This is a genomic window from Paraburkholderia sp. GAS199 (assembly GCF_050436585.1).
Classification (GTDB): domain Bacteria; phylum Pseudomonadota; class Gammaproteobacteria; order Burkholderiales; family Burkholderiaceae; genus Paraburkholderia.
On the sequence record NZ_JBNDMM010000002.1, the window covers coordinates 576,715 to 690,340 of the forward strand.

The 113,626-nt window shown below is 62.5% G+C and carries 112 protein-coding genes and 1 tRNA gene (2 of these 113 running past the window's edge); 51 read left to right on the top strand and 62 right to left on the bottom strand.

Translation table 11 applies throughout. The features are described from left to right. From aqpZ to P3T18_RS08630, 5 genes are all read right to left on the bottom strand, one after another. Positions 1–146, bottom strand: the 5' portion of a protein-coding gene (gene aqpZ / locus P3T18_RS08610; protein ID WP_429299496.1) for an aquaporin Z. The gene continues 601 nt to the left of window position 1, outside the view; 146 of the gene's 747 nt are visible here — the first part of the coding sequence; the start codon lies at positions 144–146; the stop codon falls past the left edge of the window. Between the two features lie 201 nt (positions 147–347). After that, positions 348–992: a response regulator gene (locus P3T18_RS08615; RefSeq protein WP_429299497.1), complete on the bottom strand. Its 645-nt coding sequence runs from the start codon at positions 990–992 to the stop codon at positions 348–350. A 111-nt stretch (positions 993–1,103) separates the two neighbouring features. Further along, positions 1,104–1,796: a response regulator gene (locus P3T18_RS08620; RefSeq protein ID WP_429299498.1), complete on the bottom strand. Its 693-nt coding sequence runs from the start codon at positions 1,794–1,796 to the stop codon at positions 1,104–1,106. Between the two features lie 152 nt (positions 1,797–1,948). After that, positions 1,949–2,605, bottom strand: coding sequence for a response regulator (locus P3T18_RS08625; RefSeq protein WP_429299499.1), 657 nt, complete (start codon positions 2,603–2,605; stop codon positions 1,949–1,951). A 364-nt stretch (positions 2,606–2,969) separates the two neighbouring features. Continuing rightward, positions 2,970–4,304, bottom strand: a complete 1,335-nt coding sequence (locus P3T18_RS08630; protein WP_429299500.1) for an MFS transporter — start codon at positions 4,302–4,304, stop codon at positions 2,970–2,972. 98 nt (positions 4,305–4,402) lie between these two features. On the opposite strand from P3T18_RS08630, the gene P3T18_RS08635 reads away from it, so the two are divergent. The 9 genes from P3T18_RS08635 to P3T18_RS08675 all read left to right on the top strand — a co-directional run bounded on the left by P3T18_RS08635 (position 4,403) and on the right by P3T18_RS08675 (position 14,341). Then, positions 4,403–5,290 (top strand): LysR family transcriptional regulator, encoded by an 888-nt coding sequence (locus tag P3T18_RS08635; RefSeq protein WP_429299501.1) that lies wholly within the window; start codon positions 4,403–4,405, stop codon positions 5,288–5,290. Between the two features lie 506 nt (positions 5,291–5,796). Beyond that, on the top strand, positions 5,797–6,513 hold the full coding sequence (locus P3T18_RS08640; protein WP_429299502.1) for a c-type cytochrome: 717 nt from the start codon (positions 5,797–5,799) through the stop codon (positions 6,511–6,513). Further along, positions 6,510–7,880, top strand: a complete 1,371-nt coding sequence (locus P3T18_RS08645) for a c-type cytochrome (protein WP_429299503.1) — start codon at positions 6,510–6,512, stop codon at positions 7,878–7,880. Before P3T18_RS08640 ends, P3T18_RS08645 begins: the two co-directional genes overlap by 4 nt. A gap of 30 nt (positions 7,881–7,910) precedes the next feature. Then, positions 7,911–8,087 (top strand): hypothetical protein, encoded by a 177-nt coding sequence (locus P3T18_RS08650; RefSeq protein ID WP_429299504.1) that lies wholly within the window; start codon positions 7,911–7,913, stop codon positions 8,085–8,087. A gap of 2 nt (positions 8,088–8,089) precedes the next feature. After that, the gene (locus tag P3T18_RS08655; RefSeq protein ID WP_429299505.1) at positions 8,090–8,662 is read left to right on the top strand and encodes a cytochrome C oxidase subunit II; all 573 of its coding nucleotides are present in this window, start codon (positions 8,090–8,092) and stop codon (positions 8,660–8,662) included. Beyond that, complete coding sequence (locus P3T18_RS08660) at positions 8,649–10,274, top strand: b(o/a)3-type cytochrome-c oxidase subunit 1 (RefSeq protein WP_429299506.1); 1,626 nt, start codon at positions 8,649–8,651, stop codon at positions 10,272–10,274. The genes P3T18_RS08655 and P3T18_RS08660 overlap by 14 nt, the downstream gene beginning before the upstream one ends. Next, a complete protein-coding gene (locus P3T18_RS08665; protein WP_429299507.1) occupies positions 10,271–11,080 on the top strand; it encodes a c-type cytochrome in 810 nt (269 codons plus the stop codon). The genes P3T18_RS08660 and P3T18_RS08665 overlap by 4 nt, the downstream gene beginning before the upstream one ends. Positions 11,081–11,586: 506 nt before the next feature. Then, the gene (locus P3T18_RS08670) at positions 11,587–13,974 is read left to right on the top strand and encodes a colicin E5-related ribonuclease (RefSeq protein ID WP_429299508.1); all 2,388 of its coding nucleotides are present in this window, start codon (positions 11,587–11,589) and stop codon (positions 13,972–13,974) included. Between the two features lie 10 nt (positions 13,975–13,984). Further along, positions 13,985–14,341, top strand: a complete 357-nt coding sequence (locus P3T18_RS08675; RefSeq protein WP_429299509.1) for a hypothetical protein — start codon at positions 13,985–13,987, stop codon at positions 14,339–14,341. A 468-nt stretch (positions 14,342–14,809) separates the two neighbouring features. On the opposite strand, the gene P3T18_RS08680 is transcribed toward P3T18_RS08675, so the two are convergent. Further along, positions 14,810–16,366, bottom strand: a complete 1,557-nt coding sequence (locus P3T18_RS08680; protein ID WP_429299510.1) for a methyl-accepting chemotaxis protein — start codon at positions 16,364–16,366, stop codon at positions 14,810–14,812. A gap of 306 nt (positions 16,367–16,672) precedes the next feature. Here P3T18_RS08680 and P3T18_RS08685 point away from each other — a divergent pair, with 306 nt between their 5' ends. Continuing rightward, positions 16,673–17,482, top strand: a complete 810-nt coding sequence (locus tag P3T18_RS08685) for a hypothetical protein (protein WP_429299511.1) — start codon at positions 16,673–16,675, stop codon at positions 17,480–17,482. Between the two features lie 80 nt (positions 17,483–17,562). On the opposite strand, the gene P3T18_RS08690 is transcribed toward P3T18_RS08685, so the two are convergent. Both P3T18_RS08690 and P3T18_RS08695 read right to left on the bottom strand, forming a co-directional pair. Then, positions 17,563–18,099: a single-stranded DNA-binding protein gene (locus tag P3T18_RS08690; RefSeq protein WP_429299512.1), complete on the bottom strand. Its 537-nt coding sequence runs from the start codon at positions 18,097–18,099 to the stop codon at positions 17,563–17,565. Between the two features lie 143 nt (positions 18,100–18,242). Next, entirely contained in the window at positions 18,243–19,430 is a 1,188-nt protein-coding gene (locus tag P3T18_RS08695) for an MFS transporter (RefSeq protein ID WP_429299513.1), read from the bottom strand. A 373-nt stretch (positions 19,431–19,803) separates the two neighbouring features. Between P3T18_RS08695 and uvrA the strand changes: the two genes are divergently transcribed. The 3 genes from uvrA (at position 19,804) to P3T18_RS08710 (ending at position 25,248) form a co-directional block, all read left to right on the top strand. Beyond that, positions 19,804–22,677: an excinuclease ABC subunit UvrA gene (gene uvrA, locus P3T18_RS08700; RefSeq protein WP_429299514.1), complete on the top strand. Its 2,874-nt coding sequence runs from the start codon at positions 19,804–19,806 to the stop codon at positions 22,675–22,677. Between the two features lie 34 nt (positions 22,678–22,711). Then, positions 22,712–23,797, top strand: coding sequence for an AI-2E family transporter (locus P3T18_RS08705; RefSeq protein ID WP_429299515.1), 1,086 nt, complete (start codon positions 22,712–22,714; stop codon positions 23,795–23,797). 224 nt (positions 23,798–24,021) lie between these two features. Beyond that, a complete protein-coding gene (locus P3T18_RS08710; protein ID WP_429299516.1) occupies positions 24,022–25,248 on the top strand; it encodes a PepSY-associated TM helix domain-containing protein in 1,227 nt (408 codons plus the stop codon). Positions 25,249–25,323: 75 nt separating this feature from the next. Here P3T18_RS08710 and purU read toward each other — a convergent pair whose 3' ends face one another. The 5 genes from purU to P3T18_RS08735 form a co-directional block, all read right to left on the bottom strand. Continuing rightward, positions 25,324–26,193: a formyltetrahydrofolate deformylase gene (gene purU, locus P3T18_RS08715; RefSeq protein ID WP_429299517.1), complete on the bottom strand. Its 870-nt coding sequence runs from the start codon at positions 26,191–26,193 to the stop codon at positions 25,324–25,326. A gap of 73 nt (positions 26,194–26,266) precedes the next feature. Then, positions 26,267–27,124, bottom strand: a complete 858-nt coding sequence (locus tag P3T18_RS08720) for an NUDIX hydrolase (protein WP_429299518.1) — start codon at positions 27,122–27,124, stop codon at positions 26,267–26,269. 28 nt (positions 27,125–27,152) lie between these two features. After that, the gene (locus tag P3T18_RS08725; RefSeq protein WP_429299519.1) at positions 27,153–27,767 is read right to left on the bottom strand and encodes a LysE family translocator; all 615 of its coding nucleotides are present in this window, start codon (positions 27,765–27,767) and stop codon (positions 27,153–27,155) included. Positions 27,768–27,831: 64 nt separating this feature from the next. Further along, positions 27,832–28,398, bottom strand: a complete 567-nt coding sequence (locus tag P3T18_RS08730; RefSeq protein WP_429299520.1) for an adenine phosphoribosyltransferase — start codon at positions 28,396–28,398, stop codon at positions 27,832–27,834. A 141-nt stretch (positions 28,399–28,539) separates the two neighbouring features. Beyond that, positions 28,540–30,543 carry a cation:proton antiporter gene (locus P3T18_RS08735; protein ID WP_429300073.1) on the bottom strand — a complete coding sequence of 668 codons (2,004 nt, stop codon included), beginning with the start codon at positions 30,541–30,543 and terminating at the stop codon, positions 28,540–28,542. A 175-nt stretch (positions 30,544–30,718) separates the two neighbouring features. Here P3T18_RS08735 and kdsD point away from each other — a divergent pair, with 175 nt between their 5' ends. The 11 genes from kdsD (at position 30,719) to P3T18_RS08790 (ending at position 40,166) form a co-directional block, all read left to right on the top strand. Beyond that, a complete protein-coding gene (kdsD, locus tag P3T18_RS08740; protein WP_429299521.1) occupies positions 30,719–31,702 on the top strand; it encodes an arabinose 5-phosphate isomerase KdsD in 984 nt (327 codons plus the stop codon). Next, complete coding sequence (locus P3T18_RS08745; RefSeq protein WP_429299522.1) at positions 31,702–32,262, top strand: KdsC family phosphatase; 561 nt, start codon at positions 31,702–31,704, stop codon at positions 32,260–32,262. Before kdsD ends, P3T18_RS08745 begins: the two co-directional genes overlap by 1 nt. Continuing rightward, positions 32,259–32,858: an LPS export ABC transporter periplasmic protein LptC gene (gene lptC / locus P3T18_RS08750; RefSeq protein ID WP_429299523.1), complete on the top strand. Its 600-nt coding sequence runs from the start codon at positions 32,259–32,261 to the stop codon at positions 32,856–32,858. Before P3T18_RS08745 ends, lptC begins: the two co-directional genes overlap by 4 nt. A gap of 29 nt (positions 32,859–32,887) precedes the next feature. Next, positions 32,888–33,559 (top strand): lipopolysaccharide transport periplasmic protein LptA, encoded by a 672-nt coding sequence (gene lptA / locus P3T18_RS08755; RefSeq protein ID WP_429299524.1) that lies wholly within the window; start codon positions 32,888–32,890, stop codon positions 33,557–33,559. Then, entirely contained in the window at positions 33,556–34,341 is a 786-nt protein-coding gene (gene lptB / locus P3T18_RS08760) for an LPS export ABC transporter ATP-binding protein (RefSeq protein WP_429299525.1), read from the top strand. The genes lptA and lptB overlap by 4 nt, the downstream gene beginning before the upstream one ends. Before the next feature lie 182 nt (positions 34,342–34,523). Then, a complete protein-coding gene (locus P3T18_RS08765) occupies positions 34,524–36,041 on the top strand; it encodes an RNA polymerase factor sigma-54 (protein ID WP_429299526.1) in 1,518 nt (505 codons plus the stop codon). Positions 36,042–36,211: 170 nt separating this feature from the next. After that, on the top strand, positions 36,212–36,568 hold the full coding sequence (gene hpf, locus P3T18_RS08770) for a ribosome hibernation-promoting factor, HPF/YfiA family (protein WP_028199089.1): 357 nt from the start codon (positions 36,212–36,214) through the stop codon (positions 36,566–36,568). Between the two features lie 288 nt (positions 36,569–36,856). Beyond that, on the top strand, positions 36,857–37,372 hold the full coding sequence (locus tag P3T18_RS08775) for a PTS sugar transporter subunit IIA (protein ID WP_429300074.1): 516 nt from the start codon (positions 36,857–36,859) through the stop codon (positions 37,370–37,372). 126 nt (positions 37,373–37,498) lie between these two features. Next, positions 37,499–38,467 carry an HPr(Ser) kinase/phosphatase gene (gene hprK, locus P3T18_RS08780; RefSeq protein ID WP_007179412.1) on the top strand — a complete coding sequence of 323 codons (969 nt, stop codon included), beginning with the start codon at positions 37,499–37,501 and terminating at the stop codon, positions 38,465–38,467. Between the two features lie 130 nt (positions 38,468–38,597). Further along, the gene (gene rapZ, locus P3T18_RS08785; protein ID WP_429299527.1) at positions 38,598–39,491 is read left to right on the top strand and encodes an RNase adapter RapZ; all 894 of its coding nucleotides are present in this window, start codon (positions 38,598–38,600) and stop codon (positions 39,489–39,491) included. Positions 39,492–39,530: 39 nt separating this feature from the next. Then, on the top strand, positions 39,531–40,166 hold the full coding sequence (locus P3T18_RS08790; protein WP_429299528.1) for an LON peptidase substrate-binding domain-containing protein: 636 nt from the start codon (positions 39,531–39,533) through the stop codon (positions 40,164–40,166). A 12-nt stretch (positions 40,167–40,178) separates the two neighbouring features. Here the strand turns inward: P3T18_RS08790 and mutY are convergent, their stop codons facing one another. Beyond that, on the bottom strand, positions 40,179–41,294 hold the full coding sequence (mutY, locus tag P3T18_RS08795; protein WP_429299529.1) for an A/G-specific adenine glycosylase: 1,116 nt from the start codon (positions 41,292–41,294) through the stop codon (positions 40,179–40,181). Between the two features lie 7 nt (positions 41,295–41,301). After that, a complete protein-coding gene (gene mutM / locus P3T18_RS08800; RefSeq protein ID WP_429300075.1) occupies positions 41,302–42,132 on the bottom strand; it encodes a bifunctional DNA-formamidopyrimidine glycosylase/DNA-(apurinic or apyrimidinic site) lyase in 831 nt (276 codons plus the stop codon). Between the two features lie 87 nt (positions 42,133–42,219). Between mutM and P3T18_RS08805 the strand changes: the two genes are divergently transcribed. From P3T18_RS08805 to hisC, 8 genes are all read left to right on the top strand, one after another. Continuing rightward, positions 42,220–44,073 (top strand): tetratricopeptide repeat protein, encoded by a 1,854-nt coding sequence (locus tag P3T18_RS08805; RefSeq protein WP_429299530.1) that lies wholly within the window; start codon positions 42,220–42,222, stop codon positions 44,071–44,073. Then, positions 44,073–44,705, top strand: coding sequence for a lipoprotein insertase outer membrane protein LolB (lolB, locus tag P3T18_RS08810; protein WP_429299531.1), 633 nt, complete (start codon positions 44,073–44,075; stop codon positions 44,703–44,705). The genes P3T18_RS08805 and lolB overlap by 1 nt, the downstream gene beginning before the upstream one ends. 91 nt (positions 44,706–44,796) lie before the next feature. Beyond that, positions 44,797–45,678, top strand: coding sequence for a 4-(cytidine 5'-diphospho)-2-C-methyl-D-erythritol kinase (gene ispE / locus P3T18_RS08815; protein ID WP_429299532.1), 882 nt, complete (start codon positions 44,797–44,799; stop codon positions 45,676–45,678). A gap of 52 nt (positions 45,679–45,730) precedes the next feature. Beyond that, positions 45,731–45,807 (top strand) — tRNA-Gln (locus tag P3T18_RS08820). A 46-nt stretch (positions 45,808–45,853) separates the two neighbouring features. Continuing rightward, entirely contained in the window at positions 45,854–46,810 is a 957-nt protein-coding gene (locus P3T18_RS08825; RefSeq protein ID WP_006048037.1) for a ribose-phosphate pyrophosphokinase, read from the top strand. Positions 46,811–46,965: 155 nt separating this feature from the next. Further along, a complete protein-coding gene (locus P3T18_RS08830) occupies positions 46,966–47,586 on the top strand; it encodes a 50S ribosomal protein L25/general stress protein Ctc (RefSeq protein ID WP_429299533.1) in 621 nt (206 codons plus the stop codon). 141 nt (positions 47,587–47,727) lie between these two features. Then, entirely contained in the window at positions 47,728–48,330 is a 603-nt protein-coding gene (gene pth, locus P3T18_RS08835; protein WP_429299534.1) for an aminoacyl-tRNA hydrolase, read from the top strand. 27 nt (positions 48,331–48,357) lie between these two features. Next, a complete protein-coding gene (gene hisC, locus P3T18_RS08840; RefSeq protein ID WP_429299535.1) occupies positions 48,358–49,437 on the top strand; it encodes a histidinol-phosphate transaminase in 1,080 nt (359 codons plus the stop codon). A 70-nt stretch (positions 49,438–49,507) separates the two neighbouring features. Here the strand turns inward: hisC and P3T18_RS08845 are convergent, their stop codons facing one another. The 3 genes from P3T18_RS08845 to rsmD all read right to left on the bottom strand — a co-directional run bounded on the left by P3T18_RS08845 (position 49,508) and on the right by rsmD (position 51,071). Then, entirely contained in the window at positions 49,508–49,765 is a 258-nt protein-coding gene (locus tag P3T18_RS08845) for a YfhL family 4Fe-4S dicluster ferredoxin (protein ID WP_429299536.1), read from the bottom strand. A 63-nt stretch (positions 49,766–49,828) separates the two neighbouring features. Next, positions 49,829–50,344, bottom strand: coding sequence for a pantetheine-phosphate adenylyltransferase (gene coaD, locus P3T18_RS08850; protein ID WP_429299537.1), 516 nt, complete (start codon positions 50,342–50,344; stop codon positions 49,829–49,831). Positions 50,345–50,456: 112 nt separating this feature from the next. Further along, complete coding sequence (gene rsmD / locus P3T18_RS08855) at positions 50,457–51,071, bottom strand: 16S rRNA (guanine(966)-N(2))-methyltransferase RsmD (protein WP_429299538.1); 615 nt, start codon at positions 51,069–51,071, stop codon at positions 50,457–50,459. A 241-nt stretch (positions 51,072–51,312) separates the two neighbouring features. Here rsmD and ftsY point away from each other — a divergent pair, with 241 nt between their 5' ends. Continuing rightward, the gene (ftsY, locus tag P3T18_RS08860) at positions 51,313–52,446 is read left to right on the top strand and encodes a signal recognition particle-docking protein FtsY (protein WP_429299539.1); all 1,134 of its coding nucleotides are present in this window, start codon (positions 51,313–51,315) and stop codon (positions 52,444–52,446) included. Positions 52,447–52,547: 101 nt separating this feature from the next. Here ftsY and maiA read toward each other — a convergent pair whose 3' ends face one another. Together maiA and P3T18_RS08870 are read right to left on the bottom strand one after the other, a co-directional pair. Further along, the gene (gene maiA / locus P3T18_RS08865) at positions 52,548–53,192 is read right to left on the bottom strand and encodes a maleylacetoacetate isomerase (protein ID WP_429299540.1); all 645 of its coding nucleotides are present in this window, start codon (positions 53,190–53,192) and stop codon (positions 52,548–52,550) included. Between the two features lie 22 nt (positions 53,193–53,214). Continuing rightward, positions 53,215–53,913: a fumarylacetoacetate hydrolase family protein gene (locus P3T18_RS08870; protein ID WP_429299541.1), complete on the bottom strand. Its 699-nt coding sequence runs from the start codon at positions 53,911–53,913 to the stop codon at positions 53,215–53,217. A gap of 227 nt (positions 53,914–54,140) precedes the next feature. Here P3T18_RS08870 and ybiB point away from each other — a divergent pair, with 227 nt between their 5' ends. Continuing rightward, positions 54,141–55,109, top strand: coding sequence for a DNA-binding protein YbiB (ybiB, locus tag P3T18_RS08875; protein ID WP_429299542.1), 969 nt, complete (start codon positions 54,141–54,143; stop codon positions 55,107–55,109). 41 nt (positions 55,110–55,150) lie between these two features. Here ybiB and P3T18_RS08880 read toward each other — a convergent pair whose 3' ends face one another. Then, the gene (locus tag P3T18_RS08880) at positions 55,151–55,534 is read right to left on the bottom strand and encodes a nuclear transport factor 2 family protein (RefSeq protein ID WP_429299543.1); all 384 of its coding nucleotides are present in this window, start codon (positions 55,532–55,534) and stop codon (positions 55,151–55,153) included. Between the two features lie 43 nt (positions 55,535–55,577). After that, positions 55,578–56,141, bottom strand: coding sequence for an acyloxyacyl hydrolase (locus P3T18_RS08885; protein ID WP_429299544.1), 564 nt, complete (start codon positions 56,139–56,141; stop codon positions 55,578–55,580). 362 nt (positions 56,142–56,503) lie between these two features. Here P3T18_RS08885 and rpoH point away from each other — a divergent pair, with 362 nt between their 5' ends. The 5 genes from rpoH to cydX all read left to right on the top strand — a co-directional run bounded on the left by rpoH (position 56,504) and on the right by cydX (position 60,962). Then, the gene (gene rpoH, locus P3T18_RS08890) at positions 56,504–57,439 is read left to right on the top strand and encodes an RNA polymerase sigma factor RpoH (protein WP_429299545.1); all 936 of its coding nucleotides are present in this window, start codon (positions 56,504–56,506) and stop codon (positions 57,437–57,439) included. 361 nt (positions 57,440–57,800) lie between these two features. Then, positions 57,801–58,061, top strand: a complete 261-nt coding sequence (cydP, locus tag P3T18_RS08895; RefSeq protein WP_429299546.1) for a cytochrome oxidase putative small subunit CydP — start codon at positions 57,801–57,803, stop codon at positions 58,059–58,061. Beyond that, positions 58,051–59,646 carry a cytochrome ubiquinol oxidase subunit I gene (locus tag P3T18_RS08900; RefSeq protein WP_429299547.1) on the top strand — a complete coding sequence of 532 codons (1,596 nt, stop codon included), beginning with the start codon at positions 58,051–58,053 and terminating at the stop codon, positions 59,644–59,646. Before cydP ends, P3T18_RS08900 begins: the two co-directional genes overlap by 11 nt. A gap of 34 nt (positions 59,647–59,680) precedes the next feature. After that, a complete protein-coding gene (cydB, locus tag P3T18_RS08905; RefSeq protein ID WP_429299548.1) occupies positions 59,681–60,817 on the top strand; it encodes a cytochrome d ubiquinol oxidase subunit II in 1,137 nt (378 codons plus the stop codon). 28 nt (positions 60,818–60,845) lie between these two features. Then, positions 60,846–60,962, top strand: coding sequence for a cytochrome bd-I oxidase subunit CydX (cydX, locus tag P3T18_RS08910; protein ID WP_429299549.1), 117 nt, complete (start codon positions 60,846–60,848; stop codon positions 60,960–60,962). Positions 60,963–61,117: 155 nt separating this feature from the next. Here cydX and nagE read toward each other — a convergent pair whose 3' ends face one another. The 5 genes from nagE to P3T18_RS08935 all read right to left on the bottom strand — a co-directional run bounded on the left by nagE (position 61,118) and on the right by P3T18_RS08935 (position 68,510). Beyond that, positions 61,118–62,908 (bottom strand): N-acetylglucosamine-specific PTS transporter subunit IIBC, encoded by a 1,791-nt coding sequence (nagE, locus tag P3T18_RS08915; protein ID WP_429299550.1) that lies wholly within the window; start codon positions 62,906–62,908, stop codon positions 61,118–61,120. Between the two features lie 84 nt (positions 62,909–62,992). After that, entirely contained in the window at positions 62,993–65,557 is a 2,565-nt protein-coding gene (ptsP, locus tag P3T18_RS08920) for a phosphoenolpyruvate--protein phosphotransferase (protein WP_429299551.1), read from the bottom strand. A gap of 39 nt (positions 65,558–65,596) precedes the next feature. Continuing rightward, entirely contained in the window at positions 65,597–66,604 is a 1,008-nt protein-coding gene (locus P3T18_RS08925; RefSeq protein ID WP_429300076.1) for an SIS domain-containing protein, read from the bottom strand. Continuing rightward, positions 66,597–67,700 carry an N-acetylglucosamine-6-phosphate deacetylase gene (gene nagA / locus P3T18_RS08930; protein ID WP_429299552.1) on the bottom strand — a complete coding sequence of 368 codons (1,104 nt, stop codon included), beginning with the start codon at positions 67,698–67,700 and terminating at the stop codon, positions 66,597–66,599. Before nagA ends, P3T18_RS08925 begins: the two co-directional genes overlap by 8 nt. Before the next feature lie 75 nt (positions 67,701–67,775). After that, positions 67,776–68,510, bottom strand: a complete 735-nt coding sequence (locus P3T18_RS08935) for a GntR family transcriptional regulator (protein ID WP_429299553.1) — start codon at positions 68,508–68,510, stop codon at positions 67,776–67,778. A 373-nt stretch (positions 68,511–68,883) separates the two neighbouring features. Here P3T18_RS08935 and P3T18_RS08940 point away from each other — a divergent pair, with 373 nt between their 5' ends. Beyond that, positions 68,884–69,810, top strand: a complete 927-nt coding sequence (locus P3T18_RS08940) for a bifunctional helix-turn-helix transcriptional regulator/GNAT family N-acetyltransferase (protein ID WP_429299554.1) — start codon at positions 68,884–68,886, stop codon at positions 69,808–69,810. A 90-nt stretch (positions 69,811–69,900) separates the two neighbouring features. Here P3T18_RS08940 and P3T18_RS08945 read toward each other — a convergent pair whose 3' ends face one another. Then, positions 69,901–70,713, bottom strand: a complete 813-nt coding sequence (locus tag P3T18_RS08945; RefSeq protein WP_429299555.1) for a MetQ/NlpA family ABC transporter substrate-binding protein — start codon at positions 70,711–70,713, stop codon at positions 69,901–69,903. A gap of 231 nt (positions 70,714–70,944) precedes the next feature. Between P3T18_RS08945 and P3T18_RS08950 the strand changes: the two genes are divergently transcribed. Then, positions 70,945–71,235: a YciI family protein gene (locus P3T18_RS08950; RefSeq protein ID WP_429299556.1), complete on the top strand. Its 291-nt coding sequence runs from the start codon at positions 70,945–70,947 to the stop codon at positions 71,233–71,235. A 60-nt stretch (positions 71,236–71,295) separates the two neighbouring features. On the opposite strand, the gene P3T18_RS08955 is transcribed toward P3T18_RS08950, so the two are convergent. The 5 genes from P3T18_RS08955 to P3T18_RS08975 all read right to left on the bottom strand — a co-directional run bounded on the left by P3T18_RS08955 (position 71,296) and on the right by P3T18_RS08975 (position 75,437). Beyond that, positions 71,296–71,937, bottom strand: coding sequence for an SCO family protein (locus tag P3T18_RS08955; protein WP_429299557.1), 642 nt, complete (start codon positions 71,935–71,937; stop codon positions 71,296–71,298). Positions 71,938–71,943: 6 nt separating this feature from the next. Continuing rightward, on the bottom strand, positions 71,944–72,849 hold the full coding sequence (cyoE, locus tag P3T18_RS08960; RefSeq protein WP_429299558.1) for a heme o synthase: 906 nt from the start codon (positions 72,847–72,849) through the stop codon (positions 71,944–71,946). A gap of 6 nt (positions 72,850–72,855) precedes the next feature. Next, positions 72,856–73,965: a COX15/CtaA family protein gene (locus P3T18_RS08965; RefSeq protein ID WP_429299559.1), complete on the bottom strand. Its 1,110-nt coding sequence runs from the start codon at positions 73,963–73,965 to the stop codon at positions 72,856–72,858. A 22-nt stretch (positions 73,966–73,987) separates the two neighbouring features. Beyond that, positions 73,988–74,650, bottom strand: a complete 663-nt coding sequence (locus P3T18_RS08970) for an SCO family protein (RefSeq protein WP_429299560.1) — start codon at positions 74,648–74,650, stop codon at positions 73,988–73,990. Positions 74,651–74,720: 70 nt separating this feature from the next. Further along, positions 74,721–75,437, bottom strand: a complete 717-nt coding sequence (locus P3T18_RS08975; RefSeq protein ID WP_429299561.1) for an SURF1 family protein — start codon at positions 75,435–75,437, stop codon at positions 74,721–74,723. A gap of 111 nt (positions 75,438–75,548) precedes the next feature. On the opposite strand from P3T18_RS08975, the gene P3T18_RS08980 reads away from it, so the two are divergent. Next, positions 75,549–75,758 (top strand): twin transmembrane helix small protein, encoded by a 210-nt coding sequence (locus tag P3T18_RS08980; RefSeq protein ID WP_121316432.1) that lies wholly within the window; start codon positions 75,549–75,551, stop codon positions 75,756–75,758. Positions 75,759–75,934: 176 nt separating this feature from the next. Here the strand turns inward: P3T18_RS08980 and P3T18_RS08985 are convergent, their stop codons facing one another. The 8 genes from P3T18_RS08985 to P3T18_RS09020 form a co-directional block, all read right to left on the bottom strand. Then, a complete protein-coding gene (locus P3T18_RS08985) occupies positions 75,935–76,792 on the bottom strand; it encodes a cytochrome c oxidase subunit 3 (protein ID WP_429299562.1) in 858 nt (285 codons plus the stop codon). Positions 76,793–76,907: 115 nt separating this feature from the next. Then, positions 76,908–77,117 (bottom strand): DUF2970 domain-containing protein, encoded by a 210-nt coding sequence (locus P3T18_RS08990; protein ID WP_429299563.1) that lies wholly within the window; start codon positions 77,115–77,117, stop codon positions 76,908–76,910. 35 nt (positions 77,118–77,152) lie between these two features. Next, entirely contained in the window at positions 77,153–77,767 is a 615-nt protein-coding gene (locus tag P3T18_RS08995) for a cytochrome c oxidase assembly protein (RefSeq protein WP_429299564.1), read from the bottom strand. Positions 77,768–77,809: 42 nt separating this feature from the next. After that, positions 77,810–77,944 carry a cytochrome oxidase small assembly protein gene (locus P3T18_RS09000; RefSeq protein ID WP_429299565.1) on the bottom strand — a complete coding sequence of 45 codons (135 nt, stop codon included), beginning with the start codon at positions 77,942–77,944 and terminating at the stop codon, positions 77,810–77,812. Between the two features lie 114 nt (positions 77,945–78,058). Then, the gene (ctaD, locus tag P3T18_RS09005) at positions 78,059–79,672 is read right to left on the bottom strand and encodes a cytochrome c oxidase subunit I (protein WP_429299566.1); all 1,614 of its coding nucleotides are present in this window, start codon (positions 79,670–79,672) and stop codon (positions 78,059–78,061) included. A gap of 44 nt (positions 79,673–79,716) precedes the next feature. Beyond that, positions 79,717–81,360: a cytochrome c oxidase subunit II gene (gene coxB, locus P3T18_RS09010; protein ID WP_429299567.1), complete on the bottom strand. Its 1,644-nt coding sequence runs from the start codon at positions 81,358–81,360 to the stop codon at positions 79,717–79,719. 66 nt (positions 81,361–81,426) lie between these two features. Further along, positions 81,427–81,900, bottom strand: a complete 474-nt coding sequence (locus P3T18_RS09015; RefSeq protein WP_429299568.1) for a DUF2244 domain-containing protein — start codon at positions 81,898–81,900, stop codon at positions 81,427–81,429. A 307-nt stretch (positions 81,901–82,207) separates the two neighbouring features. Further along, a complete protein-coding gene (locus tag P3T18_RS09020; RefSeq protein WP_429299569.1) occupies positions 82,208–83,173 on the bottom strand; it encodes a methyltransferase domain-containing protein in 966 nt (321 codons plus the stop codon). An 84-nt stretch (positions 83,174–83,257) separates the two neighbouring features. Between P3T18_RS09020 and P3T18_RS09025 the strand changes: the two genes are divergently transcribed. Together P3T18_RS09025 and trmL are read left to right on the top strand one after the other, a co-directional pair. After that, positions 83,258–84,043, top strand: a complete 786-nt coding sequence (locus P3T18_RS09025; protein ID WP_429299570.1) for a phosphoribosyltransferase family protein — start codon at positions 83,258–83,260, stop codon at positions 84,041–84,043. An 18-nt stretch (positions 84,044–84,061) separates the two neighbouring features. Beyond that, positions 84,062–84,532, top strand: coding sequence for a tRNA (uridine(34)/cytosine(34)/5-carboxymethylaminomethyluridine(34)-2'-O)-methyltransferase TrmL (trmL, locus tag P3T18_RS09030; RefSeq protein WP_429299571.1), 471 nt, complete (start codon positions 84,062–84,064; stop codon positions 84,530–84,532). On the opposite strand, the gene P3T18_RS09035 is transcribed toward trmL, so the two are convergent. The 5 genes from P3T18_RS09035 to P3T18_RS09055 all read right to left on the bottom strand — a co-directional run bounded on the left by P3T18_RS09035 (position 84,505) and on the right by P3T18_RS09055 (position 87,499). Beyond that, entirely contained in the window at positions 84,505–85,053 is a 549-nt protein-coding gene (locus tag P3T18_RS09035) for an O-acetyl-ADP-ribose deacetylase (protein ID WP_429299572.1), read from the bottom strand. The genes trmL and P3T18_RS09035 overlap by 28 nt on opposite strands. 116 nt (positions 85,054–85,169) lie before the next feature. Beyond that, positions 85,170–86,168: an NAD(P)H-dependent glycerol-3-phosphate dehydrogenase gene (locus P3T18_RS09040; protein WP_429299573.1), complete on the bottom strand. Its 999-nt coding sequence runs from the start codon at positions 86,166–86,168 to the stop codon at positions 85,170–85,172. Between the two features lie 22 nt (positions 86,169–86,190). Continuing rightward, positions 86,191–86,661, bottom strand: coding sequence for a protein-export chaperone SecB (secB, locus tag P3T18_RS09045; RefSeq protein ID WP_054035743.1), 471 nt, complete (start codon positions 86,659–86,661; stop codon positions 86,191–86,193). 152 nt (positions 86,662–86,813) lie between these two features. Next, positions 86,814–87,077: a glutaredoxin 3 gene (gene grxC / locus P3T18_RS09050; protein WP_429299574.1), complete on the bottom strand. Its 264-nt coding sequence runs from the start codon at positions 87,075–87,077 to the stop codon at positions 86,814–86,816. Further along, the gene (locus P3T18_RS09055; protein WP_429299575.1) at positions 87,074–87,499 is read right to left on the bottom strand and encodes a rhodanese-like domain-containing protein; all 426 of its coding nucleotides are present in this window, start codon (positions 87,497–87,499) and stop codon (positions 87,074–87,076) included. Before P3T18_RS09055 ends, grxC begins: the two co-directional genes overlap by 4 nt. 137 nt (positions 87,500–87,636) lie before the next feature. Here P3T18_RS09055 and gpmA point away from each other — a divergent pair, with 137 nt between their 5' ends. From gpmA to P3T18_RS09070, 3 genes are all read left to right on the top strand, one after another. Then, the gene (gene gpmA / locus P3T18_RS09060; protein ID WP_429299576.1) at positions 87,637–88,383 is read left to right on the top strand and encodes a 2,3-diphosphoglycerate-dependent phosphoglycerate mutase; all 747 of its coding nucleotides are present in this window, start codon (positions 87,637–87,639) and stop codon (positions 88,381–88,383) included. A gap of 335 nt (positions 88,384–88,718) precedes the next feature. Next, positions 88,719–90,296, top strand: a complete 1,578-nt coding sequence (locus tag P3T18_RS09065; protein ID WP_429299577.1) for a S41 family peptidase — start codon at positions 88,719–88,721, stop codon at positions 90,294–90,296. A 186-nt stretch (positions 90,297–90,482) separates the two neighbouring features. Then, positions 90,483–91,241 (top strand): HesA/MoeB/ThiF family protein, encoded by a 759-nt coding sequence (locus tag P3T18_RS09070; protein ID WP_429299578.1) that lies wholly within the window; start codon positions 90,483–90,485, stop codon positions 91,239–91,241. A gap of 108 nt (positions 91,242–91,349) precedes the next feature. On the opposite strand, the gene ptsP (P3T18_RS09075) is transcribed toward P3T18_RS09070, so the two are convergent. The 7 genes from ptsP (P3T18_RS09075) to P3T18_RS09105 all read right to left on the bottom strand — a co-directional run bounded on the left by ptsP (P3T18_RS09075) (position 91,350) and on the right by P3T18_RS09105 (position 98,990). Next, positions 91,350–93,098 carry a phosphoenolpyruvate--protein phosphotransferase gene (gene ptsP, locus P3T18_RS09075; RefSeq protein ID WP_429299579.1) on the bottom strand — a complete coding sequence of 583 codons (1,749 nt, stop codon included), beginning with the start codon at positions 93,096–93,098 and terminating at the stop codon, positions 91,350–91,352. A gap of 245 nt (positions 93,099–93,343) precedes the next feature. Next, positions 93,344–93,613, bottom strand: a complete 270-nt coding sequence (locus tag P3T18_RS09080; RefSeq protein ID WP_007179472.1) for an HPr family phosphocarrier protein — start codon at positions 93,611–93,613, stop codon at positions 93,344–93,346. A 43-nt stretch (positions 93,614–93,656) separates the two neighbouring features. After that, positions 93,657–94,184, bottom strand: a complete 528-nt coding sequence (locus P3T18_RS09085; protein ID WP_429299580.1) for a PTS sugar transporter subunit IIA — start codon at positions 94,182–94,184, stop codon at positions 93,657–93,659. A gap of 329 nt (positions 94,185–94,513) precedes the next feature. Beyond that, entirely contained in the window at positions 94,514–95,470 is a 957-nt protein-coding gene (gshB, locus tag P3T18_RS09090; RefSeq protein ID WP_429299581.1) for a glutathione synthase, read from the bottom strand. A gap of 101 nt (positions 95,471–95,571) precedes the next feature. Next, positions 95,572–96,861: a glutamate--cysteine ligase gene (gene gshA / locus P3T18_RS09095; protein ID WP_179735804.1), complete on the bottom strand. Its 1,290-nt coding sequence runs from the start codon at positions 96,859–96,861 to the stop codon at positions 95,572–95,574. 239 nt (positions 96,862–97,100) lie between these two features. After that, a complete protein-coding gene (locus P3T18_RS09100; protein WP_429299582.1) occupies positions 97,101–98,609 on the bottom strand; it encodes an ammonium transporter in 1,509 nt (502 codons plus the stop codon). Between the two features lie 42 nt (positions 98,610–98,651). Next, positions 98,652–98,990, bottom strand: coding sequence for a P-II family nitrogen regulator (locus tag P3T18_RS09105; protein WP_006048089.1), 339 nt, complete (start codon positions 98,988–98,990; stop codon positions 98,652–98,654). A gap of 430 nt (positions 98,991–99,420) precedes the next feature. On the opposite strand from P3T18_RS09105, the gene P3T18_RS09110 reads away from it, so the two are divergent. Continuing rightward, on the top strand, positions 99,421–99,678 hold the full coding sequence (locus P3T18_RS09110) for an accessory factor UbiK family protein (RefSeq protein ID WP_154564624.1): 258 nt from the start codon (positions 99,421–99,423) through the stop codon (positions 99,676–99,678). Between the two features lie 117 nt (positions 99,679–99,795). Then, positions 99,796–101,379, top strand: coding sequence for a YifB family Mg chelatase-like AAA ATPase (locus tag P3T18_RS09115; RefSeq protein ID WP_429299583.1), 1,584 nt, complete (start codon positions 99,796–99,798; stop codon positions 101,377–101,379). Positions 101,380–101,720: 341 nt separating this feature from the next. On the opposite strand, the gene P3T18_RS09120 is transcribed toward P3T18_RS09115, so the two are convergent. Next, positions 101,721–102,224, bottom strand: a complete 504-nt coding sequence (locus tag P3T18_RS09120; RefSeq protein WP_429300077.1) for a hypothetical protein — start codon at positions 102,222–102,224, stop codon at positions 101,721–101,723. Positions 102,225–102,573: 349 nt separating this feature from the next. Between P3T18_RS09120 and P3T18_RS09125 the strand changes: the two genes are divergently transcribed. Continuing rightward, positions 102,574–103,104: a TlpA disulfide reductase family protein gene (locus tag P3T18_RS09125; protein WP_429299584.1), complete on the top strand. Its 531-nt coding sequence runs from the start codon at positions 102,574–102,576 to the stop codon at positions 103,102–103,104. A gap of 73 nt (positions 103,105–103,177) precedes the next feature. On the opposite strand, the gene P3T18_RS09130 is transcribed toward P3T18_RS09125, so the two are convergent. The 8 genes from P3T18_RS09130 to ugpQ all read right to left on the bottom strand — a co-directional run bounded on the left by P3T18_RS09130 (position 103,178) and on the right by ugpQ (position 113,168). Next, positions 103,178–104,533: a sigma-54-dependent transcriptional regulator gene (locus P3T18_RS09130; protein WP_429299585.1), complete on the bottom strand. Its 1,356-nt coding sequence runs from the start codon at positions 104,531–104,533 to the stop codon at positions 103,178–103,180. Positions 104,534–104,549: 16 nt separating this feature from the next. Further along, entirely contained in the window at positions 104,550–106,559 is a 2,010-nt protein-coding gene (locus P3T18_RS09135) for a sensor histidine kinase (protein ID WP_429299586.1), read from the bottom strand. A 28-nt stretch (positions 106,560–106,587) separates the two neighbouring features. Next, positions 106,588–107,868, bottom strand: a complete 1,281-nt coding sequence (locus P3T18_RS09140) for a dicarboxylate/amino acid:cation symporter (RefSeq protein ID WP_429299587.1) — start codon at positions 107,866–107,868, stop codon at positions 106,588–106,590. Positions 107,869–108,235: 367 nt separating this feature from the next. Beyond that, a complete protein-coding gene (locus tag P3T18_RS09145; RefSeq protein ID WP_429299588.1) occupies positions 108,236–109,306 on the bottom strand; it encodes an ABC transporter ATP-binding protein in 1,071 nt (356 codons plus the stop codon). 18 nt (positions 109,307–109,324) lie between these two features. Further along, complete coding sequence (locus P3T18_RS09150) at positions 109,325–110,116, bottom strand: ABC transporter permease (RefSeq protein ID WP_429299589.1); 792 nt, start codon at positions 110,114–110,116, stop codon at positions 109,325–109,327. Further along, positions 110,113–111,051, bottom strand: a complete 939-nt coding sequence (locus tag P3T18_RS09155) for an ABC transporter permease (RefSeq protein WP_429299590.1) — start codon at positions 111,049–111,051, stop codon at positions 110,113–110,115. The genes P3T18_RS09150 and P3T18_RS09155 overlap by 4 nt, the downstream gene beginning before the upstream one ends. 129 nt (positions 111,052–111,180) lie before the next feature. Then, the gene (locus P3T18_RS09160; RefSeq protein ID WP_429299591.1) at positions 111,181–112,293 is read right to left on the bottom strand and encodes an ABC transporter substrate-binding protein; all 1,113 of its coding nucleotides are present in this window, start codon (positions 112,291–112,293) and stop codon (positions 111,181–111,183) included. Between the two features lie 83 nt (positions 112,294–112,376). Further along, the gene (gene ugpQ / locus P3T18_RS09165) at positions 112,377–113,168 is read right to left on the bottom strand and encodes a glycerophosphodiester phosphodiesterase (protein WP_429299592.1); all 792 of its coding nucleotides are present in this window, start codon (positions 113,166–113,168) and stop codon (positions 112,377–112,379) included. A gap of 238 nt (positions 113,169–113,406) precedes the next feature. Here ugpQ and P3T18_RS09170 point away from each other — a divergent pair, with 238 nt between their 5' ends. Further along, positions 113,407–113,626: the 5' end (the start) of a DeoR/GlpR family DNA-binding transcription regulator gene (locus P3T18_RS09170; protein ID WP_429299593.1), read on the top strand. It continues 551 nt past the right edge of the window; 220 of the gene's 771 nt are visible here — the first part of the coding sequence; its start codon is at positions 113,407–113,409; the stop codon falls past the right edge of the window.

Sequence of the window (113,626 nt, forward strand, 5' to 3'; positions counted from 1 at the left end):
GCCAGCCCGAATGCCAGCGACACTTCCAGCACGCCGTAACCCTGCTGGACCATGTTTGTATTCAACACGATGCTTCCGCACCCCACGAACACCAGCCACGCAGTTCCCACACCTTCGGCCAACAGTCGCTTCCCCAATGACACCATGCCAACTCCTCCATTCCTGCGCGTGTGTTTTTCTGAATCGACCTGATCTGCATGACGAAATAACTACGGTCGTGATGCGAAGATAAGAAGGCGAGCCCGAGTGATTTCCTGAGTATGGAATGGCAAAGTCACGCGACACATCGGAAGAGTCCTAAATTTATGGGATTGGATTCTCTTCCGGCCGAAGCTTGTCAAAGATCGTCAAGCCAGCCCGATTTGCCTGGCGTAGCCGATGAGGTCGTTTTCAGTTTCGAGTCCGAGCTTGCGCATCGCGCTGCGCTTCTGGGTGCTGATGGTTTTGCCGCTGCGCTGCAAACGCGCTGCGATTTCGTGGACGGCCAGACCCTGCACGTAAAGCTGGAAGACTTCCCATTCGCGCGCGCTCAATACGCCGGCGCGAGGTTGAGGCGGCGTGTCGGCGTCTTCGATCGCATAGCGCGCCTGATCCGACAGATAGACGCACCCGGCCATGGCGGCTTCGATGGCCTCGATCAGCGCGCTCGTGGTATCGCGCTTGTCGACGATGCCCGATACGCCGATATGCAGCAGGCCCGACAGCATGTGTGCGTGGGAGATCATGGTGAGGACGACAACGCAGGGATGCGGTCGCTCTCTCAGCAGGCGGCGCAGAAAAGACACGGCATTGCTGCCGCCATGGATGCCCGCCATGCCGATATCGGATACGACGACGTCGCAGGCGAAGTTGTCGAGCAATTCCGCCAGCGCTTGTGTGTCGGACGCCTCGCCGACAATCTGGATATGCGGTGCGCTTTGCAGCAGACGTGAAACGCCCACGCGAACGCAGACATGATCGTCCGCCACGATGACGCGGATTTTTTGTGTCATGTATTTGTTGTCTTATCGACTGACATTCCCTGCACGCGAGGTGCATCCCCGGGCAATGCCAGTTCATTTTCTATTCGTCGCGTCGTGGCCTGGACGCGACGTCTTGCCGACTCAGAGCCGGGTTTGCAAGCGTTCTTCGACCACCACGCCATGTTCGACAGCGAAGCGGAAAACCTCGGCGTCGCTATGCAAGGCCAGCTTGCGCATGGCCGTACATTTCTGCGCGCTGATCGTCTTGACGCTGCGCCCCAATCTGACGGCAATTTCCGTAACGCCGAAACCAGACGCATACAGGGTGAACACTTCGAGTTCGCGGCGCGACAGAATTTCACGCACGAACTCCAGCCGCCGCGCCACTGCCGCGTTGTCGATGAGCAAACGCACGGCCGGCCCGAGATAACGCTCGCGAGCCAGCACGGTGATGATGGCGACGTGGATCAGATCGATGCGGTCACGCTTGCTGACCAGTCCGTCCACGCCAAGAGAAATGACTCTTTGCAGCGCAGTGGGTTCGGTTTCCATGGTGAGTATGACGAGTGGAACACCGGGGTAGCGCGCCTTGAATTGCCTGACGGTTTCGAGCCCGTCGTTGCAAAAATCTCCCGGCATGTAGAGATCCATGAGAACGAGGTCGCATGGTGTGCAGTCGACTTCCTTGAACAACTCCGTGGAGTTGGTGGCGCGTCCGACAACCTGCATGTTCGGATAACCCGTCATGAGATTTTCGATGGCCAGCAAAACAAGCGGATGATCGTCCGCAATAATGGCTCGAACGGGTGTACCTGTTTCAGCGGTATCGTTCAACGTTTTTCTCCACCCTACCTAGACTTCCCGTTGCTCTTCGTGGAGCAACTGGCCCTGCCGGAATAATTAAACATTTCTCCGCGAATAAAAATCAGATGGCTCCGAAATAAAAATTCGCGCCGCATAAATATTCATTAGTTATGCGACACAATTTATAAAATCCCCATTGCTCTGACGTAGGTGAACAGTCCCGGATCGTTGGCGACGCCGAGCGCAGCCATCGCTTCGCGCTTCTTGCGGCTCACGGTACGGCGATGGCAATCCATGGCCTCGGCGATCTCGCTGATCGATTCACCGTGGACGAAACGCCGTATCACTTCGGCCTGTCGTCTGGACAGTCGCGGCGAAGGCTCAGCGTCGGCCGATGCGCTCGTTTCGTCGCGTTGACGCGCGAGCAATTCGACGAGCGAACGTCCCACATAAGTCTCACCACGCCCGCTCGCCTCGATGGCACGCCAGAGCTCACTCATGGATTCCATTTTGCTCAATGCACTGATCGCACAATCCGACACGAGCGTGCGGAGAATCGCTGCATTCGTTAGCGCAGTCATCACGATGATGCGCACGAGTGGCCACTCATTCTGGATTCGCCTGACGAGGTCCAGGCCGTCTTCCGCGCTATTGGAAACCTCGGGCATCGCAAGGTCGGTGACGAGTACATCGCACGAGACACATCGCAACATTTGGATTAAAGCAGCAGGCGTCGACGCCTCGCCGACAATCCGAATATCCGGACGTGTTTCGAGCGCAGCACGCACGCCAAGCAAAACGAACGGATGATCGTCCGCCAGAATGACCCGAAGTTTCACGACGACTTCTCCCGATTTTTATTGATGTGTTCATTCCAGACGTCAGAAAAATTCCTGCTAAAAAAACATCTGACGGACGCCGCGGTAATGACCTCATTGCCGGATACATGAACACGAAGGGCGGCCATGAAAACATCGCTTTAAAGAGGCGAGTATCGGAACCTTCCGAATGCAGACTAGAAACAGATAGCGCAATACGCCTCGATCAAAAAATCGGCGAATTAATATGCAACGCAAATATTTACGCGCGTCTATCTGGCTGGCTGAATGCAAAAAAGGCGGAGACCTCCAATCGGAAATCTCCGCCTGTCAGACGACGTTGCAACAAAAATCAGTCCATGCGCCACGCACTGGACATATATATTCAGGTTGCGCGGCGTGCACGGCTCGCCATCGTGCCAACCGGCCGCACCGCGCGAGGGAACACCGGCAGCGCGATCAGCGCACACACACTCGTCACCGCCCAGACTGTCGGCCAGGCGCCGATTGATAAGAGCAGCGGAATCGCCAACGGTGTCAGAAAGAGCATGAGAAAGACGCAGGTGTTGCCGATCGCGAGCGCTGTGCCGGCGCGACTCGTCCCGGCAAGCGTCGCCAGTTCCGTGAACGCGACGCCGTGCCACGCGGACCCACATACCCCGCCGAGCACGATCAGCGGCATGAACAGCGTGGCCATCGTCGCATGGTGATTCAGACTCGTGATGCCGGTCATCAGTGCGAGCACGGCGAACAGCACGGAGGTGAGCAAACTGCAAACGCGCATGTACGTTCTGCGGTTGCCGCGCCGGTCGGTCCAGCCGCCGCTCCAGACCCGCGCGATGGCCGCGCCGGTCTGCACCGCCGCCATCGTCGCGCTGATCGCGAAGACACCGGCATGGCCGAAGTCGTGCAAAAAGACCGTGCCGAACGTCACCACCGCCACTTGCGGCACGCACAACGCGCCGGCGCCAAGCGCCACCCGCCAGATGCTTGCATCTCGCAGCGGCGAGACCTTGCGCGGCAAGGCTGCGGCGGCGGCTGCCCTGCTCCCCGGTCCGGTTTCGGCAACACCCGCCTGCGCGCTGCCCGACGGCGTCGGTTCGTGCAACCACCGCCACGCAAACGCCGCCGTGACGGCACACGCTAGCGCCAACGCGCCGTAGGCGCTCGCAAAGCCGAAATGCGAAGCAAGCGCCGGTAACGCCAGCGCACCGAGCCCGCCGCCCGCCGGCACCGCCGTCTGACGGATGCTCATCGCGAGGCCGCGTTCGCCCTCGCGAAACCAGGACATGACGGCACGGCCGCTCGATCCATTGACGCTGCCGCCCAGCAAACCGACCAGCAACAGGCCGAGCGCGAGCGTGGTCATGGCCGGAACGTGGCCGCCGGACGGCGCCACGAACAGCGCGAGCCCCGCCAGCGCCGCGGCCGTCGACAGCAGCCCGAGCAGCAGAACGCGGCGGTCGCCCCAGCGGTCGGTCAGCAAACCCCACGGCAACTCGCTGACGGCAATCCCGAGGCCGAGCATGGCGAGCACGAGACCAAGGCCATCGTTGCCGAGGTGATAGCCCGAGCGCAGAAAGACAGCGGTCGTCGGGATGCCGGAGAACGCGGCCGAGAAACTGGCGTTGGCCGCGAAGCCGACACCCAGCACTTTCCACCTGTGGCTCGCCGCACGCACGCGTACGGCCTGATTCGACGCTATCGACGCGCTTTCCATGACACCCCCTGCAATGAACGAAGTGGAGGTATCCTACGGCTGGGACAACCATCGGAAAAGCCGGAAATTTAGATCATTTCCATCGGATAAAACGAATCATGAGCCAACGTGGATTCGACCTCACCCAACTGAGAACCTTCGTCGCCGTCGCCGAATCGGGCAGTGTGTCGGCGGGGGCGGAGCGGGTTTTCCTGTCGCAGTCGTCGGTGAGCGAGCAACTGAAGAAACTCGAAGAGCGCGCCGGGCAGCCGCTCTTCGTGCGCAGCAAACAAGGCGTCACGGCGACACCGGCCGGCAGCCGTTTGCTGGATCATGCGCGGCGCATCATCGCGATGAGCGAAGCGGCCTTCGAAGACCTGCAGGGCCGTTCGCTTGACGGCGAATTGCGCATCGCGATCACCGACTACTATCGGCCGCACGACATCGCGCGCATCCTGAAGACATTTTCGGAGCAGCATCCGCGGCTCAAGCTTCATGTCACCGTACTGCCGAGCGCCGTGATCGACAGCAACGCGGGCGACGACGCCTCCTTCGACATCGGTCTCTCGCTCAGACTCGTGACCGGGAACGTGCGCGCCGGCACCCGCCGCGGCAGTCCACAGAGCACGGTCGTGCGTCGCGAGAAACTGCTGTGGGTCAGCGCGGCGGATGCCAGTCCGCGCCCTGCCTCGCCGTATTCGCTTGTCTTGCTGCCGTCGAGCTGTCAGCTGCAGCGTTTCGTCGTCAAGCTGCTCGACGAAAACAAGGTGCCGTATCTGGTGTCGCATTCGGCGTCCGGCGTCGCCGGCCTGCAACTGGCCTTGAAAGCCGGTCTCGGCATTTCCTGCCTGAACGAGTCGTCGATCGGCGGAGGCGTGGTGGCCTGCCCGCCGGGTATCGGACTGCCGACCTTGCCCGCAGTCGAGTTTCATCTGTTACCGGGACGGCTTGGCGAAAGCGAGCGCGTCAGCAACGCGCGCACGGCGCTGATGCAACTCTTCCGCTAGAACCCGACCGCAGACGCCGCTGCGTAGCGCGCGCGTTCTAGCAGGTTCGTTGCGGCGCGAAACAAACGCCGCGACGTGTTCAGTTTGCGCGAAATCAAGCGAACCCAACAATTCGCAACCGCAATATTGAAAGCGGCTTTTGCGCCGTCTATGATGCCTAGGTGAGTTGCAGTTCAGTCGCTCCGGTTCCGGTTGACGCACCGGGCAAATTCCTGCAACCTCTAAATACTGCTAAACGTATCTCACACGTATAAGGCGGCGCGTCGAGCGTCAGCCACCGCAGCCCGAAAGCCGCCGTCCACCGGTGCATTCAGGCCGATCGTTGTTTATTAAAGCAATCGCATCGCCGTATCCATTTGTCCTCACGCGTTACCCGATAAGTCCTTTTCGATTCGCTGTTTTCGCAGTTGTTATAAGAGAAAAAACTGGCACGGTTGTCATGCATCGGTCACCGAAATGCATGAGAGATAAATAGAGAAAAATCACGTTCCCCAACGAGGCTTCGCGTGCATCGTAGAACTATCGGATTTTCGATCCTATTGGTGCTTGACGTCCTGTGCCATGGCGCGGCGTTTGCGGCCGGCGCTGCAACGGCGCCTATGCCGTCGGCCATGGACGAACGCGTGCGCGCCTGCACGTCGTGCCACGGCGTGCAAGGTCAGGGGCTGAACAACGATTACTTTCCGCGCATCGCAGGCAAACCGGCCGACTATCTCTTCAACCAGTTGACCGCATTCCGCGACGGCGGCCGAACCTATCCCCCGATGGGCTATCTGCTCGCCTTCCTGCCGGACGACTACCTGCGCAAGATCAGCCAGTACTTCGCCGACCTGCAACCGCCCTATCCGAACGCCGACCAGAGCAACGTCGCGCCGTCGGTGCTCGCCGCCGGCGAACGGCTCGTCACGCAAGGCGACCCGGCTCGCAAGATTCCCGCGTGCATCGCCTGTCACGGCGCGCGCATGACCGGCACGCAACCCGGTATTCCGGGGCTGCTGGGTCTGCACGCGAGTTACATCGCCGGACAGATGGGCACGTGGCGCTCCGGCACCCGTCACGCGCTGGCGCCGGACTGTATGCATTCGATCGCCGTCAAGCTGACTGACCGGGACATCACGGCCGTATCGAGCTGGCTCGCGCGGCAACCGCGCCCGGCCGATCCACGGCCGGCGCCCACGTTGGCCGGGCCGCTGCCTCTCGCCTGCGGGAGCCAACCGCAATGAAGCCGATCCTGCGTTCCCTCCGCGGCGTTTCGCGCATCATGACAGCCAGACGCGGCGTCGCTCGCGGCATCACACTCGCGCTGGCGAGCGGCGCATGCGCCCTCGTTCTGTTCACCACGGCTTCGCTCGGCCCGAACGCGCTGCCGCGCGTCAACGAAGCGCGCGCCGCCGGAACAAGCGCTGCCAATATGACCGACGCGGCCGACACCCGTCCCGACATCGTCAAGCGCGGCGAATATCTGGCGCGCGCCGGCGACTGCGTGGCGTGTCATACGGCACCGCGCGGCAAGCTGTTCGGCGGCGGCCTTGCCATGGAAACGCCGTTCGGCACGCTGTATTCGCCCAATATCACGCCGGACGCCCAATACGGCATCGGCACGTGGAGCGAAGAAGCCTTCTTCCAGATGATGCGCACGGGCCGCACGCCCGACGGCAAGCTGCTCTATCCGGCCATGCCTATTGCGCAATACACCAAAGTCACGCGCGAAGACTCGAACGCGATCTTCGCGTACCTGAAAACCGTGCCGCCGGTGCGCGAGCCGAACCACAAACACACGCTGCGTTTCCCGTTCAATCAGCGCAAGTTGCTGTATGGCTGGCGCACGCTGTATTTCCGTGAAGGCGAATTCAAGCCCGACCCGACCAAATCGGTCGAGTGGAACCGCGGGGCGTATCTGGTGGAAGGACTCGGCCATTGCACCATGTGCCACACCAAGATCAACATGCTCGGCGGTTCGTCGCAGAGCGAGCAGTTTGCGGGCGGCCTGATTCCCGTGCAGAACTGGTATGCGCCGTCGCTCACCTCGGACAAAGACGGCGGCCTCGGCGACTGGAGCGTCAAGGATATCGTCGACCTGCTGCAGGCCGGCATCTCCGATCGCGGCGCCGTGTACGGACCGATGGCCGAGGTCACGTATCACAGCCTGCAATACATGACCGACGACGACGTGCGGGCCATGGCCGCCTATCTGAAGACGCTGCCCGACAATCGCGGCCGCAAGTCGGGGCCATCGGCGCCGACAAATAACAACGTGTTCGCGCTCGGCGAAAAGATTTACGCCGACAAGTGCGCGCTCTGCCACGGCGCCAAAGGCGAAGGCCAGTTGCAGCATTACCCGCCGCTCGCCGGCAACCAGTCGATCGAAATGGACTCGGCCGTCAATCCCATCCGTATCGTGCTGAACGGCGGTTTTCCGCCCGGCACGATGCGCAATCCGGAGCCCTACGGCATGCCGCCGTTCGGTCAGGAACTGAACGATACCGACGCTGCCGCCGTCGTCACGTATATCCGCACGGCGTGGGGCAATCACGGCCAGCCGGTGACGTCGCGCGAAGTCAACGAGTTGCGCAAAGCGCCGCTGCATTGAACCTGAATCGCTGCACGGGAGAGTCTTTTGATGGAAGCGAACGATACCCACGGCGCGCCGCCGCCGACGGATGAGGAAGTCGAGCGCGTGGTCGCGGCTGGTCCGCACGGCGCGATCGCCGTGGCGGGCGTCGCGACGCTGATCGTCATGGCGATCTGGTTCGGCTTCTACTTCGTCGTGTTCCTGCCGCGCGGCGTCATTCACTAATCATGTCGACCGACTCCAATCACTCCCCCGGCAGCGGCCACGAGGTCGCGCTGCGCGCCGAAAAACGCTGGGCGATTTTCGCGACCGGCCTCATCGTGCTGATGCTGGTCGTGATCGTCTTCTCGGGACTGCATTGGGCGATGATGCCGCCTTCGCGTGTCGAGACGATCGATCCTTCGCGCCTGCAACTGTCGGGCGAATTCGTCGAAGACAATCTCGGCACGGCGGTGGAAGCGGACGGCTCGGTGGTCGTGCGCTTCATCGCGCAGCAGTATTCGTTCACGCCGCAATGTCTGCTGGTGCCCGCCGACACGCCGATCACGATTCGCACCACCAGCGCCGATGTCGTGCACGGATTGCTCGTGACCGACACCAACATCAACACGATGGTCGTGCCCGGCTACGTCTCCACGCTCAACACACGCTTCGACAAGGCCGCCGAGCACACCATGCCGTGTCACGAGTTCTGCGGCTACGGCCACCAGGCCATGTGGGCGCACGTCAAGGTGATCGACAAAACCGCGTTCTTCGAGCAGGCCCGACAATCACGGAGGCTCAGCTGTGTTTCACGCTAAGCGACTCGTTCTCGCGCATTTCTGGCTCGCCTTCATTGCCTTTCTGATCGCATTGCTACTCGGCGCCTGGCAGATGCTGGTGCGTAGCCCGCTGCTGCCGTGGGTCGGCGATCCCGAGCTCTACTATCGGTCCGTGACCGCGCACGGCTCGGTGATGGCGTACGTCATGCCCACGCTGGTGTCGATGGGCTTCGGCTACGCGATCGTCGAACTGGCGCTCGGGCAGCGGCTCGCCGGTCTCAAATGGGCGTGGGCCGCGTTCATCATGCTGGCGGTCGGCGCTGTAATGGCCATGGTGCCCGTCGCGCTCGGCAAAGCCTCCGTGCTCTACACCTTCTACCCGCCGATGATCGGCAGTCCGTTCTATTACCTCGGCGTGGTGCTGGTCGTGGTCGGCTCGTGGATCTGGGTCGCGCTGATGCACGTCAATCTGCGCATCTGGAAGCGCGCCAATCCCGGCAAGCCCATCCCGCTCGCGATGTTCGCGAATGTTGCCGGCGCGTATCTGTGGGCATGGACGGCCGTGGGCGCCGCGCTCGAAATCCTCTTCCAGATTCTGCCCGTCGCGTTCGGCCTCACCAACACGATCGACGCCGGTCTGTCGCGCATCCTGTTTTCGTGGACGCTGCACGCCATCGTCTACTTCTGGCTGATTCCGGCCTACATCGCGTATTACACGCTGGTGCCGCGGGCAATCGGCGGACGGCTCTACAGCGATTCGATGGCGCGCGTGTCGTTCATCCTGTTCCTCGTTTTCGCGATGCCGATCGGCATTCACCATCTGTTCGCCGACCCGCAGGTCGGTTCCGGCTTCAAGTTCCTGCACGCCGTGTTCACCGGCATGGTGTCCGTGCCGACGCTGCTGACCGTATTCACCATCTGCGCCTCCGTGGAGATCGCCGGACGTTTGCGCGGCGGCAAGGGCGCCTTCGGCTGGCTCACCGCATTGCCGTGGCAGAACCCGATGATGCTGGTCATCGCGTTCTCGTTCGTGATGCTGGGGTTCGGCGGCGCGGGCGGTCTCATCAACATGAGCTATCAGTTGAACTCGACGGTTCACAACACGCAGTGGGTCACCGGACACTTCCACCTGATCTTCGGCGGCGCGATCGTCATCATGTATTTCGCGATTGCCTACGAACTGTGGCCGCAACTGACCGGCCGCGCGATCGCTTCGGTGAAACTGGTGCGCACGCAACTCTGGCTGTGGTTCATCGGCATGATGGTGGTGACCTTGCCATGGCACTACGTCGGCCTGCTCGGTGCGCCGCGCCGCATGGCCTTCTACGATTACCACGCACTCGGTTTGGAATCGCAGGCGTTCTGGGTGGGCATGTCGGCAATCGGCGGACTGATTCTCGTCGTGTCCGGCGTGTTGTTCGTGTACATCCTCGCGAAGTCGCAATTCGGACCGATCGTGCAGCAACAGGGCTTCCGTTTCGCGAGCGCGGTGCATCCCGTCGAGCACGTGCCGGTCGCGCTCAACAGCTTCGGCTTGTGGGTCGCGCTGATGATCGGGTTGACCGTCGTCAACTACAGCGTGCCGATCGTCCAGTTGCTCAAACTGCCGCAGACCTCCGTACCGGCGGTCGCCGTTGGAGCGCAGCGATGAACCAGGAACCTCTTTTCAGTTTGCGTAATCCGTGGTTCGTGTTGAGCGTGGGCGGCACGATTGCCATCGCGGTCGTCTCGATACTGATCGGTTTCATCTGGCTGCCGTCGGCGAACAGCAGCTTCAGCGAGCGAGGTTTGTGGGCGACGATCTGCAGCGCGGCAGGCGCACCGTCGAGCTGGTACGGCGGCGGCAATATTGCCGGCCCGGCACCGAGCGAAGTGGTCGTTTTGCCGCCCTTGCGCCGGACGCACGCCGACGCCGATTCGATCGGCCGCGGCGCCACGATCGCGACTCAGAATTGTTCGATGTGCCATGGCGTGCTCGGCACGGTTCAGGTAACGGCACCCGCGTTGGCCGGCCAGTATGCCGATGTGATCTACAAGGAGTTGCGCGATTATCAGAACGGCGTACGGCAGAACGCCGTGATGCAGGCGATCATCGGAGCGCGCAGCGACCAGGATTTGCATGATCTCGCCGTGTACTACGCATCGTTGCCGCGCGCGCCGGCCGCTGAAGTTCTGCCGACGGGCACCGCACCGGATGCCAATGCGGTGAAGCTCGCGATGCAGGGCGATCCGCAACGGAATATCGCGCCATGCGCGGCGTGCCACGGGCAGCTCGATCGCAAGGGGGCTGCGCCCTGGCTGGGCGGCCAGTCATCGATTTATCTCGCTGCGCAATTGCGGGCGTTTGCTTCGGGTGCGCGGCGCAACGATATCAATGAACAGATGCGGAATGTGGCGAGGCAGATGACGCCGGAGGAGATGGATAGTTTGGGGAGATATTATGCTGGGATGAAGTGATGGTTGACTCGTGTTGCTAACACGCGAGGCCACCTAACCTCCAGCTGACTTTGCAGCGTACTTCAGTTCGCGAATGACATTTTATGGCTCGCCCACCAGCGGGCCATTTTCTATGGCTACGGATCGGAACGTTCACGCTCCACGTCCTTTCGTTACACACTCACACCCTGCCGGACAGTATCTCGCGCCGCATCAAATTCGTCTTCCATAGCAGCTCCAATCTGCGAGTCGTCGACCGTGTTATGGACGACGAAATCGCGATCGGATGCTCGCTTCAATTGCAGACGGTCACTTGCAAAGTTCACATCTTCAGCCATGCTCACCCGGGAATTTTCCGGCGCAACGATTCATATCGATGCATCTCCAAAGCTCCAAATTCAGCAGGTTTGTGAAGATGCGTCACTCGGCTGGCGTTTTCCGAGTTTTCCTATTGGAGCGCCCAATCGGGCCATGCAGTGTCGAAATGATTACGATTTTCTAACGACACACTGCAAAGTGGGAGAGGTATGAATTTACAAAAACGATCGTTCGGGCCGACAAGATTGTTGGCCCATTTGATTGCTGCATTCATGTTGCTGCTTGTCGTGTTTGGCGCGAACGCCGAAAGTGGGGACGGCGTTTGCGCTCCGCTTTATGTGAGGTCGGGAGCGGTTCAGGGGACCTCTTCCTGCTACGCAACCGCATGGGGCAACACTCCAATCAATTTGGGCAATCACTACTGCGTCAACGAACCCGTAAGAATTAAACGTTGGTGCGGAACGCCACCAAACAGTTTGCCGGAGAAAACCTGTCCGATTGCGGACCCAATTCATGCAAGCTCTGGGGCGACCACGCTTAGCGAAACCGATTTCGCCAGTGGCGATGACACGCCAATGTTCTTCAGACGCACCTATCGAGCGAGGCCGCTTGCCAGACCCGATGCCGGTCTTGGCTCGCTGTGGTTTCACAACTGGCAACGGCAGTTGAATGTCTCTAATGCAAACAGCGGCTTGCCACAGATTATCGCTTACCGTGAAAACGGCGATCCTGTCACGTTCAATCGACCGGGTAGCACATGGCGCGCTGCAGATGGTGAACCTCTGTCGCTGGTGCAAACGTCATCTTCGTGGTTAGTTACCGATCTGCTCAGCAACACCACCGAATCGTATTCCACCGCGGGATTGCTGCTTTCGGTAAGCACGCAGGAAGGCGTAACAACCACTCTCAGCTATAGCGATTCAAGTACCCCGCAGGATATTGCCCCCTCGCCTGGGTTGCTGACTTCAATAAATCGGCATGCCGTCAACACGAACCCGTACTTCGATCTCACGATCACGTTGACTTACGATTCGCAATGGCGAATCACTCAGATGACAGATCCTACTGGCGGAGTCACGCGTTACGGCTACGACGGTTACGATAATCTGATTTCCGTGACATGGCCGGACGGAAATGTGCGGCGATACGTCTACGACGACTCCCATTTCACCAGCGCGCTCACAGGTGTAATCGATGAAAAGGGTTCTCGGATTGCAACCTGGACGTATGACGCCAGCGGCCGCGCAATTGCAGTCACTCATCCCGACACCGCTCGCAACGTGCAGATGGCGTACGACGCCTCTTCTACGACCATTAACAATAGCCAGCGAACCACTACGCTGAATTTCTTATCGATTGCCGGGCAGCAACGACCAGTCGGTACCAGCGCAGGATCGGCGAAGACGTGGGATGCGGGCGGAAACCTGCTCGCGAGCAGAGCGGCAAACGGCACTGCGATGGAATATACCTACGACGATCTTGCGCGCCCTACAAGCGTCGTCCAGCGTGGTTCAACTGGTACTGCCAAGATTTCGATCCAATACGCCAACGGCTCAAGCGCGCGACCGTCGATGGTCGCTTCGGCAGGATGGATTCGAGCATACGTCTACGACGAAAATGGCAACCTGACTGGTTTGAGTGAAGGGCCGACTGATGACGCGACCGGCGCGAACGGTTTTGATGCACATCTGACGGGCTCGTGGCGTACATGGGGAATGGTGTACGACGGGTCGAACCAGGTCAATTTCATCCAGCAGAAACAGGGCGATGTTCCGACTGGAGCATGGGGAATAACGCACGATGGCACCGGCAATCTACGGTCGATTATCGACCGAATGGGCGGCAACACCTATCTGGTTAGCACTCGCGACAAGGCCCATAGGGCGAACATAATCCAGGGACCCGGGTTTCTCGCTAACCCCGCCTACGACGCGAGAGGACGACTAAGTACCTTCTGGTACAACGAGTCGGCCAGCGCGGCCAACGGCAACGTGACGCGCTTGCTGAAGGTAACGTACACCTATTCTGCCGATGGCAGGATCGCCTCCCGAGACGGCACGGTGTCCACAAACATGGGAGCGGATACAGCGATCAGTAGTGACGAGACTGATCAATGGTTGGATAACTACGAAAACAGAGTTTTCCCGGCTGGACCACCCATCAACTCAGCCAACTCTTTAAAGGCACCGAGATTTATTCAGGAAGCAGGCCTTGAACCGGTCTGCGTCGAATGTTGGATTCCCCCCGTCCGGACGACAATCACCGGCATCTTGCTTATCAAGCCGTATTTCGTAAAAGATACGAAAAGCTGTGATGTTGAGCCCTCGTTAGTTCAGACAGTCATCGAAGCCAAGATTGCAAAGCAGATGAAAAAGCGAGGATGGACGGAAAAGGACGTCGAGGACACAATTGACAATCCCGCACGAACAACAAAAACGCGTGACACGAGAAATCTCGAAGACGGCAGTGGGCGGCGCGATGATCCGGCTACTGCCTATGTCCGAGAAGACGGTTCTTATGTCGTGCGCAACGACGTCGATGGCACGATCGTTCAGGTCTCTAATCGAAATGATCCAAACTGGCAAAACCCATTTTGAGTGAACAGAAATGACAAAGGAAAGCGAAATCTACGCGCCATTTATCGAGCGCGCTGAGGTGCGGCCCGGTGGTGAAATTTTTTTGCGGGGTGAGGACGCGCAGCAGTTCGTCGCGGCCTGCCAAGGCGTTGGAATGGCGGTTCTCGGGATTGAGGCTGCACGCATTGATGACAATCGAGTGATGCCGTATATAGATGCCATCGCCGACTATTCCCCGAACTCCGCCGTCGAATGGGAGGCGTATCAGGATCGATGTCACCGCCTCGCTTCCGCTTTTGTGCGGGACGTAATCCAGCAAAAAGGCGAAGACACGTACTTCTGCTTCGAAGTCATCGATCGCGCAGAGTACGTTGATTGCTTGAAATGAGTTATTTCCACCGCTACGCCGTGTGACAAGAAAAGCGCGAATTGCTCGCGCTTTTTTTCACCTGCAACGGAGGCGAACCATCCGTCCGGCCTTTCCTGCATCAACTTTCAAAAAGCCCGTTCGAAATCCATCGGCTTCGCCACAGCAAGAAAGCTGACGGGAAACCTTCGGTTTCCCTTGCAAACCGTTCGGCGCGCGAAGCGCCGCCGGAACTGATGACGGCCTTGTCACTCACGCGGAGTGCGCGACGCGCCGGACGCTCCGGGGCCACCGCCGCCAAGAGCCGCCACCGATAACGAATAGCATTAGCGGTGTGAGCGGCTTTCTTTGCTTACCTTTCTTTGCCGCGGCGCCCCGAAGGAAGTCCGCTTGGTGGACAAAGAAAGTAAGTGCCGCCCCGCACAGGGGCAACACCAATAAACCACAAACATAAGAAACACCGCCCCAGCAAGCAAAAAACCCAAACCCTCATTTAACAACAAACACCGCCACCGCCGACGTCAACCTCCTCGCCTGCTCCTCCAACGACCCCGCCGCCGCAGCAGCCTGCTCCACCAGCGCCGCGTTCTGCTGCGTGACCTCATCCATCTGCGCCACGGCAAGATTCACCTGATCGATCCCGGTACTCTGCTCGATTGCCGCGGCCGCGATCTCACTCATGATCGAACTCACGCGCGAAATCGAGTCGACGATCTCGGTCATGGTCGAGCCCGAGCGTTCCACGAGTTGCGAGCCGGCCTGCACGCGCGCGGTCGACGCGTCGATCAAACCCTTGATCTCCTTCGCGGCCGCCGCGCTTCGTTGTGCCAACGACCGCACTTCGCTTGCCACCACGGCAAATCCTCGGCCCTGCTCGCCGGCACGCGCCGCTTCGACGGCTGCGTTCAACGCCAGAATATTGGTCTGAAACGCGATCCCTTCGATCACGCCGACGATGTCGGCGATGCGCCGCGAGTCGTCGACGATGCCGTGCATCGTGCCCACCACCTGTTCGGTCAGATCGCCGCCCTGCGCAGCCAGCGTCGACGCGCCCTGCGCCAGCGAACTCGCCTGCTTCGCGTTGTCGGCGGTCTGCTTGACGGTCGACGTCAACTGCTCGATGCTCGCCGCCGTTTCCTCGAGCGATGCCGCCTGCTCCTCGGTACGTTGCGACAGATCGGTGTTGCCCGCGGCAATTTCGCTCACGCCGGTATCGATCGATTCGGTGCCCTGACGAACCGAACTCACGGTCGAGATCAGCGATTCCTGCATCTTTCGCAGCGCGGCGGCGAGGCGTCCCATCTCGTTGTTGCTCGTCACGTCGATGCGGCCGGTCAGGTCGCCGTTGGCAATGCGCTGGAACTGCGCGATGGTGGCGTCGACGGGATTCACGATTGCGCGCACGAGCACGGTGCGGCCGATCAACGATCCGAGCAGCGACACCACCATGCCGACCGCCACCGCCACACAGATCGCGTAAAAGAGGCTCTGTGCGTCCTGATAGCGCTGTTCGCCGTGGTCGAGTTGCAACTGTTCGAGCGCGAGCATGGACTTTTCATAAGCGCTGTATAGCGACGGCAACTTGTGCGCCTGGACTTGCTGGAACGCGGTCTTGTCGCCGGCTTTGAGCGCGGCGAGCGCCGGCTCGACGCCTTCACGCAGGAACGTATCGCGCTTGTCCTGCATGTCCTTGATGAGACGCTGCTCGTCGGCGTCCGTGCTGGCACGGCTCACATAGTGGGCAAGACGCTCGTTGGATGCTTTCTGGTACTGATCGAAACGCTTGAGCACGGCATTCGCGCCGTCCTGATCGTTCAGATCGACCAGCGACGCATAGGTCGCCAAGGCGAGTCGCAGGCGCAGCAGTTGTCCCGCACTGCCTTCCAGATCCGCGACGGCCGGCGTGTCCACGGTGTACATCTGCTGCAGCGAAGCGTTGCTGGAACGCAGCGACAGCAATCCGGCCGCGGCGCCAAGCAGCAGCACAACGCCGAAAAACACGATCATCAAGGTAAGGCAGGTGCGAATCGACAGATTTTTCAGCATCGGACTGGTGTCTCCATTGGGCTGCCTGGCCGAACGTCCAGCAAATAACCCGGCCACGCGTGCTGCGCCCAAGCCCGTCGGGTCAGGTCCGCAACTTTTTTTAATCTGAATTTAAGCGAGTGCCACACAGAGGACTACGGCGTCGGGGCAAAAAACTTTATGGTCGATAGCGCAACCGTTTGCCTTACATCAAACTACATCGGCTAAACGCGCTTAGCGAAAACGGTCTTTGCGGGACTACCCGGGTTCTCCAGCAAGGCCGCTTGATTCACAGTGACGGGACGCAAGCTTCCGGAGCAACGGTTCATGTCAGAAGTCGGTACGGCTTTGCTGGTTTTTGCCTTGCTGCTGATCGCAACCGGTCTCGGCGTCTGGGTCAGGCCGTTGTTGCCCGAGGAGCACAAGGCGCACGAGACGGTGCAACTCATCCAGCTGGTGATCGGCATGCTGGTGACCTTCGCCGCGCTGGTGCTGGGTCTGATGACGGCGTCGGCGAAATCCGGCTTCGATACGGCTTCGAACGATCTGCGCACCTATGCGTCCGATCCGATCGAATTCAACACGACCTTGCAGGAGTACGGCAGCGAAACCGAAACCGCGCGCCGGCTGTTGCGCGAATACACGGCGGCGGCGATTGCGTCCACGTGGCCGAGCGAACCCGCGCCCAACGGCGATTATCCGAAAGACATCGGCTCGCAGGACAACTCGCAGAAACTGGAGAATGCGCGGCTCGGTGACATGCTGACCGCCGTGGGACAGCAACTCAGGCAACTGCACGCGCGCGACGCCTTGCAGCAGCGCGCACTCGACGACGCGCTGGCGCAATACCGCCGGACCGTGGACGCACGCTGGAAGATCATCGAAGAAGCACATAGTTCGATCTCCCAGCCATTCTTCAAAACGCTGACGTTCTGGCTGTGCGTGATTTTCCTGAGCTTCGGCCTGATTGCACCGCGCAATGCGCTGGCGCTGGTCACGATCACCTTGGGCGCGGTGTCGATCGCATCGGCAATCTATGTGATCGTGGATCTGGATACGCCTTTCACGGGACCGATCGTGATTTCCAGCATGCCGATGCGCGACGCCCTCGATCATCTCGGCCGCACAAATCCGTGAGCCCAAAGAAAAACCCCGCCGGGGCGGGGTTTTCGTGAAGCCGTGATGCGATCGGGAACACCCGAACGCGAGCTTGAAACTTAGAACGGGATATCGTCGTCCATTTCGTCGAAGCCGCCGCCAGCCGGCGCGCTCGGACGGCTCGAACCACCGCCGCCTGCATTGCCGCCGCGCGATGCGCCACCGCCCTGCACGGCGCGGCCACCGCCGCCACCGCTACGTTCCGACGGCTCACCACGGCTGTAACCGCCGCCGCCTTCGTCGCCGCCCATGCCGCCGCCGCTACGGCCGCCGAGCATCTGCATCTGGTCGGCCACGATTTCGGTGGAGTAACGGTCCGTGCCGTCTTGCGCCTGGTACTTACGGGTGCGAATGCGCCCTTCCAGATACACCGACGAACCTTTCTTCAGATATTCCGACACGATCTCGGCCAGACGGCCGAAGAACGAGACGCGATGCCATTCGGTCGCTTCCTTGAATTCGCCGGACGCTTTGTCTTTGTACCGATCCGTCGTTGCAAGGCGGATGTTCGCCACTGCGTCGCCGCTCGGAAGATAACGGACTTCCGGATCGGCTCCGAGATTGCCGACGAGAATGACCTTGTTCACGGATGCCATGAGTTTCTCCTGTTGATTCCGTTGCGGGCGGCGCGGCGATGCGCGGTTCGGGTTTCCAGCCTCGGGCCGGAGCGGAACTGCGCCTCAGCCCGCCGCCGGGTGAGTTCCAGGTGCGCCGCGAGGCGCGCCGCTGGGTATGCCGATCAAGCCTTGCGCGGCGGCGGCTTCATCTTTGCGGCGATTATAAGCCAGCAGAAAACGAGGCCGGAACAAGTGAAGAAGACCGCGCTTTGTCCATCCACCTTGAGCAGCCATCCGCCGACCACGCCGCCCAGCGCGAGACCGATCGACTGCGTGGTGTTATAGACGCCGGCCGCCGCTCCCTTGCGCGTGCCAGGCGCCAGTTTCGACACCAGCGAAGGCTGCGAAGCTTCGAGAATATTGAAGCCGAGAAAGTAGACGAAAAGGATCGCGGCCACACTCAGAATCGTATGCGGTGCGACGCCTAACAACAACTGTCCAATGAGGATAAGACCGATCGCGGACAGCAGCACGATTTTCATCTTGCCGCGCTTTTCGGCGGCGATGATTGCCGGGACCATCATCACGAAAGAAAGGCCCATGACCGGCAGATACACTTTCCAGTGCGACGCGACCGGCAGGCCGCCGCCTTCCAGAATGCGCGGCACGACGAGGAACAGCGCCGTTTGCGTGGCATGCAGCACGAGCACGCCGAAATTCAGGCGCAGCAGTTCGACGTTATGAAGCACTTCGGCGAAAGGCGCGCGCACGTGCACCGGTTTGGGCGCGTCGGGCACGATCCACAGCACCACGCCGACCGCGAGAATCGAGAAGATACCCACCAGCGTGAACAGACCGCTCATGCCGACCCACTGAAACACGATCGGCGCGCCGACGATCGCCACCGCGAACGACACGCCGATGCTGCCGCCCACCATCGCCATCGCCTTGGTGCGATGTTCTTCGGCGGTGAGGTCGGCGATGAACGCGATCACCGCGGACGACACCGCGCCCATCCCCTGAATGACCCGGCCGACGATGATCCACGTCATGTCGTGCGCGCCCGCCGCGACGAAGCTGCCGAGCGCGAAGATCAGCAGACCGGTCGCAATGACCGGTTTGCGGCCGATCTTGTCGGAGACCCAGCCGTAGAAGATGTACAGCATCGACTGCGTCACGCCGTACGCGCCGAGCGCGATGCCCACCAGCAGCACGTTGTCGCCGCCCGGAATGGTTTTCGCGTAGATCGAAAACACCGGCATGATCATGAACAGACCCAGCATGCGCAGCGCGAAGATGGCGGCGAGCGACACGGTCGCGCGCAACTCGGGCGCGCTCATGCGTGAAGATGTAGCGGACGGATTGGACATCGGAAGCGTTCTTTGAATGAGCTGAGCGGCACACCGTGGGTGGCCGGCCCGACAGGCCGACCCGATGGAACGGCCGAAGCGCCTGACTCGCCACGGAAAAAGCAGGAAGACGACGCGCCGCCGGGCTACTGGCGCAGTGTCGGCCGACGGCCTGACTGCACGCTCGCCACGAGCGTTGCGGCGCCTTGTACTTGCGGAGAACGGCCCCAGTTAGACCTCTTCCCCCGCGGCGCTGGACCGCTGCCTTACAGCCTGCTCTCGCGCCTGTTCGGGCCGTCAGGAAGCCGTAACGGCGGTCTCGAAAAGTCGTTATAGTAGCAGGTTTAGCCGCTTCCTCTTTCCGCCAGCCAATGGTCAAGTGATGGAATAACGCGTGGAACAAATCCGTATTCGTGGGGCTCGCACCCACAACCTGAAGAACGTCAATCTCGACCTCCCCCGCCACAAGCTCGTCGTGATTACGGGCCTTTCCGGCTCGGGTAAATCGTCGCTCGCGTTCGACACGCTCTACGCGGAAGGACAGCGCCGCTACGTCGAAAGTCTCTCTGCTTACGCCCGTCAATTCCTGCAATTGATGGAGAAGCCGGACGTCGATCTGATCGAAGGCCTGTCGCCGGCCATCTCGATCGAACAGAAGGCAACGTCGCACAATCCGCGCTCCACGGTCGGCACCGTCACGGAAATCCACGACTATCTGCGTCTGCTGTTCGCGCGGGTCGGCACGCCGTACTGCCCGGACCACGAAATTCCGCTGGAAGCGCAAAGCGTTTCGCAGATGGTCGACGCGGCGCTCGCGCTGCCGGAAGAAACGAAGCTGATGATCCTCGCGCCCGTGGTCGCCAACCGTAAGGGCGAGCACGTCGAGCTGTTCGAGGAAATGCAGGCGCAAGGTTTTATCCGCTTCCGGGTTCGCTCGGGCGGCGGCACCGCGAATGAAGGCGTGGCGAAAATCTACGAAGTCGACTCGCTGCCGAAGCTCAAAAAGAACGACAAGCACACCATCGACGTCGTGGTCGACCGGCTCAAGGTCCGCGGCGATATGAAGCAGCGGCTGGCCGAATCGTTCGAAACGGCCTTGCGTCTCGCCGACGGCCGCGCGATCGCGCTGGAAATGGACACCGACCGCGAACACCTGTTCAGCTCGAAGTTCGCCTGCCCGATCTGCTCGTATTCGCTGCAGGAACTGGAACCGCGTCTGTTCTCGTTCAACAACCCGATGGGCGCGTGTCCGGAGTGCGACGGCCTCGGCCAGATCACGTTCTTCGATCCGAAGCGGGTGGTCGCGCATCCGTCGCTGTCGCTGGCGGCCGGCGCGGTAAAGGGTTGGGACCGTCGGAACCAGTTCTACTTCCAGATGCTGCAGAGCCTCGCGGCGTTCTACGAATTCGATATCGACACCGCCGTCGAAGACCTGCCGGAAAAGGTCCGCAAAATCCTGCTGTTCGGCTCGGGCAAGCAGGAAATCCCCTTTTCGTACATCAACGAGCGCGGCCGCACATCGGTGCGCGAGCATGTTTTCGAAGGGATCATCCCGAATCTGGAGCGTCGTTATCGCGAGACGGATTCGACCGCCGTACGCGAAGAACTCGCCAAGTATCAGAACAACCAGCCGTGCCCGCATTGCGCCGGCACGCGTCTGCGCCGCGAAGCGCGCTTCGTGCGCATCGGCGCGGACAGCGACGCTCGCGGCATCTACGAAATCAGCGGCTGGCCGCTGCGCGACGCGCTCGGCTATTTCCAGACGCTGCGTCTGGAAGGCTCCAAGCGTGAGATCGCCGACAAGGTGGTCAAGGAAATCGTCGCGCGCCTGATGTTCCTGAATAACGTCGGACTGGATTACCTGTCGCTGGAGCGCAGCGCGGAAACGCTTTCGGGCGGCGAAGCACAGCGTATCCGTCTGGCGTCGCAAATCGGCTCGGGCCTCACCGGCGTGATGTACGTGCTCGACGAGCCGTCCATCGGTCTGCATCAGCGCGACAACGACCGGCTGATCGCCACGCTCAAGCATTTGCGCGACCTCGGCAATTCCGTGATCGTGGTCGAACACGACGAAGACATGATCCGCATGGCCGACTACGTGGTCGACATGGGACCGGGCGCCGGCGAACACGGCGGCATGGTGATCGCCGAAGGCACGCCGACCGAGGTGCAGGCGAACGCGGCGTCCATGACGGGTCAGTACATGTCCGGCGCGCGCAACATCGAGTTTCCGGACGAGCGCAAGGCGCCGGACGAAAAACGCCTGCGCATCGTGGAGGCGTACGGCAACAATCTGCGGCACGTGTCGCTCGATCTGCCGGTCGGTCTGCTGACTTGCGTGACCGGCGTGTCCGGCTCGGGCAAGTCCACGCTGATCAACGACACGCTGTATCACGCGGTCGCGCATCACCTGTACGGCTCGGCCACCGAGCCGGCGCCGTATGAATCGATCGAAGGCCTGGAGCACTTCGACAAGGTCATCAACGTCGACCAGTCGCCGATCGGCCGCACGCCGCGTTCGAATCCGGCCACCTACACCGGTCTCTTCACGCCGATCCGCGAACTGTTCGCCGGCGTGCCGGCCGCCAAGGAACGCGGCTACGAAGCGGGCCGCTTCTCCTTCAACGTGAAGGGCGGACGCTGCGAATCCTGCCAGGGCGACGGCGTGCTGAAAGTGGAGATGCACTTTTTGCCGGACGTCTACGTTCCTTGCGACGTTTGCCACGGCAAGCGCTACAACCGCGAAACGCTGGACGTGCAGTACAAAGGCAAAAACATCAGCGAAGTGCTCGACATGACGGTGGAAGCGGCGCACGAGTTCTTCAAGCCGGTGCCGGTCGTCGCGCGCAAGCTGAGAACCTTGCTGGACGTGGGTCTGGGCTATATCCGCCTGGGTCAGTCTGCCACTACGCTGTCGGGCGGCGAGGCGCAGCGCGTCAAACTATCGTTGGAACTGAGCAAGCGCGATACGGGTCGCACGTTATACATCCTCGACGAACCGACGACCGGGCTGCACTTTCACGATATCGCCCTGCTGCTGGAAGTCATCCACCGTTTACGCGACCAGGGTAATACCGTCGTGATCATCGAGCATAATCTCGATGTAATTAAGACTGCGGATTGGGTGATCGATCTCGGCCCGGAAGGCGGTGCGGGCGGCGGTCAGATCATCGCGCAAGGCACGCCGGAAGAAGTCGCGAAGTCGAAGGCAAGTTTTACCGGTAAGTACCTGGCGCCTTTATTGAAGCGCGCCGCCAGTAAAAAGTAACGCTGCACAACACGGGTGGGAGACGGGATAAGCCATGGCCAAGCGGAATCAGGCGCGCGACGACGGGCAAGTGCAGGACCTACGCCCACGCCCGGTCAGGCTGACTAGCGACATGAGTCTGCCGAAACTGTCGGCAGTGGAGATCGGCAGCTACATCGTCACGCTGCTGGGCATGTGGGCGGTGATCGAGCTGAAGTTGCTCGGCGCGCTGCTCGCCGGTCTGCTGGTGTACCAGCTGGTGCATACCATCGCGCCGCGCATCGAGAAGCACATGTCGAGCAAGCGCGCGCGCTGGCTGGCCGTGGTGATCCTGTCGGTCGTGATCGTCGGCGCGCTCACCGGGCTCACGCTCGGCATCATCGAGCATTTCGAAAACGACGTGCCGAGCGTGCAGAAGCTGCTCGACCAGGCCATGCAGCTCATCGACCAGGCGCGCGGCCGCATTCCGCAGTTCATCGCCGCCTATCTGCCGGTCGACACCGAGCAGATGAAGTCGAAAGCGGCCGAGCTGATGCAGACGCACGCCAACATGCTTCAGCAAAGCGGCAAGACGGTGGCGCGCGCATTCACGCATATCCTGATCGGCATGATCATCGGCGCGATCATCGCGGTGGGCGCGCAGAAGCATATGCAACGGCTGCCGCTATCCACGGCGTTTGTCACGCGCGTGACACGTTTCGCCGACGCCTTCCGCCGCATCGTGTTCGCCCAGGTCAAGATCTCGGCGATCAACGCGGTGTTCACCGGCATCTTCCTGCTGGTGGTGCTGCCGATCTTTCACGACACGCTGCCGCTCTCCAAGACGCTGGTGCTGGTCACGTTCATCGTCGGTTTGCTGCCGGTGATCGGCAATCTGATTTCGAACACGATCATCGTCGCGGTGGCGCTCTCGGTCAGCTTTCCGGCCGCGATCATGTCGCTGATCTTCCTGATCCTGATCCACAAGCTCGAATACTTCCTGAACGCGCGCATCGTCGGCGGTCAGATCGAGGCGCGCGCGTGGGAACTGCTGATCGCCATGCTCGTCATGGAAGCCGCGTTCGGCATTCCGGGCGTAGTCGCCGCGCCGATCTTTTACGCGTACATCAAGCGCGAACTGATCTACTTGCGGCTGGTGTAACGGCGGCGCGTTCATCGCGGAACAAAAAAACGGCACTTCGGTGCCGTTTTTTGTTCGAGCTTCGATTTCTGGCTGCACACGCCCGACGCGGCAGACGACCGCCAAATTTACAAGAGACTTGCAGTACAGGGGCCGAATCTCATAAGATGAGAACAATTCCCATTTGCAAGTTCTCTTTCTGCGATGCTCAATCCGTCCGCCCTTTTTGCCCTGCCGGCTCGCGCATGAGACAGCAGTTCGTCCGCCTGCACCGCTGGTTCGGGGTTGCTACCGCCTTGTTTCTGTTCGTCGCCGGTCTGACGGGCGCGGTGATCGCGTGGGATCATGAACTCGACGCCCTGCTCAATCCCGGCTTCTTCAAGGCCCGCACCGACGCCCCGGCGCTCTCGGGTCTGGAACTGGCACGCCGCGTCGAAGCCGCCGATCCGCGGCTTCAGGTGACGTATCTGCCGCTCGCCACCGAGCCCGGTCACACGCTGCAAATGATGGTGCTTCCGCGCACCAACCCCGCCACGAAGCAACCCTATGCGCTCGACTTCACCCAGATCGCCGTCGATCCGGCCACGGGCGATATTCAAGGCCGCCGCGAATGGGGCGCCGTCTCGCTCGCGCCGCTCAACCTGATTCCCTTCATCTACAAGCTGCACTACACGCTGCAACTGCCGTTCATGGGCGGATTCGACACCGGCACGTGGCTGATGGGTATCGTCGGCATCATCTGGCTGTTCGACAGCATGATCGCGCTGTGGCTGTCGTTTCCCAGCTTCAAGGCGTGGCGCAAGTCGTTCGCGTTTCGCGTGCGGCGCGGCGGCTACGCACTCACCTTCGACCTGCACCGCTCGGGCGGCGTGTGGATCTGGGGTCTGCTGATGATCGTGGCGCTGACGTCGATCTCGATGAACCTGTCGGGGCCCGTCGTGCGTCCGGTGGTGTCGCTGTTTTCGAAATTCACGCCGGACCCGTTCAACAATCCCGAACTTCTGCGCGCGCCGCAACCGGGCGACACCGTACTGAGTCGCGAGCGCATCGTTGAACTGGCGGAGGCCGCGGGCAAAGCGAAGAACGTGAAAGTGCCGCCCGGCGGCATCTACTACGCGGAATTCCTGCACGCCTACGGCGTCGGTTTCTACGCCACGGGCAACGATCACGGCGACATCGGACTCGGCAATCCGTGGATGTATTGGGACGCAGCGACCGGCAAACCGCTCGGTGCATCGATACCCGGCCGGGGCAGCGCCGCCGACATCTTCATGCAGGTGCAATTCCCGCTGCACTCCGGACGCATTCTCGGTCTTGGCGGGCGGATCTTGATCAGCGCGGTAGGGATCGCCGTCGCCGTGCTGAGCGCAACGGGACTGCTGATCTGGCTGAAGAAGCTGAATGCGCGCCGACGTTCGGCGCACAACGCGAATCTGGCGCGGGACACCGGCCGCTCGGCGGCACGTTCCTGAACAGAGCCGCGCATTTCCGGGCTGCGAGCGGCGCGACTCAACAAGCCCGCGCCGTCCCAACGCCCGGTACGACTTTTAGCGAAACACCACTGTCTTGCTGCCGTTGAGCACCACGCGATGCTCGACGTGCCACTTCACCGCGCGCGCCAGCGTCACGCATTCGACGTCGCGGCCGATTGCCGTGAGTTGTTCCGGCGTCATGCTGTGGTCCACGCGCTCCACTTCCTGCTCGATGATCGGACCTTCGTCGAGGTCCGTCGTCACGTAGTGCGCCGTTGCGCCGATCAGCTTCACGCCACGATCGAAGGCCTGATAGTAAGGCTTCGCACCCTTGAAGCTCGGCAGGAACGAATGGTGAATATTGATCGCGCGGCCGGCGAGCGCTTCGCAAAGCTTCGGCGAGAGAATCTGCATGTAGCGCGCGAGCACCACGAGATCCGCCCGATGTTCGTCGATCACTTCGAGCACGCGCGCTTCCTGCGCAGCCTTCGCTTCGGGCGTGCCGCCCAGCAGCGGGAAGTGATGGAACGGAATGTCGTAGCTCGCGGCGAGCTGATAGAACTCCTTGTGATTCGAGATGATCGCCGCGATCTCGATGTTCAGCTGACCGGTGCGATAGCGGAACAGCAGATCGTTCAGGCAATGGCCGATCTTCGACACCATGATGACCACACGCGGCTTCACCGACGCGTCGTGCAACTCCCAGCTCATACCGAACTGCTCGGCCAGCGCGGCAAAAGACGTCCGCAACGCATCCAGACCGGGGTCGCCGCCCACTTGCTGAAAGTGCACGCGCATGAAGAACTCGCCGGTGCGGCTGTCGCCGAATTGCGCGGAGTCGAGAATATTGCTGCCACGTTCGAACAGAAAGCCCGAAACCGCATGGACGATGCCGGGCCGGTCGGCGCACGACAGTTTGAGGATAAAGCTGTGATCGGTCGACATGACCTGGGTGACTCCCTTCTTCAATACGTGGTGTGTTCGGTTCAGTTCGATTCAGCCCGCGGCTGCATCGCGATCAAGCCAGGACGGGTGGCACGGGCGGCACAAACAGCGCCTCGATGCCCGCGCACGACTCTTCGTCGATCCAGCGGCGGCGCAGCAGGCAATCCAGCGTGGCGAGACTCGCGTCTACCGTCATTGCGTCTTCTTCGATCCAGCGCGCCACTTCTTCGATACGCGCGAGGCGGTGTTCGCCCACTTCGCCGTCCTGATTGCGTGGCGCGAAATCGGCCGGCAACGCGAGATCGTAGATAAAAATCTGCTCGGCCTGCGTGCCTTCCGGCAACGACTGCAGCACATGCGCGGTGCGGCCCGCCACGGCACGAGAGGCAATCTCTTCAGGAATGCCGGCTTCTTCCCAACATTCCTTGACGATCGTCGCCTCGACGCCGAAGCCCCAGCCTATCCCGCCTGCCACGACATTGTCGAGCATGCCGGGATCGGTCGCCTTGGTGTCGCTGCGGCGCGCGATCCAGAGTTGCGGCGCGCCGTCTGCGTATTCTACGACGCCGTTCAAATGCACCGCGTACGTCATCGTGCCGAAGAAGCGCGAGGCCGCCCGTTCGATATACGCAAGCGGCGGCGCATCGAACGCATTGCGGATCGCGTAGGTTTCGTTGCGCCAGCCCGGAATGCGTCCTTCGGCGGCCAGCGCGCCGATCACCGAACCGAGCGCCGCGCTGCGCAGATCGACCGTGTTGAATGAGGCAGCCAGCGTGACGCGAGCGTTGTCGATCTCGAACACATCGGGCCAGCGCGCGAGCAGGGCCACGTCGGTCGAGCGAATCCAGCCGACCTGTTCGGCGTCGATCCAGAGCGGCAGATGAGCGTGAACGTCGAAACGGCGCGCGGCGGTGATGCAAGGCAAAGTCATCTGAAACTCCAACTGTTCTTCTTTATCTTCAATCGCGCAGCGCCACACGTATGCCGATGGCGATGAACGTCGCACCGGCCACGCGATCGAGCCACACGCCGACACGCGGACGGCGCTTGAGCCAGCCGCCGATCATCCCGGCACACACGCCGAACAGCGAGAACACCACGACCGTTTGCAACATGAAGAGCACGCCGAGTTCGAACATCTGCAGCGTGACGCTCTGCGTTCCGTTCGGCTTCACGAACTGCGGCAGGAACACGACGAAAAACAGCGTGACCTTGGGATTCAGCAGATTGCCGAGCACGCTTTGCCGGAACACGGCCATCAACGGTTGCGGCGCGCGCTCATGCGCGGTGGCGAGTCCCCGACTGCGCAGCGACTTGATGCCGATCCACACCAGGTACGCGGCGCCCGCGAGTTTGATCGCCTCGAACGCGACCGGCGACGAGCGCAGCAACGCCGCTACGCCGAGCGCGGCCAGCGTCGTGTGAAACGTGATGCCCGCCGCGAAGCCGAGTGCGGCGACCAGTCCCGCCGCGCGGCCTTGCGAAATGCCGCGCGCAAGGACTTGCAGATTGTCGGGGCCGGGCGCCATGGTGATGGCGATCGAGGTGGCGAGAAACAGCAGGAAGTTCGGCATCGTGCTTACCTCAACGTGAATGCGAAGCGGGCGGCGGGCGGTTTGAGCGCGTGAGCCGCGTTGCTCAATGTCCTTCGAAACTCGTGACCGTATAGAGCGGCAGGCCGGCGTTGCGCAACAACTGCGAACCGCCGAGTTCAGGCAGATCGACGATCGCCGCGCCCTCGACCACCACGCCGCCGAGCCGCTCGATCAGCATCTTGCCCGCCATCATCGTGCCGCCGGTGGCGATCAGATCGTCGACGATCAGGATGCGGTCGCCGGGCTTGCAGGCGTCTTCGTGAATCTCGACCGTTGCCGTGCCGTACTCGAGCTCGTACGACTGTGCGACCCGCTTATAGGGCAGCTTGCCCTGCTTGCGGATCGGAATGAAACCGAGGTTTAGCTCGTACGCGAGAATCGGCCCGATGATGAAGCCGCGCGCGTCGAGCCCGGCAATGTAGTCGAGCTTCGCGTCGATATAGCGCTGCACGAACAGATCGATCAGCACGCGCAGCGATTTGGGCTCCTGCAGCAGCGGCGTGATGTCGCGAAACTGCACGCCGGGTTGCGGCCAGTCGGGCACCGTACGGATGTGGCTTTTGATGTAGTCGGCCGCATCGCGCGGCGCGCTCGAGAGCGCGAAAGACATGGTGACTCCGGATGGACCTCGACGGTCCGATGAAATTCTGAATGAAGCCGGGCGGCAAGTCTTGCCGCGCTTCGGCTCACGCGTGGCGCCGCGCGCCGGTTTGGCAAGCCGCCGGTTGCCCGGTCGCGCCCGGCGCTGCCCTTATGCCGCGGCTGCGCCCGCGCGGCGGTGTTTCGAAAGCCGCTCTTCGGCTTCGGCGAGTTGCTCGGGCAGGCCGCGCAGCACGACGATGTCGCTCGCCCGCAGTTTCGTGGACGGGTCCGGCTCGACGCCGCGAATGCCGTGCCGGCGAATGGCCGTCACTTCGACGCCGATCTCGAACAGACCCAGTTCCGCCAATGTCCGGCCCACGGCGTCCGAATTTCCGTCGACCGGCACCGATTGTAGCCGCACCTGTTCGTGACCGTCATCGTCGTCGTTGTCGTCGGCGCCGTGGAAATAACCGCGCAGCAGCGCGTAACGCTCGTCGCGCATTTCCTCGACCCGCCGCACCACGCGTCGCATCGGCACGCCCATCACCACCAGCGTGTGCGACGCCAGCATCAGGCTGCCCTCGACGATCTCCGGAATCACTTCGGTCGCGCCGGCGGCCAGCAGTTTCTCCAGATCGGCGTCGTCCACCGTCCGCACGATCACCGGCAAGGTGGGTTCGAGTTCGTGGATGTTGTGCAGCACGCGCAATGCCGAGGGCGTGTTCGCATAGGTGATGGCGATTGCCGCGGCGCGATGAATCCCGGCGGCCAGCAACGACTCGCGCCGTCCGGCGTCGCCGAATACGACCGACTCGCCCGCCGCGGCGGCGGCCTGCACGCGATCGGGATCGAGGTCGAGCGCGACGTACGACAGGCCTTCGTGCTCCAGCATCCGCGCCAGATTCTGCCCGGCCCGGCCGTAGCCGCAGATGATCACGTGACCGCTCTGCTTCAGGCTTTGCGTGGCGATCCGCGTCATCTGCAAGGACTGCATCATCCATTCAGTCGACGACAGGCGCAACACGATGCGATCCGCGTTCTGAATCATGAACGGCGCGGCCAGCATCGACAGCAGCATGGCGGCGAGAATCGCCTGCAGCAAGGTCGCGTCGACCAGATGTTTGTCCAGAATCAGGTTCAGCAGCACGAAACCGAATTCGCCGGCCTGCGCGAGACCGATGCCGGTGCGCATCGCGACGCCCGGCGATGCGCCGAAAAGGCGCGACAGGCCCGTAACCATCACCGCTTTCAGCAGGATCGGACCGATCAGGAAACCGAGCACGAGAAACGGATGCTCCCAGATCACGCGCGGATTCAGCAGCATGCCGGTGGTGATGAAGAACAGCCCCAGCAGCACGTCGCGGAACGGCTTGATGTCTTCTTCCACCTGATGCCGGTACGGCGTCTCGGCAATCAACATACCGGCGATGAACGCGCCGAGCGCGAGCGAGAGGCCGAATTTGTCCGTGATGAAGGCGGCGCCGAGCGTCACCAGCAGCAGGTTGAGGATGAACAGTTCCTGCGAACGGCGCCGCGCGACTACGTTGAACCAGCGCGTCATGAAGCGCTGCCCGACGATCAGCAGCAGCGCCAACGCCACCACGATCTTGATCGCGGCTACGCCGAGCGCGCTCACGAGGTCTTTCGAATCGCCGCCCAGCGCCGCGATCACGATCAGCAGCGGCACCACAGCCAGATCCTGGAACAGCAGCACGCCGAAGATATTGCGACCGTGCTCGGTTTCGATTTCGAGGCGCTCCGCGAGCATCTTGCTGACGATCGCCGTCGACGACATGGCGAGCGCGCCGCCGAGCGCCACACTTGCCTGCCACGTGATGTGAACCCAGTGCTCCAGCACGAAGCCGAGCGTGACCGCGACCGCGATCGTGCCGATCACCTGCAGAAGCCCGAGGCCGAACACGAGCCGGCGCATCGAGCGCAACTTGGATAGCGAGAACTCCAGCCCGATCGAGAACATCAGGAACACCACGCCGAACTCGGCGAGGTTCTGCGCGCCGGCCGAATCGGGAATCAGACCGAACGCATGCGGACCGACGACGATGCCCACCGTGAGGTAGCCGAGCATCGGTGGAAGATTCAGAAAGCGAAACAGCACGACGCCTGCCACTGATGCCAGCAGCAGGAATAGCGTCATTTCGAGCGGGGAAATCATCGGCAAAAGCGCATGGGTCAAGCGTCCTCGTTCGTCAGCGGAACCGCGCACCGCAAAGCGCCGTGCGACAAGGTTGAGGGGCCGGGTGGAAAGGCCGTCAAGGGCAGCGTCAAACGCAGCGGCTCGGCACAGCAGGCCCGGCGCGGCGAACAGGCGCCTTTGCTATACTCCGCGAATGATAGCGAAAATCAATGGCGACCGGGCACTCGCGCTCGCTCGTGACGTGCTCGACATCGAAGCGGACGCCGTGCGCGCGCTTCGCGATCAACTCGACGATGGATTCGTCGGGGCGGTCGATTTCATCCTGGGTTGCCGTGGGCGAGTCGTCGTTTCCGGCATCGGCAAATCCGGCCACGTGGCTCGCAAGCTGGCGGCCACGCTCGCCAGCACCGGCACCCCGGCGTTCTTCGTTCACCCTGCGGAAGCCAGTCATGGCGATCTCGGCATGGTCACGTCCGACGACGTGTTCCTCGCACTGTCGAATTCCGGTGAAACCGAAGAACTCGTGGCGATCCTGCCGCTCATCAAACGATTGGGCGCGAAGCTGATCGCCATGACGGGACGTCCGTCATCGAGTCTCGCACAACTGGCCGACGTGCATCTGAATTCCGGCGTATCGAAAGAAGCCTGCCCGATGAATCTCGCCCCCACCGCCAGCACCACCGCCGCGCTCGCGCTCGGCGACGCGCTCGCGGTCGCGGTGCTCGACGCACGCGGTTTCGGCCGCGACGACTTCGCGCGTTCGCATCCGGGCGGCGCACTCGGCCGGCGTCTGCTTACTTATGTGCGCGACGTCATGCGTACCGGCGACGAAGTCCCGAAGGTCACGCCCGAAGCCACGGTGCGCGATGCCCTGTTCCAGTTGACCGCCAAGCGCATGGGTATGACGGCGATCGTCGATCGCGAAGATCGCGTCACCGGCATTTTCACCGACGGCGACCTGCGTCGCGTGCTAGAACGCGACGGCGATTTCCGCAATCTGCCGATCGCCTCGGTCATGACCGCCGGTCCGCGCACCATCGGTCCGGACCAACTCGCGGTCGAAGCCGTGGAACTCATGGAGCGCCACCGCATCAATCAGATGCTGGTCGTCGACGAAGCAGGCAAGCTGATCGGCGCACTCAACATGCACGACCTGTTCTCGAAGAAGGTGATCTGATGTCTTCCGTCTCCCTGACCGCCACCGAACGCGCAAGCCGCGTGAAGCTGATGATTTTCGACGTCGACGGCGTGCTGACCGACGGCGGCCTGCTGTTCACGGCGGAAGGCGACACGATGAAGGCGTTCAACTCCATGGACGGCCACGGCATGAAGCTGCTGCGCGAAGCCGGCATCGAGACCGCCATCATCACCGGGCGCAAGTCGGGCATCGTCGCGGCGCGCGTGAAGGAACTGAACATCAGCCACGTCTACCAGGGCGTGCAGGACAAACCGAAGGCGTTTGCCGATCTCCTGCAGCAAACCGGCTTCAGCGCGGACGAATGCGGCTACATGGGCGACGACTGGGTCGATCTCGGCGTGATGCTGAAGGTCGGCTTCGCGGCGGCGCCGGCCAATTCGCATCCTGAAGTGATCGCGCGCGCCCATTGGGTGAGCGAAGCCCGCGGCGGTCACGGCGCGGCACGCGAAGTCGTGGACACGCTGCTGCGCGCGCAGAACAAGTACGATGCACTGCTCGCGGCCGCGTGCAGCGGCGAGCAGCGAGGCCTGGTCGGATGAATCAGTTTCGCCTGACCTCGCTGATTCCGCTCGTCGCCATGGCGGCGCTGGCCGGCATTACCTGGTGGCTGCTGCAGGCCACCCTGCCGCGACAGAACGAAGGCGTGGTGCGCCCGAAAGAGCACACGCCCGACTATTTCGCGGACAACTTCTCGGTTTCCGAACTCGATCAATCGGGTTCCACACAGTACCGTCTGACCGCTCAATCGCTGATTCACTACGAAGACGACGAACTGAGCGACCTCGTCAAGCCGGCCATGCGCGCGTTTCAGCCCGGCAAGCCGATCGTCACCGCCACCGGCGACACCGGCAAGGTGAACGGCGATGCCTCGGTGGTCGATCTGTACGGCAATGCGCGGATTCTGCGCGCCGCCGGCAATGGCGATCCGCAGATGCAGGCAGATTCCGAGCATTTTAAGGTGCTGGTCAACGACGATGTGATCGAGACCGAAAAGCCGGTTAAACTTCAGCGCGGCATGTCGGTGATGAATGCCAGCGGCATGAACTACAACAACGTCACCCGGGTGATGCAGCTGTTCGGCAACGTGAAGGGCTCCATCGCCGCTTCCGAAGGCTCCGGCAGCTCGCCCAAGTAACCCGGGTCATCCATTCCAGGCGTGACTGCATGAACGATTCGTTCCCCCGTTTTGATACCGGCCGCTCGCGCTCCCTGTCCGCGTGCCGCGCCGGACTCGCTGCGCTGCTCGTCGCGTTGCCGCTCGCCGGCTTCGCGCCGCTCGCGCACGCCGATCGCGCCGACAAGGACAAGCCGCTGAACGTCGAAGCGGACAATATGACTTACGACGACCTCAAGCAGGTCAACATTTTCACCGGCCACGTGGTCGCCACGAAAGGCACGATCGTGATCAAGGCCGACCGTGTCGAAGTGACGCAAGACCCGCAGGGCTATCAGTACGCCACCGGCACGTCGAGCGGCGGCAACCTGTCGTACTTCCGCCAGAAACGCGAAGGCCTCGACGAATACATCGAAGGCACGGCAGTCCGGATCGACTACGACGGCAAGCAGGACCTGACCACGCTCACCACCAACGCCACCGTGAAGCGCCTGCAAGGTCTTTCCACGGTCATGGACCAGGTGCATGGCAGCGTCATCACGTACGACGGTCAGAGCGATTTCTACACTGCGAAGGCGGGCAAAGACGTAGCCGGTCCGGGCAACCCGACGGGCCGCGTGCGCGCCATGCTGGCGCCGCGCAACGGCGGCGCCGCGCCGCTGACCGGCGCCTCGGCCACGCTCGCGCCGTCCACCACGATCCAGGGAGCGCCGAATCAGTGAGCACCTCCGCCTCCCTCCCCAATCGCAAGCCGGCGGGCACGAGCAGTTCGCTCGTCGTGCGCAATCTTAAGAAGCGCTACGGTTCGCGCACGGTCGTGAAAGACGTGTCGCTCGACGTGAAAAGCGGCGAAGTGGTCGGTCTGCTCGGTCCGAACGGCGCCGGCAAGACCACCTCGTTCTATATGATCGTCGGCCTCGTGCCGCTCGACGCGGGTGAGATCGATCTGGACGGCAAGTCGATCAGCCTGCTGCCGATCCACAAGCGCGCGTCGCTGGGTCTGTCGTATCTGCCGCAGGAAGCTTCGGTGTTCCGCAAGCTGAGCGTCGAAGAAAACATTCGCGCCGTGCTGGAACTGCAATACGAAGACAACGGCAAGCGGCTCAGCAAGGACACCATCACGAGCCGCACCGAGGCGTTGCTGGACGAACTGCAGATCGCTCATCTGCGTGAAAATCCGGCGCTGTCGCTGTCCGGCGGCGAGCGTCGCCGGGTCGAAATTGCACGCGCACTGGCCACCAATCCGAGCTTCATTCTGCTCGACGAACCGTTCGCGGGTGTCGATCCGATCGCGGTGCTGGAAATCCAGAAGATCGTCAAATTTCTGAAGCAGCGCAATATCGGCGTGCTAATCACCGACCACAACGTGCGCGAGACGCTCGGCATCTGCGACCACGCCTACATCATCAGTGATGGCAGCGTGCTGGCTGCCGGCGCACCGAGCGAAATCATCGAAAACGAGAGCGTGCGGCGCGTCTATCTGGGCGAGCACTTCCGCATGTAAGCGCCCCAGGGATTGCCGGCCATGCCCCGCGCATCGGCCGGCGCCCTTGCGACAAGCGCAATCCCCACTTTTGAGCCGGGCTATCCGAACCCGGCGCGGCCGAAAACGGGCGCACGCGTTATTGCGGGTGTCGCAAGGTATCGCGGTCGTGGCAAACTCTCTACAATGAATCTCAACTTGCCATGAAAGCCAGCCTCCAACTCCGCCTATCGCAGCATCTTGCGTTGACCCCGCAACTGCAGCAGTCCATCCGGCTGCTTCAGTTGTCTACGCTCGAATTGCAGCAGGAAGTCGCAATGGCGATCTCGCAGAATCCGCTCCTCGAGAACGAGGACGACTGGATCGCGAGCCCGTTGCGCGTGGCGGCCGACGGCTCGTTGATCGCCCAGGCGCCGAACTCCTCCGCGCCGCCCGACCAGATGGGCGGCAACACGTCGTCTTCGTCGTCGAGCAACAGCGAACGCTCCGAAAACGGCGAGCCGCAGGGCGTCGACGAGTACAACGGCCTGTCGGGCGACGGCAATGGCGACGCGTCGCAGTGGAATCTCGACGACTACGGCCGCTCGGGCAACGCTTCGGACGACGACGACCTCCCGCCGCTGCAAATCCACGAATCGAGCACGTCGCTGCGCGATCACCTGATGGCGCAGTTGCGCGTCACCCAGGCCAGCCAGCGCGACCGCGCGCTGATCACCTTCCTGATCGAATCTCTGGACGACGACGGCTATCTCGCCGCCACGCTCGACGAAGTGCTGGGCGATCTGCCGGAAGAGCTCGAAGTCGACGTCGACGAACTGAACGCGGCGCTCGCGCTGCTGCATAGCTTCGACCCGGCCGGCGTGGGCGCGCGCTCGGCGTCGGAATGTCTGAAACTGCAGCTGGTGCGGCTGCCTTCGTCGGCTACCCGTACCCTGGCGCTGGAGATCGTCGCGCATCACCTCGAATTGCTCGCGGCGCGCGACTTCACGCGTCTGCGCAAACATCTCAAGGCGAACGACGACGACCTGCGCGACGCCCACGTGCTGATCCGCTCGCTCGAACCGTTCCCCGGCGCCGCCTACGGCAAGGCCGAAGCCGACTACGTCGTGCCGGACATCATGGTGCGCAAGACGGCTCAGGGATGGCAGGCGGAACTCAATCCCGAGGTCGTGCCGAAGCTGCGTATCAATCATCTGTACGCCAATATTCTGCGCAACAACCGGGGCGATCCGGGCAGCGGATCGTTGCGCCAGCAACTGCAGGAAGCACGCTGGCTGATCAAAAACATCCAGCAACGTTTCGAGACAATCCTCAGGGTTGCGCAAGCCATTGTGGAGCGCCAGAAGAGCTTTTTTGTCCATGGCGAAATTGCCATGCGCCCCTTGGTTTTGCGGGAAATTGCTGATACGCTGGGCCTACACGAGTCAACTGTCTCGCGTGTGACAACCGGTAAATACATGCTGACCCCATTCGGGACGCTTGAATTTAAGTACTTCTTCGGATCACACGTTTCGACTGACACGGGCGGTGCGGCGTCTTCCACGGCGATCCGTGCGCTCATCAAGCAACTGATAGGAGCGGAAAACCCGAAATCGCCTCTCTCAGACAGTCGCATAGCCGAACTGCTGGCTGAACAGGGCTTCGTGGTCGCACGACGTACCGTTGCGAAGTATCGCGAAGCGCTCAAGATCCCGGCAGTCAACCTGCGCAAGTCTCTGTAGCCCGTCGCCTCCCGCGTCGGGCATTTACCGGCCGCTCCGCAGTTGGCGGATAGGCCGGCCGATGCGACCTGCCAGAAGTCAGTCACCGGGGGGCGACTCAGGCAAGCCGACAGATCGACCGGACCTACCTCATCGTGCGGACCAAGCGGCCATTAGCTTGGAGAAGCACTATGAATCTGCAGATCAGTGGACACCACCTCGAAGTAACGCCTGCGTTGCGCGAATACGTGATCACCAAACTGGATAGGGTGCTAAGACATTTCGATCAGGTAATCGACGGCAGTGTGGTCCTCTCGGTCGACAACCATAAGGAAAAGGAAAAGCGTCAAAAGGTGGAAATCAACCTCCATCTGAAGGGCAAAGACATTTTTGTCGAGAGCTGTGACAGCGACCTTTACGCTGCGATCGATCTGATGATCGACAAGCTCGACCGGCAAGTCATACGTCACAAGGATCGCCTGCAAGGCCATCAGCATGACGCGATCAAGTATCAACCGGCGCCGCTACTCGACGTGCCGCCGCAATAAGGGAAATTAGAAGGTTTTCTTTGTTTTCCCTTGTCCAGCTAAACCGCCCGGCATCGGGCGGTTTTTCGTTTCCGGGAGCCCTTTTCACGGCACGTTGCAAGCCCGATCGCACACCGGCAACAAACTTGCTGCAATCCATAGCGCATAGATGGCGCGCCGCACCATCGGTGGCTACCCTGTTCTATAATGTTCCGGTTACCATTGGGGACAGCAAGCTTTAACGGAAAAAGGTCGGCCGGAGCCTGCGTTTTTCAGACTCCCACGTACGCCGCCGTGAGCGTCAAACGAATGGAACGCCACTTAAATGCCCCAACGAGGAAAACCCAGGCCACGTTTTCGCCTGTCAACATGAATCGTTTAGCCAAATTTCTTCCCCTCGAGAACGTCGTCGTCGGACTATCGGTCACCAGCAAGAAGCGGGTGTTCGAGCAAGCAGGCCTGATCTTCGAGAACCAGAACGGCATCGCCCGTAGCACGGTCACTGACAATCTGTTTGCGCGCGAGCGCCTCGGATCGACGGGGCTCGGCGAAGGTGTCGCGATCCCGCACGGCCGGATCAAAGGCTTGAAACAACCGCTCGCCGCTTTCGTTCGCCTCGCCGAGCCCATTCCTTTCGAATCGCCCGACGGCCAGCCGGTCTCGCTGCTGATCTTCCTGCTCGTGCCCGAACAGGCCACGCAGCAGCACCTCGAAATTCTTTCGGAAATCGCCCAGTTGCTGTCCGATCGCGAAGCTCGCGAGCGCCTGCACACGGAAGAAGACCGCGAATCGTTGCATCGCCTGCTCACTCAGTGGCAACCTTGATGCATCGGCGGTTATCCGCACGCCGGTGACCCGCCCTGTGCGGGTTCCGCCTGGCGAGGTGCGCGTCCCGCGTTAGCGTGGCCGCGTTCTTAACAGGCAAGCGGTCCACACTGGAGTCACTGACTCATGGATACGTCCAGCATCAACGCCCAAAGCATTTTCGACGACAACGCCGCCACGCTGAAACTCAGCTGGCTGACGGGGCATGAAGGCTGGGAGCGCGGCTTTTCCTCGGAATCGGTCGCCAATGCCACGTCGAGCGCCGACCTCGTCGGCCACTTGAACCTGATCCACCCGAACCGGATCCAGGTGCTCGGCGACGCCGAAATCGACTACTACAAGCGCCAAACCGACGAAGACCGCTCGCGCCACATGGCCGAGCTGATCGCACTGGAGCCGCCGTTTCTGGTGGTGGCCGGCGGCGTAGCCGCACCGCCCGAACTGGTTCTGCGCTGCACGCGCTCGTCCACGCCGCTGTTCACCACGCCCATGTCGGCCGCCGCGGTGATCGACAGCCTGCGCCTTTACATGTCGCGCATCCTGGCGCCGCGCGCCACGCTGCACGGCGTGTTTCTCGACATCCTCGGCATGGGCGTGCTGCTCACCGGCGACTCCGGCCTCGGCAAGAGCGAACTCGGCCTGGAACTGATCAGCCGCGGACACGGCCTCGTGGCCGACGACGCCGTCGACTTCGTGCGCCTCGGCCCGGATTTCGTCGAAGGACGCTGCCCGCCGCTGCTGCAAAACCTGCTCGAAGTGCGCGGTCTCGGCCTGCTCGACATCAAGACGATCTTCGGTGAAACCGCGGTGCGCCGCAAAATGAAGCTCAAACTCATCGTGCAACTGGTGCGTCGTCCGGACGGCGAATTTCAGCGGCTGCCGCTGGAAAGCCAGACCGTCGACGTGCTCGGCCTGCCTATCAGCAAGGTCACCATCCAGGTGGCGGCAGGCCGCAACCTGGCCGTGCTGGTCGAAGCCGCCGTGCGCAATACGATCCTGCAACTGCGTGGCATCGATACGCTGCGCGACTTCATGGATCGCCAGCGCCTCGCCATGCAAGACCCGGACAGCCAGTTCCCCGGCAAACTGATCTGAGTCGGCAATCCGGCCGGGCGGCGCTCTCGCGCGTCTCGCGCGGTCCGGATGCGCCCGCGGCCCAGGGCAGGCTGCGGGTACGCGCAGAGAGACCAGATGCTATGATGAACTGTACGGATTTCACGACTCCATGCGCATAATCCTGATCACCGGTATCTCCGGCTCCGGCAAGTCTGTTGCCCTGAACGCGCTAGAAGACGCAGGCTATTACTGCGTCGACAATCTGCCGCCGCGCTTCCTGCCGCAACTCGCCAACTACCTCGCCGAAGCCGGACAAGAACGGCTCGCGGTCGCCATCGACGCACGTTCGAGCGCTTCGCTCGACGAAATGCCCGCGATGATCCGCGACCTCTCGCGCGCCCACGACGTGCGCGTGCTGTTCCTCAACGCCAGCACGCAGTCGCTCATCCAGCGTTTCTCCGAAACTCGCCGCCGCCATCCGCTCTCCGGATCAACCGCGCACGACGCCGACGTCGGCCTGCTGACTTCGCTCGCCGAAGCAATCGAGCGCGAACGCGAACTCGTCGCCGGTCTCGCGGAATTCGGCCATCAGATCGACACCAGCAATCTGCGGGCGAACGTTTTGCGCGCGTGGGTCAAACGCTTCATCGAGCAGGAACACACTGGCCTCGTGCTGATGTTCGAGTCGTTCGGATTCAAACGCGGCGTGCCGCTCGACGCCGATTTCGTATTCGACGTACGCACGCTGCCGAACCCGTACTACGATCATGAATTGCGGCCGCTCACCGGCCTCGACAAACCCGTGGTGGATTTTCTCGACGCGCTGCCGGTCGTACATGAAATGATCGACGACATCGAGAAGTTTCTCGCCAAGTGGCTGCCGCATTTCCGCGACGACAATCGCAGCTATCTCACCGTCGCGATCGGTTGCACGGGCGGCCAGCACCGCTCGGTGTTCATTGCGGAGACGCTCGCCGCGCGTCTCGCAAGTCAGGCGAATGTGATTGTGCGGCATCGCGATGCGCCGGTAGACGCCGGCCAGTCATCGAAGTTAGTGGCTTAACTGGCCGCATCGCGCGGCCTCAACTCGAAGCGTTGCGCCATGTCTTCTACTTCTGCTGTGATCGCCGATTTGCCGTTGTTCCCGCTGCATACCGTGCTGTTCCCCGACGGCCTGCTGCCGCTGAAAATCTTCGAAGCGCGCTATCTCGACATGGCGCGCGAATGTCTGCGCGAGAAAACGCCGTTCGGCGTGTGTCTGCTGAAGAGCGGCGCCGAGGTGGCGCGTGCGGAAGAACCTTCGGTGCCTGAGTCGGTCGGCTGTCTTGCCGAAATCGACGAGTGCGATGTCGAAGCGTTCGGCATGCTGCTGATCCGCTCGCGCGGCACGCGGCGGTTTCGTCTGCTGTCGCATCGCGTGGAAAGCAGCGGTTTGCTGGTCGGCATGGCGGAGCCGCTCGGCGACGACCTGCCGCTCGAAGGCAACGATCAACTGGCGAAATTCGGCGCCTGCGCGGAAGTGCTCGAACGCATCATCGCGACGATCCGCGAGCGCGATCCGGACAGTCTGCCGTTCGCCGAGCCGTTCAGACTCGAAGACCCGTCATGGGTGTCGAACCGGTTAGCCGAAGTGCTGCCGATCGCGCTGCGCGCACGGCAGAAGCTCATGGAATTGCAGGACGCCGGCGCACGCATCGACGTGGTTCACCACTACATGCAGCAACATCAGCTGCTCTGAGATTGCGCGCATTCAGAGCAGCGTGCCGTGCAGACTGTCCAGCAGTTTGCGCACCGGTGCCGGGACGCCGAACGAATCCAGATCGCTGAGCGCGACCCATGCCGTGTCCGCGTCGCCCAGAGCGGCCAGCGCGCCTACGCCACGATCCAGCTCGGCGATGCGCGGCTCGATATCCAGTTTGAAATGCGTGAAAACGTGCGTGAGCGGCGCGAGCGGCGAGACCGCTCCGTTACTGCCGAAGCCCCGTGCACGGTCGGCGAGCGCGGCTTCGTCGGCCGCTTCGGGAAGACTCCACAGGCCACCCCAGATGCCCGACGGCGGGCGCTTTTCCAGCATCACGGCATTGCCGTCACGCAGCACCAGCATCCATGTGCGTCGCGTCGGTACGGTTTTCTTGGGACGTGAAGTGGGCAATTGACGCTGACGGCCGGTGACGTTCGCCACGCAATCGACCGCGAACGGGCAGCGCAGACAATCCGGCTTGCCGCGCACGCACAGCGTTGCGCCGAGGTCCATCAATCCCTGCGTGTAAGCGCTGACATCGCTATCCGACGCATTGGACGGCAGCAACGATTCCGCCAGCGTCCACATGGCGTTTTCCACTTTTTTCTCGCCCGGAAAACCTTCGACGCCGAATACGCGCGCCAGCACCCGTTTCACATTGCCGTCGAGAATCGTGGCGCGCGCACCGAACGCGAACGAAGCGATCGCCGCCGCCGTCGAGCGGCCGATGCCCGGCAGTTCCGCGAGTTCCTCGACCGTGGACGGAAACGCGCCGCCATGCTGTTCGACCACCGCCTGCGCGCAGCGATGCAGATTGCGTGCTCGCGTGTAGTAGCCGAGGCCGGCCCACAGCGCCATCACGTCGTCGACCGGCGCCGTGGCCAGCGCGGCGACATCCGGGAAACGCGCGAGAAACCTTGCGTAGTACGGAATGACGGTCGACACCTGGGTCTGCTGCAACATGATTTCCGACAGCCAGATGCGATATGGATCGCGCGTGTTCTGCCACGGCAGATCGTGGCGGCCGTGCTGGCGCTGCCACGCGATCAGCCGCGTTGCGAAATCCGGCATGGCCGGCAAGGCGGATGTCCCGGACGTGGCGGAAGGTGTCAAACGAGAAGGCATCGGAAATTTAGCGCTGGCAGGTAGGACAGAAATAAGTTGAACGCTGCCCTTGCACGATCTGCCTGATCGGCGTTGCGCACACGCGGCACGGCAGCCCGGCGCGATCATAGACGAAATAATCGAGCTGAAAGTAGCCACTTTCGCCGTTACTGCCGACGAAGTCACGCAGCGTGCTGCCGCCTTTCTCGATCGCAGCGGCAAGCGTCACGCGAACGGCGTCGGCGAGAAGCCCGTACCGCACGAGCGACACGCGGCCCGCCGCGGTGGTCGGCCGGATGCCCGCGCGGAAGAGGCTTTCGGACGCGTAGATATTGCCCACGCCCACCACGATTTCACCCGCGAGCAGCGCCTGCTTGACGGACACCTTGCGTCCGCGTGTCAGCCGATGCATCAGCGCGCCGGTGAACGCGGGCGAGAACGGCTCGACGCCGAGGCCGGCCAACAGCGGATGTTCAAGCACGTCGCCGGCATCGCGCGGATGCCAGAGCACCGCGCCAAAGCGGCGCGGGTCGCGATAGCGCAAAATGAAGTCGTCGAAGATCCAGTCGATGTGATCGTGCTTCGCGGCGGCCGGCGGTTTCGGCACGTGACGCAGCACGCGCAGCGTCCCAGTCATGCCAAGATGCACAATGAACCAGCCGTCGTCGATTTCGAATAAAAGATACTTGCCGCGGCGCTCGACTTTACGCACCACATGGCCGCGCAAGGTTTTAGCAAGGTCGGCAGGAATCGGCCAACGTAGTGCGGGCGTACGTACATCCACGCGCTCAACCTTGCGCCCGGACACATACGGTTCGATTCCCCGTCGGGTAACCTCAACTTCTGGCAACTCTGGCATGTCTAACTGGTCTGCAACTTGCGTGAGTGGTTGTGCGCGTATTGTAGCGAGCGCGTTACAATCGTCCGAAACATTGAACGGATTTCCATGAACTTGTCCTTCGTGAAGCTGTTTTTGAAGCGCCCGGCTAGCGCATCCCGTCGCGCGTCCGGCGTGCCGCACGCAGTGTCCGCTCGCCGGATGCTAGGTGCCGCTGCGCTCGCAGTCTGGGCGCTGGCCGCCGCGCCTGCGCACGCGCAGGACCCGTCGCCGGACTCGGATGACACATCCGTCACCTTGCCGGATCCGCTCGGCCCCGCTTCAGCGGAAGACCAGAAGGCGCTGCCCAACGTCCAGCTGTCGAGCCAGATCGTATTCCAGGTGCTGGCTGCAGAGGTCGCGCTGCAACGCGACCAGCCGGCGCCCGCTTATCAGACCTACCTCGCGCTTGCCCGCGACACGCACGATCCCCGCATGGCGCAACGTGCCACCGAGATCGCGCTGGCTGCGCAGAGCCCGTCAGATGCGCTGGCGGCAGCTCAACTGTGGCAGCAGTATGCGCCGAACTCCGAGCGCGCCGCGCAACTCGATGCGTCGTTACTCGTGTTGTCGGGCAAACCGGACGACGCCGCGCCGATTCTTTCGCGCGAACTCGCCCGAGTGCCGGCGGAGAATCGCGGCAGTGCCATCCTTGCGTTGCAGTTGCTGCTTTCGCGTGGCCCGAACCGCATCGGCGGCCTGCATGTATTGCAAGATCTGCTGAAGAACGACATGAACCGGCCGGAGGCGCAACTCGCCATCGCCCGTCAGCAACTCGTGTCCGACGACGCACCGGGCGCGCGCAAGTCGCTCGAGCAGGCGCTCACACTCAAGCCCGACTATTTGCCGGCGGCGTTGATGCTGTCGCAAATGGGCCCCGAGGAACGCAAGGAAGGTATCGCGTCGCTCGAAAAGTACGTGCAGCAGAATCCGAAATCGCATGACGCGCGGCTCGCGCTGGCGCAGATGTATCTCGCCAGCGACCGTCTGGACGACGCGCAGAAGCAATTCGAGATCATGCACAAGAACAACGCGGCCGACCTCACGCCGCTCATGGCGCTCGCGCTGATCAAGATTCAGCAGAAGAATTTCACCGACGCGCAGACGTATCTCACGCAGTACGCTCAGCAGGCGGAGAAAACGCCGGGCGCCGATCCGGGCCAGGCCTACATCTATCTTGCGCAGTTGTCGCTCGAACAGAAGAACGAAGCGGCTGCGACCGATTGGCTCAACAAGGTGTCGCCGTCGAGCCAGCAATTCGTGCCGGCGCAGATCACGCGGGCGCAACTGCTCGCCAAGCAGGGCAAGCCCGACGACGCCCGTAAGCTGCTTGCCAGCTTGCAGGCACCGGACCCGCGCGACCAGGCATTGATCGTCCGTACCGACGCGGCCATCCTGTTCGACGCGAAGCGCTACACCGACGCCGAGAAAGCTCTGCAACAAGCCACCGCAGCTTTCCCGGACGACCCCGATCTGACCTACGACTACGCAATGGCCGCCGAAAAAACCGGCCACTACGATGTCATGGAAGCGCAATTGCGCAAGCTGATCCAGACGCAGCCGGACAATCCGCAGGCTTATAACGCCCTCGGCTATTCGCTCGCCGATCGCAACCAGCGGCTCGCGGAAGCGGACAAGCTGGTGGAGAAGGCTTCGTCGCTGGCGCCGAACGACGCTTTCATCATGGACAGCGTGGGTTGGGTCAAATACCGCATGGGCGACACGTCCGACGCGATCAAACTGCTGCGCAAGGCTTACGACATGCAGCCCAACGCAGAAATCGGTGCGCATCTGGGCGAAGTGCTGTGGAAAACCGGCGACCAGGATCAGGCTCGCGCGGCCTTCCGCGACGCGCGCAAGCTCGAGCCGGACAACGACACGCTCGTCAAAACGCTGCAACGTCTTCAGGTAAACGATCTTTGATGCGTCTTTCCCGTTTGCTCTCTTATCCCCGGGCGCCGCGTGGCGCGGTGCTCGGTTTCGCCGCGGCGGCCGCCATCGCGCTCGCCGGCTGTGCGTCGGTCAAGCCGCAAGGTCCGTCTACGTCGAATGCAGCCACGTCGGTCACGGCGCAGACCAGCCGTTCGTATGAAGGCCGCTTCGCGATCCAGTACAACGACCAGAACGGTCAGCAGCGCAATGCCTACGGCAACTTCACGTGGCAGGAAACCGGCGACACCGTGACGCTGCAGCTTCGCAATCCGCTCGGACAAACTTTGGCCGTCGTGACTTCGTCACCTGCGTCGGCCACGCTCGAATTGCCCAACCGCCAACCGCTCACCGCCGACAACGTCTCCACGCTGATGCAGAACGCACTCGGCTTCGCGTTGCCGGTTGAGGGTTTGCGCTACTGGCTGCAACCGTCGCCCGCGCCCACCTCGCGCGCAAAGACAGAGAAAGATCCGGAACAGCCGTCGCGCCTGAAGCAGATCACGCAGGACGGCTGGACGATCGACTATCTGGCTTACGCCGACGCGCCGGCTACCGGCGTCAAGCGCCTGAATCTGAGCCGCTCGGAACCTCCGCTCGACATCAAGCTCGTACTGAATCAGTAGCCCGTACCGTGCCGCCTGAAACGGCACGGCTGCTTCTTTCTTCGGTTTTCCTTCGCTTCTTCCGCGCCCTGCGGCGCACGTAGCCCGAATCATGATTGAAACCACCGATTCGCTGCGCGACTGTCTCGCGCCAGCGAAACTCAACCTCTTCCTGCACATCACCGGACGTCGGTCGGACGGCTATCACACGCTGCAAACGGTCTTCCAGTTGCTCGACTGGGGCGACACCTTGCACTTCACGCGACGCAACGACGGCCTCATCACACGCAGCACCGAAATCGCCGACGTCCCACCCGAACACGACCTGACCGTGCGCGCAGCAACGTTGCTGAAAGCGCACACCGGCTCTCCGGAAGGTGTCGACATCGAGATCGAGAAGCGTTTGCCGATGGGCGCCGGCCTCGGCGGCGGCAGTTCGGACGCCGCGACGACATTGCTTGCGTTGAACCGCTTGTGGAAGCTCGATCTGCCGCGCCTCGAATTGCAGGCGCTGGCATTGAAACTTGGCGCAGACGTCCCGTTCTTTGTTTTCGGAAAAAATGCGTTCGCGCAGGGTGTCGGAGAGGCGTTAGACGTTGTACAATTGCCGCCGCGGCATTTCCTGGTTGTAACGCCGAGGGTTCATGTACCGACTGCAGCGATTTTTTCCGAAAAAGCGTTGACAAGAGATTCAAAGCCCCTCATAATTACGGACTTTCCTGCAGAACTTAGCTGCAACACTGAATGGCCGGAAAGTTTTGGCCGTAATGACATGCAGCGGGTTGTCGTAGGAAAATACGCGGAAGTAGCGCAAGTGCTGCGATGGTTTGAAAACGTCGCGCCAGCGCGGATGTCTGGATCAGGTGCAAGTGTTTTTGCAGCGTTCCGTAGTAAAGCTGAAGCAGAAGCGGTGCAAGCCAAACTGCCAAGCGAATGGAACAGCGCAGTGACTGCAGGTCTCGATCAGCATCCACTCTTTACTTTCGCGTCATAAGTTTTGCGTCGTCGAACGAAACTCCACGTTCGGTGAAGCTCAAAGTTAGTGTAGGGGAGTCGCCAAGTTGGTTAAGGCACCGGATTTTGATTCCGGCATTCGAAGGTTCGACTCCTTCCTCCCCTGCCAAAAATTCTCGCATTTCCCCTCGCCCCCAGCCTGAAGTAGGTGCACGATGAGCAGCCATGACGGCCTGATGGTTTTTACTGGCAACGCAAATCCCGCGCTTGCACAGGAAGTCGTCAAAATCCTCGGTATTCCCCTCGGCAAAGCAATGGTTAGCCGTTTCTCGGACGGTGAAATCCAGGTCGAGATTCAGGAAAACGTACGTGGCAAGGATGTTTTCGTCCTGCAATCCACGTGCGCACCGGCGAATGACAACCTGATGGAACTGATGATCATGGTCGATGCGCTCAAGCGCGCATCCGCCGGCCGGATCACCGCTGCCATCCCCTACTTTGGTTATGCCCGTCAAGATCGTCGCCCGCGTTCCGCGCGCGTCGCCATTTCGGCGAAGATCGTGGCGAACATGCTGGAAATCGCGGGTGTCGAGCGGATCATTACGATGGATCTGCACGCCGACCAGATTCAAGGCTTCTTCGATATTCCGGTCGACAATATCTACGCTACGCCCGTGCTGCTCGGCGATCTGCGCAAGCAGAATTACGAGAACCTGCTGGTCGTTTCGCCTGACGTCGGCGGCGTGGTGCGTGCACGAGCGTTGGCAAAACAACTGAATTGCGACCTCGCTATCATCGACAAACGCCGCCCGAAGGCGAACGTTGCCGAAGTGATGAACATCATCGGTGAAGTCGAAGGCCGTACGTGCGTGATCATGGACGACATGGTCGACACCGCAGGTACGCTTTGCAAGGCTGCGCAGGTTTTGAAGGAACGTGGTGCGAAGCAGGTATTCGCCTACGCCACCCACCCGGTTCTGTCGGGCGGCGCGGGCGAGCGGATCGCAGCTTCGGCACTCGACGAACTCGTTGTCACCGACACGATTCCGCTGGGCGAGGAAGCTCGTTCGTGCGCCAAGATTCGTTCGTTGACTAGCGCCGGCCTGCTTGCCGAAACGTTCTCGCGCATTCGTCGCGGCGATTCGGTCATGTCGCTGTTCGCCGAAAGTTAAGTATTTGCGAGAGCGCAACGTGTTTAGCACGTTGCGCTTTTGCACAATTGGCATGAACGAACGAAGGTTCGTGCCATCGCTCTGGGCCTCAGCCGTTATGGTTTCGAGGCCCTGTTTTTACTGCCTGGTCGCGGGCAGTGCATTGGAGATTCAACATGAAAGTAGTCGCTTTCGAGCGTTCTTTGCAAGGTACGGGTGCGAGCCGCCGCCTGCGTATCTCGGGCAAGACCCCGGGCATCGTATATGGCGCTGGTGCTGAAACGCAATTGGTCGAACTGGACCACAACGCACTTTGGCACGCGCTGAAGAAAGAAGTTTTCCACTCGTCGATTCTCGATCTGGAAGTTGGTGGCAAGTCGCAACAGGTTCTGCTGCGCGACGTGCAATACCACCCGTTCCGTCAGCTCGTGCTGCACGTGGACTTCCAACGTGTCGACGCGAAGAAGAAGCTGCACACCAAGGTGCCGCTGCACTTCATGAACCAGGAAACCAACCCGGCAGTGAAGCTGTCGAGCGCGGTGATCTCGCACGTCCTCAACGAAATCGAAGTCGAGTGCCTGCCGTCGGCACTGCCGGAATTCCTCGAAGTCGACCTGGCGAAGATCGAAGCTGGTCAGTCGCTGCATGCCAAGGATATCGTCCTGCCGGCAGGCGTCACCCTGGTTGCTCACGTTGAAGCAGAAAACCCGGTCGTCGCAGCTGCAACGATCCCGGCTGGCGCAATCGCTGAAGGCGACGCCGCTGCTGCAAGCGAAGGCGAAACGCCGGCTGCTTAAGCTGCACTGAGCGAGCAATCCTCTCGAGCCGTTTCAATGAAACGGTCGACGTGACCCGCCGAGGTTCTCTTCGGCGGGTTTTTTTTCGCTTTTTTTGGCTCGGCCGCCAGTGGCATGCGAGCCAGATGGACCCACGCAATCATGATCAAGCTGATCGTCGGCCTCGGCAATCCGGGCGCCGAATACACCGCGACGCGCCACAATGCCGGCTTCTGGCTGGTCGATCAACTCGCGCGCGAAGCCGGCACGACGCTGCGCGACGAACGGCGCTTCCACGGTTTTTATGCAAAAGCGCGTCTTCATGGCGAGGAAGTCCACCTGCTGGAGCCGCAGACCTACATGAATCGCTCGGGTCAATCGGTTGTGGCCGTGGCGCAGTTCTTCAAGATTCTTCCGGATGAAATTCTCGTCGCGCATGACGAACTCGACATGCCGCCCGGCAGCGTCAAGCTCAAGCTCGGTGGCGGCAGCGGCGGTCATAATGGTCTGAAGGACATCACCGCGCATCTCTCGTCGCAGCAGTACTGGCGCTTGCGGATCGGGATCGGGCATCCGCGCGATCTGATTCCTGAGAGCGCGCGTGCCGGCGCCAAGCCGGACGTCGCCAATTACGTGCTGAAGCCGCCGCGGCGCGAAGAACAGGACGTCATCGACGCCTCCATCGAGCGCGCCCTTGCTGTCATGCCGCAAGTTATCAAAGGCGAACTTGAACGCGCCATGATGCAACTGCACCGCAACGCGTAGCCGTTTCGCCATCTACAGGAGAATCGCTTGAGCCGCTTCTGGAGCGACATCGTTCACCGTCTGACGCCTTACGTGCCCGGCGAGCAGCCGACGCTCACGCATCCGGTGAAGCTGAACACCAACGAGAATCCGTATCCGCCCTCGCCCCGCGTGCTCGACGCGATCCGCCGCGAACTCGGCGAAACCGCCGACTCGCTGCGCCGCTATCCCGATCCGACTGCGCGCCAGCTTCGCGAGACGGTCGCCAACTATCACGGCCTGCGCGTTGAGCAGGTGTTTGCAGGCAATGGCTCCGACGAAGTGCTAGCTCTTACGTTCCAGGCACTGCTCAAACACGACAAGCCGCTGCTGTTTCCTGACGTCACGTACAGCTTCTATCCAACCTACGCGCGGCTTTTCGAAGTCGACTATCGGACCATTCCGCTCGACGACAACTTCGCGATCGACGTGGACGACTACACGACGCCCAACGGCGGGATATTATTCCCGAATCCGAACGCGCCCACGGGACGCCCTTTGCCGCTCGCCGACATCGAGCGCCTAGTGGCGCGCAACACCGACGACGTCGTGGTGATCGACGAAGCGTATGTCGATTTCGGCGCAGAATCGGCGATTGCGTTGATCGATCGCTATCCCAACCTTCTGGTGATCCAGACGGTGTCCAAATCGCGTTCGTTGGCCGGCATGCGGGTGGGCTTCGCGTTCGGCAACGCCGATCTGATCGACGCGCTGAATCGCGTGAAAGACAGCTTCAACTCCTATCCGCTCGATCGTCTGGCGCAAGTGGCTGCGGTCGCGGCGTATGAAGACGAAGCGTGGTTCCGCGACAGTTGCGCCAAAGTGATCGCTAGCCGCGAGCGGCTTGCCGCAGGACTGGCAGCCCTCGGTTTCAATGTCGTGCCGTCGGCGGCGAATCTGCTGTTCGCAAGCCATAAAAGCCACGACGCAGCCATGCTCACAGCGAGGTTAAGGGAGAAGCAGATTTTCGTGCGTCACTTCAACGCGCCGAGAATCGCCCAGCATTTGCGAATCTCGGTGGGCACCGACGCCGAGTGCGAAATTCTGCTTGAGGCACTGCAAAACATTCTCAGCGACCGTACCAGCTGACATTGTCGGCAGCACGATAAGATAGCGGCCCAAATAAAAACGGCGAGGTATTCATCTCGCCGTTTTCCGTTCACGCGCTCTTTTCCGCTTGTAGCGCGTGGTATTTCGCCATCAACCCGTCCGGTGTTTCCAGATGCTCCGGATCGCGCGGAATACATTCCACCGGACACACCTGAATACACTGCGGCTCGTCGAAGTGACCGACACACTCGGTGCACTTCTTCGGGTCGATCACATAGATTTCCGGGCCCATCGAAATTGCGTCGTTCGGGCACTCGGGCTCGCACACGTCGCAATTGATGCACTCGTCGGTAATCATCAAGGCCATACATCTCTCACTTCACGCCGGCCGAAGCCGGCTTTGATCCGTCAAACCGCTAGTTTACGCCGGTTACGGTTGTCCCGCCGAAGCGTTGCCGTTCGGGTCGAGCGCGGCGACTTTTTCCTTCAGCCATTTTTCGACCGACGGAAACACGAACTTGCTGACATCTCCGCCCAATTGTGCGATTTCGCGCACGATCGTACCTGAGATGAACTGATATTGATCGGATGGCGTCATGAACATGGTTTCGACGTCCGGCAACAGATAGCGATTCATGCCGGCCATCTGAAACTCGTATTCGAAGTCGGAAACAGCGCGCAGGCCGCGCACGATCACGCGCGCGTTATTCGTACGCACGAAATCTTTCAGCAGCCCTTTGAAGCTCATCACCTGCACGTTCGGATAGTGGCCAAGCACCTCGTGCGCAATATCGAGGCGCTCTTCCAGGGTGAAGAATGGCTTCTTGTTGCGGCTGTCGGCAACACCCACCACCAGCGTGTCGAAAATGCTCGACGCGCGTCGAACGAGGTCTTCGTGACCGCGCGTCAGCGGGTCGAACGTGCCCGGGTACACGGCGACTACCATGAGAACTCTCCTCTCTTCAGACAAATGGGCACGTCAAAGCGTCCACGCGACGCATTTGGCACCGACCGCGCGCGTGACGATGTTCCGCCCGGCGCTTGTTTTGGAACGCGCATTATTCCTCATTTTCGCGCTGCAGCAAATGAAAGTGGACAGCGCCCGCTTTGCCCTGCCGCACGATTTCCCAGCCTGCCAGGGTCTCATTGCCATCCAGCACGAGCGCCTCACCGGCTTCGACATAAAGAAAACCCGCCGCGCTCACGAGCGGCACGGCAAGACCAAGCGCCTTCGCCAGCAGATCGGCGCCAAACGGCGGATCGAGAAACACCACGTCGAATGATCCGGGCGGCAGACTTGCAGCAAGGCGCAGGCCGTCCGCCTCTGCAATTTCGATCGTGCGTGCAGCCAGGCGTTCCTGATTGGCGCGCAACTGGCTCGCGGCCCGCGCATTGCGCTCTACCATCAGTACGCGCGCCGCGCCGCGCGACGCGGCCTCGAAGCCGAGCGCTCCGCTGCCCGCAAACAGATCGAGGCAACGCTGGCCGTCGAGCCGCTGGCCGAGCCAGTTGAACAGCGTTTCGCGCACGCGGTCGGGCGTGGGGCGCAGGCCGTCGAGGTCGAGCACGGGCAAAGGCGTACGCTTCCAGTCGCCGCCGATGATGCGAATGGCGTGCGCTTTGCCGCCTTTGGAGGAAGCGCCGTGGGCGCGTGATGGTGCGGAACGGGGCATGCAGTTTCAGTTACGTTGAGAAGGCGCCCGCCACGCCAATGCGTGCGGGTCGGAGAGCCAACGTTACCACAGGGGCGCGCCACGTCCACCCTGGCCATCCGGCCGATACGACGCCCGGCGGCGCGCCTGATAAAATGTGCGGCTTCCAGCGCCTTGCATCCCGCATCGCAACGCTGCCTGCCGCTCCCGCCGGTGCTGTACCGGCTGCGCGCATCGGCGCGCGCTCTCACCACGCCAGATCATGTTCAGCTTTTTCAAACGATTCAAGGGTTCGAAAGAGTCCGATAACGCGCCAGAAGAATCGCAGGCGTCGTCCGAGGCCGCGGTCGAGCTGCCCTCGGTCGCGCCCGCCGTCACGCCGGTAGAACCGTACATCGAGCCGCTTCTGCCCGAGCCGGAAGAGCCGGAAGAACTGGAAGAGTCCACGTTCGAGGCCGTCGAGATCGTACCGCCGCCCGCGCAGGATGCCGGCGCGAGACGTTCCTGGCTCACCCGCCTGAAAACGGGCCTGTCGAAAACCAGTTCGAGCCTGACCGGCATCTTCGTCGGCACGAAGATCGACGAAGACCTGTACGAAGAACTCGAAACGGCGCTGCTGATGTCCGACGCCGGCGTCGACGCGACCGAGTTCCTGCTCGAATCCCTGCGCGAAAAAGTGCGCTCGGAGCGCCTGAGCGATCCGCAACAGGTCAAGACGGCGCTGCGCACGTTGCTGATCGACCTGCTCAAGCCGCTCGAGAAATCGCTGATGCTCGGCCGCGCACAACCGCTCGTCATGATGATCGCCGGGGTCAACGGGGCGGGCAAGACGACCAGCATCGGCAAGCTTGCCAAGCATCTGCAAAGCTTCGATCAATCCGTGCTGCTGGCCGCGGGCGATACCTTCCGCGCCGCGGCTCGCGAGCAGCTGGCTATCTGGGGTCAACGCAATAACGTGACGGTGGTGGCGCAGGAAAGCGGCGATCCGGCAGCGGTCATTTTCGACGCGGTCGGCGCCGCCCGGGCTCGCAAGATCGACGTGATGATGGCCGACACCGCCGGCCGTCTGCCGACACAGTTGCACCTGATGGAAGAGTTGCGGAAGGTGAAGCGCGTGATCGGCAAGGCGCAAGATGGCGCACCGCATGAAGTGCTGCTCGTGATCGACGCGAATACCGGTCAGAACGCGCTGGCCCAGGTCAAGGCTTTCGACGACGCACTCGGCCTCACCGGCCTGATCGTCACCAAGCTCGACGGTACGGCGAAGGGCGGCATTCTGGCTGCCATTGCCCGGCAGCGGCCGATTCCCGTGTATTTCATCGGAGTCGGCGAAAAGGTGGAAGACCTGCAGCCGTTCAGCGCGGAAGAATTCTCCGACGCGTTGCTCGGCGGCTGATTCCAGCAAACAGGCTGGCAGCCAAGCACCAAAGCTGATCCGCACCGCATACGCAAAAAGGGCGCTCCAAGGAGCGCCCTTTTTTCATCGCCACGCCGACATCACTCCGCGTCGGGCTGCGCGCCGGGCGCCGCTTTGGCGAAGGCGTCGATTTGCATCGCGTGGTCGTAAATGCGCTGAATGGTCGGAAACTTTGCGGTCTCCACCTTGAAGCGCTGCGCGTTGAACACCTGCGGAATCAGACACGCGTCGGCCAGCGTCGGCGTGTCGCCGAGACAGAGCTTACCGGTGCGCGCATTGCCCGCCAGATTCGCTTCGAGCGTGGCGAAGCCGGACTCGATCCAATGCTTGTACCAGGCGTCCTTGGCGACATCGTCGACCTGCAACGTGTGTTTCAGGTACTTCAGCACGCGCAGGTTGTTCAGCGGATGAATCTCGCAGGCCACCGCCAGCGCGACCGATCGCACGTACGCGCGATCCGCGGGCGTGCCGGGCAGCAGCGACGGCTCCGGATGCGTTTCCTCCAGATACTCGATGATCGCCAGCGACTGCGGCATCGTTTCGTTGCCGTCCACGAAGGTGGGCACGATGCCGTCGAGATTGACCTTGCGATACTCGGGCTTCAGCTGCTCGCCGCCGTCACGCACGAGGTGCACCGGCAGGTAGTCGTACGGCAGGTTCTTGACGTTCAACGCAATGCGCACGCGATACGACGCCGAACTGCGGAAATAGCTGTATAGCTTCATTGTTGTCTCCCCCGAGCCGATTTCAGACAACGCGAACGCTCAACTCGCCGAGGCCATCCACGCCGCCCTTCATCAGGTCGCCCTTCACGACTGCGCCGACGCCTTCCGGTGTGCCGGTAAAAATCAGGTCGCCCGGCTGCAGTTCGAACAGCGTCGACAGATAGGCGATCGTTTCGCCCACGGACCAGATCAGTTGCGACACGTCCGAATTCTGCTTTTCCTCGCCGTTGACCGACAACCAGATCGCGCCTTTCGCAATATGGCCGACGGTAGTGACCGGATGAATCGGTCCGAGCGGCGCGGAATGGTCGAAGCCCTTCGCGGTATCCCACGGACGGCCGAGCTTTTTCGCTTCCGCCTGCAAATCGCGGCGCGTCATGTCGAGACCGAGCGCGTAGCCGTACACGTGATCGAGCGCGCTGTCGGCCGCAATGTCTTTGCCGCCCTTGCCGATCGCCGCGACCATTTCCATCTCGAAGTGCACGTTTTTCGACAGCGTCGGATAGGGGAATTCGCCAGTCGCGCCAGGCGCCACGTACAACACGGCGTCGGCGGGTTTGGCGAAGAAGAACGGCGGCTCGCGGTCGGGATCGTGTCCCATCTCGCGCGCGTGCGCCTCGTAGTTACGGCCCACACAATAGATGCGACGCACCGCGAATAGCTCGCTCGACCCCACGACCGGCACCGCGACCTGCGGTGCGGGTGCAAACACGTAACTCATCCCGTTCTCCGTCTTTAGAAGGCACCGCCTGCGCGGCACGAAAAGTTCGAGTGTAACGCGCGGCAAAGCGCCGCGCGCGGGCGGCCGGCAAGCCATTGCCTTACCCGACGCACGGACGCGATGTCTCGCCGATTGGCCATAGATGCGATACTCACACCAGATCAGCGTCCCTTGAATACCGTGGCGGTTGTCGAAAGACAGCACGCCACCCCGTCCCACTGCGCCCGATGACCGACTCCGCCGACACCATTCCCTTTCCCTGCGCCCGATTCATCAAGGAAATCGGTCGTGGACCGAACGGCGCGCGCGCCCTGACCGCCGACGACACGCGCGAACTCTACACGGCCATGCTCGACGGCCGTGTGGACGATCTCGAACTCGGCGCGGTGCTGCTTGCCTATCGCGTGAAAGGCGAAACCGCGGACGAACTCGCGGCCATGCTGGCCGGCGCGCACGCGTCGTTCGACCCGCTGCACCTGCCGCACGCCGAGTTTCGTCCCGTCTCGATCCCGACCTACAACGGCGCGCGCAAGCAGCCGAATCTGGTGCCGCTGCTCGCCCTGCTGCTGGCGCGCGAAGGCGTGCCGGTGCTGGTGCACGGCGTCACGGAAGACCCCGGCCGCGTGACGAGCGCGGAAATCTTCCAGCATCTGCACATTCCGCACGCGCAGTCGCACGCCGACATCGAAGACGGCCTCGCCGAGCGCCGCCTCGCCTTCGCACCGATCGAAGTGCTCGCGCCGAAGCTCGCGCGTCTGCTGGCGCTGCGTCGGCGTATGGGCGTACGAAACTCGACGCACACGCTGGTGAAGATCCTGCAACCGTTCGCGCCCGCCGGGCTGCGCCTCGTGAACTACACGCACCCGCCGTATCGCGACAGCCTGACCCAGCTATTCAACACGCATCCCGACGCAGCCGCCGGCGGCGCCTTGCTGGCGCGCGGCACCGAAGGCGAGGCCGTGGCGGACACGCGTCGTCAGGTACAGGTGGACTGGTTGCACGACGGCGTCTGCGAGACGCGCGTGCCGCACGAGCGCTCGTCGCCGGACGCGCCCGAGGTCGAATTGCCGGAAGCGCGCGACGCGCCCACCACCGCCGCCTGGATCGCCGCCGTCTTGCGCGGCGAGGCGCCCGTGCCGAGCGCGATCGAACGGCAGGTGGAATTGATCGTGGACGTCGCGAAAACGGCCGTCTAACCGGAGCGCGTCTCGAGCACCGACGCGCGGCACAGCCCGATTCACTCGATCGCGCAGCGCGTGGCCTGCCACGCGATCAGCCGCCACTGGCCGTCTTCCTGAGTGTGAATGGCGGTGTAGGCGATAGGAAACAGCAGCGCGCCGTTGTTTGCTTCCATCTCGATCAACGCGCGGCCGGTCACGACGCACGTTTCGCTTCCCACCGGCAGCACGTCCTGCGACTGCACTTCGATCTGCCGATAGCGGCGGCGGCCGCCCGTTATGCCATCGATGAACTGCCGCTTCGTCTCGCGCTTGCCGTTCGTGTGCACGTAGCTCACGTTCTCGGCCAGCAACGAGTCGAGCGACTGTCCGTCGCCGTCGACCATGGCCCGAAAGCGCTCTCGCTCGAGTCCGCGAATCGCTTCGATTATCTTTGCCGCCATTGCTCAGCCCCTTGCACCGGTAAGCCGAACGTGGCCACGGTCGTCAGAAGTTATATTGCAAATATAGCTGGTGGAAATTTATACCAGGATTCGGCTCTTTGATACCGCCGTTGGAAATATGCTGGAACCGGTAGCCCACCTGGTACTGCTGGTGGTTGCCGATCTGCACGCCCACGCCGGCCATCGGCGTGAACTGGAACGCTGTCGAATAATTGTAGTCAGAAGAGACGGTGGGACTCGTCAGCAGACGTACGCCCGCCCCCGCTTCCACGAACGGCCGGATCGAGCCCGAGCCCTTGATGAAGCGGATGATCGGCGTCACGCCAAATTCGCCAATATTTTTGTGAATGTTGGCCTCATCGGTGTGCCATAAGGCCGCATGCGCTTCGCCGATCAGCGCGAAGTGCCAGTCGCCGATTTGCCACCACGTCAGATTCGGATCCCACACAAAGCCGAGATCGTACTTCTTGAAGTGGTGATCGCCCGTGCCGACGGCAAATTGCACGCCGAACTGGTCGGCCGCCGCCAACCCGGACGCGCAGGCCAGCACAGCCGCGCAAACCCCATTTAGAGCCAGACCACGCAACACGCTTTTTTTGTTGTTCATCGAACACCCGAGCTAGCCGAACGTTGATTACCTTCTGAATGTTGCCCCTATTCTAAAGACAATCTCAAAATGTTGGATCGTCTGAAGAAATCTATTTTTTCGCAATTAGTCACTTCAGATTCAGAAAAAATCGAACACATGTTAGATCGAAAGGCCGTTGTTAGGTAATTTCTACGGTCCAAACATGCACGCCGCAAGAGGCGTAAGATGGCTATCAGAATTTGAATTTCAATAGGAATTTGCGGAACTTGGATGACCCTACGCCCTCTAAGTATTAGCACTCGGTAATTCAGAGTGCTAACATCCAACGCTGGAGTCGTTCTCTGAACAAGCTTTTGTTTGATTCCAAAGGAGTTTTACACGTGAGCCATGCAATGACCCTTCCGAATACTCTGAGCCCGTCGTCGGCTAAGGCCGCTTCGGCAGGTGCACTGGCGCTCTCGCATTCCTCGCTGCTGCCCGGTCAACTGGGCAATATCGACGCCTACATCCAGGCCGTAAATCGGATTCCGATGCTGACGCCGGCGGAAGAACGCCAGTTCGCCACCGAATTTCGCGAGCAGGACAACCTCGTCTCTGCGCGCCGTCTCGTCCTGTCGCACTTGCGGCTGGTCGTGTCGATCGCGCGCAACTATCTGGGCTATGGACTGCCGCACGCCGACCTGATTCAGGAAGGCAATATCGGCCTCATGAAGGCCGTGAAGCGCTTCGACCCGGAGCAGAACGTACGTCTCGTTTCGTACGCCATGCACTGGATCAAGGCAGAGATCCACGAATACATCCTGCGCAACTGGCGCATGGTGAAGGTCGCCACCACCAAGGCGCAGCGCAAGCTGTTCTTCAACCTGCGCAGCCACAAGCAGGGTCTGGGCGCGTTCACGCCTGACGAGATCGAAGGTCTCGCCCAGGAACTGAACGTGAAGCGCGAAGAAGTGGCTGAGATGGAAACGCGTCTGTCGGGCGGCGATATCGCGCTCGAAGGTCAGGTCGAAGACGGCGAGGAGTCGTACGCGCCGATCGCCTATCTGGCCGACTCGCACAGCGAGCCGACCGCCGTGCTGGCTTCGCGTCAGCGCGACAAGCTGCAAAGCGACGGCATCGCCAGCGCGCTGGACGCACTCGACGCACGCAGCCGTCGCATCATCGAGGCTCGCTGGCTGAAGGTGGAAGACGACGGTTCGGGTGGCTCCACGCTGCACGAACTCGCCGACGAATTCGGCGTGTCGGCCGAGCGTATCCGCCAGATCGAAGCGAGCGCCATGAAGAAAATGCGCGGCGCACTCGCCGAATATGCGTAAGCCGTAATTCGCCTCCGCGCGGCGATTCAATCGTCGTGCAAGGCACAGTTCGCCAAGCCCCGCCCTCGCAAGAAGGCGGGGCTTTTTTCTGCCCGCTCCCATCCGCAACCGCGCACTTGCGCCTCTCCACATACCGACTCCGAAACTCGCTTCACCACGCGCGCTCGGGAACACCTTTCTTGACGTAACACAAAGCCGGTAGCAATACTGTCCAAACGGAGCGAGCTTCGCGACCCAATGCCGCAGGGCCGGATCACGCGCGCCAGGGCTGCGCTCCTAAAATCGGGATGCACTCGCCGGACCGCTCACGCGGCCCGGAGCCAGCCGGAAATTACCGGCGTGAAGTTGCCTTCGACCGATCATGACCCTAGCCCTCAATCGCAACAACCCGCCCCGGCCAGGCCTGCGCAAGCGCCTCGCCCGCTGGGCGCGCGGTCCGACTTTGGCGCGGGATATCGCCATCGTCCTCGCCATCAAGTTCGTACTGCTGATGGCACTCAAGTACGCATTTTTCAATCATCCGCAGGCGGAACATATGTCGCTCCCGCCTGAGCAGGTCGCGCAGGCATTGCTATCCGCGTCGGCTTCGCATCCGTCCCAAGGTGATCAACATGCCCGTTAGCGAAGTCGTAGAACTCTCGCGCCTCCAGTTCGCCGTCACGGCGCTCTATCACTTTCTGTTCGTGCCGCTCACGCTCGGTCTGTCGTGGCTGCTGGTCATCATGGAATCCGTTTATGTGATGACTGGCAAGCAGGTCTACAAGGACATGACCCAGTTCTGGGGCAAGCTGTTCGGCATCAACTTCGCGATGGGCGTCACCACCGGTCTCACGCTGGAGTTTCAGTTCGGCACCAACTGGTCGTACTACTCGCATTACGTGGGCGACATTTTCGGCGTGCCGCTGGCCGTCGAAGGCCTGATGGCGTTTTTCCTCGAATCGACCTTCGTCGGTCTGTTTTTCTTCGGCTGGAACCGGCTCTCGAAAGTGCAGCACGTCGGCGTGACGTTTCTGGTCGCGCTGGGCTCGAACCTGTCGGCGCTGTGGATTCTGGTGGCCAACGGCTGGATGAACAATCCGGTCGGCGCAACGTTCAACTATCAGACCATGCGCATGGAACTCGACAGCATCTTCTCGGTGCTGTTCAACCCGGTTGCGCAGGTGAAATTCGTGCACACGGTATCGGCCGGCTACGTTACGGCTTCGATGTTCGTGCTGGGCATCTCTTCGTGGTATCTGCTCAAGCGCCGCGATACCGAATTCGCGCTGCGTTCGTTCGCCATTGCCGCCGGTTTCGGGCTTGCCTCCACGTTGTGCGTCATCGTGCTCGGCGACGAATCCGGCTACCGCACGGGCGAAGTGCAACAGGTCAAGCTGGCCGCCATCGAATCCGAGTGGGAAACCGCACCGGCGCCCGCACCCTTCACGATCTTCGGGATTCCGAACCAGCAGGAAGAACGCACGGACTACGCGATACGCGTGCCCTACGCGCTCGGCATCATCGCGACGCGTTCGCTCGACGAGCCGGTGGTGGGTCTGAAAGATCTGATGGCGCGCAACGAAGTTCGCATCAGAAACGGCATGCTGGCCTACGCCGCGTTGCAAAAGCTCAAGCAAGGCGACCCGACGGACGAAGCCAAAGCCGATTTCGAAGCCCACAAGAAAGACCTCGGCTACGGCCTGATGCTCAAGCAGTTCACCGCCAACGTGACCGACGCCACGCCCGATCAGATTGCTCAGGCAGCCAAAAAAACCATTCCACCGGTGGCGCCCGTGTTCTTCTCGTTCCGTCTGATGGTCGGCCTCGGCATCCTGTTTCTCGCGACCTTCGCGCTGGCGTTCTGGTTCTGCGCGCAACGCACGCTGCTTTTGCACAAACGCCGCTGGTTCCTGCGCTGGGCCGTCTGGGCGATTCCCCTGCCGTGGCTCGCGGCCGAGTTCGGCTGGATTGTCGCTGAAGTGGGTCGCCAGCCGTGGACCATCGCCGGCATTCTGCCGACCGCGCTGTCCGCGTCGAGTCTGGCGCCGTCCGATCTTTATCTGAGCATCGCCGGCTTCGTGGTGTTCTACACCGTGTTGTTCATCATCGAAATCACGCTGATGTTCAAGTACGCGCGACTCGGTCCTTCGTCGCTGCACACGGGACGCTATCACCACGAACAACAACAGCCGCTGAATCAGCCGCTGCCGACCAACACGGCAGCATGACCAGCCGCCACCGCGACTCAAGGGAAACATCATCATGGATTACGCAACCCTCAAGGTGATCTGGTGGGTACTGATCGGCGTGCTGCTGATCGGCTTCGCGCTCACCGACGGCTTCGACATGGGCGCCGCGATTCTGCTGCCGTTCATCGGCAAGACCGATGGAGAACGCCGCATCGTCGTGAACACCGTCGGCGCCACCTGGGAAGGCAATCAGGTGTGGTTCGTCACTGCCGGTGGCGCCATGTTCGCCGCGTGGCCGCTGGTGTACGCCGCGTCGTTCTCCGGCTTCTACTTCGCGATGCTGCTGGTGCTATTCGCGCTGTTCTTCCGTCCGGTCGGTTTCGATTACCGCGGCAAGCGCGACGATCCACGCTGGCGCAGCGCGTGGGACTGGGCATTGTTCGTCGGCGGCTTCGTGCCGGCGCTGGTCTTCGGCGTCGCCTTCGGCAATCTGCTGCAAGGCGTGCCGTTTTCGTTCGACACCGATCTGCGCGTCACCTATCACGGCGGCTTCTTCGGCCTGCTCAATCCGTTCGCGGTGTTATGCGGTCTGGTGAGCGTGTCGATGCTGGCGGCGCACGGCGCGGCCTTCGTGAAGATGAAGACCGACGGCATCGTGGCCGAGCGTGCATCGCTCGCGCTGCGGATCGCCTCGCTGCTCGCCGTCGTGCTGTTTCTCATTGCCGGCGCTTTGATCGCGACGATGATCGGCGGCTATCAGATCGTGGACGCCGCGCCCTTCGACACCGTCGCCAATCCGCTTATGAAAACCGTGATCGGCGCGCCGGGTTTGTGGCTCACCAACTACGCCACTTATCCGTGGATGGTCGCGGCGCCGGTGGCGGGTCTCGTCGGCGGCGTGCTGGCTTTGCTGCTCGCGCGCTCGCGTTTTGAAAAGAGCGCGTTCCTCTCGACCTCGCTCATGGTGATCGGCGTGATTCTTACCGCGGGCTTTTCGATGTTCCCGTTCATCATGCCGTCCTCGCTCGACGGACGCAGCAGTCTGACCGTATGGGATTCGACTTCGAGCCGCATGACCTTGCAGATCATGCTGATCGCCGTGGCTATTTTTTTGCCGATCATCCTGATCTATACGAGCTGGGTTTATCGCGTGATGCGCGGCAAAGTGACGGCCGCCGCGCTCGAAGAACATCACCATACGATGTATTGACCGTACGCATGACTAACAGGAGTTTGCGATGTGGTATTTCAGCTGGATTCTCGGCATCGGCGTAGCGCTCGCCTTCGGCATCATCAACGTGATGTGGCTCGAATCACGCCGCGTGACGGAGACGGGCAAGCAGAAAGCGCATTGATCCGGCGCACCGGGCAGCGGTCATGTCCGGGAAAACGGGCCGAACGCGATCGCCGTCGGTAAACGCAAAAGCGGCACCTTGAATTTCAAGGTGCCGCTTTGTCATGACGGCCTTAGCTTTTGCGAAGCGGTGACGCCTGCTCCGCTAGCTTCGCCTCAGGCCGGCAACGGCGTCGCGCCACTGCTCGCAGGCGGCGACAAACGCGTCGCCAGTTGCGCGGCATAGCGTTGGGCCGAATCGCCGACCACGATATGGAACGTGTCCGCCGACACCCACGCCGTATCCAGCGAAGCGAGACGCTGACGATCCACCGCCGACGGATCGCGCACGACGATGCGCAAACGCGTTGCCGCGACGGCATCCAGCGACACTACATTGCCCGCGCCGCCGAACACTGCGAGCCAGCGCAACGGATCCGGATCGAGCGGGCCGCCATTCGCGGCGCTAGCGACATTCGCATGGCTTGCCTGGTTAGGCGCGACAGATGCCGGGGCAGCCGCCGCAACCGGCTTCACCGCTTCGCCACCACCTTGCGCGATCACCGTGCGGATTTCGTCGGCGATGATGTCCGCTTCCGGTCCGATGATGACCTGCACGTTGCCGCCGCCACGCTTGAGCACACCGCGCGCGCCGATCGTCTTCAGTTCGTTCTCCGACACCTTGTCCGTGTCGACCACCGACAGACGCAGACGCGTCGTGCAGGCATCCACCACCGACAGGTTCGCAGCGCCACCCAGCGCCGCGATGTAGCGCTGTGCGCGCGGCACGGCCGCGCCTGCCACCGGCGAAACGAAGCCGCCTGCCGCGAACGAGTCCACCTGTTCGTCGGCGGCTGCGGGCTCGCGGCCCGGCGTCGCCATGTTGAACTTGCGGATGAAGAAGCGGAACAGACCGTAGTACACGACCATGTACACGAGGCCGATCGGAATCGCCCACCAGCCCCTGGTCGACAGACCGTAGTTCAGCACGTAGTCGATCGCGCCAGCGGAGAACGTGAAGCCGAGATGAATGCCGAGCGCCGAGCAGATCGCCAGCGAAAGGCCGGTCAACAAAGCGTGAATCACGTACAGCACCGGGGCGAGGAACATGAAGCTGAATTCGATCGGCTCGGTCACACCCGTCAGGAACGAAGTGAGCGCCATCGAGAACAGCAGACCGCCGACCACCGCGCGGCGCTCTTTCGGCGCTTCGTGGAACATGGCCAGACACGCGGCCGGCAGACCGAACATCATGACCGGGAAGAAGCCCGTCATGAAGGTTCCGGCGGTCGGGTCGCCCGCGAAGAAGCGATGCAGGTCGCCTGTCACCGGCGCGCCGCCTGCCGGCGTGAACGTGCCGAACACGAACCACGTCAGCGAGTTGAGGATGTGATGCAGACCCGTGACGAGCAGCAGACGGTTCAGCACGCCGAACACGAATGCGCCGAGCGCGCCCGCGGTGGTGAGCCAGTGGCCGGCCGAATCGATCACAGCCTGCACCGGTTGCCACACGTAGCCGAACACGATGCCGAGCACCAGACAGACCACGCCCGTGACAATCGGCACGAAGCGTTTCCCTCCGAAGAACGCGAGGTAATCGGGCAGCTTGATGTCCTTGTACCGGTTGTACAGCAAGCCCGCGACGATACCCGCCACGATCCCGGACAACACGCCCATGTTGAGCTTGTCGTTAATGTCCTTCATGACCGCGATTTCGACCAGATAGCCGATCGCGCCGGCGAGACCCGCCACGCCGTTGTTGTCTTTCGCGAAGCCGACCGCCACGCCGATCGCGAACAGCAGCGGCAGGTTGTCGAAGATCGCGCCGCCAGCGTCGGCGATCATCTTGATGTTGAACACATCGGGCTGACCGAGGCGCAGCAGCAGACCGGCAACCGGCAGCACTGCGATCGGCAGCATCAGCGCGCGTCCCAGGCGCTGAATTTTCAGAAACGGATTCCCATCCATCTAACCCTCCAATCCTTGTCTCGTAGTTGAGTGTTTTGTCGCTATGTAGTGATGAAGCGAAGCTGGCTGCCGACTGTGTGGGGTTCAGTCCAAAGGCCAGGTTTCGCGGCTTGCTGCTCTTACCGCCTGCGCCGACTCGAGCGCCAGGGCATCCTGGGCGCGCTGGCGGCACAGCTGATAATCGAGGTTGCGCACTCGCGCCTTGATGCCCGGCACCGACACCGGGTCCACCGACAACTCGGTCACGCCCAGCCCGACCAGCAACGGCATGGCGAGCGGATCGCCCGCCAGCGCGCCGCACACGCCGACCCATTTGCCATGCTTGCCGGCGCCCTGCACGGTGGCCGCGATCAGTCGCAGCACAGCCGGATGCAGACCGTCGGCTTGCGCAGCGAGGTCGGCCTGGCAGCGGTCCATGGCCAGGGTGTATTGCGTGAGGTCGTTGGTGCCGATCGACAGGAAGTCCGCGTGCTGCGCCAGTTGATCGGCCAGCAACGCCGCCGACGGCACTTCGATCATCACGCCGACTTCGATCGGCTCGGTGCGGCCCGCTTCACGCGCGAATTCGTCGATACGCTTGCGGATACGGATCAGTTCGCCCACGTCCGTAACCATCGGCAACAGGATGCGAACGGCGCCGAGCGGCTTGACCGCCAGCAGGCCGCGCAACTGGTCGTCGAGCAGATCCGGACGCACCTGCGCGAGGCGGATGCCGCGCAGGCCGAGCGCGGGATTCGGTTCCGGCGGCAGCGTCAGGTAATCGACCTCTTTGTCCGCGCCGACGTCCAGCGTGCGGATGATCGCGGTACGGCCGCTGAGCGCGTCGACGATGGCCTGGTAGCTTTGACGATGCTCGTCCGTGGTGGGTGCGGCCGCACGGTGAATGAACAGCAATTCGGTGCGCAGCAGGCCGACGGCATCGGCGCCGTTTTCGACCGCTGTCTTTGCGTCGTCCAGCGTCGCGATGTTCGCCGCGACTTCGATTGCGCGGCCGTCGGCGGTCACCGCGGCTTGCTGCGACGTGCGGCGGTTCGCTTCGCGTACGCCTGCCAGACGGTTGCGCTCCAGACGCGCCTGCTCGACGTCGAGTGCGGTCGGCGCGAATTCGAGGCGGCCCGTGGTCGCGTTCACCACGACCTGTGTGCCTTCGGGAATGGCGTGCAGCGCATCGCCGATCGCGACGAGCGACGGAATGCCCGCCTGCCGCGCGAGAATCGCCGCGTGCGACGTCGCGCCGCCACGGGCCATCACGAGCGCGGTCACGCGTGAACGGTCGAGCGAGGACAGATCGGACGGCGTGAATTCTTCCGCGGCCAGCACGGCTTCTTCGGGCAGCGTGCGCGCCGCTGCGTTCGTGTAACCCAATGCGCGCAGCACGCGCTTTTCGATGTCGCGCAGATCGGCGGCACGTTCGGCGAGCAAGGCGTCTTCGATATTGGCGAGAATCGCAATCTGCGCGCGGATTGCTTCGCGCCAGGCGAAGCCCGCGCTTTTACCGAGGCTGATCAGATCGCGGGCCGCGTCGAGCAGCGTCGGATCTTCGAGCAGCACACGATGCACCGCGAAAATACCCGCTTCGCCGACCGCGCCGCGTTGCGACGCATCGCGCACCGTCGTGCCGAGATCGGCGTCGACGGTCGCGATGGCTTTGTCGAGCAGACGGCTTTCCGCCGCCGACGTGCCGCTCGCCGTTTCCGGCGGATCGATATCCGCGTCGTCCCAGCGCACCAGCTTGCCGACCGCGACACCCGGCGCCGCGCACACGCCCGCGAGCGTGTTCGGCGCGAGCGTTTCGCTCGCTGCGCGCAGTGCCGGCTGCGGCGCCGGCGAGCTTTGACGCGCCGGTTTTTCCTCGGCTTCGCCATGCGCCTCGCGCGTCAGTTCGTGCGCGATCGCGTCGACTGCCTGGCTGGCTTGCGCGCCGATGCCGAGCAACTCGATGGTCGCGCCTTCGCCGGCCCCGAGACCCAGCAGACCGACCACGCTTTCGATCGCCGCCTTGCGGCCTTCGTAACGCACTTCGACGCGCGCATCGAAACCGCGCGCGGCTTCACGCGCACGCGCCGCCGGACGTGCATGCAGACCGCCTGCGTGCACCAGCGTGACTTGCCGGCGCGCTTCTTCGGTTACGTTGGTGGCGCTCGCCTGGCGCGACGCATGCGCGGCAGCGCCTTCGCGTGCACGCAGCACGAGCAGCGGCGTGACACCGACCTTCAGCATGCCGCCCTGCACGCGTTCGACGATTTCGAACGCATCCGAATTGGCGATGGCGAGCACCGACACCAGGCTCGGCGCATTCAGCGCGATCTGATCCTGATCGAACTCGATGAGGATGTCGCCGGCACGCACTTGCGCGCCCTGCTCGATCATCGGCGCAAAACCCTTGCCGTTCAGCTCGACGGTGTCGATGCCGATGTGCAGCAGAATTTCCGCGCCTTCCGCTGTCGCCAGCGTGACGGCATGACCGGTGCGCGCGAGATGCGTGACGGTGCCGTCGCACGGTGCGACGAGCCGGCCTTCGAGCGGGTCGATGCCGATGCCGTCACCGAACATACCGCCCGAAAACACCGGGTCGGGTACGTTCGCGAGCGGCACGACCGGGCCGGTCATGGGCGCGAGCAAAACAATATGGCCTTCGGAATGGCTCATCAAACGGGACTCCTCGACACGTCGCATCTGAATTCTCGATCAGTGAGTTTCGGTGACTTTGGCGAGATGGCGCGGCGTATCGGGATTGCGCCCGCGCGCGGCGGCAAGGCCGGCGGCCATCACGTAAAAGGACAGGATTGCAGCGATCGGATCGAGCGCCGCGTGAGCGGTATCGGCGAGCGGCAGCGTGGCTTCCGGCACGTCGGCAGGCGCGGCGAGCAGCACGCGCGCGCCGCGTGCCTGCATGTCGCGGGCAAGCTGGAGCAAACCGGCCTGCTCGGGGCCGCGCGGTGCGAACACCAGCAGCGGATAGTCGCGATCGATCAGTTCCATCGGACCGTGGCGCACTTCCGCGCTCGAAAACGCTTCGGCCTGAATGCCGGAGGTTTCCTTCAGCTTGAGCGCGGCTTCCTGCGCGATGGCAAGACCCAGGCCGCGGCCGATCACGATCATGCGCTCGACACCGCGCAATTCGTCGACGGCTGTCGACCAGTCGAGCTTGCCCGCGCGTTGCAGCGCGTCCGGCAGCGCGTTCAGTGCACCGAGCAAGGCTGCGTCGTTCTGCCAATGCGCAACCAGTTGCGCGGAGATCGACAGCATCGCGATATAGCTCTTGGTGGCGGCCACGCTCAACTCGGGACCGGCCGCGAGCGGCAACGCGAATTCGCAGGCGTCGGCGAGCGGCGAATCCGGCGCGTTCACGGCGGCGACGGTCAGCGCGCCGGCATTGCGCAACGCTTCCATGGTGCCCACCAGATCCGGGCTCTTGCCCGATTGCGAGAACGCCAGTGCCAGTTGATCGCGCACTTGCAGCGGCGCTTGCTGCAACGTCGCGACGGACATCGGCAGCGACGCGACCGGCACGCCGACGCGGCTCATCGTCAGGCTGGCGAAGTAACTCGCTGCGTGATCCGAGCTGCCGCGCGCGACGGTCAGGGCAACGTGACGCGGCTGCCCGGCGAGCTTCGCGGCGAGTGCCACGACGCGCGAGGGGTCCGCGAGTTGCGCGGCGACCGTTTCAGCGGACGCCAGCGCCTCTTTAAGCATATTCGACAATTGATTCTCCTTCGACGTATGTCGCGGTCAACGTCAGTTCACGATCGAACACGACGACGTCGGCCCACGCGCCGCGCGCGATGCGGCCGCGGTCTTCGATGCCGAGGTAGTCGGCGGCGTAGCGCGACAGACGGTTTGAAACATCGGCGATCGGCAGTCCGATCGACACGAGATTGCGCAGCGCCTGATCCATCGTCAGGGTGCTGCCGGCGAGCGTGCCGTCGGCAAGACGCACGCCGCCGAGACACTTCGTGACATGCTGGCTGCCGAGGCGATATTCGCCGTCGGGCATGCCGGTGGCCGACGTGCTGTCCGTGACCACGTACAGGCGCGGAATCGCGCGCAGCGCAGCGCGGATCGCACCCGGATGAACGTGCAGCAGATCGGGAATGATTTCGGCGAATTCGGCATGCGCGAGCGCCGCGCCGACGAGGCCGGGATTGCGGTGATGCAGCGGCGACATCGCGTTGAACAGATGCGTGAAGCCACAGGCGCCATGCTTGAGCGCGGCGACGGCATCGTCGTAGGTGCCGAGCGAGTGACCGAGTTGCACCCGCACGCCGCGCGCCGCCATCTCGGAGATGATCTCCATGTGGCCGGCGATCTCCGGTGCGAGCGTGACCACGCGAATCGGCGCGATCGACAGATACTTCAGCACTTCGTCCATCACGGCCGACACCGCAGCGTCCGGCTGCGCGCCGAGCTTGCCGGGGTTGATGTACGGCCCTTCGAGGTGCACGCCGAGCACGCGCGCGCCGCCCGGCGTGCGGATTCGCGCGTTGTTGCCCAGACCGGCGACGACGCTCATCAGTTCGTCGCGCGGCGCGGTCATCGTGGTGGCGAGCAGACTGGTCGTGCCATAACGCGCATGAGTGCGGGTGATGGTTTCGATCGCGTTGTCGCCTTCCATGACATCGGAGCCGCCGCCGCCGTGCACGTGCAGATCGATGAAGCCCGGCAGGATGTACGGCGCGTCGTTGGTCGACGGATCGACGCGTTCACCGGTCAGCGCCGTGATGCGGCCGTTTTCGTATTCGAGCGTGCCGTGAATCCACCCATCGGTGGTGAGTATGTTTCCGGTCAGCATGAGTCTCTCTGGTGAGGCGTAATACGGTGTGTGCGTGTGCGCGATCGAGTGCGATGCGCGACCCGTGTGCGCAACTCAGGTGCGCAATTCCGCGACGAAGTCGTAGTAGTCGTTGCGGCAGTAGGTGTCCGTCAGTTCGATCGCGCGCTGATCGGCGCTATAGCCGATGCGTGTAATGACCAGCAATGCCGTGCGAGGTTCGACATCCATCAGCGCGGCGATTTCACTGGAAGCGTTGACCGCGCGAAAGTGCTGCAGCGCGCGCACGACCGCGGCGCCGCGTTGTTCGAGATAGCTGTAGAGCGAAACGCCAATGGCTTGCGGGTCGGGCACGATGGCCGCCGGCAGCGCCGAATGTTCGACCGCCATGACGATGCCGTCCGCTCGACGCAACCGACGCAAGCTCGCCACCGCGGCGCCCGGCGACAAACCCAGGTGCACCAGCTCGTCGCGGTTGGCGGCGCGGATATCGCGCTCGAGCCACACCGAATCCGGCTGGAAACCACGTTGCTGCATCTTTTTCGTGAAGCCGGTGAGACGCGAGAGCGGATCTTCCACGCGCGGCGTGATGAAGCTGCCCGCACCGCGCGCTCGCCGGATCAAACCCTGCTCGACCAGCAACTCGATTGCCTTGCGCGCCGTGATGCGCGACACGCCGATGGCGTCGGAAAGCGTGCGTTCGGACGGCAGCGCCTCGCCCGCCGACCACACGCCGCAATGAATCGCCGTCGCCAGATTGCGCGCGAGCTGCAGATAGAGCGGCGTGACGTTGCGGGCGTCAGGCATCAATGCGGACCAGCGAGTTTCCATGGGGCTCCGGCGGTCGTCGTGGACAATACGGCCTACGAAAAACGAGAGCCCATTATATAACCAACATAATACCAGTCAACGAACTGGTCTCATGGTGGTACGGGAAGGCGCAAAGCCTTGCCGGACGGGCGTTACAACCGCCTGTCGGGCGGCGGGATTGTCGCTGCTTCGGATCGGGATTTACCCGTAGAGACGCCCAAAAACGCTGGCAAACTGCTTGAATTGGTTCTCAAGGACATTCGTCACGCATCGAAGCGGCCATACCTTTCAAATACCACTTCGACACATGATCGCGGCGTCACGCCTTTTGAATTCAAGTGCATTCAAATATAGTGCTGGATAACGAGTCAGTAAAAATTCCCAGGTGCCGCATTTGACAGATTCCGAGGCGCGACAGCGCGCTCTGGCCGTGCGCCATTTCAACCGCTTCTATACGCAGCACATCGGCGCACTGCACGAACATTTGGCGAAAACCGCTTTTTCGCTGACCGAGGTGCGCGTGCTGCACGAGCTGTTTCGCGGACGCGCGCAAACGGCTTCCGTACTCGGACGCAATCTCGGACTCGACAGCGGCTATCTCAGCCGCCTTCTCACCAACTTCGAACGGCGCGGGCTCATTACGCGGCGTCCGTCGGAGCACGACGCGCGTCAATCGCTGATCGCGCTCACCGATGCGGGACACGCGGCCTATGCGCCGCTCGACGCGGCCGCGCTCGAAGAAGTCTCAGCGCTGCTCGAAGGCCTCACGCCGCCGGACCAGGATCAGTTGATCACCGCCATGCGGCTGATCGAGCGGCTGCTCTCCGACAAACCGCGGCACGAACTCGTGGTGTTGCGGCAGCCGCGCGCCGGCGAGTGTGCGTGGCTCGTGCATAGGCAGGCGCAATGGTTCGCGTCGCATTACGGCTGGGATCACACGTTCGAGGGTTTGCTGGCGCGCGTCGTCGCCGACTATTCGCAACGCCGCGACCCGGTGCGGGAGATGTGCTGGATCGCCGATCAGGAAGGCAGCGTGGTCGGCTCGGCCTGCATCGTCGCCGTGTCGACCACGGTGGCGGGCGTCCGGCTGCTATGGGTCGAACCCGACGTGCAGCGGCTTGGCATCGGCACACAGTTGATGAGCGAATGCATTCGCTTTGCCCGGCGCTCGGGCTACACCAAGCTCACGCTGACCACCGCGTCGACGCTTCACGAACCGCGCCGCCTGTGCGAGCGGGCGGGCTTCACACTCGCGGGCACGGTCGCCGAGCGCCGCTTCGGCAATGACCTGACGGTCGAGCGATGGGAACTGGAGTTGTAACGGCGCGCATCGGAAGCACGCGCGAAAAAAAACGCCACGGCGAGTTGCCGTGGCGTTTTCCTTTGACGTCTTGCGATCAGACGTTGCCGCTTAGAACGACGGCACCACCGAACCCTTGAATTGCGTCTTGATGAACTGGCGCACGTCTTCCGACTGATACGCCGCCACCAGTTTCTTGACCCACGGCTTGTCCTTGTCCTGCGTGCGCACGGCGATCAGGTTCGCGTACGGGCTGTGAATGTCTTCGAGCGCGATCGCGTCTTTCGTCGGCTGCAGACCGGCGGCGAGCGCGAAGTTCGTATTGATCGCGGCGGCGTCCACGTCCGACAGCGAGCGCGGCAGTTGCGCGGCGTCGAGTTCGACCAGCTTGATCTTCTTCGGGTTGTCGGCAACATCCAGCGGCGTGGCGTTATTGCCCTTCGTGCCCGCACCCGCCTTCAGCTTGATCACGCCTTGCGCCTGCAACAGCAGCAGCGCGCGATTCTCGTTGGACGGATCGTTCGGCACCGCGACCTTCGCGCCTTGCGGCAGATCCTTCAGCGACTTCAGCTTCTTCGAGTAAATGCCCAGCGGCGAAATGTACGTGAGGCCGGCAGCGACGAGCTTGTAGCCGCGTTGCTGGATCTGGCTGTCGAGATACGGTTGATGCTGGAAGCTGTTCGCGTCGAGGTCGCCTGCGTCGAGCGCGGCGTTCGGCTGAACGTAGTCGTTGAATTCGACGACCTTCACGTTCAGGCCTTCACGCTTCGCCACTTTGGTGACGACTTCCCAGATCTGCGCATCCGGGCCGCCGATGGTGCCGACCTTGATGACCTTGTCGTCGGCGTGCGCGCCGAAGCTGGTGACGATCGCGGCACTCGCGACCACGGCTGAGAGGGCTTTCAGGATGTTTCTGCGCTGCATGTGATTCTCGCTATCTTCTGATCGATGTCAGATTCGGGTGGAAGCCGGCGACGACTCGCGTCGCCAACCAGACCGCAAATGGTCTCATAGGCTTCGCGCAATGTGAAATACCGCGATCGCATATGGGTATGCAACGCGCGGCCGTGGCGGAACGACGAAGGTTTTCCGATAATCGCAGATCGGGAACCGCGCCATCGGACGGCCCCATCAACCGCTTACGGAAACGCCGACATGTACGTCATCAACCTCATCTACACCGCGTCGCTCGAACGTATCGACGACGCGCTCGACGCGCATCGCGCTTTCCTGACGCAGCAGTTCGACGCCGGCATATTCGTGGCCGCGGGACCGAAAGTGCCGCGCGACGGCGGCATCATCCTGGCCGTGCGGATCGAGCGCGACAAACTGGACGCCATTCTCGCCAGCGATCCATTCGCCGAGCAAAAACTCGCGCGCTACGAAGTGACGGAATTCAAAGCGACACGACTCGCACCGGGCCTCAATCTGCCGATGCCGGTGTAACGGGAAAGCGGAGAAAGTCGAAGCGGGCGCGCGAGATGCGCGCCCGAATGCGTCGATGCGTCAGTCGAGCAGCAACTTGAGATCGTGCACCCAGGGCGTTGCGCCCTGACCGTCGCGCGCGAACAGACGCAGCTTGCCGTCCGTGTCGAGGACGTAGCTTGCCGCGGTGTGGTCCATGGTGTAGCTGTCCGGCGTCTTGCCCGGCACTTTCGCGTAATAGACGCGGAAGTCTTTGGTCACCTTGGTGAGTTGCGCCTGGTCGGCGGGGCGCAAGCCGACAAAGGTCGGGTTGAACGCCGACACGTATTGTCCGAGCAAGGGCGCCGTGTCGCGTTCCGGATCGACGGTAACGAACAGCACCTGTACGCGCTTTGCGTCTTCGGGACCGAGTTGCTGGAGTGCCTGCGAAAGCTCGGCCATGGTTGTCGGACAGACATCCGGGCAATGCGTATAGCCGAAGAACAGCACCACCACCTTGCCCTTGTAGTCCGCCATGGTGCGGACCTTCCCGGTCGTATCCGGCAAGGAGAAGTTATTCGCGAACTGGGTGTTGCCGGTGATGTCGAGGTTCTGGAATGCCGGCGGCTGCTTGCCGCAGCCTGCCACCATCGCCACGGCACCGAGAGCGCCGGTTATCAAGGCAGTGCGCAGGACAACGCGCGCACCGAAGCGCGCCATGCGTGCAAAGCGGTCTTTGAACATAAGCTTTTAAACGCCGATCAGGACGCGCGCATAGTGGTCGATCAGCAGCGCGGCGAACAGCAGCGACAGGTACACGATCGAGTAACGGAAGGTCTTGCGCGCCAGGTCGTCGGAGTACTCGCGATAAATCTTCCACGCATACGCGAGGAACACGGCACCCAGCAGAACAGCCGACGCCAGATACACCACGCCGCTCATGCCGGAAATGAACGGCATCATCGTGACGGCGAAGAGAATGACGGTGTAGAGCAGGATGTGCAGACGCGTGTATTTCTCGCCGTGCGTGTTCGGCAGCATCGGCAAGCCGGCGTTTTCGTAGTCTTTACGGCGATACAGTGCGAGCGCCCAGAAATGCGGCGGCGTCCAGACGAAAATGATCAGCACGAGAATCCATGCGTCGCCGGGCACATGACCCGTGACGGCCGCCCAGCCGAGCGCCGGCGGCATGGCGCCGGATGCGCCGCCGATCACGATGTTCTGCGGCGTGGCCGGCTTGAGCAACAGCGTGTAGATCACGGCGTAGCCCACGAATGTGGCAAGCGTCAGCCACATGGTGAGCGGATTGGCGTACGTGTAGAGCGTCCACATGCCGAGGCCGCCGAGCACCGCCGAGAACAGCAGGATTTGCGTCGTGGTGATTTCACCGCGTGCCGACGGACGCCACGAAGTACGACGCATCTTGGCGTCGATTTTCTGTTCGACCAGACAATTGATGGCAAAGGCCGCACCGGCCAGCAACCAGATGCCGACCGTGCCGCCGATCAGGGCAGTCCACGGCACCATGCCGGGCGTGGAGAGGAACATGCCGATCACGGCGCAGAAAACCGCCAGCTGCGTGACGCGCGGCTTGGTCAGGGCGAGATACTGGGAGACCCGGCTACCGGGCGTTTGGGAGAGTGTTGTGCTGTCCATGTGGGGTCACGCTGGCGCGGCATCGCGCGCAGGCAACGCGGCGCGGCCGGGACGGCTATAAGCGATCCGAAAGTTTAACATAACGAGCAGAAGCAGCAGGATCGCGGCTCCGCCGTTATGGGCGACGGCAATGGGCAACGGCCATTGCAAAACGATGTTCGACAGCCCGGTAATGAACTGGATCGCCACGACGAGCAGCACGCCATTGGCCGGTCGCCGCAACGATTCGAAGCGGCGCATTTTGAGCGCGAACCAGGCGAGATAGGCGACGACCACGATCGCAAACGTGCGGTGCGTCCAGTGAATCGCCACCAGCGCGTCCTGCGTGATCATGTCGCCGTCGCCGGTCATGCCCAGCGCGCGCCACAAATGAAAACCGTGGGCGAAGTCCATCGGCGGAATCCATTGGCCGTTACACGTGGGGAAATCCGTGCAGGCGAGCACCGCGTAGTTCGTGCTGACCCAACCGCCCAGCGCAATCTGCGCGATCAGCAGGATCAGTCCGGCCAGCGCCGCAGTGCGCCAGCGCGCGGCTTCGGGCTCATACGCCGGCAGCGGTGTCTGCCGCGCGGCCAGCCAGCCCAGTGTGCCAAGCAGCGCGAGACCGAGCAGCAAGTGCGTCGTCACGATGATCGGCTGCAGCTTCATGGTGACGGTCCACGCGCCGAACGCGCCTTGCACGAGGATCAGCAGCAGCAATGATGTGGGCCACCACGGCGACACATGCAAGGGCCGCCGCTTGATGCGCGCGGTCCACGCAATGATGGTCTGGGCGATGATCAGCACGCCGATCGCCATCGCGAAGTAGCGGTGAATCATCTCGATCCATGCCTTCGTCATGCTGACGGGTCCGGTGGGCATGGCCTGATGCGCGGCTGAGATGGCCGCGTGCGCGATGAACGGCGACGAGGTGCCATAGCAGCCCGGCCAGTCCGGGCAGCCCAGCCCGGAATCGGTGAGGCGCGTGAAGCCGCCGAACATCACCAGGTCCAGTGTCAGAAAGGTGGTGAGCCAGACCAGCTTGCGGAATTTGTTGTCGTCGGCCTTGACCCACACGTAGGACAGCGGCAGCAACGCAATACACAAGCCGATCAGGGCCAGTTGCAGTACAAACATCGTTCTTACCTTTGTTGCGGCATCAGCCGATGCGCGACCATTTAAGCAGCTTCGTCAGGTCGTTCTTGATCTTGCTCGGGTTCGGGTCTTTCGGGAAACGCATCATCAGATTGCCGTTCGGATCGACCAGAAAAATATGGTCGGTGATCCGGGTGCCGGAATCGGTCGGCAGCCATGCGGACACCTGCGCCGGATCGGCGATCATCATGTCGGTATCGGGGTACGCCTTTTGTATCACGTCTGCCACGTTGCCTGCATCGGTGCGCAACCAGACTTCCACGACGCGCTCGCGTTCCGGGCCCTGAGCTGCGCGGATTTGTCGCATGAAGTAGAGCTTCGTGGCGCAGGCTTTATCGCACGCGCTGGGGTCGACGGAAATCAGCAGCCAGTGGCCGCGCAAGGTGGCGAGCTTGACCGGCTTGCCGTCTTCGCCCGTCACGACCAGCGAATCCGGAATCGGGCGCTGCGGTTCGATCAGCGTGCCGTAGCTCGTCGTGCCGCCTGTGGGACGAATGACGTAATAGGTGAAGTACGAGATCGCGATGGGCGCCGCGCAGATGATCGCCATCAGCAGAAGCATCCAGCGCCCGCGCTGCCACGAGCCTTTGCCGTTGGGTTGACCGGGCACTGCTCGCGGCGCTGCGGTTTTGCCGGCTTGCGGCGAGCGGGGAGATTGCGTCGACACTACAGGACCTCTTTCGATGTTTGCGCAGCCTGCCTCGAGCCCAGAGGGCCGGCAAGCCGCTAGCGATGATTCAGGCGCCGGGCGCGGGCGCTTTCTTGCCCGCGCGGCGCGCGGCGTACAGACCGAACACCAGCGCAGCGGCGGCCATGCCCCACCATTGGAACATGTAGCCGTAATTACGCTCGACACCGCTGGTCGGCGCCGGCCAGTCGCGTACCAGTTTGTCGCCGTCGTCGCTCGATTGCTGGATCACGAACGGCTGCAGCGGCAAGCCGGTTTCCGCGGCATAGGCCGTGACATCGAGATTCTGACGAATCGACTGGTGCGCCGCCGAGCCGCCCTGCCCCAACTCGTAGGCGCGCGACGCATCGGCGCGCGCGATGCCTTCGATCTCGATCTCGCCTTGCGGCGTGGTGTAAGGCGCGATGGTCTCGCGATTGTTCATGTTGCGCGGCAGCCAGCCACGATTGACCAGCACGTAACCGCCGTCGCTCAGTTTAAAAGGCATCACGACGTAAAAGCCGGGCTGGTCGTTATACGGACGATTATCCAGATAGACGACTTTGTCCGCGACGAAACTGCCGCGCGCCTTCACGCGATGAAACTCGATGTCTTTCAGCTCGACCGGCGCCGCGCTCACTGCCTGCGCGGGCGCATTTTCGAACTGCATGATGTTCACTTCGAGCGCTTCTTTCTGATGGGCGCGGTCGAGTTGCCAGAACCCGAGCCGCACCGTGACGGCCATCACCACCAGGATCAACAAGGCGGGAATCAGGCGAAACTTCATCGAAACCACTCCACGCGGGTGTTACGCCCTGTCCGGACGGAGCGGCAGACGCCTACGCACGGTGCGATAATAACTGCCTTGCCTCTGCGCTTTCTGGTTTCGGTCGGATCCATGCACATTCTCGTTCCCATCGCCTTTGCCCTGATCATCGCCAGCATGGTGTCGGCGTTGTACTTCATGATGCATGACAAGGGCAAAACCAAACGGATGGTCTGGTCGCTCGCCACACGGGTGGGTCTGTCGATCTCGCTGTTCCTGTTCATCCTGTTTGCACACTGGATGGGCTGGATCCAGTCGACCGGCATTCCTTATGGTCGCTGATACGGTAGCTCGTCGCGACAGAGAACCTTCCGCTTTCCGCACCGCCGGCTGTTGATCGGCGCATCAAGCAAAACGCCGCCCTGACAGGGTCGAGGGCGGCGCTGCTTCGAATCTCTTTCAAACTACTCCATTGCTGCAGGTACTGCGCGCCTTCGAAAGGCGCGGACCGACACGCATTACAGCCAGTAGACGACGACGTACAGACCCAGCCACACGACGTCCACAAAGTGCCAGTACCATGCGGCGCCTTCGAACGCGAAGTGGTGGTCCGCCGTGAAGTGACCGCGGATCATGCGGACCAGCACCACGGCCAGCATCGTGCCGCCCAGGAACACGTGGAAACCGTGGAAGCCTGTCAGCAGGAAGAACGTCGAACCGTACACGCCCGACGACAGCGTCAGATTCAGTTCGTTGTACGCGTGGAAGTATTCGAAGCCCTGCAGGAACAGGAAGCAGACGCCGAGCACCAGCGTGGCAGCCAGCCAGATGATCGCTTTCTTGCGATGATCTTCGCGCAGCGCGTGGTGCGAAACCGTGAGCGTGGCGCCCGAAGACAACAGCAGCGCCGTGTTGATGGTCGGCACCGGCCACGGCTGCATCGACTTGAACGTGGACACCAGCGCCGCCGGACCGTTGTTCGGCCACACCGCCGAGAAATCCGGCCAGATCAGCTTGTAATCGAGGCTGCCGAGTTGATGCAGCGCGATCTCGCGAGCGTAGAACAGCGCGCCGAAGAATGCGCCGAAGAACATGACTTCGGAGAAGATGAACCAGCTCATGCTCCAGCGGTACGACTTGTCGACATTCTTGCCGTACATGCCGCCCTCGGATTCCGCGATCGCGTCGCCGAACCAGTGCCAAAGCGTAAAGAGCAGCCACAGCAGACCGACGACGACGCCGATCGGCGCCAGTTCGTGGTCGTTGATCCAGGCTGCAAGCGATCCGAGCATGACCAGCAATCCGACCGCGGCGCTGATCGGATGCCGCGACGGATGCGGTACGAAATAGTACGGGCTCTCGTTTTGACCGCTCATTCTTGATTCTCCACTTCAGTCCAGTTGTCCCGGAATCTCCGGCTGTATCCTCGGCGGCGCGTCGATACCGCACCGCTTCACTCTAATTCATGGGCGCTGTTTCGCGCCTGCCTGCTCAGCCTACGACCATGCGTACGATCAGAATCAGCACGACGATGAAAATCGCCGCACCGATCAGCGCCGCTGCGATCACATGCAGCGGGTTCAACTGCGCCGCGTCGGCTTCCAGATCGCGGCGTTTGCGCACCCCGAAAAACGACCAGAACACAGCCCGCATCGACTGACCAAAACTGCTTTTGCGCGGGCTGCCGCCGTTATCGCTCATCTCGTCTTCTCGCTCTTCACCCGCGGCGCTGGCCGTCAGGCGGGGTTCGCGGCGGTCGCCGCCGTACCGGCCGTGGGCGCTGCGCTGCCCGCCGTTGCCGCGGCGGGCGTATTCAATTCGAAGAATGTGTAGGACAAGGTAATCGTCTTCACGTCCTTCGGCAGCTTGGGATCGACCACGAACACGACCGGCAAGCGCTTGACCTGATTCGCCGTCAAAGTTTGCTGCGTAAAGCAAAAACACTCGATCTTCTTGAAGTACTCGGTGGCCTGCTTCGGCGCGTAGCTCGGAATGGCTTGCGCCTGAATTGTGCGCGCCTGTTCGTTGCTGACCTCGTACATCACCGTCGTCACTTCACCCGGATGCACGTCAAGACTACGTTGCTCCGGCTTGAAACCCAGCGGGCCGCGCGCGTTCGCATCGAGTTCGATGGAAATCGTGCGGCTCATGTCGACCTGCGTATTCTTCGCCTCGCGCACCGTTGCATCACGCTGCACGAGGTTGTTGATGCCGGTGATCTGGCAGATTGCGCGGTACATCGGCACCAGTGCGAAACCGAAGCCGAACATCATCAACGCGACGACGAACAGCTTGATCAGCATCGAACGGTTAAAAGCGCGGTCGGCCTGAGCCGGCGGTTGCGTCGACATCTCGATCCTCAACAAACCTTCACGGGGCCGAAAACCTCCGCGTCAGGAAAACCACTTCTGATGAATGATGACGCTCGCAAAAAAGGCCGCGGCGATGACAAACATCACGATACCGATCCGCCGGTTGCCCGCGCGGATCTGCTCGGGCGTACGTCTTTCTTGAGGATTGCGCGTCATGCTCGACTGTCTGAATGCCTTTCGTGACCACGGATGCCGCCACGACTTCCGCGCCCGCCGGACCCGATGACGCCCAACCGCGCCGCCGGATCCTGCTTGCGCACCGAACGCCTTTTACTCGACGGTCGGCGGATGTTCGAACGTGTGGAACGGAGCCGGGCTCGGCACGGTCCATTCGAGGCCCGTTGCGCCGTCCCACGGCTTGTCGTCGGCCTTTTCGAGTTCGCCGCCGCCACGGTAGGCCGGCAGCGCAACCGCGAACAGGAAGTAGACCTGCGCAAGACCGAAGCCGAACGCGCCGATCGAGATGACCTGGTTCCAGTCCGTGAACTGCGCCGGGTAATCGGCGTAACGACGCGGCATGCCGGCGAGGCCAACGAAGTGCATCGGCAGGAACGCGAGGTTGAAGAAGAACAGTGAGGCCCAGAAGTGGATCTTGCCGCGCGTCTCGTTGTACATCCAGCCCGTCCACTTCGGCGCCCAGTAGTACCAGCCCGAGAACAGCGCGAAGAGCGAGCCCGCCACCAGCACGTAGTGGAAGTGCGCGACCACGAAATAGGTGCCGTGATACTGGATGTCGAGCGGAGCCATTGCCAGCATGAGACCCGACAGGCCGCCGAACGTGAACACGATCAGGAAGCCCACCGCAAACAGCATCGGCGTTTCGAAGGAGAGCGAACCGCGCCACATCGTCGCGACCCAGTTGAACACCTTCACACCGGTCGGCACGGCAATCAGCATCGTGGCGTACATGAAGAACAGCTGACCCGTCACCGGCATGCCGGTAGCGAACATGTGGTGCGCCCACACCATGAACGACAGGATCGCGATCGACGACGTTGCGTACACCATCGAGCTATAACCGAACAGCGGCTTGCGCGAGAACGCCGGGATCACCTGCGACACGATCCCGAACGCCGGCAAGATCATGATGTACACCTCGGGGTGCCCGAAGAACCAGAAAATATGCTGGTACATCACCGGGTCGCCGCCGCCGGCCGCGTTGAAGAACGACGTGCCGAAGTGGCGATCGAACAGCACCATGGTGATCGCACCTGCCAGCACCGGCATCACGGCAATCAGCAGGTACGCGGTGATGAGCCACGTCCACACGAACATCGGCATCTTCATCAGCGTGAGGCCGGGTGCGCGCATGTTCAGGATCGTCACGACGATATTGATACCGCCCATGATCGACGAAGCACCCATCAAGTGGACTGCGAAGATCGCGAAGTCCATGCCCGGGCCCATTTGCGTGGACAGCGGCGCGTACAGCGTCCAGCCCGCGGCGGTGGCACCGCCCGGCGAGAAGAACGAACCGACGAGCAGCACGGCGGCCACCGGCAGCAGCCAGAAGCTGAAGTTGTTCATTCGCGCGAACGCCATGTCCGACGCGCCGATCTGCAACGGAATCATCCAGTTCGCGAAGCCGACGAAGGCCGGCATGATCGCGCCGAACACCATGATGAGGCCGTGCATGGTGGTCAACTGGTTGAAGAACTCGGGGCGCATGATCTGCAGACCCGGCTCGAACAGTTCGGCACGGATCATCAGCGCCATCACGCCCCCGGAGAGGAACATGGTGAACGAGAAGATCAGGTACAGCGTACCGATGTCCTTGTGATTGGTTGCGAACAGCCACCGACGCCAGCCGTGCGGCGTCTCGTGGGCATGGTCGCCGTGCACGTGCTCGTGGCCTGCGGTTACATCGTGTCCGATGCTAGACATGACAATCTCCTAATGCGAATACTGCGCTGCTGACCATGAACACGTCAGGCGGCCGGGCTGATCTGAACACGCCGGGCTTCTTTCGCGTCGCTGCCGCCCGTGATCGTTTCCGGCTTCTTTAAAATAATATGGTCTTCGGCAATGCCGGCTGCTTTCAGCGCGTCGCGCACGGCTTCGGCGCGGCTCTTCGCGAGCTTCGCGTTGAGATCGGCAGAACCGGTGGCGTCGGTGAAGCCCGACAGCGTGAATTTTGCGTCGGGGTGAGCCTTCGCGTAGGCGGCCGCTGCGTCTACCGCCGCTTTCGCGTCGGCCGGCAGCGTGCTCTTGCCCGTGTCGAAATAGATGCTGGCCGGGAGTGCAGCCGCGTTGGCCGCCGCGCTGTCGGAGGCCGCCGCTTCGGCACTCGAAGCACCGGCAGCGCCCGAAGCCGCCGCCGCGCCCGATGCCGCGGCTTCCGCGCCGCTCGCCGCTGCGCCCGCGTCGGCCAGATGGTTGCCGCCTTCCGGCAGCTTGCCGTTACGCGCATCCAGCACCTGCTTCGGCTGGAGAATGTCGCCCGTGTGGTTGCCCCACGAGTTGCGTTCGTACGTGATGACCGAGGCGATTTCCACGTCGTTCAGCGTGGGCGCCCAGGACGGCATCGCGTTCTTGCCCTTCAGCACGATGCTGACGTGCTCCGCGATCGGGCCGTTGGCGATCTTGCTGCCGTCGAGCGCCGGGAATGCGCCCGCGCCCTTGCCGGTCGGCTGGTGGCAGACCGCGCAGTTCGCCGTGTAGACCTTGCCGCCGCGCTCCATGAGTTCGGCCATGGTGTAGGTCTTGTTCGGGTCGTCCTGGCCGGCGGCCATTTTCTTCTTCTGCGTGTCGACCCACTTCGCATAGTCGTCCGCCGACAGCACTTCGACCACGACCGGCATGAACGCGTGTTCCTTGCCGCAGAGTTCGGTACAGAAGCCGCGGAACGTGCCGACCTTGTCAGCCTTGAACCACGTGTCGCGCACGAAGCCCGGAATCGCGTCCTGCTTCACGCCGAAAGCCGGCACGTACCAGGAGTGGACCACGTCGTTCGCGGTGGTGATGATGCGGATTTTCTTGTCGACCGGGACGACCAGCGGATTGTCGACTTCCTGCAGATACGTGGTGGAAATCGGCTGGCGGCCATCGGTTTCCGCACGCGGCGTAGCCAGCGTGGAGAGGAAGTTGATGCCTTCGCCGGGACCCTTGACGTAGTCGTAGCCCCACTTCCACTGGTAGCCGGTGACCTTGATGGTGACGTCGGCGTTGGTGGTGTCTTTCATCGCGACGACGGTCTTGGTGGCCGGCAGCGCCATCAGCACGACGATGACGAACGGCACGATCGTCCAGATGATTTCGACGGTGGTGCTTTCGTGGAAATTGGAAGCCTTGTGTCCTTTCGATTTGCGGTGCGCGAAGATCGAATAGAACATCACTGCGAACACGCCGATGAAGATCACCGTGCACAGGATCAGCATGAACGTGTGGAGGCTGTAGAGCTCCTCAGCGATTTTCGTCGCAGGCGGCTGGAGATTGATCTCGTTGACGGCAGGGCCGCCCGGAACATCGCCCACTGCCAGGGCCGCACCGGCGAAAAGCAGTCCGCTCGTCGCCAGCAGACCCATGAGGGCTCGCTTGATTGTTTTCATAGCTTCCTTACCCAAAATTTCCATTCAAACCCTCGACCCCGCCGGAAGGCTGTCTCCCGCTCCCCGTGAACGCCGTGCGTCTCGACACATCTAACAGCGTGTGAGCCACATGCGCAATTCGCCTGCGAACTGCGCGCGCCGATACTGCGCGAGATGTTGCCCAATCATGATCGTCTCGCCGCGTGAAACCAGTTTGATCTGGTCGCGAGGCGTTGCACCTGGCTCGATCCGCACCCAGCGCGGATTGAATTCGAACTGCGTGAGCCGCTCGGCGCTGACCTGCTCGATCACGAGCCTGTTAGGGAAAAGCCGGATCCGCTCGTAATCCACAGCATGACGCGCATATATGGCAAACGCGATGCCCACCGCCAGCAATTCGATACCGGTGAACGGCAACACCAGCCAGGCGCCGACCAGAACCAGCATGAATGCAATTGCCAGCGAGAACAACGCAAGCGATACATAGAAACATACGAACTGCCGCGGCGATATGGAACAGTTGCGTTTCATCGTCCAGTCTTTCAGAACCGGTTCTGAATCCGCCAGCAGATCTGAAGCTTCCATCGCTGCCTCCCGCCCTTCGCCGCCTGCGACCATTGCGTGCGACCGCTGTTTCCGGCCTCGCGCCTGCGGTTGCCCGAAGGCTTCCGCGTCACTCATGATGCAGCCCTCGTGCCTCGGGCCCGCCGCCTCGAATGTGGGAACTCCGGGCGACAAACTGACGCATTATAGGCGCGATCCATGGCATCCACAAGCAAGGCTCCATCGGGCCCAAACCCCGGCCGGACAAGCCTCCGCGCCGTTTTGCCGCAGCTTTTGAAGCTGTTTTGAAGCGGTAATTTCAGACATAACAGATGCCCTCTTTACCACCTCAACGATTCCGCTTCGAACCTCGTCCGATGTCCTCGATCCGCACGATTCCATGACCGTCGGCGGTCGTGCGCGGTACGGCCTTCCAGGCGTGCCCGTAGATCACCTCGAAGGTCAGCGCGATCGTTCCGTCGGCCCGCCGGCGAGCTTCGAGCGCCGCCAGCAAAGCCTTGTGCAGACGGCGCGCAGCCGCATTGGGCGCCGCCTCCCGCTCGAACGGATACGCGCCCCAGCGGCGCACGTCCGCGAGCAACGATTCAGGTGACTTGTAGGTGATGGTGAGCGTTTCCTGGTCCATGACCGGAATCTCGAATCCACTCTCGACCAGCATATCTCCAAGATCATGCATGTCGACGAAATCGATTACGTGCTTGCGTGACGCCACGCCGTGTGCGGCCTCGACCTCGGCGTAGGCACCGCGCAATTCCTTGAGCGAATCCGGGCCGAGCGTGCTGAACATCAGCAGGCCGCCCACCTTCAGCACGCGCTGCCACTCAGGGAAAACCTGATCCGGCCGGGAGTGCCAGTGAAGCGCGAGGTTGGACCAGATGAATTCGAAAGCGCCCGCCGTGAACGGCAGCGAAGCGTAGTCGGCCTGCGCGAAACGCGGACCGCGCGAGCCGAGCGCCTTGCCGAGCGTGGCGGGCAGAAAGCGCCGCCAGCTCGTGTCGCCGGCGTCGTGGCGCAAGGCGCGGGTCAGCATGCCGTGCGACAGGTCGGTGCCGAACACCGGCGCCTCGGGAAAGCGCTCGCGCAGCGCCGGCAGGTCTTCGCCCGCGCCACAGCCCGCGTCGAGCACGCTTGCCGGCGTTACCTTGATGTAGTCGAGACGCTCGCGCATGCGCTGCGCGATTTCGCGTGGCAGGAAGGCCACGTCGTCGAAGGTCGCTGCACGGCGGTCGAAAATCCGCCTGAGGCGCCGGGAATCATAGGCCGGACGGCCAGATTGAGCGGGAGTTGGGGACATGAGTGTCGTACTGGCGAAGAGCTCGAAGTATACTCGCTCGCCTCTTCTCATTCAGCGCAAACGGCCTTGGCGGGCGGTCGAATCATGCCAATCCGAACATTTTCGTCGTTTTCCGGTTCGTCGCTCGCTCGGTTTGCGCGCAGCGTGCATTCGGCGTGGCCTCGCGTGATGCAAGTCGCATTGCCCAATCTCTGCGCGTTATGTGGCAATTTGTCGCAGAACACGCTCTGCGCCGGCTGCGACGAGGCGTACTGGAACGAAGGCAGCGTGCGTTGCACCGTCTGCGCCGTGCCGCTGTCCACCTCGCGATGGTCGGCTCGCGCGCAGTATCGTTGCGCGGACTGCGTCGACGAGCCGCCGCCTTTCGACGCCACCTTCGCCCTCGCCGACTATCGCCGACCGCTGGATGCATTGGCGCTAGGCCTGAAATTTCGCGCTCGCCTCGCGCTGGCGCATGAATTCGCATGGCGCCTTGGCCGTCTCGCCGAAGACTCGATGCATGATGCATCGGATCGGCCGGATGTCATCGCGCCGGTGCCGCTTGCCGGCAAACGCCTGGTCGAACGCGGCTATAACCAGGCGTGGCAGATTGCGAAGCCGCTCGCCCGCGCGCTGCGCGTGCGTAGCGACGCCACGTTGCTGCAACGGATCATCCACACGGCGCCGCAGTCGCGGCTCGACCTCGACGCGCGCCGGCAGAACGTGAGTCACGCCTTTCGCGTGTCGAAGCCGGTGGACGGTCTGCACGTCGGCATCGTCGACGACGTCATGACCACCGGCGCAACGCTCGAAGCGCTGGCCCGCACGCTCAAGACAGCCGGCGCGCGGCGCGTCACCAACTTCGTCGCGCTGCGCACGCCGAAAAACTAGTCCTTACCTGATCCCATCATGTTCAATGTCGTTCTCGTCGAACCCGAAATCCCGCCGAACACCGGCAACGTCATCCGTCTGTGCGCGAATACCGGCGCGCGTCTGCACCTGATCGAGCCGCTCGGTTTCCCGCTCGACGACGCCAAACTGCGCCGCGCCGGCCTCGACTATCACGAGTACGCGCAGATGAACGTGCACGCCGACTGGGACGCGTTCCTCGCTAAAGAGTCGCCCGATCCGGCGCGCATGTTCGCCTTCACCACGCGCGGCTCGGGCCGTTTCCACGAGCACGCGTTCCAGTCGGGTGACTGGTTCGTGTTCGGCGCGGAAACGCGCGGCCTGCCCGACAGCGTGCTCGACCGTTTCGACGGCGAACAGCGCGTGCGTCTGCCGATGCGCCCCGGCAACCGCAGCCTGAATCTGTCGAATACGGTTGCGATCGTGGTATTCGAAGCGTGGCGTCAGACCGGCTTCGAGGGCGGCGCCTGACGGCGTTTCAGTTCGGCCTCGTAGCGCGCGAACATCGCTTCGTCGAAGCAGGCAAACACCACCTTCTCGATGTCCGGCGCGCGCGGCAACGTCGCGAGTACCGTGCCGATCGCAATCTTCACGGCTTCGTCGGCGGGGAAACGGTAGATCCCACAACTGATCGCGGGAAACGCGATGCTGCGGCACTGCGCGGCGCGCGCCACTTCGAGCGAGCGTTGGTAGCAGGACGCGAGCAGATCGGCCTCGCCGCGTGTACCGCCCTGCCAGACCGGCCCGACCGCGTGAATCACGTGTTTCGCCGGCAACTGATAGCCGGCGGTTATTTTGGCATCGCCGGTCGCACAGCCGCCGAGCGCTTCGCATTCGCGCAGCAATGCAGGACCCGCCGCGCGATGAATCGCGCCGTCCACCCCGCCGCCGCCCAGTAGCGACGTGTTCGCGGCGTTGACGATCGCGTCCAGCGCGAGCGTGGTGATGTCGACCACGCGGGCTTCTAGCGTGCAACGATTGAAAGTGAGCATGGGAACCTCGCTGATCCGAAGCGTCGATAAAAACGTGGACAGCGATGGTGAGCAGCCGTTCAGCGCACGACGCGCCAAACGGCCGGAGACAGACGCAAACAGGGTCTCGAGCGACCTTATTCAGCCTTGGAATCGCGCCGCAACAACGCGCTGACGGCGTCGCGCGGCGCCACGCCGTCGAACAGCACGGCGCAGACAGCCTGTGTGATGGGCATGTCGATTGAATGAGCCTGCGCGATCGACAACACTGCGCGGGCGCACCGCACGCCTTCGGCCACATGACCCAGCGCGCCGAGGATGTCGTCGAGCGTGCGGCCCGAGGCGAGTTGCACGCCGACCGTCCGGTTGCGCGACAGATCACCCGTGGCAGTCAGAATCAGATCGCCTAGCCCGGTCAGACCGGTGAACGTTTCCGCCCGGCCGCCGAGCGTAACGCCCAGACGCGACATTTCGGCGAGGCCACGCGTGATGAGCGCCGCGCGGGCATTGAGACCGAGGCCGAGGCCGTCGGCAATGCCCGTGGCGATCGCCAGCACGTTCTTCACCGCGCCGCCCACTTCCACACCGACGATGTCGTCGCCGGTATAGATGCGCATTGCACCGTGGTGAAACGCCGCCACCGTCCGCTCACGGCATGCCGCCGATTCGCTCGCGATGGTCAGCGCGACCGGCAAACCCTGCCCGACTTCACGCGCGAAACTCGGTCCCGACAGCACACCGTTGCTGGTATGGCCGGGCAATTCGGCCGCGACCACCTGATGCGGCAACAACTGCGAATCGGCTTCAAAGCCCTTGCACAACCACACGACATGCGCCGGCACCTTGCCGGCGTCGCGCATGGCCTGGAACAGACCGCGCAGACCCGCCACCGGCGTCGCGACGACGCATAAAGCATCGTCGGCCAAAGCGTGGTCGAGTGCCGCGTTCAGGTCGGCTTCGTAGCGAAGCGCCTCGGGCAAAGCAACGCCCGCCAGATAGCGGGCGTTTTCGCGGGACGCGGAGAGGTCGGCGACGAGCGCGGCTTCGCGCGCCCACAGCACCGTATCGTGCCGCGCGGCCAGATGGCCGGCGAGGGCTGTGCCCCAGGCACCGGCGCCGAGGACGGCAACTTTCATGTCCGGCACCGCTGGCGACGCCTTAGTGCGTGACGCCGTTTTGCGCCGCGCCTTCCTGGCCGCCCATCTGCGCGAGACGTTGCTCGTACAGCGCCTGGAAGTTGATTTCGGCGAGGTGGATCGGCGGGAAGCCTGCGCGGGTGATCGCGTCGGCGATGTTCGAGCGCAGGTACGGGAACAGAATGGTCGGGCAGGCAATGCCGACCAGCGGGTCGATCTGCTCGGCCGGAATGTTGCGAATGTCAAAAATGCCGGCTTGCTTGGCTTCGATCAGGAACGCGACCTTGTCCGACACCTTGGCCGTGACCGTACCCGTGACGAGGATTTCGAACACGGTGTCGGCGAGGCGCTCGGCCTTCACGTCGACTTCCACTTCGACCGACGGCATTTCCTGCTCGAGGAAAATGCCCGGCGAATTCGGCTGCTCGAGCGACATGTCCTTCAGGTAGATGCGCTGGATGTTGAAGAACGGCTGGTTATTCTCGTCGGACATGATTGAGTGATTCCCTGATAGATGTGCGTAGCGGCGGCCCATGAATTCGTGGGTCGCCAGATCGTTGCGGCGTGCCGCTCGCCCAGATGGGGCAAGCGCGCGCCGGCTTTGCGTTTCATCCGCCTGATTCGCGCGCCGGCTGGCGCGCGGCTTCAGGCAGCCTGTTCGAGCAGAGGCATCAGACCGCCCGCGCGATCGAGCGCGGAGAGGTCGTCGTACCCGCCGACGTGCGTCTCGCCGATGAACACCTGCGGCACCGTGCGACGACCGGTCCGGGTCATCATTTCTTCACGACGGGCCGGGTCTTTGTCGATCAGTACTTTTTCAACGTGCTCGACGCCGCGCGACTTTAAAAGACGTTCGGCCATCTGGCAATACGGGCACACCTGCGTGCTGTACATGATCACTTTGTTCACTTGGCTACTCCTTGTTTCACAACCGGCATACCGGCTTTCTGCCAGGCGTCGACACCGCCTTCGAGAACGTGGACTTCCGCATATCCTGCATCCTGCACGATACGCGCTGCCTTGTTCGACTGCTGGCCGGTCTGGCAAACCAGCAGCACCGGGTTGCTCTTGTTCTTCACGAGTTGCGCGACTTTCGCCTGCAGTTCCGCGAATTCAAGGTGCCGTGCCGCGGGCAGATGCCCTTTGGCGAAATCGGCGGACGGACGGAGATCGATGACCGCCGCATTGCGCCGGTTGATCAGTTGCGTGGCTTCAGCGGCCGACAGGCCACCGCGGCCGCGCCGGCTGATCGTCGGCCACAGCAGCAACCCACCGGAGATGAGGACGATTGCGATCAGTACAAGGTTTGTGTAATCAGTGAAAAACTTCACGGAAAATCCGCCGAAAAAGAGAGAAATCGAAAAGGGCAATCCACCCATTATAAAATAACCGTCTGACGCGATGGCGGCGCTCCTCAGAAGGACCCCCGCAGCGCTTTACCGCTTCCTTACTACCGACCGGCAATCTTATGTACAAACTCGTACTCATCCGCCACGGCGAATCGACGTGGAACAAGGAAAACCGCTTCACGGGCTGGGTCGACGTCGACCTGACCGAGCAGGGCAATCGTGAAGCGCAGCAGGCGGGCGTGCTGCTCAAGGACTCGGGCTACACGTTCGACATCGCCTACACCTCGGTGCTCAAGCGCGCGATCCGCACGCTCTGGCACGTGCAGGACAAGATGGACCTGATGTACCTGCCGGTGGTCCATTCGTGGCGCCTGAACGAACGCCACTACGGCGCGCTGTCGGGACTGAACAAGGCGGAAACGGCCGCGAAGTTCGGCGACGAACAGGTGCTGATCTGGCGCCGCAGCTACGACACACCGCCGCCGGCGCTGGAAGCGACCGACGAACGCGCGCCCTACGACGACCCGCGCTATGCCAAGGTGCCGCGCGAACAGTTGCCGCTGACCGAGTGCCTGAAGGATACCGTGGCACGCGTTCTGCCCTTGTGGAACGAGTCGATCGCGCCGGCCATCAAGTCGGGCCGCAAGGTGGTGATCGCCGCGCACGGCAATTCGATCCGTGCCCTCGTCAAATATCTCGACAACATCTCGGACGACGACATCGTCGGTCTGAATATCCCGAACGGCGTGCCGCTCGTCTATGAGCTCGACGCAGAACTGAAGCCCATCAAGCACTACTACCTGGGCGACCAGGAGGCGATCGCCAAGGCGCAAGCCGCAGTCGCCAAGCAAGGCAAGGCGGGCTAAGCGATCCGGATTTTCCGTTCGCGCCGTTTTGCCGACGCGCCGCAAAGATGCGCGGCGCGGCTTTGCAAAGCGGCAAAAGCAGCACCTGCAACGGCAAAGGGCCGCGCGCACCGGCAAGAGATACCGGCGCGCGTGGCCCTTTTGTCATCTGGCCGCCATTCTGCCGTTACCGCAGATTACTTTGCGTGCCGCACTTCGATCTCACGAACCAGGCCCGGCATGTGCTGTCGAATCACGATTGCCAGCCCTCTCCCCTGACTTGCCAAGTGTGCAGTTATACTTGTCCGTCCCCATCTCTTTGACGCTGCCACGCGCTTCCGACCGCAACAGACTCTATGCGAAAGAACCTGAAAAATATCGGCCTGATTGCCGCGGGCCTTGCAACCGGCGTATTTGCCACCCTGCAACTTTCCGCCTCGGCCCAGCAACCCGCCAACTCCAGCACAGCAACCCCGCTGCCGCTAGACCAGCTCAGGCTCTTTGCCGAAGTGTTCGGGCAGATCAAACACGAGTACGTCGAACCGGTCGACGATAAAAAGCTGCTCACCGCCGCCATCAAGGGCATGGTGTCGAGCCTCGACCCGCACTCGTCGTATCTCGACAAAACCGATTACGAAGAACTGCAGGAGCAGACCAAGGGTCGCTTCGCGGGTCTCGGCATCGAAATCTCGTCGGAAGACGGGCTGATCAAGGTCATCTCCCCGATCGAAGACACGCCGGCGTTCCGCGCGGGCATCCGTCCGGGCGACCTCATTACCCGCATCAACGACAAGCCGGTGCGCGGCATGACGCTAGATCAGGCCGTCAAGCAGATGCGCGGCGATCCGGGCACCAAGGTCACGCTCACCATTTTCCGCAAGACCGACGACCGCACGTTCCCGCTCACGGTGACGCGCGCCATCATCAAGGTGCAGTCGGTGAAGATGAAGATTCTGGCGCCGGGCTATGCGTATGTGCGCATCACCAGCTTCCAGGAACGCACCACGCCGGACCTCGCGGCCAGGCTGCAGGACATCGCACGTCAGCAGCCGAACCTGAAGGGTCTCGTGCTCGACCTGCGTAACAACGGCGGCGGTCTGCTGCAAAGCGCGGTCGGTGTGGCCGGCGCGTTCCTGCCGCCGAACTCGGTGGTGGTCTCCACGAACGGCCAGATTCCAGATTCGAAGCAGGTCTACCGCGACACCTACGACAACTACCGTCTGCAATCTTTCGACAGCGATCCGCTGAAAGACGAAGCGCCGATCTTCAAGACCGTGCCGATGGTCGTGCTGACCAACGCCTATTCGGCGTCGGCGTCGGAAATCGTCGCGGGCGCGCTGCAGGATCAACACCGTGCGTTGATCGTCGGGAAGACCACGTTCGGCAAGGGCTCGGTGCAAACCGTTCGTCCGATGACGGCCGACACCGCGCTGCGTCTGACCACGGCGTACTACTACACGCCGAGCGGCCGTTCGATCCAGAACAAGGGTATCCGTCCTGACGTCGCGGTCGATCAATACGCCGAAGGCGATCCGGACGATGCACTCGTCACCCGCGAAGTCGACTACTCGAATCACCTTGCGAACACGCAAGACCCGAACGAGAAGAAGGAAGCGGAACAGCGCGAAGCGGACCGCATGGAACAATTGCGCGTGCTCGAAGAGCAGAACGACAAGAAGACGCCGGAACAGCGTCAGAAGGATCGTGAGCGCAAGCCGGTCGAGTTCGGCTCTGCCGACGACTTCATGCTGCAACAGGCGTTGAACAAGCTGGAAGGCAAGCCTGTGCAGGAATCGAAGTCGCTGAGCGAGCGCCGTCTCGCGCAGAACAAGCCGGCCACGTCGGCCTCCGCGCCGGTGGCAGTCAAGCCGACGCAGCCGGTGCCGGGCGCGTCGTCGCCGGCTCCGGCTTCGGCAGCAGCGCCGGCCAAGTAAGCATCAAGCCGTAGCGCGCCTTCGCAGCCCATCCGGCTGCGAAGGCGCGCCGGATCTTATCTTCGTCATCTGCAATCCCGTCTCTGCGGCGCTTTTCGTGCGCGATTAAAATAAGCCTGACCAGCATGCGCACGGCAGACTCCCGGTCTGCTTCACACTGCGCGACTGAATTCCTCGCGCAACGTTATGAACGACGACCAACTCCTTCGCTATTCCCGCCATATCCTCGTCGACGAAATCGGTATCGAGGCGCAGCAGCGCTTTATCGACGCTCATGCGATTGTCGTGGGCGCGGGCGGTTTGGGTTCGCCGGCTGCGATGTACCTGGCGGCGGCAGGTGTCGGCAAGATCACGCTGGTCGATGCGGATACGGTCGACCTCACCAATTTGCAGCGTCAGATCCTTCACGTCACGGCGTCTGTCGGACGCAAGAAGGTCGAGTCGGGTCGCGACGCCATCGCGCAAATCAATCCCGAAGTCACGGTGAACGCCGTCGCTGAAAGAGTGGACGACGCGTGGCTCGATCGCGAAGTGCCGCACGCCGACGTGGTGCTGGACTGTACGGACAACTTCGCCACGCGCCATGCAATCAACCGCGCCTGCGTGAAACACGGCGTGCCGCTGGTGTCCGGCGCGGCACTGCGCTTCGACGGCCAGATCAGCACCTTCGATTTCCGCGATGCGGCGTCGCCCTGCTACGCCTGCATCTTTCCGGAAGATCAGCCGTTCGAGGAAGTGGCCTGCTCGACCATGGGCGTGTTCGCGCCGACAGTCGGCATCATCGGGTCCATGCAGGCGGCCGAGGCGTTGAAGGTAATCGGCGCGATCGGTACGCCGCTGGTGGGCCGCCTGACCATGCTCGACTCGCTGCGCATGGAATGGAACACCATGCGCATCGCGCGGCAGACGGATTGCCCGGTGTGCGGACAACGTCATCAGACCTGAACCGCAATCCCATCCGAACGACAGAAATAAAAAAACGCCGCACGGGTGAACCACCCGGCGGCGTTTTTTATTTGGAGAAGTGCTCGACAAGCGGCACGACGGCGCGCCTCAAATCAACGACACCCGCTTGAGCGCCGCCTGCACCTCTTCGGGTTCGAACGACGCCAGCACATCCGCCACGGGCTTCTCCAGCGTCTTCAGATGCGAGCGCAAGACTTCCTGCTTGACCACCAGCAGTTGACTCGGATGCATCGAAAACTCGGTAAGACCCATGCCGAGCAACAGACGCGTCAGCGCCGGATCGCCGGCCATTTCTCCGCACACCGACACCGGCACCCCCGCGCGTTTCGCTTCGCGCAAGGTGAAGGCGATCAGGTGCAGCACGGCCGGATGCAGCGGATCGTAGAGATGCGCGACGGCGTTATCGGCGCGGTCGATCGCCAGCGTGTACTGGATCAGGTCGTTGGTGCCGATGGACAGAAAATCGAGCCGCTTCAGGAACAGCGGCAAGGCGATCGCGGCAGCCGGAATTTCGATCATCGCGCCGACCTGCACGTTCGGATCGTAGGCCATGCCGGCGTCGTCGAGTTGCCGTTTGGCTTCGCGGATCAGATCGAGTGTCTGGTCGATTTCCTGCGCGTGCGCGAGCATCGGAATCAGAATCTTCACGGTGCCGAACGCGGACGCGCGCAGGATCGCCCGCAGCTGCGTGAGGAACATCTGCGGCTCGGACAGGCTCCAGCGGATCGCCCGCAGCCCAAGCGCCGGGTTCGCAGCGGTCTCGTAGCCGTCGCCGCCGCCCATCGAATCGAGCGGCTTGTCGGCACCCACGTCGATCGTGCGGATCGTCACCGGCAGGCCGTTCATCAGCTCCACCGCGCGGCGATACGCACCGAACTGCTCATCCTCTTCCGGCAGCCTGTCCTTGTGATTCATGAACAGAAACTCGGTGCGAAAGAGACCGACGCCGGTCGCGCCCGAGTCGAGCGCGGCGCGCGCGTCGTCCGGCAATTCGATGTTCGCGCACAACTCGATGCGCGTGCCGCACAGCGTCTGAGTGGGCGAAAACTTCAGGCGCTGCAATTTGCGCTGCTCGAGCGCCTTCTCGCTCTGACGATACGAATACTCTTCGAGCACGATCGGCGCGGGGTCCACGATCACGATGCCGTGATCGCCGTCGACGATGATCAGGTCGTCCTGACGGATCAGCGCGCTGGCATGCTGCACGCCGACCGCGGCCGGAATGCCGAGACTACGCGCGACGATCGCCGTATGCGACGTGCGGCCGCCGAGATCGGTCACGAAGCCTTGGAACGTCTGCGTCTTGAACTGCATCATGTCGGCGGGCGCGATGTCGTGCGCGACCACGATCATCTCGTCGCACGTGCCATGCACGCCGTCGCCCAGCCCCACGGACGCGCCGGCGAGCGCCTTCAGCACGCGCTCCACCACCTGTTCGATGTCGGCTTTGCGTTCGCGCAGGTATTCGTCTTCGATGTCGTCGAAATGGCGCGACAGGCGTTCGAGCTGCTCGGTCAGCGCCCATTCCACGTTATAGCGGCGCGTGCGGATCAGATCGATGGTTTCCTGGACGAGCATCGCGTCGTTCAGGATCATGGAGTGAACGTTGATGAACGCACCCATCTCGCTCGGCGCGTCGGCGGCGAGATCGGCGCGCAATGCGTCGAGTTCCTGATGCACGTGTTGTTGTGCCGCGCGAAAGCGCTCGACCTCGCTCTCGATTTGCGCGGGTTCGATCAGATAGTGGTCTACGTCAAGTGCAGCCGGGGCGATCAGGTAAGCCCGCCCGATGGCGATACCGCGTGACACGGGAATTCCATGCAGCGTGAAGGACACGCGCACCTCCTCTAGTTGTGTGATGCCGCGGCAAACCGCTGCAGTGCTCTCAGACTCGTGTTGTCATTATAAATTCCGCGCTCTTCGCCGGTACGCCGGGGCTGTGTGCAGCGCAGCACGAAAAACCGTAAGCGCGACGCCATTCGTCGTACGGACGCGCGTCGCATGCGTCGATTGTCATGCGCTAAAAAAAACGCCGCGGACAGCCGCGGCGTTTTGCTTTTCAGGCAACGCGAACGCGCAACTTACTGACCCTCGCCGAATTTATCGGCAATCAGTTTCAGCAATGCGTCCATCGCTTCTTTTTCGTCGGCGCCTTCGGTTTCGATCAGCACCGTGCTGCCGATGCCCGCAGCCAGCATCATCACGCCCATGATGCTCTTGGCATTGATGCGACGGCCATTGCGGCTCATCCAGATTTCTGCCTGGTAGTTGCCCGCGAGTTGCGTCAACTTGGCCGACGCGCGCGCGTGCAGCCCCAGCTTGTTCACAATAGTCGTTTCCTGTTGCAGCATGTGATGGTCCGAAGCGCGGGTAAGTGTGGTGGTGAAAGTAAAACTACAAACCGGTCGAGCCGACTTTCTGCGTCAGGTCGGCGTCGGGCGGCAGTGCCGGCAGACAATCGCCGGGCGCGGCGTCAGGCGGCAACGCCGGCAGACAATCGCTGGAACACGCGGGTGGCGCAACCGGCGCCGGCGTGGCGGGACCGATGGCGTGCACGCCCTTGGTCGCGCCGGCCAGCGCCTTGTCGACCAGCGTATCGAGCGGCGTGGCGCGATAACAAACGGCGCGCACCAGCATCGGCAGATTGACGCCGCACAGCACGCGCACGTCCGGCAGCGAAGCCAGCCGCCCGGCGATATTCGCCGGCGTGGCGCCAAACATGTCGGTGAGCACGAGTGCGCCGTTTTCTTCCTTGAGACGCTCGATCTCGGCGTTCGCAAACGCCACCTGCTGCGCGGGATCGCAATCCGGCGAGACGTCGATCACGCCGATGCGAGCCGGTAAGCCGCCGTAAATGTGCGAAATGCAATCGCGCAACGCCGTGGCGAACGGAGCGTGCGCGATGATCAGAATGCCTGCCATGTCAGCCTTACTGCAAAAATCGGCCTTGATGCGGGAGAACAGAACCCATCCCGTTTCACAAGAGCCCTGGACCGGCCGTGGGTCGCAAGGGCCGGAACGTACCATGCGGGAGGCTACGCGCCGCGCCAGTCGAAACGGCGTCGGTCGTGAGGCCACTCGTTCACAATCCGCGATTCTTGCCGATGGCGCGTGTAAGACGCCAGTAACCCAGCCCGGCGCGGACGAGCGGGCATTGTAGCAGGCCCATTTTCGCGCCAAAGCCACGTTGCCGCTCGCTGCGGATCCCACTCATATCTTGGGGGCCGCAGCCGGCAATCAAGGGCCCGGACTCAGGCCGCCGCGCGCTCCAGCGCGTCGATGAACATTGCGGCCACGTCGAAGCCGGTCTGATCCATGATTTCGCGGAAGCACGTCGGGCTGGTCACGTTGACTTCAGTGAGCCAGTCGCCGATCGCGTCGAGGCCGACCAGCAGCAAGCCGCGCGCGGCGAGCACCGGCGCCAGCGTGTCGGCAATCTTGCGGTCGTGTTCGGTGAGCGGACGCGCCACGCCCAGGCCGCCGGCCGCGAGATTGCCGCGCACCTCATTACCCTGAGGAATACGCGCGAGCGAATACGGCACCGCTTCGCCGCCGATCAGCAGAATGCGCTTGTCGCCGTCTTTGATGTCGGGGATGAACTTTTGCGCCATCACCGAGCGCGCGCCGTCGTGGCTCAGCATTTCGATGATCGAACCGAGATTCATGCCGTCGGCCTTGACGCGGAACACGCCCATGCCGCCCATGCCGTCGAGCGGCTTGAGAATCACGTCGCCATGCTGCTCATGAAAAGCGCGCAGACGAGTGGCGTCGCGCGTGACCAGGGTAGGCGTGACGAATTGCGCGAACTCGCCGATAGCCAGCTTTTCCGAGTGATCGCGAATCGCCTGCGGCTTGTTGAAGATGCGCGCGCCGCCACGTTCGGCCAGTTCCAGCAGCCAGGTGGACGTCACGTATTCCATGTCGAACGGCGGATCCTTGCGCATCAACACCGCGGTGAAGCTCTTGAGCGAGCGCGGCGCGGCGGCGTCGGCCGCGTACCAGGTCTCGCGATGCAGGTCCGTCACGTCGCCGACGATCTCGATGCGCTGCACGTTTGCCTCGACGTCGCCGCCCGTCCACGCCAGATGCTTCGGCTCGCAGGTATGGACCGTGTGGCCGCGGCGTGCGGCCTCGGCCATCATCGAGTACGTCGAGTCTTTGTAGATCTTGAACTGCGTGAGCGGATCGGCGATGAAAAGAATGTCCATGGAGATTCCGTGCGCCCTTGAGGGCCTGGCGTTGATCGTAAATATAGTCGGTGAAGACAGAAATGGCGGCACGCATGCCGCCATTGCCCACCCTGAATGGCTTAGACCTGGATTGCTTCCGGATCGGTTTTTTCCAGTTCGACCGACGCGGCCAGCAGGCCGAGGCGCGCCACCACGCCGTACATATAGAAGCGGTTCGGCGGCGCCGCGCCGGGCTTCGCGTGCGCGTCGGGCAAAGCCGTATGCTCGAAGCCGAGCGGCACGAAGTGCATGCCGGGCGCGTTCAGATTCTGGTCGCGCTCACGGCTGCCGTGCACGCGATAGAAGCCGCCCACCACGTAGCGGTCGATCATGTAGACGACCGGCTCGGCCACTTCTTCGCCGATGCGCTCGAAGGTGTAGACGCCTTCCTGCACGATCACGTCATGCACTTCGAGACCGTCTTTGGTGGCCGCCATCTTGGCGCGCTCGCGCTTGGTGAGCGCGGCCACCTCGGACGCGTCGTGCACGGTCATGACACCCATGCCGTAAGTGCCCGCATCCGATTTGATGACCACATACGGTTTCTCGGAGATGCCGTACTCGCGATACTTCTTGGCAATTTTCTTGAGCACGCCGTCGATCGCGTCCGCGAGCGCTTCCTCGCCCGTGCGTTCCTGGAAATCGACGCCTTCGACGTGCGCGAAATACGGGTTGATCATCCACGGATCGATCTCGACCATCTTTGCGAACTTCTTCGCGACGTCGTCATAGCAGGAGAAATGCGTGGATTTGCGGCGAACCGCCCAGCCTGCATGCAGCGGCGGCAGCAAGTATTGCTCGTGCAGATTTTCGAGCACCGGCGGAATGCCGCCCGACAGATCGTTGTTCAGCAGGATCGAGCACGGGTCGAAATTCTTCAGGCCAAGGCGGCGCTGCGAGCGTTCGAGCGGTTCGAGCACGAGCTTCTGACCGTCCGACAGCGCAATGGTCACCGGCCCGACGATGCTTTCGTCGAGCGTGCCGAATCTCACGTTCAGGCCGGCCTGGCGCATGATCGCGGCGAGGCGGGCGACGTTTTCGAGGTAGAAGGCGTTGCGCGTATGGCGCTCGGGAATCACCAGCAGATTCTTGGCGTCGGGGCAGATTTTTTCGATCGACGCCATGGCGGCTTGCACGGCCAGCGGCAGCACTTCCTGAGGCAGGTTGTTGAACGCGCCGGGAAACAGATTGGTATCGACCGGGGCGAGCTTGAAACCCGCGTTACGCAGGTCGACCGAACAATAGAAAGGCGGCGTGTGCTCCTGCCATTCGAGCCGGAACCAGCGTTCGATGGCGGGCGTGGCGTCGAGGATCTTCCGCTCGAGGTCGAGCAGCGGGCCGTTTAACGCCGTAACTAGGTGCGGAACCATTGATCACTCGCAGACTGGAGAAAAAAGATTGTAGAGCAAATGCTTTGTCCATTTGGGGACGGTTTCTCCATTCGCAAGCGGACGCGAATGCATTCTCGCTATCGCCATGATAGGCGGGTGAAACTACCGTTTCCAGGATGAGCGCAAAGAAAAAAGCCCGCCATGAAGGCGGGCCAAAGTCGCTGCGCTTGATTCTTGATCCGCAAGCCTTGGAACTTGCAGGGGAATCTCCGAATCGCTTATTCCACGTGTTCGCCGTGCAGCGTCACGTCCAGACCTTCGCGTTCCTGTTCTTCCGTGACACGCAGGCCCATCACCATGTCGATGATCTTCAGAAGGATGTAGCTCACCACACCGCTGTAGACCAGCGTCGTCAGCACGCCCTTGGCTTGCAGGATGACGCTGCCGTCCGCGCCGCCGATGTCCTTGACCGCGAACACGCCGGTCAGGAGCGCACCCACGATACCGCCGACGCAGTGCACGCCGAACGCGTCGAGCGAGTCGTCGTAACCGAGCTTGTGCTTGAGCCACGTTGCCGACCAGAAGCAGACCACGCCTGCCACGATGCCGATCACGAGCGAACCTGTCATGCCGACGAAGCCCGAAGCCGGCGTGATCGCCACCAGACCTGCCACGGCACCCGACACGATACCGAGCACCGACGGCTTACCCTTGGCCGCCCATTCGGCGAACATCCATGCGAGTGCTGCTGCTGCCGTTGCGATTTGCGTTGCGAACATCGCGAAGCCGGCACGGCCGTCTGCCGCCACTGCCGAACCCGCGTTGAAGCCGAACCAGCCCACCCACAGCATGGCGCCACCGATCAGCGTGAGCGTCAGGTTGTGCGGAGCCATCACTTCCTTGCCGTAGCCGACACGCTTGCCGAGCACCAGGCAGCAGACCAGACCGGCGATACCGGCGTTGATGTGCACCACCGTGCCGCCCGCGAAGTCGAGGATGCCTGCCGTAGCCAGCCAGCCGGTCGGTTCCCAGACCATGTGCGCGATCGGCGAGTAGACGATGATCGACCACAGCGTCATGAACACGAGCATTGCCGAGAACTTCATGCGGTCAGCAAATGCACCGGTGATGAGCGCCGGCGTGATGATCGCGAACGTCATCTGATAGACGAAGTAGACCGTTTCCGGGATCGTCGGAGCCAGGTGGCTGACGGTCAGCGTCGTGGCCTTGTCGCCCTTGATGTAGTTCATGCCCGTCATGAAGACGCGCGAGAACCCGCCGATGAACGAGCCGCCCGGCGTGAACGCGAGGCTGTAGCCCACGACCGCCCAGATGATCGTCACGAGGCAGGTGATCGCGAAGCTTTGCATCAGCGTCGCGAGCACGTTCTTCTTGCGGACCATGCCGCCGTAGAACAGCGCCAGACCCGGAATCGTCATGAACAGCACGAGTGCGGTGGAGGTCAGCATCCAGGCGGTGTCGCCCGAATTGATCTTTGACGAATCGACCGAGAACGGCGCGGTCGGTGCGGCAGGCGCGGCGTCCGATGCTGCCGGCGCGGCTGCGGCGGCGCTGGCAGCCGGTGCGGCGGACGCATCTGCGGCCGGTGCCGAAGCCGCTGCGGCAGCAGGTGCTGCCGCAGCGTCAGGCGCCGGCGCGCTGGCCGTCGTATCGGAAGCAGCGGCCGAAGCGGCTGCGGGGGCGGAAGCGTCGTCCGCGAGGGCGGCGCCGATACCGCCCGCAAGCAGCGAACCGGCCATCAGCAAGGACATCAATAATTTGCGCATCTTCGTTTCCTCTTATCGCTATCTGTGTCGCTATCTTTTGTATTACAGAGCGTCCGCCCCGGTCTCCCCGGTGCGAATCCGAATCACTTGTTCGATCGGCGTGACGAAAATCTTGCCGTCGCCGATCTTGCCGGTGCGTGCCGCGCGTTCCAGTGCCTCGATCGCCTGGTCGACGATGTCGTCCGAGACAGCTGCCTCGATCTTCACCTTCGGCAGAAAGTCGACGACGTACTCGGCGCCGCGATACAGCTCGGTATGGCCCTTCTGACGGCCGAACCCCTTGACTTCCGTCACCGTGATCCCGGAGACGCCGATGGCCGACAAGGCTTCGCGCGCCTCATCGAGCTTGAACGGCTTGATGATTGCGGTAATGAGTTTCATGAAATCCCTCGCTTAGTTGCGTAACCCGTTGCGTAACCCGTTTGCGTAACCCGTAACCCGTTGCGTAACTCTCGTTGCGTACCCGTAACCCGTTCGCGTGGTCTCGTTTCGCTGCCGGTAAAAACGTGCCGGCAGAGCGCGCGGGGCAGTAACAGCAACTCGCATGCCATGTTGTGTCAGACTTCGTCCACGGCCTGCTGCGTAACGGGCGCAAGCCGCCCTGGCCGGATGGCCAACGTTGACGGGGCGCGCTGGCGCGCCATCTGGATCGTTGCTAGAGTGTTTGCAGGGTCTGAAGCCGCGCACGCGCACCAAAGGGGCTCACGCGGCGGCGGCGGGTCGAGAGGCATGCACCAAGGCGGCCCATTCGCCGTAACAAAGCACAGGCGTAACGAAACATGCACATTTTTTGTGCACCAAGGGGAACACCATGAAACAACCGAACGATGTCTTCAACGATTTTCAGGCTCGCATGAGCGAGCTGTTCAAGAACTCGCCGGCCAAAGATGTGGAGCGCAACGTGAAAGCCATGCTGTCGCAAGGCTTCTCCAAACTCGATCTGGTCACGCGCGAAGAATTCGATACGCAGACCCAGGTGCTGGTGCGTACGCGCGCGCGTCTCGAAGAACTCGAACGCCGGGTCGCCGAACTCGAACAGAAGCTGCCGGTTACGACACAAACGCCGTAAAGCCGTGCTCGCAGCCAACTAGCTGCGTCGAGCTGCACATCACTGGCAAGCGAGCCGTGACGTCATCAGCGTTTTAGGGGGCGTGCGCGCAAGGCGCGCTGTCCGACGGGAGAAAACATGTCGCTTGCCGTGGTGCGCAGTCGCGCGCCGGCCTCTGGCCGCGCGCCCGAAGTAACCGTCGAGGTCCATCTCGCCAACGGATTACCTTCGTTTTCCATCGTCGGGCTTCCCGATCTCGAAGTGCGCGAGAGCCGTGAACGGGTCCGCGCGGCGCTGCAGAACTGCAACTTCGATTTTCCCGTCAGACGCATCACCGTCAATCTGGCTCCTGCCGACCTTCCGAAGGAGTCGGGACGCTTCGACCTGCCTATCGCGCTGGGAATCCTCGCGGCCAGCGGACAGATTCCAACCGAAACCCTGCTCGATCGCGAGTTCGCCGGCGAACTTTCGCTGACCGGCGCGCTGCGGCCCATGCGCGGCGCGTTCGCGATGGCGTGCGGCACGGCGCGTAGCGCGGCTTCCCGCGAAGCGGGCGGCGGCGACGCATTCACCGGCAATACGGAGCGTTCCACCCGGCGCGTTCCACAACTCTATCTTCCGGCGGCCAGCGCCGCCGAAGCGGCGCTGGTACCCGGCGTGGATGTGTACGGCGCCGCGGACTTGCCGTCGCTCTGCGCGCATCTGGCCGGCGAAGCCGACGCCCAATTGCGGCCGGTCGCCGCGCCAGAACCCATCGAGCTTGCGAGCGACACGCTACCCGACATGTCCGACGTCATCGGCCAACGCGCCGCCCGGCGTGCGCTGGAAGTCGCGGCGGCGGGCGGGCATCACGTGCTGATGGTCGGACCGCCCGGCGCCGGGAAGTCGATGCTGGCGGCGCGGCTGCCCGGCCTGCTGCCGCCCATGACCGACGACGAAGCGCTCACCTCGGCGGCGCTGCTTTCCGCGAGTCGCGCCGGATTCAGCCCGGCGCAGTGGCGGCAACGGCCATTTCGCTCGCCGCATCATTCGTCGAGCGCGGCGGCTCTGGTCGGCGGACGCAATCCGCCGCAGCCGGGCGAAATCACCCTGGCGCATCTGGGCGTGCTATTTCTCGACGAATTGCCGGAGTTCGAGCGGCATGTGCTCGAAACCTTGCGCGAGCCGCTCGAAGCCGGCCGCATCACCATTTCACGCGCCGCCCTGCAGGCCGACTTCCCCGCAGCGTGCCAGCTGATCGCCGCAATGAATCCCTGCCCGTGCGGATGGCGTGGAGATCCGAACGGCCGCTGCCGCTGCACGCCCGAGATCGCGGCGCGCTATCTGCGCAAACTGTCGGGGCCACTGCTCGACCGGATCGACATCCAGATCGAAATTCCCGCGTTGACGCCTGCGGAGTTGTCCGCGCGAAAAACCGTGTCCGGCGAGGCGAGCGCGGCCATCGCGCGTCGGGTCGGCGAAGCGCGCGAGCGTCAACTCGCGCGTCAGGGCAAACCGAATCGGGAACTGGGCGGCCGCGAAGTCGACGAGGTGTGCCGGCCGGACCAGGCGGGCGAATCCTTATTGCGCGAAGCCGGCGAGCGCTTTGGCTGGTCAGCGCGTGCTTACTATCGGGTTTTGAAGGTGGCGCGCACCATCGCCGACCTCGCCGGCGTGGCGACGCCAAGCGCCGCGCAGATCGGCGAAGCGATCCAGTATCGGCGCGCGTTCCAGTCGGTATAAGTAGAAAAAACGGCTGTCAAGACTTGACTTATGCACAAGTGCGCGATCCAGATAGATTTTGATACATCTGAAAGGTCCATCTTGGGCATAACTCAAAAGGCATTGATTCGATTGACTTTTTTCGGTGTCCCCGTTTATCTCGAATCTGACAGGATGCCCGTGGCTTGGGCATCCGCGGCAAAAAACGGCGAGTTCTCAACAGAGTTATCCACAGGCGATGTGGCTAACTCAAAAACTTCAACGTAAACCGGGAATTAGCGCGCGTTGCTGCGAAGGAACTTTCACTGCGCGCCGCAATTCACGTCGAGCCGCATCGGACAAAACTACCGTTTTTCGTGCGCTCAATAAAGTTGGAACGAAGAGAAAAACTGGTCGATCTGTTCCTGCGGCAGCGGTTTGGAAGCGATGATCGCGGCCTGATAGACGTGCCGTCCGCGCGCCACGATGCGCGCGTAGACCGTGCGCGTTTCGTGCTGGGAACCGGCCGCGCCGCTCACGTGCATTTCGAGGCCCAGCACCTGACCGCCGGCGGCCAATGGAATCTGCACGGCACGGGCGTCGGGCGCGGCACCGACGTTGCGAGCGAGTCCGGTGCGCAGGAAGTCGAGCGCGGCACGCTGGGTCTGTGGGTCGTCGGACGGCAGCATGACGGTGCCCACGGCGAACACGGCGTCGCCGGCTTCGGCCGTCTGCATGGCCATCTGCATCGGCGTACCGGCTATCCGCACGGCGCGCTGATCGTTGCCGGGCTTGGCCGGCAGATCGACGGTGTAGCCATTGTCGTTATTCATGATGGTGCGCCAGTCGTAGGTGGGCGAACACGCCAGCAACGCACCGCTCAGCATCAGGACGGCAGCCGCCTTGCCCACTCTGACTCCGACTGGCGGCACGCCAGCCGACGCAGCGTCGAACCTCGGAACGACCGGCGAGCCAGGCGCGGCAAGCAGACCACGGACAGAAAAATCACGAACTACGGTACGGAAAACGTTTCGGAGCATGGGGACAGAAGACCGGACTAACGAAAATGTAATGCCCTATTATCCGCTGCCGGCCAGCGCCCTGCCGTAGCGCCGGCATGAGGCCGGGATCGGGGCTACAATCGGCGCTACAATAGCAACGCTGTGCAGCACCGGGCGCAATGCCCAAACCGTCGCACTGTCCCGCGCGTTCCGCGCGACTCCCGAGGTTCCGTTCATGAGCTCCAATCCGTCTACCGCCGCGCGCCGCGCGAGTCCGATCCGCTACATCGTCATGGCCGTGGTTGCCGTGGCGCTCGCCGTTGCGGGCTACTTTGCCTTCGCCGGCCAGCAACGCGTACCGGACGCCACCTTCACCTTGTTGTCCGGCCAGAAAGTCTCCACTGCCGACCTGAAAGGCAAGGTCTATCTCGTCAACTTCTGGGCGACGAGCTGCGACACCTGCATGAAGGAAATGCCGCAGATGGTTCAGACGTATAACCGCTATAAGGGCAAGGGTCTGGAATTCGTCGCGGTCGCGATGAACTACGACGCGCCGATGTACGTGGCCAACTACACGCAAACGCGCCAGTTGCCCTTCAAGGTCGCCATGGACGACGGCTCGGCCGCCAAGCAGTTCGGCAATGTCCAGCTGACGCCGACCACCTTCCTGGTCGACAAGGACGGCAAGATTCTCAAGCGCTATGTGGGCGAGCCGCAGTTCGCTGAACTCGACCAGCTGCTGGAAAAGGCGCTGAACGCCGCCTGAGTCTGAAAGCGGCTCGATCGGAGCCAAAGCTGTATTGCATTGAACAGGCCGGCGGCAACGCGCTGCCGGCTCCTCACCGCTCCCCTTCCCCTTTGGCTGCAAGGCCATATCGTTTGATCTTTTCGTAGAGCGTCGCTTTGCCGAGTTGCAGCCGGTCTGCCGCAACCACCACGACGCCGCCCGCCTGCTCCAACGCCTCCGCGATCACCGCCCGCTCGAATTGCTCGACACGCTCCTTCAGCGGCTGCGTCGCCGCGCCGTCGTCGGTGGCGAGCGACATAACGGGATCGTCCGCGACACCGAGCACGAAACGGTCTGCGGCATTGCGCAATTCACGCACATTGCCCGGCCAGTCGCGCTGCATCAGACCGGCGCGCTGACGATCGGTGAGTATCGGCGCGGGACGCTGATAACGCACGGCGGCGTCCAGCAGAAAATGCTCGAACAACGGCACGATGTCTTCGCGCCGTTCGCCCAACGGCGGCAGCGCGATCGTCACCACGTTGAGGCGGTACAACAGATCGCGACGGAACGAGCCGTCCGCGACATGTTCGGCCATGTCGCCTTTCGCCGCGGCCACCACGCGGCAATTCACACGGATCGGCTGATTCGAGCCTAGCCGCTCCAGTACGCCGTCCTGCAACACGCGCAGCAGTTTCACCTGCAGCGCGAGCGGCATACTTTCGATTTCGTCGAGGAACAAGGTGCCGCCCGACGCGTGTTCGAGCTTACCGATCCGGCGTTTTGCCGCGCCGGTGAACGCACCGGGTTCATAGCCGAACATCTCCGACTCGAACATCGGCTCGGGCAAGGCGCCGCAGTTCACCGCGATAAACGGCTTGTCGCGACGCGGCGACATTTCGTGCAGACTGCGCGCAATCAGTTCCTTGCCCGCACCCGTGTCGCCGTTGACGAGCACCGACGCGTCCGTCGGCGCGACATTGGCGATCAGACGCCGCACCTGTTCGATCGCCGGACTGCGGCCGATGATGCGCGGCGCCACCGAATTCTGTTCCGCGAGTTCGCGCCGCAGCGCGAGGTTCTCCAGCACCAGCTTGCGGCGCTCCAGCGCACGCCGCACGGTTTCGATCAGACGCTCGGACGCAAAAGGCTTTTCGATGAAGTCGTAGGCGCCGTCGCGCATGGCCTGCACGGCCATCGAAATATCGCCGTGACCGGTAACGAGAATCACCGGCACATCCGGCGCGCGTTCGTGACATTGCGCCAGCAGTTCGAGGCCGCTCGCACCCGGCAAACGGATGTCGCTGACGATCACGCCCGAGAAGTCCGCGCTGATCATTTTCGCGGCCGCTTCCGCCGTCGCATGGCCCATCACCTCGAAGCCCGCCAGTTGCAGGCTCTGCACGCCGGCGCGCCGCACGAGTTCGTCGTCTTCGATATACAGCACTTGCGGGCCGTGGTTCAGCATGTCTTTCTCGTTCGATTCAGGAGCCCGTCGTGAGCGGGTCCGTTGTGTGGCTGGTCGGGACGCGCGCGCGGCGTAGCGTCAGTACGAATAATGCGCCACCCTCCGCTGTGTTGCGCGCTACCAGCGTGCCGCCACAGTCGCGTGCAATCGACGAGGAAATCGCCAGGCCGAGGCCCAATCCCTGGCCCATTTCCTTCGTCGTGAAGAAGGGTTCGAAAAGGCGCGGCAAAACGTCGTCGGGAATGCCGGGACCATTGTCGCGCACGTTGACCGACAGGCTCGCGTCCGTCACTTCCACTTCGATCGAAATGCGCGGTACGGTCATGCCGGCGGTGGCGTCGAGCGCGTTGCCGATGAGGTTGATCAACACCTGCTCGAGCCGCAGATCGTCGCAGTTGCCGATCAGGCCGGGATGATCGTCGGCGAGGTTCAACGGCGCGCGCGCGCCGGTGTCGGTGTCTAGCGTGGTGAGTTCGACCGCCACGCCTTGCAGGCGCTTCTGCAGCAACGCTATCGCGTTGCGCAGCGCACGCACGATCGGTGCGCGCGCGCTGCGCGGACGCGCTCGGCCGACGAACAGCTTGAGCTGATTGGTGATCTTGCCCATGCGCTCGGTGAGCGCCGCGATCGCTTCGAGGTTGTCGCGCGCGGAGGCATGGTCGCCGCGTTCGAGAAACACGCGTGTGTTGTCCGAGAAGCCGCGCAGCGCCGCCAGCGGCTGATTCAGTTCATGCGTGATGCCGGCCGCCATCTGACCGAGCGCGGCGAGCTTGCTGGCCTGGATCAGTTCGTCGTGCGCGGCGCGCAACTCCTGCTCGGCACGCGTGCGTTCGGCCACTTCCTTTTGCAATTGCTCGTTCGCCTGCGAGAGATCCGCAGTACGTTCGGCCACGCGTCGGTTGAGTTCGGCGTAGGCCTTCTGCAGCAGCGTACGGCTGCGCATCACTTCCCGAACCCGCGCGCGACGCATGCGCCAGTAGAACGCGAACAAGGCCAGCGAGACGTAGCCGAAAGCGGTGACGATCGTCGCATAGCGCGCGTCGGAGTCGACCGGGTCGACGGGCGACATCGTGAGCAGATGCCAGTCGGGCTCGCCCATGCCGCGCCGCGACGCCAGAAAGCGCGGCGCATAGCGGCCGCCGCCGATGCGCACGATCTGCGCATTGCCTTCGAGCGTTCGCTCGATGCTCACGGGCAGCGGCGGAATCGGCTGCTGTGCATATTGGCGCGCCTGATAGATCGAGTCCGCGACCTGGCCGGACAGCGGCCGGATCGTGTGGTATTTCCACGCCGGCACCGAAGAAAGAAAGATCACGCCATGATCGTCGGTGACGACGAGCGGCTCGGACGCATCCGCGCCCTGAAACCATTCGAGATCGAGTTTGACCACGGCCACGCCGACGATCTTGCCGTCGCGTCGCACGGGCTGCGAGATGTAATAGCCCGGCGCCTGCGAGATCGTGCCGATGCCGAAGAAGCGGCCCACGCCGCCCTTCACCGCGTCGAGAAAATACGGCCGGAACTGATAGCCCGCGCCGATGAAACTGCCCGGTCCGCGCCAGTTGCTGGCGGCCACGCAATAGCCGTCGAGTGGAATGATGTACGTGACCGTGGCGCGCGCGTGGCGATTCAGGTCTTCGAGGTAGAGATTGGCCCGCTGCACATTGGCCGGACTCGGATCGACCAGCACGTCCTGAACGATCGGATGTTCGGCGAGCAGATAAGGCAGCGACTCGTAGCGCTCGAGCGTGCTCTTCAGTGCGTTGGTGGTGCGATCGACGCGCACCGAGGCGTTGCGCCTGAGGTTGTCGATGCCGCGCTGCCAGGCAAACGTGTAAGTGAGACCGCACGCCGCCACGAGCCCGGCAAGGAGCACGAAGAGGATCAGCAGGCGACGCGTCACGTTGGCAATATCCGATCGGTGAGGATCGGATATTGTGGCATACGAGGCCGCGTCGTCGTCCGGCGTGCCGTCGTGCAAGCCCGCGAGCGGCGCAGCGGATCGGCGTGTTGCCGCCGGCTTCATGTGCGCCGCCCCTGGACCGTGTTCCGGCTTAAACGCCGGCCGGCTCTTTGACCGTCACGTCACCGCGCAAGGCGGCCTTCAGCTTGTTGCGGTCCAGTTCCTTTTCCCATGCCGACACCACGACCGTCGCCACGCCGTTGCCGACGATGTTGGTCAACGCGCGGCACTCGCTCATGAAGCGGTCGATACCGAGAATCAGCACCATGCCCGACAGCGGAATGGTCGGCACCACGGCCAGCGTTGCCGCCAGCGTGATGAAGCCCGCGCCCGTCACACCGCTTGCGCCCTTCGAGGTGAGCATGGTCACCGCGAGCAGCGTGAGTTGCTGCGTCCACGTCAGATCGGTGTTGGTGGCTTGCGCGATGAACAGCACGGCCATCGTCATGTAGATGTTGGTGCCGTCGAGGTTGAAGGAGTAACCGGTCGGCACCACGAGGCCCACCACCGAGCGCGAGCAGCCGAGGCGTTCGAGCTTGAGCATCAGTTGCGGCAGCGCGGCTTCGGACGAGCTCGTGCCCAGCACGATCAGCATTTCTTCCTTGATGTAGGCCACGAAGCGCAGGATGTTGAAGCCCACCGCGCGCGCGATGATGCCGAGCACCACGACCACGAACACGATCGACGTCAGATAGAACGTGCCGATCAGCTTGAGCATCGGCAGCAGCGAGCCGATGCCGTACTTGCCGATGGTGAACGCCATCGCGCCGAACGCGCCGATCGGCGCCAGCTTCGTGATGATGCGCACGATGCCGAACAGCACGTGCGACAGACCGTCGATGAAGTTCGTCACGACCTTGCCGCGCTCACCCGCCGTGGCCAGCACCGCGCCGAACAGCAGCGCGACGAGCAGAATCTGCAGGATTTCGCCCTGCGCGAAAGCCGACGACAACGTATCCGGAATGATGTGCATCAGGAAGTCGACCGTGGTCTGGCCGTGCGCCTTCGCGGCGTACGACGCGACCGCCTTGCCGTCGAGCGTGGCCGGGTCGATGTTGAAGCCGACACCCGGCTTCAGCACGTGCGTCGCGATCAGGCCGAGCACCAGTGCGAACGTCGACACGATTTCGAAGTACAGAAGCGCCTTGCCGCCGACGCGGCCCACTTTCTTCATGTCTTCCATGCCGGCAATACCCGTCACCACCGTACAGAAGATGATCGGCCCGATCACCATCTTGATGAGCTTGATGAAGCCGTCGCCGAGCGGCTTCATGTCGACGGCGAGGTTCGGATAAAAGTGGCCGAGCGCGATACCGATGATGATCGCCACGATCACCTGGACGTACAGCACTTTGTGGATAGGTTTCTTCACGATGTTTCCTGCGATGTGGATGAGCTCAGGGCCTGCCACGCTGCGCATCATGCGAACGAATGATCGTCACGCCTGTGCACGGCATTAGGCCGCGACAAGACGACGAATTCAGAGATACCGGGAAGGGAAATCGGACATCGTTGTCTCCTTGCTTTAGTTGTCGGGCCGTTGCGGCCGCGTCTTTTAATTTGCAAGGTCGATGCCAGCTTGATACCAAGCCTGGCGCATTGATTTATTTGGGTTTTTTGACGTGCTAGACAACGAGGCGTCCGGGATTCCGGAAATCCGGACAAAGCGTGTCGGGATTTCCGGAATCGGCCCACACCCAAACTTCGGGAAAACCCGGAGAGCCTTGCAGGCCGTGGCTTTACGCCCCGCCCTCTTCCAGCACCAGCAGATTCTCGTGCGAAAAACCGAGCGACACCGGCTGCCCACGCTCGGGCAAACCGCGGTTCGGATCGTTGAAGACGTCGAGCGAAATCACGGCGTCTTTCACGCGGGTCCGGATGCGCACCACCGCGCCGAGGAAATTCACTTCTTCGACGGTGGCGTTGAGCGTGTTGCGGCCCGGCGCGGCCGGTTCCAGCACGATGGCTTCGGGACGCAGCGCGAGCAGGCGCTGCTTGCCGGCGTCGTCCGCGGAAAGCGCTTGCGCGGTGGTGAGTTCCTGCCCGTCCACGGCCATGCGGCCGGTTTTCGGATCGACCACGTGTCCTGACAGAATGTTCAGCGTGCCGACGAACGACGCCACGAAGCGCGTGCGCGGATAGTTGTAGATTTCCGACGGCGAGCCGACCTGCTCCACACGTCCCTCGTTCATCACGACGATACGGTCGGAGATCGACAGCGCCTCTTCCTGATCGTGCGTGACGAAAATCGAGGTGATGCCGAGTTCGCGTTGCAACGCGCGGATGTCCTGCCGCAACGAGATGCGGATCTTGGCGTCGAGCGCGGAAAGCGGTTCGTCGAGCAGCAGTACCTGCGGCTTGCCGGCCAGCGCGCGCGCCAATGCCACGCGCTGCTGCTGGCCGCCCGACAGCTGCCATGGATACCGCTCGCCCAGATGCGGCAGCTTGATCAGTTGCAGCATCTCGTCGACGCGCTTGCGAATTTCCGCCTGCGGACGGTGCGCGATCTTCAGACCGAAGCCGATGTTGTCCGCCACCGTCATGTTCGGAAACAGCGCGTACGACTGGAACACCATGCCGACTTTGCGCTGACGCGTGCGCAGATGGGTGACGTCCTTGTTGTCGAGCCGGATCACGCCGCGCGTCGGCGATTCGAAGCCCGCGATCATGCGCAGCACCGTGGTCTTGCCGCAGCCCGACGGTCCGAGAAACGTGATGAACTCGCCGCGCTCGATCTTCATGTCGAAGTGATGCAAGGCCGTGTTCGTTCCGAAGGCCTTGTGCAGATTTTCGATTTCGAGGAATGCCATGTTCGCTGCCTTAGTCCGTCAAATTTTCTGGCCGCTGAGCGCGCGGGCCGAGCCGAATACCTGAATCAGTCCCATCGACGCCCACGTGATCACGAACGCGATGATCGCGAGCGCCGAGGGCTCGTAGGCGCGGTTCGCGCCGATCAGCTGCAGATACGGGCCGAACGCCGGACGGTCGAGCAGACTCGCCAGCGTGAACTCACCGATCACCACGGCAAAAGTGAGAAACGCGCCGGACAGGATGCCCGAGCGGATGTTCGGAAAGATCACCTTAAAGAGAATGGTCGGCCAGCCGGCGCCGAGACATTCCGCCGCTTCGGTGAGCGAGCGCACGTCGACGGCACGCAGGCCCGCATCCACGGCGCGATACATGTAGGGCAGCGACAGCGTGACGTAGCCGAACACCAGCAAGACGTCGGTGGCGCGTTCGTTGCCGGTGAGCGGCAGGATCGAACTGCTGTTGTAGATGCGCAGATAGCCGAACACGATCACGATGGCCGGCACCACCAGCGGCAGCAGCGTGATGAACTCGACGATCGGCCGCAGCCGCGGCAAGCGCAACTGCACCCAGTAAGCCGTCGGCACCACCAGCAGCACGCCGACGACGATCGTCAGCACTGCCATCAGGATCGAATAACCGAACGACGCCTGGAAGCGCGGGTCGGCCAGCACCACGCTATACGCCTCGAAGCTGTAGACGCCGCGCTTCATGCGCAGACTGAACTCGAACGTGGCGATCAGCGGAATCAGAAAATACAGCGCGCCGACGATCATCGCCGTCCATGCGCCCACGCGGGATTGGCTTTTCATCGACGTCCCCTTTCGGCCCGCGAACGCAGCCAGATATAACCGCCATTCGACAGGCCCGTCACCAGCACCATGCCGAGCGCGAGTGCGTAGCCGAGATTCTGGTTGTGCATCACATCACCGCGAATCTGCGCGTACAGCAGGATCGTGACGATGTTCAGCGAACTGCCCGTCAATGCGTAGGCGGTGGCCACCGCGCCGAACGAGTTGGCGAACAGCAGCAAGGTGGCGCCGAGCACGCTCGGCCACAGCACCGGCAAGGCCACGTGCCGCCAGTACTGGAACGCCGTGCCGCCGAGGCAGTCGCAGGCCTCGCGCCACTCGCGCTTCAGACCGTCGAGCGCCGGCGTCACGATCAGCACCATCAGAGGAATCTGGAAATACAGGTACGTCAGCGTCAGCCCGGAAAAACTGAGCACGCTGAAGCCGGTGGAATAGAGGTTGAAGCCGAGGTATTTCTTCAGCAGCACGGTCACGAGACCGACGCGTCCCAGCGTGCAGATGAAGGCGAACGCCAGCGGCACACCGGCAAAGTTCGACGCCACGCCGGAGAAGGTCATGAGCGTGGGACGAATCCAGCCGGGCAGCTTGCCTTGCACCGCCGCCCATGCAAGCAGCGAGCCGATCAACGCACCGCCCAGCGCCGAGGCCGCGCTCACCTTGAAGCTGATCCAGTAGGCGTCCAGCACGGTGGGCTGGAGCAGTTCGCGAAAGTTGGCGAGCGTGAAGTGTCCTTGCGGATCCTGGAACGCGCCCACCATCAGAAAGCCGGTCGGCAGGATCAGGAAAAGCAGCGCAAAGGTGAAAAACGGCACCACGCCGATCCAGCTGAGAACCTGCGCCGTGCGGTCAGGACCGTTCACGCGCGGCGTCGGCGTGGGCACAGGTGGGACCTGCAAATCCGGCCGCGCCGATCCTGTTTCCGATGAAGCGCTCATAGCTCACCCTGGAGGCAATCGCAAAAGCCAGACGCGCCGCTCGATTCGAGCGGCGCGTCGTCTTTGATTCGATACATAGCCATTGACGGCGGCGTCGTAACGCCGCCGTCAATGCGCGAGTCGATACGCTTACTTGACGTTCGCGCCGACGGCTTCGTCCCAATGCTTCGTGATGGTGTCCTTATACGCGTCCTGCTGGGACAGCGTCGGGAACACCACGTTCTTGTAGGCCGACGGCGGCGGCAGCTTGTCAAGCAGCGCTTGCGGAACCTTCTTCGCTGCAACCATTTCGTTGTAGCGCATCGGGTGGCAATAACCCGTCAACCAGCCGATCTGGCCTTCGTCCGAATACAGGTATTCCATCCACAGCTTGGCCGCGTTCGGATGCGGTGCGAAGGCGCTGATTGCCTGCACGTACACGCCAGCAACAACGCCCGTCTTCGGAATCACGACCTGCACCTTCGGATTGCCCTTGAGCGTGTCACGATCGGCCAGCGCGTTGTAATCCCAACGCACGACGATCGGCGTCGTGCCCTGTGCGAGCGACGCGGCCTTGCCGATCACCGGCACGAAGTTGCCGCTCTTGTTCAGGTTGGCGAAGTATTGCAGACCGGCCTTGTCGGCCTTGCTCACATCGCCCTTGCTTTGCGACAGACCCGCTGCGAACACGCCCTGGATGGCCTGATTCGCCGAGCGCGGATCGCCGGCGAGCGAGACGGCATTCTTGTAATCCGGCTTGAGCAGATCGCTCCAGTCGGCCGGCGCCTTGTCGATCATGTCGGCGTTCACTTCGAACGACAGCACGCCGTAGTAGTCGCCGTACCAGTAACCGTCGGCGTCTTTCGATTCCTTCGGAATCGAGTTCCACGACGCGACCTTGTACGGCTGCAACAGACCTTCGGCCTTCGCGCTCGGACCGAACGACAGACCCACGTCGATCACGTCCGGCGCTTGCGGACCCTTGTTGCCCTTGTTCGCTTTGATGGCTTCGATTTCATCGCCCGAACCGGCATCGGGATTCAGTTCGTTGATCTTGATGCCGTACTTCTTCTGGAAGCCGGCCACCAGTTGACCGTAGTTGCACCAGTCGTGCGGCAAGGCAATCACGGTGAGCTGGCCTTCCTGCTTGGCGGCGGCAACCAGTGCGTCGAGCGGCGCGGCCGTTGCGCTGTTCACGCCGGCTGCGGCGACACCGGCCACGGCCGACATCGAAAGTAAGCGGGCTAACGCGGTGCGGTTCATAGTGTTCCCCATCCTCTGCCGAAATTGCTACGTTTGGAAAATTTCTGATTGACCTTCTTCGAGCGCGCGAACGCGCGCCCACGTCACGCTCGGCCCGGATTCGCCGTGTCCGACAACATGTCGGATTCGAGTGTATCGATGCGATCTGTACAAATCATGTCGACGCCCCACTGGGCGATCAGGCGCGCGCGTTCCGGATCGTTCACGGTGTAGGCCAGCACGCGCAGTCCGGCCGCGCGAATCTTGGCGACCAGCGTCTCGGTCAGATAACGATGGCTTGCATGTAACGACACGCAGTCGAGTTCGCGCACGATGCGCAGCCAGTCCATCGGGACCTCTTCGAACAGCATGCCGCGTTGCAGCGAAGGCGCGGCGTCGCGCGCGGCGGCCAGCGCCTCGAACGAAAACGACGACAGCAGAGGCGGCGTCTGCCCCTGCCACAATTGCAGCGCGCCGCTCGCGACCAGCCGGCCGGTGATCTCGTCACGGCCCGGACACGGCTTGATTTCGATGTTGGCGGCAATGCCGTCGCGCGCGCAACGCCCGGCCGCTTGTGCAAGCGTCGGCAAACGGGTGCCGGCAAATTCCGCGCCGCGCCATGCGCCGGCGTCGAACTCGCTCAACTGCTGCCAGGTGTGATCGGCGGCAGCGCCATGACCGTTGGTGGTGCGCTCGAGCGTGTCGTCGTGCAGGAGAAAGAGTTGGTTGTCGGCTGACAGCTTGGCGTCGAATTCGACCATGCGGTAACCGTAACGCACGCAGGCATCGAAGCCGGCCAGCGTATTTTCCGGCGCCAGCGTGCCGCCGCAACGGTGCGCGACCAGCCGGGGATACGGCCAGTCCGCGGATGAAGCGCGATCGTTTCCGTTTGCCACGTTCCGATACCTTTCAGAATGAGCGGATCAGTAAGCGCTCGACACGTAGTCGACTACCGCTGTTGCGATGAATCTGCGAAGGCTAAATTCAAATACACAAACTTGCAAGCTGCCAAAAAAATACAACACAATGCAGCTAAAGTAGTAGGCTTGACATGCTCCGGACACACATCCGTGTCCACGATACCGTACTTAAAACACGCTACGCGAACGCACATTCGCAGCCAGGGAAAATTGCATGTGGCAGGAAGACCGTCATCAGAGAATTCGCGCTTTGTTGTCCACGCTGCAACGCGTGTCGACCGAACGGATCATGGCGGACCTGGGCGTGTCGCGCGAAACCGTGCGCCGCGATCTTCTCGATCTCGAAGCGCTCGGTGAACTGCGGCGCGTGCATGGCGGCGCGATCAAACCCGCCGACGAAGCGCCGATTGCCGAACGCGCGCACATGCGCGTCA

Excerpts from the sequence above, each read along its gene's own strand:
- P3T18_RS08615 (WP_429299497.1), bottom strand. The coding sequence starts at position 992 with ATGACACAAAAAATCCGCGTCATCGTGGCGGACGATCATGTCTGCGTT.
- P3T18_RS08630 (WP_429299500.1), bottom strand. The coding sequence starts at position 4,304 with ATGGAAAGCGCGTCGATAGCGTCGAATCAGGCCGTACGCGTGCGTGCG.
- P3T18_RS08635 (WP_429299501.1), top strand. The coding sequence starts at position 4,403 with ATGAGCCAACGTGGATTCGACCTCACCCAACTGAGAACCTTCGTCGCC.
- P3T18_RS08645 (WP_429299503.1), top strand. The coding sequence starts at position 6,510 with ATGAAGCCGATCCTGCGTTCCCTCCGCGGCGTTTCGCGCATCATGACA.
- P3T18_RS08650 (WP_429299504.1), top strand. The coding sequence starts at position 7,911 with ATGGAAGCGAACGATACCCACGGCGCGCCGCCGCCGACGGATGAGGAA.
- P3T18_RS08655 (WP_429299505.1), top strand. The coding sequence starts at position 8,090 with ATGTCGACCGACTCCAATCACTCCCCCGGCAGCGGCCACGAGGTCGCG.
- P3T18_RS08665 (WP_429299507.1), top strand. The coding sequence starts at position 10,271 with ATGAACCAGGAACCTCTTTTCAGTTTGCGTAATCCGTGGTTCGTGTTG.
- P3T18_RS08670 (WP_429299508.1), top strand. The coding sequence starts at position 11,587 with ATGAATTTACAAAAACGATCGTTCGGGCCGACAAGATTGTTGGCCCAT.
- P3T18_RS08675 (WP_429299509.1), top strand. The coding sequence starts at position 13,985 with ATGACAAAGGAAAGCGAAATCTACGCGCCATTTATCGAGCGCGCTGAG.
- P3T18_RS08680 (WP_429299510.1), bottom strand. The coding sequence starts at position 16,366 with ATGCTGAAAAATCTGTCGATTCGCACCTGCCTTACCTTGATGATCGTG.
- P3T18_RS08685 (WP_429299511.1), top strand. The coding sequence starts at position 16,673 with ATGTCAGAAGTCGGTACGGCTTTGCTGGTTTTTGCCTTGCTGCTGATC.
- P3T18_RS08690 (WP_429299512.1), bottom strand. The coding sequence starts at position 18,099 with ATGGCATCCGTGAACAAGGTCATTCTCGTCGGCAATCTCGGAGCCGAT.
- P3T18_RS08695 (WP_429299513.1), bottom strand. The coding sequence starts at position 19,430 with ATGTCCAATCCGTCCGCTACATCTTCACGCATGAGCGCGCCCGAGTTG.
- P3T18_RS08705 (WP_429299515.1), top strand. The coding sequence starts at position 22,712 with ATGGCCAAGCGGAATCAGGCGCGCGACGACGGGCAAGTGCAGGACCTA.
- P3T18_RS08710 (WP_429299516.1), top strand. The coding sequence starts at position 24,022 with ATGAGACAGCAGTTCGTCCGCCTGCACCGCTGGTTCGGGGTTGCTACC.
- purU (WP_429299517.1), bottom strand. The coding sequence starts at position 26,193 with ATGTCGACCGATCACAGCTTTATCCTCAAACTGTCGTGCGCCGACCGG.
- P3T18_RS08720 (WP_429299518.1), bottom strand. The coding sequence starts at position 27,124 with ATGACTTTGCCTTGCATCACCGCCGCGCGCCGTTTCGACGTTCACGCT.
- P3T18_RS08725 (WP_429299519.1), bottom strand. The coding sequence starts at position 27,767 with ATGCCGAACTTCCTGCTGTTTCTCGCCACCTCGATCGCCATCACCATG.
- P3T18_RS08730 (WP_429299520.1), bottom strand. The coding sequence starts at position 28,398 with ATGTCTTTCGCGCTCTCGAGCGCGCCGCGCGATGCGGCCGACTACATC.
- P3T18_RS08735 (WP_429300073.1), bottom strand. The coding sequence starts at position 30,543 with ATGATTTCCCCGCTCGAAATGACGCTATTCCTGCTGCTGGCATCAGTG.
- kdsD (WP_429299521.1), top strand. The coding sequence starts at position 30,719 with ATGATAGCGAAAATCAATGGCGACCGGGCACTCGCGCTCGCTCGTGAC.
- P3T18_RS08745 (WP_429299522.1), top strand. The coding sequence starts at position 31,702 with ATGTCTTCCGTCTCCCTGACCGCCACCGAACGCGCAAGCCGCGTGAAG.
- lptC (WP_429299523.1), top strand. The coding sequence starts at position 32,259 with ATGAATCAGTTTCGCCTGACCTCGCTGATTCCGCTCGTCGCCATGGCG.
- lptA (WP_429299524.1), top strand. The coding sequence starts at position 32,888 with ATGAACGATTCGTTCCCCCGTTTTGATACCGGCCGCTCGCGCTCCCTG.
- P3T18_RS08765 (WP_429299526.1), top strand. The coding sequence starts at position 34,524 with ATGAAAGCCAGCCTCCAACTCCGCCTATCGCAGCATCTTGCGTTGACC.
- hpf (WP_028199089.1), top strand. The coding sequence starts at position 36,212 with ATGAATCTGCAGATCAGTGGACACCACCTCGAAGTAACGCCTGCGTTG.
- P3T18_RS08775 (WP_429300074.1), top strand. The coding sequence starts at position 36,857 with ATGGAACGCCACTTAAATGCCCCAACGAGGAAAACCCAGGCCACGTTT.
- hprK (WP_007179412.1), top strand. The coding sequence starts at position 37,499 with ATGGATACGTCCAGCATCAACGCCCAAAGCATTTTCGACGACAACGCC.
- rapZ (WP_429299527.1), top strand. The coding sequence starts at position 38,598 with ATGCGCATAATCCTGATCACCGGTATCTCCGGCTCCGGCAAGTCTGTT.
- P3T18_RS08790 (WP_429299528.1), top strand. The coding sequence starts at position 39,531 with ATGTCTTCTACTTCTGCTGTGATCGCCGATTTGCCGTTGTTCCCGCTG.
- mutY (WP_429299529.1), bottom strand. The coding sequence starts at position 41,294 with ATGCCTTCTCGTTTGACACCTTCCGCCACGTCCGGGACATCCGCCTTG.
- mutM (WP_429300075.1), bottom strand. The coding sequence starts at position 42,132 with ATGCCAGAGTTGCCAGAAGTTGAGGTTACCCGACGGGGAATCGAACCG.
- P3T18_RS08805 (WP_429299530.1), top strand. The coding sequence starts at position 42,220 with ATGAACTTGTCCTTCGTGAAGCTGTTTTTGAAGCGCCCGGCTAGCGCA.
- lolB (WP_429299531.1), top strand. The coding sequence starts at position 44,073 with ATGCGTCTTTCCCGTTTGCTCTCTTATCCCCGGGCGCCGCGTGGCGCG.
- ispE (WP_429299532.1), top strand. The coding sequence starts at position 44,797 with ATGATTGAAACCACCGATTCGCTGCGCGACTGTCTCGCGCCAGCGAAA.
- P3T18_RS08825 (WP_006048037.1), top strand. The coding sequence starts at position 45,854 with ATGAGCAGCCATGACGGCCTGATGGTTTTTACTGGCAACGCAAATCCC.
- P3T18_RS08830 (WP_429299533.1), top strand. The coding sequence starts at position 46,966 with ATGAAAGTAGTCGCTTTCGAGCGTTCTTTGCAAGGTACGGGTGCGAGC.
- pth (WP_429299534.1), top strand. The coding sequence starts at position 47,728 with ATGATCAAGCTGATCGTCGGCCTCGGCAATCCGGGCGCCGAATACACC.
- P3T18_RS08845 (WP_429299536.1), bottom strand. The coding sequence starts at position 49,765 with ATGGCCTTGATGATTACCGACGAGTGCATCAATTGCGACGTGTGCGAG.
- coaD (WP_429299537.1), bottom strand. The coding sequence starts at position 50,344 with ATGGTAGTCGCCGTGTACCCGGGCACGTTCGACCCGCTGACGCGCGGT.
- rsmD (WP_429299538.1), bottom strand. The coding sequence starts at position 51,071 with ATGCCCCGTTCCGCACCATCACGCGCCCACGGCGCTTCCTCCAAAGGC.
- ftsY (WP_429299539.1), top strand. The coding sequence starts at position 51,313 with ATGTTCAGCTTTTTCAAACGATTCAAGGGTTCGAAAGAGTCCGATAAC.
- maiA (WP_429299540.1), bottom strand. The coding sequence starts at position 53,192 with ATGAAGCTATACAGCTATTTCCGCAGTTCGGCGTCGTATCGCGTGCGC.
- P3T18_RS08870 (WP_429299541.1), bottom strand. The coding sequence starts at position 53,913 with ATGAGTTACGTGTTTGCACCCGCACCGCAGGTCGCGGTGCCGGTCGTG.
- ybiB (WP_429299542.1), top strand. The coding sequence starts at position 54,141 with ATGACCGACTCCGCCGACACCATTCCCTTTCCCTGCGCCCGATTCATC.
- P3T18_RS08880 (WP_429299543.1), bottom strand. The coding sequence starts at position 55,534 with ATGGCGGCAAAGATAATCGAAGCGATTCGCGGACTCGAGCGAGAGCGC.
- P3T18_RS08885 (WP_429299544.1), bottom strand. The coding sequence starts at position 56,141 with ATGAACAACAAAAAAAGCGTGTTGCGTGGTCTGGCTCTAAATGGGGTT.
- cydP (WP_429299546.1), top strand. The coding sequence starts at position 57,801 with ATGACCCTAGCCCTCAATCGCAACAACCCGCCCCGGCCAGGCCTGCGC.
- P3T18_RS08900 (WP_429299547.1), top strand. The coding sequence starts at position 58,051 with ATGCCCGTTAGCGAAGTCGTAGAACTCTCGCGCCTCCAGTTCGCCGTC.
- cydB (WP_429299548.1), top strand. The coding sequence starts at position 59,681 with ATGGATTACGCAACCCTCAAGGTGATCTGGTGGGTACTGATCGGCGTG.
- cydX (WP_429299549.1), top strand. The coding sequence starts at position 60,846 with ATGTGGTATTTCAGCTGGATTCTCGGCATCGGCGTAGCGCTCGCCTTC.
- nagE (WP_429299550.1), bottom strand. The coding sequence starts at position 62,908 with ATGGATGGGAATCCGTTTCTGAAAATTCAGCGCCTGGGACGCGCGCTG.
- ptsP (WP_429299551.1), bottom strand. The coding sequence starts at position 65,557 with ATGAGCCATTCCGAAGGCCATATTGTTTTGCTCGCGCCCATGACCGGC.
- P3T18_RS08925 (WP_429300076.1), bottom strand. The coding sequence starts at position 66,604 with ATGCTTAAAGAGGCGCTGGCGTCCGCTGAAACGGTCGCCGCGCAACTC.
- nagA (WP_429299552.1), bottom strand. The coding sequence starts at position 67,700 with ATGCTGACCGGAAACATACTCACCACCGATGGGTGGATTCACGGCACG.
- P3T18_RS08935 (WP_429299553.1), bottom strand. The coding sequence starts at position 68,510 with ATGGAAACTCGCTGGTCCGCATTGATGCCTGACGCCCGCAACGTCACG.
- P3T18_RS08945 (WP_429299555.1), bottom strand. The coding sequence starts at position 70,713 with ATGCAGCGCAGAAACATCCTGAAAGCCCTCTCAGCCGTGGTCGCGAGT.
- P3T18_RS08950 (WP_429299556.1), top strand. The coding sequence starts at position 70,945 with ATGTACGTCATCAACCTCATCTACACCGCGTCGCTCGAACGTATCGAC.
- P3T18_RS08955 (WP_429299557.1), bottom strand. The coding sequence starts at position 71,937 with ATGTTCAAAGACCGCTTTGCACGCATGGCGCGCTTCGGTGCGCGCGTT.
- cyoE (WP_429299558.1), bottom strand. The coding sequence starts at position 72,849 with ATGGACAGCACAACACTCTCCCAAACGCCCGGTAGCCGGGTCTCCCAG.
- P3T18_RS08965 (WP_429299559.1), bottom strand. The coding sequence starts at position 73,965 with ATGTTTGTACTGCAACTGGCCCTGATCGGCTTGTGTATTGCGTTGCTG.
- P3T18_RS08975 (WP_429299561.1), bottom strand. The coding sequence starts at position 75,437 with ATGAAGTTTCGCCTGATTCCCGCCTTGTTGATCCTGGTGGTGATGGCC.
- P3T18_RS08980 (WP_121316432.1), top strand. The coding sequence starts at position 75,549 with ATGCACATTCTCGTTCCCATCGCCTTTGCCCTGATCATCGCCAGCATG.
- P3T18_RS08985 (WP_429299562.1), bottom strand. The coding sequence starts at position 76,792 with ATGAGCGGTCAAAACGAGAGCCCGTACTATTTCGTACCGCATCCGTCG.
- P3T18_RS08990 (WP_429299563.1), bottom strand. The coding sequence starts at position 77,117 with ATGAGCGATAACGGCGGCAGCCCGCGCAAAAGCAGTTTTGGTCAGTCG.
- P3T18_RS08995 (WP_429299564.1), bottom strand. The coding sequence starts at position 77,767 with ATGTCGACGCAACCGCCGGCTCAGGCCGACCGCGCTTTTAACCGTTCG.
- P3T18_RS09000 (WP_429299565.1), bottom strand. The coding sequence starts at position 77,944 with ATGACGCGCAATCCTCAAGAAAGACGTACGCCCGAGCAGATCCGCGCG.
- ctaD (WP_429299566.1), bottom strand. The coding sequence starts at position 79,672 with ATGTCTAGCATCGGACACGATGTAACCGCAGGCCACGAGCACGTGCAC.
- coxB (WP_429299567.1), bottom strand. The coding sequence starts at position 81,360 with ATGGAAATTTTGGGTAAGGAAGCTATGAAAACAATCAAGCGAGCCCTC.
- P3T18_RS09015 (WP_429299568.1), bottom strand. The coding sequence starts at position 81,900 with ATGGAAGCTTCAGATCTGCTGGCGGATTCAGAACCGGTTCTGAAAGAC.
- P3T18_RS09020 (WP_429299569.1), bottom strand. The coding sequence starts at position 83,173 with ATGTCCCCAACTCCCGCTCAATCTGGCCGTCCGGCCTATGATTCCCGG.
- P3T18_RS09025 (WP_429299570.1), top strand. The coding sequence starts at position 83,258 with ATGCCAATCCGAACATTTTCGTCGTTTTCCGGTTCGTCGCTCGCTCGG.
- trmL (WP_429299571.1), top strand. The coding sequence starts at position 84,062 with ATGTTCAATGTCGTTCTCGTCGAACCCGAAATCCCGCCGAACACCGGC.
- P3T18_RS09035 (WP_429299572.1), bottom strand. The coding sequence starts at position 85,053 with ATGCTCACTTTCAATCGTTGCACGCTAGAAGCCCGCGTGGTCGACATC.
- P3T18_RS09040 (WP_429299573.1), bottom strand. The coding sequence starts at position 86,168 with ATGAAAGTTGCCGTCCTCGGCGCCGGTGCCTGGGGCACAGCCCTCGCC.
- secB (WP_054035743.1), bottom strand. The coding sequence starts at position 86,661 with ATGTCCGACGAGAATAACCAGCCGTTCTTCAACATCCAGCGCATCTAC.
- gpmA (WP_429299576.1), top strand. The coding sequence starts at position 87,637 with ATGTACAAACTCGTACTCATCCGCCACGGCGAATCGACGTGGAACAAG.
- P3T18_RS09065 (WP_429299577.1), top strand. The coding sequence starts at position 88,719 with ATGCGAAAGAACCTGAAAAATATCGGCCTGATTGCCGCGGGCCTTGCA.
- P3T18_RS09070 (WP_429299578.1), top strand. The coding sequence starts at position 90,483 with ATGAACGACGACCAACTCCTTCGCTATTCCCGCCATATCCTCGTCGAC.
- P3T18_RS09080 (WP_007179472.1), bottom strand. The coding sequence starts at position 93,613 with ATGCTGCAACAGGAAACGACTATTGTGAACAAGCTGGGGCTGCACGCG.
- P3T18_RS09085 (WP_429299580.1), bottom strand. The coding sequence starts at position 94,184 with ATGGCAGGCATTCTGATCATCGCGCACGCTCCGTTCGCCACGGCGTTG.
- gshB (WP_429299581.1), bottom strand. The coding sequence starts at position 95,470 with ATGGACATTCTTTTCATCGCCGATCCGCTCACGCAGTTCAAGATCTAC.
- gshA (WP_179735804.1), bottom strand. The coding sequence starts at position 96,861 with ATGGTTCCGCACCTAGTTACGGCGTTAAACGGCCCGCTGCTCGACCTC.
- P3T18_RS09100 (WP_429299582.1), bottom strand. The coding sequence starts at position 98,609 with ATGCGCAAATTATTGATGTCCTTGCTGATGGCCGGTTCGCTGCTTGCG.
- P3T18_RS09105 (WP_006048089.1), bottom strand. The coding sequence starts at position 98,990 with ATGAAACTCATTACCGCAATCATCAAGCCGTTCAAGCTCGATGAGGCG.
- P3T18_RS09110 (WP_154564624.1), top strand. The coding sequence starts at position 99,421 with ATGAAACAACCGAACGATGTCTTCAACGATTTTCAGGCTCGCATGAGC.
- P3T18_RS09115 (WP_429299583.1), top strand. The coding sequence starts at position 99,796 with ATGTCGCTTGCCGTGGTGCGCAGTCGCGCGCCGGCCTCTGGCCGCGCG.
- P3T18_RS09120 (WP_429300077.1), bottom strand. The coding sequence starts at position 102,224 with ATGCTGAGCGGTGCGTTGCTGGCGTGTTCGCCCACCTACGACTGGCGC.
- P3T18_RS09125 (WP_429299584.1), top strand. The coding sequence starts at position 102,574 with ATGAGCTCCAATCCGTCTACCGCCGCGCGCCGCGCGAGTCCGATCCGC.
- P3T18_RS09130 (WP_429299585.1), bottom strand. The coding sequence starts at position 104,533 with ATGCTGAACCACGGCCCGCAAGTGCTGTATATCGAAGACGACGAACTC.
- P3T18_RS09135 (WP_429299586.1), bottom strand. The coding sequence starts at position 106,559 with ATGAAGCCGGCGGCAACACGCCGATCCGCTGCGCCGCTCGCGGGCTTG.
- P3T18_RS09145 (WP_429299588.1), bottom strand. The coding sequence starts at position 109,306 with ATGGCATTCCTCGAAATCGAAAATCTGCACAAGGCCTTCGGAACGAAC.
- P3T18_RS09150 (WP_429299589.1), bottom strand. The coding sequence starts at position 110,116 with ATGAAAAGCCAATCCCGCGTGGGCGCATGGACGGCGATGATCGTCGGC.
- P3T18_RS09155 (WP_429299590.1), bottom strand. The coding sequence starts at position 111,051 with ATGAGCGCTTCATCGGAAACAGGATCGGCGCGGCCGGATTTGCAGGTC.
- P3T18_RS09160 (WP_429299591.1), bottom strand. The coding sequence starts at position 112,293 with ATGAACCGCACCGCGTTAGCCCGCTTACTTTCGATGTCGGCCGTGGCC.